The 115,343-nt window shown below is 37.8% G+C and carries 109 protein-coding genes and 12 pseudogenes (2 of these 121 only partly in view); 69 read left to right on the forward strand and 52 right to left on the reverse strand.

Annotated features, from left to right (window positions below):
• Positions 1-121, reverse strand: the beginning of a protein-coding gene (grxD, locus tag F908_RS07595; RefSeq protein ID WP_004662328.1) for a Grx4 family monothiol glutaredoxin. The gene continues 221 nt to the left of window position 1, outside the view; 121 of the gene's 342 nt are visible here — the first part of the coding sequence; its start codon is at positions 119-121; its stop codon lies beyond the left edge, outside the window.
• 163 nt (positions 122-284) lie between these two features.
• Here grxD and F908_RS07600 point away from each other — a divergent pair, with 163 nt between their 5' ends.
• A complete protein-coding gene (locus F908_RS07600) occupies positions 285-1,499 on the forward strand; it encodes an aspartate aminotransferase family protein (protein ID WP_005159994.1) in 1,215 nt (404 codons plus the stop codon).
• A gap of 62 nt (positions 1,500-1,561) precedes the next feature.
• Here F908_RS07600 and F908_RS07605 read toward each other — a convergent pair whose 3' ends face one another.
• The 3 genes from F908_RS07605 to F908_RS07615 all read right to left on the reverse strand — a co-directional run bounded on the left by F908_RS07605 (position 1,562) and on the right by F908_RS07615 (position 3,038).
• On the reverse strand, positions 1,562-1,993 hold the full coding sequence (locus F908_RS07605; protein ID WP_005159997.1) for a CBS domain-containing protein: 432 nt from the start codon (positions 1,991-1,993) through the stop codon (positions 1,562-1,564).
• A 139-nt stretch (positions 1,994-2,132) separates the two neighbouring features.
• Positions 2,133-2,504, reverse strand: coding sequence for a DUF2750 domain-containing protein (locus F908_RS07610; protein WP_005160000.1), 372 nt, complete (start codon positions 2,502-2,504; stop codon positions 2,133-2,135).
• Positions 2,505-2,804: 300 nt separating this feature from the next.
• Positions 2,805-3,038: an SEL1-like repeat protein gene (locus tag F908_RS07615; RefSeq protein WP_004662320.1), complete on the reverse strand. Its 234-nt coding sequence runs from the start codon at positions 3,036-3,038 to the stop codon at positions 2,805-2,807.
• A gap of 233 nt (positions 3,039-3,271) precedes the next feature.
• Between F908_RS07615 and F908_RS07620 the strand changes: the two genes are divergently transcribed.
• The 6 genes from F908_RS07620 (at position 3,272) to F908_RS07645 (ending at position 7,562) form a co-directional block, all read left to right on the forward strand.
• Positions 3,272-3,631 carry a hypothetical protein gene (locus F908_RS07620; RefSeq protein WP_005160009.1) on the forward strand — a complete coding sequence of 120 codons (360 nt, stop codon included), beginning with the start codon at positions 3,272-3,274 and terminating at the stop codon, positions 3,629-3,631.
• Positions 3,632-3,738: 107 nt separating this feature from the next.
• Positions 3,739-4,068 carry a hypothetical protein gene (locus F908_RS07625; protein ID WP_005160011.1) on the forward strand — a complete coding sequence of 110 codons (330 nt, stop codon included), beginning with the start codon at positions 3,739-3,741 and terminating at the stop codon, positions 4,066-4,068.
• 119 nt (positions 4,069-4,187) lie between these two features.
• Positions 4,188-5,306, forward strand: a complete 1,119-nt coding sequence (gene ftsY, locus F908_RS07630; RefSeq protein ID WP_005160012.1) for a signal recognition particle-docking protein FtsY — start codon at positions 4,188-4,190, stop codon at positions 5,304-5,306.
• Positions 5,307-5,481: 175 nt separating this feature from the next.
• On the forward strand, positions 5,482-6,078 hold the full coding sequence (locus F908_RS07635; protein WP_004662314.1) for a nitroreductase family protein: 597 nt from the start codon (positions 5,482-5,484) through the stop codon (positions 6,076-6,078).
• Positions 6,079-6,301: 223 nt separating this feature from the next.
• Positions 6,302-6,979 (forward strand): YccT family protein, encoded by a 678-nt coding sequence (locus tag F908_RS07640; RefSeq protein WP_005160013.1) that lies wholly within the window; start codon positions 6,302-6,304, stop codon positions 6,977-6,979.
• Between the two features lie 61 nt (positions 6,980-7,040).
• Positions 7,041-7,562: a GNAT family N-acetyltransferase gene (locus F908_RS07645; protein ID WP_005160014.1), complete on the forward strand. Its 522-nt coding sequence runs from the start codon at positions 7,041-7,043 to the stop codon at positions 7,560-7,562.
• A gap of 141 nt (positions 7,563-7,703) precedes the next feature.
• Here the strand turns inward: F908_RS07645 and F908_RS07650 are convergent, their stop codons facing one another.
• The 9 genes from F908_RS07650 to F908_RS07690 all read right to left on the reverse strand — a co-directional run bounded on the left by F908_RS07650 (position 7,704) and on the right by F908_RS07690 (position 14,658).
• Positions 7,704-8,000 (reverse strand): cyd operon YbgE family protein, encoded by a 297-nt coding sequence (locus F908_RS07650; RefSeq protein WP_005160016.1) that lies wholly within the window; start codon positions 7,998-8,000, stop codon positions 7,704-7,706.
• A gap of 4 nt (positions 8,001-8,004) precedes the next feature.
• Positions 8,005-8,106, reverse strand: a complete 102-nt coding sequence (gene cydX / locus F908_RS15535; protein ID WP_002120988.1) for a cytochrome bd-I oxidase subunit CydX — start codon at positions 8,104-8,106, stop codon at positions 8,005-8,007.
• Positions 8,107-8,120: 14 nt separating this feature from the next.
• Positions 8,121-9,266 carry a cytochrome d ubiquinol oxidase subunit II gene (gene cydB, locus F908_RS07660; protein ID WP_005160018.1) on the reverse strand — a complete coding sequence of 382 codons (1,146 nt, stop codon included), beginning with the start codon at positions 9,264-9,266 and terminating at the stop codon, positions 8,121-8,123.
• Entirely contained in the window at positions 9,263-10,840 is a 1,578-nt protein-coding gene (locus F908_RS07665) for a cytochrome ubiquinol oxidase subunit I (RefSeq protein ID WP_005160020.1), read from the reverse strand. Before F908_RS07665 ends, cydB begins: the two co-directional genes overlap by 4 nt.
• The gene (gene cydP, locus F908_RS07670; protein ID WP_005160022.1) at positions 10,840-11,031 is read right to left on the reverse strand and encodes a cytochrome oxidase putative small subunit CydP; all 192 of its coding nucleotides are present in this window, start codon (positions 11,029-11,031) and stop codon (positions 10,840-10,842) included. The genes F908_RS07665 and cydP overlap by 1 nt, the downstream gene beginning before the upstream one ends.
• 360 nt (positions 11,032-11,391) lie before the next feature.
• Positions 11,392-12,360: an IS30 family transposase gene (locus F908_RS07675; protein WP_228761473.1), complete on the reverse strand. Its 969-nt coding sequence runs from the start codon at positions 12,358-12,360 to the stop codon at positions 11,392-11,394.
• 328 nt (positions 12,361-12,688) lie between these two features.
• The gene (locus F908_RS07680; protein WP_171062101.1) at positions 12,689-13,300 is read right to left on the reverse strand and encodes an OB-fold-containig protein; all 612 of its coding nucleotides are present in this window, start codon (positions 13,298-13,300) and stop codon (positions 12,689-12,691) included.
• A gap of 22 nt (positions 13,301-13,322) precedes the next feature.
• On the reverse strand, positions 13,323-13,628 hold the full coding sequence (locus tag F908_RS07685; protein WP_087545480.1) for a Rieske (2Fe-2S) protein: 306 nt from the start codon (positions 13,626-13,628) through the stop codon (positions 13,323-13,325).
• Positions 13,629-13,644: 16 nt separating this feature from the next.
• Positions 13,645-14,658: an adenosine kinase gene (locus F908_RS07690; protein ID WP_005160027.1), complete on the reverse strand. Its 1,014-nt coding sequence runs from the start codon at positions 14,656-14,658 to the stop codon at positions 13,645-13,647.
• A 181-nt stretch (positions 14,659-14,839) separates the two neighbouring features.
• Here F908_RS07690 and F908_RS07695 point away from each other — a divergent pair, with 181 nt between their 5' ends.
• The 4 genes from F908_RS07695 to F908_RS07710 all read left to right on the forward strand — a co-directional run bounded on the left by F908_RS07695 (position 14,840) and on the right by F908_RS07710 (position 20,439).
• Entirely contained in the window at positions 14,840-15,619 is a 780-nt protein-coding gene (locus F908_RS07695; RefSeq protein ID WP_005160030.1) for a COG4705 family protein, read from the forward strand.
• 162 nt (positions 15,620-15,781) lie between these two features.
• Positions 15,782-18,721, forward strand: coding sequence for an insulinase family protein (locus F908_RS07700; protein ID WP_005160037.1), 2,940 nt, complete (start codon positions 15,782-15,784; stop codon positions 18,719-18,721).
• Between the two features lie 20 nt (positions 18,722-18,741).
• The gene (locus F908_RS07705; RefSeq protein ID WP_005160038.1) at positions 18,742-19,911 is read left to right on the forward strand and encodes a phospholipase A; all 1,170 of its coding nucleotides are present in this window, start codon (positions 18,742-18,744) and stop codon (positions 19,909-19,911) included.
• Positions 19,912-20,439 carry a cysteine peptidase family C39 domain-containing protein gene (locus tag F908_RS07710; RefSeq protein ID WP_005160040.1) on the forward strand — a complete coding sequence of 176 codons (528 nt, stop codon included), beginning with the start codon at positions 19,912-19,914 and terminating at the stop codon, positions 20,437-20,439.
• Here the strand turns inward: F908_RS07710 and F908_RS07715 are convergent.
• The 3 genes from F908_RS07715 to ilvA all read right to left on the reverse strand — a co-directional run bounded on the left by F908_RS07715 (position 20,427) and on the right by ilvA (position 24,120).
• Entirely contained in the window at positions 20,427-21,764 is a 1,338-nt protein-coding gene (locus F908_RS07715; protein WP_005160045.1) for a TrkH family potassium uptake protein, read from the reverse strand. The two genes, F908_RS07710 and F908_RS07715, sit on opposite strands and share 13 nt — an antisense overlap.
• 1 nt (position 21,765) lies before the next feature.
• Positions 21,766-22,416 (reverse strand): potassium channel family protein, encoded by a 651-nt coding sequence (locus F908_RS07720; protein WP_005160048.1) that lies wholly within the window; start codon positions 22,414-22,416, stop codon positions 21,766-21,768.
• 159 nt (positions 22,417-22,575) lie between these two features.
• Positions 22,576-24,120 carry a threonine ammonia-lyase, biosynthetic gene (gene ilvA, locus F908_RS07725; protein WP_171063558.1) on the reverse strand — a complete coding sequence of 515 codons (1,545 nt, stop codon included), beginning with the start codon at positions 24,118-24,120 and terminating at the stop codon, positions 22,576-22,578.
• Between the two features lie 98 nt (positions 24,121-24,218).
• Between ilvA and rpiA the strand changes: the two genes are divergently transcribed.
• Positions 24,219-24,890, forward strand: coding sequence for a ribose-5-phosphate isomerase RpiA (gene rpiA, locus F908_RS07730; protein WP_005160051.1), 672 nt, complete (start codon positions 24,219-24,221; stop codon positions 24,888-24,890).
• The gene (locus F908_RS07735) at positions 24,890-25,576 is read left to right on the forward strand and encodes a M48 family metallopeptidase (protein ID WP_005160053.1); all 687 of its coding nucleotides are present in this window, start codon (positions 24,890-24,892) and stop codon (positions 25,574-25,576) included. The genes rpiA and F908_RS07735 overlap by 1 nt, the downstream gene beginning before the upstream one ends.
• 1 nt (position 25,577) lies before the next feature.
• On the opposite strand, the pseudogene F908_RS07740 reads toward F908_RS07735, so the two are convergent.
• Positions 25,578-25,874 (reverse strand): annotated as a pseudogene (locus F908_RS07740) (hypothetical protein); the annotation flags it as partial.
• A gap of 248 nt (positions 25,875-26,122) precedes the next feature.
• Here F908_RS07740 and argC point away from each other — a divergent pair.
• The 10 genes and pseudogenes from argC to tnpC all read left to right on the forward strand — a co-directional run bounded on the left by argC (position 26,123) and on the right by tnpC (position 35,764).
• Complete coding sequence (gene argC, locus F908_RS07745) at positions 26,123-27,172, forward strand: N-acetyl-gamma-glutamyl-phosphate reductase (protein WP_005160056.1); 1,050 nt, start codon at positions 26,123-26,125, stop codon at positions 27,170-27,172.
• A gap of 81 nt (positions 27,173-27,253) precedes the next feature.
• Positions 27,254-28,003 (forward strand): DUF6776 family protein, encoded by a 750-nt coding sequence (locus F908_RS07750; protein WP_005160059.1) that lies wholly within the window; start codon positions 27,254-27,256, stop codon positions 28,001-28,003.
• 19 nt (positions 28,004-28,022) lie between these two features.
• On the forward strand, positions 28,023-28,436 hold the full coding sequence (clpS, locus tag F908_RS07755; protein WP_005160061.1) for an ATP-dependent Clp protease adapter ClpS: 414 nt from the start codon (positions 28,023-28,025) through the stop codon (positions 28,434-28,436).
• A 458-nt stretch (positions 28,437-28,894) separates the two neighbouring features.
• Positions 28,895-29,053: pseudogene (locus F908_RS16495) on the forward strand (ATP-dependent Clp protease adaptor ClpS); the annotation flags it as partial.
• Positions 29,054-29,094: 41 nt separating this feature from the next.
• Positions 29,095-31,380, forward strand: coding sequence for an ATP-dependent Clp protease ATP-binding subunit ClpA (gene clpA / locus F908_RS07760; RefSeq protein WP_005160063.1), 2,286 nt, complete (start codon positions 29,095-29,097; stop codon positions 31,378-31,380).
• Positions 31,380-31,742 carry a YnfA family protein gene (locus F908_RS07765; RefSeq protein ID WP_005160065.1) on the forward strand — a complete coding sequence of 121 codons (363 nt, stop codon included), beginning with the start codon at positions 31,380-31,382 and terminating at the stop codon, positions 31,740-31,742. The genes clpA and F908_RS07765 overlap by 1 nt, the downstream gene beginning before the upstream one ends.
• Before the next feature lie 399 nt (positions 31,743-32,141).
• Complete coding sequence (locus F908_RS07770) at positions 32,142-33,179, forward strand: 3-deoxy-7-phosphoheptulonate synthase (RefSeq protein ID WP_005160067.1); 1,038 nt, start codon at positions 32,142-32,144, stop codon at positions 33,177-33,179.
• A 163-nt stretch (positions 33,180-33,342) separates the two neighbouring features.
• On the forward strand, positions 33,343-33,771 hold the full coding sequence (tnpA, locus tag F908_RS07775) for an IS66-like element accessory protein TnpA (RefSeq protein WP_005157149.1): 429 nt from the start codon (positions 33,343-33,345) through the stop codon (positions 33,769-33,771).
• A complete protein-coding gene (gene tnpB / locus F908_RS07780; RefSeq protein ID WP_005157151.1) occupies positions 33,768-34,103 on the forward strand; it encodes an IS66 family insertion sequence element accessory protein TnpB in 336 nt (111 codons plus the stop codon). Before tnpA ends, tnpB begins: the two co-directional genes overlap by 4 nt.
• A 74-nt stretch (positions 34,104-34,177) precedes the next feature.
• Entirely contained in the window at positions 34,178-35,764 is a 1,587-nt protein-coding gene (gene tnpC, locus F908_RS07785) for an IS66 family transposase (protein ID WP_005158297.1), read from the forward strand.
• Between the two features lie 24 nt (positions 35,765-35,788).
• Here the strand turns inward: tnpC and F908_RS07790 are convergent, their stop codons facing one another.
• Both F908_RS07790 and F908_RS07795 read right to left on the reverse strand, forming a co-directional pair.
• Complete coding sequence (locus F908_RS07790; RefSeq protein WP_005160069.1) at positions 35,789-36,694, reverse strand: alpha/beta fold hydrolase; 906 nt, start codon at positions 36,692-36,694, stop codon at positions 35,789-35,791.
• Positions 36,694-37,254 carry a PadR family transcriptional regulator gene (locus tag F908_RS07795; RefSeq protein ID WP_005160070.1) on the reverse strand — a complete coding sequence of 187 codons (561 nt, stop codon included), beginning with the start codon at positions 37,252-37,254 and terminating at the stop codon, positions 36,694-36,696. The genes F908_RS07790 and F908_RS07795 overlap by 1 nt, the downstream gene beginning before the upstream one ends.
• 124 nt (positions 37,255-37,378) lie before the next feature.
• On the opposite strand from F908_RS07795, the gene F908_RS07800 reads away from it, so the two are divergent.
• The 4 genes and pseudogenes from F908_RS07800 (at position 37,379) to F908_RS07815 (ending at position 41,224) form a co-directional block, all read left to right on the forward strand.
• Positions 37,379-39,403, forward strand: coding sequence for an NADPH-dependent 2,4-dienoyl-CoA reductase (locus F908_RS07800; protein WP_005160072.1), 2,025 nt, complete (start codon positions 37,379-37,381; stop codon positions 39,401-39,403).
• Between the two features lie 73 nt (positions 39,404-39,476).
• Positions 39,477-39,893: a nuclear transport factor 2 family protein gene (locus F908_RS07805; RefSeq protein WP_005160074.1), complete on the forward strand. Its 417-nt coding sequence runs from the start codon at positions 39,477-39,479 to the stop codon at positions 39,891-39,893.
• A 30-nt stretch (positions 39,894-39,923) separates the two neighbouring features.
• Positions 39,924-40,643: an SGNH/GDSL hydrolase family protein gene (locus F908_RS07810; RefSeq protein WP_005160077.1), complete on the forward strand. Its 720-nt coding sequence runs from the start codon at positions 39,924-39,926 to the stop codon at positions 40,641-40,643.
• A 19-nt stretch (positions 40,644-40,662) separates the two neighbouring features.
• A pseudogene (locus F908_RS07815) lies at positions 40,663-41,224 on the forward strand (hypothetical protein).
• 70 nt (positions 41,225-41,294) lie between these two features.
• On the opposite strand, the gene F908_RS07820 reads toward F908_RS07815, so the two are convergent.
• A complete protein-coding gene (locus tag F908_RS07820; protein WP_005160086.1) occupies positions 41,295-41,741 on the reverse strand; it encodes a hypothetical protein in 447 nt (148 codons plus the stop codon).
• A gap of 371 nt (positions 41,742-42,112) precedes the next feature.
• On the opposite strand from F908_RS07820, the gene F908_RS07830 reads away from it, so the two are divergent.
• From F908_RS07830 to F908_RS07875, 11 genes and pseudogenes are all read left to right on the forward strand, one after another.
• Entirely contained in the window at positions 42,113-43,750 is a 1,638-nt protein-coding gene (locus tag F908_RS07830; protein ID WP_005160088.1) for a CTP synthase, read from the forward strand.
• Positions 43,751-43,780: 30 nt separating this feature from the next.
• Positions 43,781-44,638, forward strand: coding sequence for a 3-deoxy-8-phosphooctulonate synthase (gene kdsA / locus F908_RS07835; protein WP_005160090.1), 858 nt, complete (start codon positions 43,781-43,783; stop codon positions 44,636-44,638).
• Between the two features lie 44 nt (positions 44,639-44,682).
• Positions 44,683-45,972, forward strand: a complete 1,290-nt coding sequence (gene eno, locus F908_RS07840; RefSeq protein ID WP_005160092.1) for a phosphopyruvate hydratase — start codon at positions 44,683-44,685, stop codon at positions 45,970-45,972.
• Between the two features lie 126 nt (positions 45,973-46,098).
• A complete protein-coding gene (gene ftsB, locus F908_RS07845; RefSeq protein ID WP_005160096.1) occupies positions 46,099-46,470 on the forward strand; it encodes a cell division protein FtsB in 372 nt (123 codons plus the stop codon).
• Positions 46,454-47,158 carry a 2-C-methyl-D-erythritol 4-phosphate cytidylyltransferase gene (ispD, locus tag F908_RS07850; RefSeq protein ID WP_005160098.1) on the forward strand — a complete coding sequence of 235 codons (705 nt, stop codon included), beginning with the start codon at positions 46,454-46,456 and terminating at the stop codon, positions 47,156-47,158. The genes ftsB and ispD overlap by 17 nt, the downstream gene beginning before the upstream one ends.
• Positions 47,159-47,271: 113 nt before the next feature.
• Positions 47,272-47,748 carry a DUF6438 domain-containing protein gene (locus F908_RS07855; RefSeq protein ID WP_005160116.1) on the forward strand — a complete coding sequence of 159 codons (477 nt, stop codon included), beginning with the start codon at positions 47,272-47,274 and terminating at the stop codon, positions 47,746-47,748.
• 69 nt (positions 47,749-47,817) lie between these two features.
• Positions 47,818-48,092: pseudogene (locus tag F908_RS16500) on the forward strand (hypothetical protein).
• 236 nt (positions 48,093-48,328) lie between these two features.
• Positions 48,329-48,748: a YeeE/YedE family protein gene (locus F908_RS07860; protein ID WP_005160124.1), complete on the forward strand. Its 420-nt coding sequence runs from the start codon at positions 48,329-48,331 to the stop codon at positions 48,746-48,748.
• Positions 48,745-49,155, forward strand: coding sequence for a DUF6691 family protein (locus F908_RS07865; RefSeq protein WP_005160125.1), 411 nt, complete (start codon positions 48,745-48,747; stop codon positions 49,153-49,155). Before F908_RS07860 ends, F908_RS07865 begins: the two co-directional genes overlap by 4 nt.
• Positions 49,156-49,166: 11 nt before the next feature.
• Positions 49,167-50,036 (forward strand): MBL fold metallo-hydrolase, encoded by an 870-nt coding sequence (locus tag F908_RS07870; RefSeq protein ID WP_005160126.1) that lies wholly within the window; start codon positions 49,167-49,169, stop codon positions 50,034-50,036.
• A gap of 644 nt (positions 50,037-50,680) precedes the next feature.
• Complete coding sequence (locus F908_RS07875; protein WP_005160127.1) at positions 50,681-51,265, forward strand: uracil-DNA glycosylase family protein; 585 nt, start codon at positions 50,681-50,683, stop codon at positions 51,263-51,265.
• Positions 51,266-51,287: 22 nt separating this feature from the next.
• Here the strand turns inward: F908_RS07875 and F908_RS15545 are convergent.
• Positions 51,288-51,590 (reverse strand): annotated as a pseudogene (locus F908_RS15545) (helix-turn-helix domain-containing protein); the annotation flags it as partial.
• Positions 51,591-51,638: 48 nt separating this feature from the next.
• Between F908_RS15545 and F908_RS15930 the strand changes: the two are divergent.
• The 12 genes and pseudogenes from F908_RS15930 to F908_RS07925 form a co-directional block, all read left to right on the forward strand.
• Positions 51,639-51,892, forward strand: a pseudogene (locus F908_RS15930) (IS701 family transposase); the annotation flags it as partial.
• Positions 51,893-52,128: 236 nt separating this feature from the next.
• Positions 52,129-53,955, forward strand: coding sequence for an allophanate hydrolase (gene atzF / locus F908_RS07880; RefSeq protein ID WP_005160128.1), 1,827 nt, complete (start codon positions 52,129-52,131; stop codon positions 53,953-53,955).
• A gap of 15 nt (positions 53,956-53,970) precedes the next feature.
• On the forward strand, positions 53,971-57,576 hold the full coding sequence (gene uca, locus F908_RS07885) for an urea carboxylase (protein ID WP_005160132.1): 3,606 nt from the start codon (positions 53,971-53,973) through the stop codon (positions 57,574-57,576).
• Between the two features lie 11 nt (positions 57,577-57,587).
• Complete coding sequence (locus F908_RS07890) at positions 57,588-58,283, forward strand: GntR family transcriptional regulator (protein WP_005160135.1); 696 nt, start codon at positions 57,588-57,590, stop codon at positions 58,281-58,283.
• A 302-nt stretch (positions 58,284-58,585) separates the two neighbouring features.
• Positions 58,586-60,790, forward strand: a complete 2,205-nt coding sequence (locus F908_RS07895; RefSeq protein ID WP_005160139.1) for an OsmC domain/YcaO domain-containing protein — start codon at positions 58,586-58,588, stop codon at positions 60,788-60,790.
• Between the two features lie 70 nt (positions 60,791-60,860).
• A pseudogene (locus tag F908_RS16270) lies at positions 60,861-60,932 on the forward strand (type 1 glutamine amidotransferase domain-containing protein); the annotation flags it as partial.
• Positions 60,933-61,097: 165 nt separating this feature from the next.
• The gene (locus F908_RS07900) at positions 61,098-63,230 is read left to right on the forward strand and encodes a TonB-dependent siderophore receptor (protein ID WP_005160141.1); all 2,133 of its coding nucleotides are present in this window, start codon (positions 61,098-61,100) and stop codon (positions 63,228-63,230) included.
• 387 nt (positions 63,231-63,617) lie between these two features.
• Positions 63,618-64,610: a DUF1852 domain-containing protein gene (locus F908_RS07905; RefSeq protein ID WP_005160143.1), complete on the forward strand. Its 993-nt coding sequence runs from the start codon at positions 63,618-63,620 to the stop codon at positions 64,608-64,610.
• A 30-nt stretch (positions 64,611-64,640) separates the two neighbouring features.
• Positions 64,641-65,669 carry a methionine synthase gene (locus tag F908_RS07910; RefSeq protein WP_005160145.1) on the forward strand — a complete coding sequence of 343 codons (1,029 nt, stop codon included), beginning with the start codon at positions 64,641-64,643 and terminating at the stop codon, positions 65,667-65,669.
• Between the two features lie 129 nt (positions 65,670-65,798).
• Positions 65,799-66,290: a flavin reductase gene (locus F908_RS07915; RefSeq protein WP_005160147.1), complete on the forward strand. Its 492-nt coding sequence runs from the start codon at positions 65,799-65,801 to the stop codon at positions 66,288-66,290.
• A 51-nt stretch (positions 66,291-66,341) separates the two neighbouring features.
• Entirely contained in the window at positions 66,342-67,142 is an 801-nt protein-coding gene (locus F908_RS07920; protein ID WP_005160149.1) for a sulfite exporter TauE/SafE family protein, read from the forward strand.
• 134 nt (positions 67,143-67,276) lie between these two features.
• On the forward strand, positions 67,277-68,119 hold the full coding sequence (locus F908_RS07925) for a DUF4268 domain-containing protein (RefSeq protein WP_005160150.1): 843 nt from the start codon (positions 67,277-67,279) through the stop codon (positions 68,117-68,119).
• A 4-nt stretch (positions 68,120-68,123) separates the two neighbouring features.
• Here the strand turns inward: F908_RS07925 and F908_RS07930 are convergent, their stop codons facing one another.
• Positions 68,124-68,822 carry a DUF1826 domain-containing protein gene (locus F908_RS07930; RefSeq protein WP_005160153.1) on the reverse strand — a complete coding sequence of 233 codons (699 nt, stop codon included), beginning with the start codon at positions 68,820-68,822 and terminating at the stop codon, positions 68,124-68,126.
• A 277-nt stretch (positions 68,823-69,099) separates the two neighbouring features.
• Between F908_RS07930 and F908_RS07935 the strand changes: the two genes are divergently transcribed.
• Positions 69,100-70,431, forward strand: a complete 1,332-nt coding sequence (locus F908_RS07935) for a type II toxin-antitoxin system HipA family toxin (RefSeq protein WP_005160161.1) — start codon at positions 69,100-69,102, stop codon at positions 70,429-70,431.
• Positions 70,428-70,736: a helix-turn-helix domain-containing protein gene (locus F908_RS07940; RefSeq protein WP_004954417.1), complete on the forward strand. Its 309-nt coding sequence runs from the start codon at positions 70,428-70,430 to the stop codon at positions 70,734-70,736. Before F908_RS07935 ends, F908_RS07940 begins: the two co-directional genes overlap by 4 nt.
• A gap of 70 nt (positions 70,737-70,806) precedes the next feature.
• Here F908_RS07940 and F908_RS07945 read toward each other — a convergent pair whose 3' ends face one another.
• Positions 70,807-71,058: a VF530 family protein gene (locus F908_RS07945; protein WP_034602689.1), complete on the reverse strand. Its 252-nt coding sequence runs from the start codon at positions 71,056-71,058 to the stop codon at positions 70,807-70,809.
• A 245-nt stretch (positions 71,059-71,303) separates the two neighbouring features.
• On the opposite strand from F908_RS07945, the gene F908_RS07950 reads away from it, so the two are divergent.
• The 3 genes from F908_RS07950 to F908_RS07960 all read left to right on the forward strand — a co-directional run bounded on the left by F908_RS07950 (position 71,304) and on the right by F908_RS07960 (position 73,641).
• Positions 71,304-71,879 (forward strand): hypothetical protein, encoded by a 576-nt coding sequence (locus F908_RS07950; protein WP_005160165.1) that lies wholly within the window; start codon positions 71,304-71,306, stop codon positions 71,877-71,879.
• 15 nt (positions 71,880-71,894) lie between these two features.
• Positions 71,895-72,473, forward strand: a complete 579-nt coding sequence (locus F908_RS07955; protein WP_005160167.1) for a hypothetical protein — start codon at positions 71,895-71,897, stop codon at positions 72,471-72,473.
• 397 nt (positions 72,474-72,870) lie between these two features.
• The gene (locus F908_RS07960) at positions 72,871-73,641 is read left to right on the forward strand and encodes a tetratricopeptide repeat protein (protein ID WP_005160169.1); all 771 of its coding nucleotides are present in this window, start codon (positions 72,871-72,873) and stop codon (positions 73,639-73,641) included.
• A 512-nt stretch (positions 73,642-74,153) separates the two neighbouring features.
• Here F908_RS07960 and F908_RS16505 read toward each other — a convergent pair.
• Positions 74,154-74,413 (reverse strand): annotated as a pseudogene (locus tag F908_RS16505) (helix-turn-helix transcriptional regulator); the annotation flags it as partial.
• A 267-nt stretch (positions 74,414-74,680) separates the two neighbouring features.
• Positions 74,681-75,427, reverse strand: a complete 747-nt coding sequence (locus F908_RS07965; protein ID WP_005160172.1) for an iron-containing redox enzyme family protein — start codon at positions 75,425-75,427, stop codon at positions 74,681-74,683.
• Positions 75,428-75,768: 341 nt separating this feature from the next.
• On the opposite strand from F908_RS07965, the gene F908_RS07970 reads away from it, so the two are divergent.
• Positions 75,769-76,998 carry a GGDEF domain-containing protein gene (locus tag F908_RS07970; RefSeq protein ID WP_005160176.1) on the forward strand — a complete coding sequence of 410 codons (1,230 nt, stop codon included), beginning with the start codon at positions 75,769-75,771 and terminating at the stop codon, positions 76,996-76,998.
• Between the two features lie 67 nt (positions 76,999-77,065).
• Here F908_RS07970 and aroC read toward each other — a convergent pair whose 3' ends face one another.
• The 11 genes and pseudogenes from aroC to F908_RS08020 all read right to left on the reverse strand — a co-directional run bounded on the left by aroC (position 77,066) and on the right by F908_RS08020 (position 85,992).
• Positions 77,066-78,157: a chorismate synthase gene (gene aroC / locus F908_RS07975; RefSeq protein WP_005160180.1), complete on the reverse strand. Its 1,092-nt coding sequence runs from the start codon at positions 78,155-78,157 to the stop codon at positions 77,066-77,068.
• Positions 78,158-78,167: 10 nt separating this feature from the next.
• A complete protein-coding gene (gene prmB / locus F908_RS07980; protein WP_005160183.1) occupies positions 78,168-79,178 on the reverse strand; it encodes a 50S ribosomal protein L3 N(5)-glutamine methyltransferase in 1,011 nt (336 codons plus the stop codon).
• A 102-nt stretch (positions 79,179-79,280) separates the two neighbouring features.
• A pseudogene (locus F908_RS15555) lies at positions 79,281-79,421 on the reverse strand (tryptophan synthase subunit beta); the annotation flags it as partial.
• 45 nt (positions 79,422-79,466) lie between these two features.
• A complete protein-coding gene (locus F908_RS07985) occupies positions 79,467-80,654 on the reverse strand; it encodes a vWA domain-containing protein (RefSeq protein ID WP_005160186.1) in 1,188 nt (395 codons plus the stop codon).
• A 12-nt stretch (positions 80,655-80,666) separates the two neighbouring features.
• Positions 80,667-81,518, reverse strand: a complete 852-nt coding sequence (locus F908_RS07990; protein ID WP_005160188.1) for an AAA family ATPase — start codon at positions 81,516-81,518, stop codon at positions 80,667-80,669.
• A gap of 37 nt (positions 81,519-81,555) precedes the next feature.
• Entirely contained in the window at positions 81,556-81,942 is a 387-nt protein-coding gene (locus F908_RS07995) for a hypothetical protein (protein WP_034601375.1), read from the reverse strand.
• Complete coding sequence (locus F908_RS08000; protein ID WP_005160189.1) at positions 81,935-82,240, reverse strand: YcgL domain-containing protein; 306 nt, start codon at positions 82,238-82,240, stop codon at positions 81,935-81,937. The genes F908_RS07995 and F908_RS08000 overlap by 8 nt, the downstream gene beginning before the upstream one ends.
• Before the next feature lie 138 nt (positions 82,241-82,378).
• The gene (locus F908_RS08005; protein WP_005160190.1) at positions 82,379-83,521 is read right to left on the reverse strand and encodes a ribonuclease D; all 1,143 of its coding nucleotides are present in this window, start codon (positions 83,519-83,521) and stop codon (positions 82,379-82,381) included.
• Between the two features lie 279 nt (positions 83,522-83,800).
• Positions 83,801-84,397 (reverse strand): recombination mediator RecR, encoded by a 597-nt coding sequence (gene recR, locus F908_RS08010; protein ID WP_005160191.1) that lies wholly within the window; start codon positions 84,395-84,397, stop codon positions 83,801-83,803.
• 66 nt (positions 84,398-84,463) lie between these two features.
• Positions 84,464-84,793, reverse strand: a complete 330-nt coding sequence (locus tag F908_RS08015) for a YbaB/EbfC family nucleoid-associated protein (RefSeq protein ID WP_005160192.1) — start codon at positions 84,791-84,793, stop codon at positions 84,464-84,466.
• 11 nt (positions 84,794-84,804) lie between these two features.
• Positions 84,805-85,992, reverse strand: coding sequence for an O-succinylhomoserine sulfhydrylase (locus tag F908_RS08020; protein ID WP_005160195.1), 1,188 nt, complete (start codon positions 85,990-85,992; stop codon positions 84,805-84,807).
• Positions 85,993-86,126: 134 nt separating this feature from the next.
• Here F908_RS08020 and F908_RS08025 point away from each other — a divergent pair, with 134 nt between their 5' ends.
• From F908_RS08025 to F908_RS08045, 5 genes are all read left to right on the forward strand, one after another.
• Entirely contained in the window at positions 86,127-87,212 is a 1,086-nt protein-coding gene (locus F908_RS08025) for an alpha/beta fold hydrolase (protein WP_005160197.1), read from the forward strand.
• A gap of 3 nt (positions 87,213-87,215) precedes the next feature.
• Positions 87,216-88,088 carry an NAD(P)-dependent oxidoreductase gene (locus F908_RS08030; protein WP_005160199.1) on the forward strand — a complete coding sequence of 291 codons (873 nt, stop codon included), beginning with the start codon at positions 87,216-87,218 and terminating at the stop codon, positions 88,086-88,088.
• A gap of 158 nt (positions 88,089-88,246) precedes the next feature.
• On the forward strand, positions 88,247-88,516 hold the full coding sequence (locus F908_RS08035) for a YARHG domain-containing protein (RefSeq protein WP_005160201.1): 270 nt from the start codon (positions 88,247-88,249) through the stop codon (positions 88,514-88,516).
• A gap of 87 nt (positions 88,517-88,603) precedes the next feature.
• Complete coding sequence (locus F908_RS08040; RefSeq protein WP_005160203.1) at positions 88,604-89,017, forward strand: HIT family protein; 414 nt, start codon at positions 88,604-88,606, stop codon at positions 89,015-89,017.
• A 253-nt stretch (positions 89,018-89,270) separates the two neighbouring features.
• On the forward strand, positions 89,271-90,377 hold the full coding sequence (locus tag F908_RS08045; protein WP_005160206.1) for a porin: 1,107 nt from the start codon (positions 89,271-89,273) through the stop codon (positions 90,375-90,377).
• A 65-nt stretch (positions 90,378-90,442) separates the two neighbouring features.
• Here F908_RS08045 and F908_RS08050 read toward each other — a convergent pair whose 3' ends face one another.
• The gene (locus F908_RS08050) at positions 90,443-91,063 is read right to left on the reverse strand and encodes a YidB family protein (protein WP_005160209.1); all 621 of its coding nucleotides are present in this window, start codon (positions 91,061-91,063) and stop codon (positions 90,443-90,445) included.
• A gap of 158 nt (positions 91,064-91,221) precedes the next feature.
• Complete coding sequence (locus F908_RS08055) at positions 91,222-91,683, reverse strand: DUF6231 family protein (RefSeq protein ID WP_005160212.1); 462 nt, start codon at positions 91,681-91,683, stop codon at positions 91,222-91,224.
• Between the two features lie 38 nt (positions 91,684-91,721).
• Between F908_RS08055 and F908_RS08060 the strand changes: the two genes are divergently transcribed.
• A complete protein-coding gene (locus tag F908_RS08060; protein ID WP_005160214.1) occupies positions 91,722-92,591 on the forward strand; it encodes a DUF2797 domain-containing protein in 870 nt (289 codons plus the stop codon).
• A 38-nt stretch (positions 92,592-92,629) separates the two neighbouring features.
• On the opposite strand, the gene lpxB is transcribed toward F908_RS08060, so the two are convergent.
• Positions 92,630-93,808 (reverse strand): lipid-A-disaccharide synthase, encoded by a 1,179-nt coding sequence (gene lpxB / locus F908_RS08065; protein WP_171063561.1) that lies wholly within the window; start codon positions 93,806-93,808, stop codon positions 92,630-92,632.
• A 223-nt stretch (positions 93,809-94,031) separates the two neighbouring features.
• On the opposite strand from lpxB, the pseudogene F908_RS08070 reads away from it, so the two are divergent.
• The 7 genes and pseudogenes from F908_RS08070 to F908_RS08095 form a co-directional block, all read left to right on the forward strand.
• A pseudogene (locus F908_RS08070) lies at positions 94,032-94,193 on the forward strand (PepSY domain-containing protein); the annotation flags it as partial.
• Positions 94,189-94,320: pseudogene (locus F908_RS16275) on the forward strand (DUF1634 domain-containing protein); the annotation flags it as partial. The pseudogenes F908_RS08070 and F908_RS16275, both read left to right, overlap by 5 nt.
• 243 nt (positions 94,321-94,563) lie before the next feature.
• The gene (locus F908_RS08075; RefSeq protein WP_005160219.1) at positions 94,564-95,451 is read left to right on the forward strand and encodes a sulfite exporter TauE/SafE family protein; all 888 of its coding nucleotides are present in this window, start codon (positions 94,564-94,566) and stop codon (positions 95,449-95,451) included.
• Positions 95,452-95,569: 118 nt separating this feature from the next.
• Positions 95,570-96,661, forward strand: coding sequence for a 3-deoxy-7-phosphoheptulonate synthase (locus tag F908_RS08080; protein WP_005160221.1), 1,092 nt, complete (start codon positions 95,570-95,572; stop codon positions 96,659-96,661).
• Between the two features lie 417 nt (positions 96,662-97,078).
• The gene (locus F908_RS08085) at positions 97,079-97,579 is read left to right on the forward strand and encodes a hypothetical protein (RefSeq protein WP_005160226.1); all 501 of its coding nucleotides are present in this window, start codon (positions 97,079-97,081) and stop codon (positions 97,577-97,579) included.
• A gap of 75 nt (positions 97,580-97,654) precedes the next feature.
• Positions 97,655-99,766 (forward strand): TonB-dependent receptor, encoded by a 2,112-nt coding sequence (locus tag F908_RS08090; RefSeq protein ID WP_005160229.1) that lies wholly within the window; start codon positions 97,655-97,657, stop codon positions 99,764-99,766.
• A gap of 3 nt (positions 99,767-99,769) precedes the next feature.
• The gene (locus F908_RS08095; protein WP_005160232.1) at positions 99,770-101,236 is read left to right on the forward strand and encodes a PepSY domain-containing protein; all 1,467 of its coding nucleotides are present in this window, start codon (positions 99,770-99,772) and stop codon (positions 101,234-101,236) included.
• A gap of 56 nt (positions 101,237-101,292) precedes the next feature.
• On the opposite strand, the gene F908_RS08100 is transcribed toward F908_RS08095, so the two are convergent.
• From F908_RS08100 to ybaK, 13 genes and pseudogenes are all read right to left on the reverse strand, one after another.
• Positions 101,293-102,033, reverse strand: coding sequence for an adenosylcobinamide-GDP ribazoletransferase (locus F908_RS08100; protein ID WP_005160234.1), 741 nt, complete (start codon positions 102,031-102,033; stop codon positions 101,293-101,295).
• 102 nt (positions 102,034-102,135) lie between these two features.
• Positions 102,136-103,716: a histidine-type phosphatase gene (locus tag F908_RS08105; RefSeq protein ID WP_005160244.1), complete on the reverse strand. Its 1,581-nt coding sequence runs from the start codon at positions 103,714-103,716 to the stop codon at positions 102,136-102,138.
• A 115-nt stretch (positions 103,717-103,831) separates the two neighbouring features.
• The gene (locus tag F908_RS08110; RefSeq protein WP_005160246.1) at positions 103,832-104,431 is read right to left on the reverse strand and encodes a histidine phosphatase family protein; all 600 of its coding nucleotides are present in this window, start codon (positions 104,429-104,431) and stop codon (positions 103,832-103,834) included.
• On the reverse strand, positions 104,421-105,491 hold the full coding sequence (gene cobT / locus F908_RS08115; protein WP_005160249.1) for a nicotinate-nucleotide--dimethylbenzimidazole phosphoribosyltransferase: 1,071 nt from the start codon (positions 105,489-105,491) through the stop codon (positions 104,421-104,423). Before cobT ends, F908_RS08110 begins: the two co-directional genes overlap by 11 nt.
• A 1-nt stretch (position 105,492) precedes the next feature.
• Complete coding sequence (gene cobU / locus F908_RS08120) at positions 105,493-106,011, reverse strand: bifunctional adenosylcobinamide kinase/adenosylcobinamide-phosphate guanylyltransferase (protein ID WP_005160251.1); 519 nt, start codon at positions 106,009-106,011, stop codon at positions 105,493-105,495.
• A 2-nt stretch (positions 106,012-106,013) separates the two neighbouring features.
• Positions 106,014-106,637, reverse strand: coding sequence for a 2'-5' RNA ligase family protein (locus F908_RS08125; protein WP_005160253.1), 624 nt, complete (start codon positions 106,635-106,637; stop codon positions 106,014-106,016).
• Positions 106,638-106,722: 85 nt separating this feature from the next.
• Positions 106,723-108,849 carry a bifunctional mannitol-1-phosphate dehydrogenase/phosphatase gene (mtlD, locus tag F908_RS08130; RefSeq protein ID WP_005160266.1) on the reverse strand — a complete coding sequence of 709 codons (2,127 nt, stop codon included), beginning with the start codon at positions 108,847-108,849 and terminating at the stop codon, positions 106,723-106,725.
• A gap of 195 nt (positions 108,850-109,044) precedes the next feature.
• Positions 109,045-110,301, reverse strand: a complete 1,257-nt coding sequence (locus F908_RS08135; RefSeq protein WP_005160268.1) for an MFS transporter — start codon at positions 110,299-110,301, stop codon at positions 109,045-109,047.
• Between the two features lie 24 nt (positions 110,302-110,325).
• Complete coding sequence (locus tag F908_RS08140) at positions 110,326-112,596, reverse strand: TonB-dependent receptor (RefSeq protein WP_005160271.1); 2,271 nt, start codon at positions 112,594-112,596, stop codon at positions 110,326-110,328.
• 9 nt (positions 112,597-112,605) lie between these two features.
• Positions 112,606-113,856, reverse strand: coding sequence for an MFS transporter (locus F908_RS08145; protein ID WP_005160272.1), 1,251 nt, complete (start codon positions 113,854-113,856; stop codon positions 112,606-112,608).
• A complete protein-coding gene (locus F908_RS08150; protein ID WP_005160275.1) occupies positions 113,853-114,224 on the reverse strand; it encodes a hypothetical protein in 372 nt (123 codons plus the stop codon). The genes F908_RS08145 and F908_RS08150 overlap by 4 nt, the downstream gene beginning before the upstream one ends.
• Positions 114,221-114,858, reverse strand: a pseudogene (locus F908_RS08155) (GNAT family N-acetyltransferase). Before F908_RS08155 ends, F908_RS08150 begins: the two are co-directional and overlap by 4 nt.
• Positions 114,859-115,311: 453 nt before the next feature.
• On the reverse strand, positions 115,312-115,343 hold the 3' end of the coding sequence (gene ybaK, locus F908_RS08160; protein ID WP_005160285.1) for a Cys-tRNA(Pro) deacylase. The gene runs 436 nt beyond the window's last position; the window shows 32 of its 468 coding nt (coding positions 437-468); its start codon lies off the right edge, out of view — the gene reads right to left on this strand; its stop codon occupies positions 115,312-115,314.

Consider the following 115,343-nt stretch of genomic DNA (forward strand, 5'->3'; position numbering starts at 1 on the left):
CTGCACGTGCAGAAAAACCACATTGCGGAAATTGTGGAGTGCCTTTCATGTAAAGTAAAACAGGGTGTTTCGCAATTTGATCACGAATTAACGCTACTGTATCACGCGCTTGTTCCGTCATAGATAGATCCTCAACTAATCTCCGTAAATTATATACTGAAAAACAGTTTTGCGGCTATTGCTAAAGATTTTTCTTATATAAATGTGAGTTTGAGCTTTCAATCTACTCAAGTTTTTGCTTATATAACTTTTTTCACCACAACTAATGATAGATTGAGTTTGTTATGACTAATATCACTCTTGCTCCTGTGCAACCTGATCAACCATCACATCTTATGGCAACTTATGGTCGCCAAGCGATCAGCTTTGTACGAGGACGAGGGGCGTATTTATATACAGCGGATGGTACGGAATATTTGGATGCCTTAACAGGTATTGCTGTTTGTGGTTTAGGGCATGCACACCCAGTGATTGCGGAAGCGATTGCTGAGCAAGCTGCAACTTTAGTGCATACCAGTAACTTATTCGAAATTCCTTGGCAAACTGCTGCAGCTCAAAAACTTGCACAAGTTTCTGGAATGGAAGAAATTTTCTTCTCAAACAGTGGCGCTGAGTCAAATGAAGGTGCGATCAAAATTGCACGTAAATTTGGTTCTAAACAAGGCATTAGCAATCCTAAAATTATTGTTGCTGAACAATCTTTTCACGGTCGTACTTTGGCGACCTTATCTGCGACAGGCAATAAAAAAGTTCAAGAAGGTTTTGCACCTTTGGTTGAAGGCTTTATTCGTGTGCCATTTGGTGATGTTGAAGCGATTCAAGAGGCAGCTATCAATCATCCTGATATTGTTGCAATCCTGATTGAACCGATTCAGGGGGAAGGTGGTGTCAATACAGCACCGCAAGGCTTTAGCTATCTGGAAGAAGTCCGCGCGTTATGTAATCAGCATAACTGGTTGATGATGCTGGATGAAATCCAGACTGGAAATGGGCGTACAGGTAAATATTTTGCCTATCAGCACACCAGTATCGTTCCTGATGTGATGACCACAGCCAAAGGTTTGGGTAATGGTTTTCCAATTGGGGCGGTGATGACTCAGGGTAAAGCGATCGGTTTACTGGGTGCAGGCAGCCACGGTTCAACCTATGGTGGCACAGTGTTGGGCTCGCGTGTGGTCTATACGGTACTGGATACACTTGAAAAAGAGAATGTGGTCGCAAATGCTGCCACTGTCGGTGCCTATATCGTGAATCAACTCAAAGCGCAATTGGCTGGTTACAATGTACAGGTGCGTGGTTTTGGTATGATGATTGGTATTCAGCTACCAAAAGACTGTGCTGAACTTGTTGCGATTGCCCGTGATCAATATAAATTGATTATCAATGTCACGGCGGGTTCTGTGGTTCGTTTGTTACCCACACTCAACATGACTCAAGCTCAGGCAGATGAGCTGTTGCAACGTCTTGTGCCTGCAATCCAGAAATTTCTAAAGGCATAGTTCTGGGTTTTTAAAATAAAAAACAGGGTAGTGAATTGCCCTGTTTTTTTATTTTTATAGAATTAACCAGAGATATATTGTTGAAGCTGTTCAATCAGGATACGTTGATCTTCCATTGCTGCTTTCACCAAGTCACCAATTGAGATAAAACCCACCAACTTTTCTTGATCCAATACAGGTAAATGACGTAAATGACGATCGGTCATGAGCTGTAGACATTCTTCTACCGTATGGTTCAAGCCGACTGAAATGACCTTGGATGTCATAATGTCCGAGACAAGTGTGCTTTCTGAGGTGCGTTCCATCAAGGCGATCTTACGGGTATAGTCACGTTCAGAGAAAATTCCAACCACTTTTTCATCTTCTGCAACCACCAGTGCACCTACACCTTTGTCCGCCATAATTTTAATTGCTTCAAGTACAGTCGCATTTGGCGAAATTGTAAAAATTGATTGTACAGCTTTATTTTTGATGACTTGGGCAACGCTTGTCATTGTTTATCTACCTCTGTTGTATTGTCATTTTCATTTAACTTAACGGTATTTTTTTTAATTGCAAAGTCCTAAATGCACAACAATGATAACTTTCTCTTGTGAATGTCTAAAAAGTCATCATGATTGGTGGGCAAATTTATTACGCCATAACTGGTTCTTGCATAAAAAAGAAATGCTGCATTTGTTGTGTCGAAAGTTTGAATTTGCGATGCGAAGAATTAAATAAAGCAGGCTCTACTTGTAAACGCGTTAAGGTTGGTAATAGTGATTCATGAAAATCTTTAGGTGTAATTTTACGTGGTTTATAATTTTTCCAATTTGATTTTGCGTAACGGTGTGCTTGTACGCCATTCAACCAAAATGGGAATACATGACCATCGTGATCGGACTTGATTGCCCAACCTTGATGATATAAACCCCAAAGTACGCCACAATACATCATTGTTTTTAGAATTGAAATTTTAATCATCAACTCGCGTGATACTGGTTGGAAATTATTAAAACGATACATGTTCGTAAACTAATTTTATTTAAACTCATGTTTAATTATAAGAAATTTATATGGCATTTATGTTTAAACAATTGATCTAAATCGTAAGCAAATATTCTTTTGGGTCAAAATATCATCTTGATTATTCAATCTTTGCATCAGATAAAAGCAATTCAGAAAGACTCTAGAAATATTTTTTTATTAAAGTTAACGCTACCTGAGCAAATCAAAGCTTTGATGCAGCGCAAGTTAGACCGTGGGAGGGAGTGAGGTTGTACGTTTTAAGGAGGTATTAAAAAACGCCACCTGAGTGACGTTTTCTTATGCTTGCATTGTTGCTAACTTTTGCCAATATTGAGCTTTCAAAGAATCACGTTCTACTCGAAAACCTTGATAATACAGTTCCGCTAAAAATAATGCTGCTTTACCGTGACCTGCTTGAGCTACTTGTTCAAGCTCTTTCACAGCATCTAGAAAGTTTTTTTGCGATTGAATTGTATTTACTGCATTGGCATACACATGCTCTAGTTCATGTTGTGTAAAATGCTGAATCATATATAACTCCTTATTTTAATTATGATTACTTCAGATTCTATTCAAAGATACTTTACTTTGAACTTAAGTCACTATAACTCTGAATTATGAAATAATTATGACAACATTACTTGAATTGTCAAGTATATCGCGTGTCATTATTTAATTTGTAAGCTTACACGATTAAACACTTCTCGCAAATATTTTTAAGTAAAATCAAAGTGAAAATAATAGAAATAGATAAGGAGAATAATATGTCAAATGTAATTGATGGCTTCAGCTTTGATGTACCGCCAGCAGAAAGCCAAATTATTGCTTTAGCTCACCATCACCGTAAATTACTCGATGAGGCAATCTTTCATCAGGAGATTCACTTAGGTGACTATTGTTTAGCACAGCGCAAAAGAGTTTACGATTTCGCAAGTCATTTAAGCCCTGAACAAAAAGATCGGTTTTATGATATTTACAATGGCGAGTTGAAACGTATTGCTGATGATGATGATTTACATCCAGCTGATGCTGAAAGTGGTGTAGGGATGTTTGCAATATTTTTGGCACTTGTGATTATTGCATTTATTTTATATTTCGCCTTTGTCCGTTCGCTGATGAGTTGATTAATATCATATGTGCGTTCAATAAACTTACTAGCGGTGAATTATTGAACGCTACACTTGTCCTAAGCGAGCTAGACACATACACTACATCTAATTCGAGGTAGATTATGCTGTCTATAATTTCTAAACATAAATTTTTACAATCCAAATTAGGGTTGAAAATTGACCAATTTTATAATGCTTTGGTCAGTATCATTATTTTGTCTATTTTTATCCTTGCATTTTATGCATTGAAACTTCCTGTCAATCCTTTGCAATATCAACAAGTACTTCAGTTTTCACAGCAAGCCAGTCATCCTAAAACACAACAAATGGCAGTACATATACTGGAAAATTCTCAGATTCGCCGTGAAGATTATTTAAAGCTTTTGAACGCTTATCAATTTGAATCTAGTCGAATCAAAGAGTACCCAGCGATGGCACAAGAAGATGAATAAGTTTTAATCGACTCATTTCTATTTATAAATGAACAGTTTGCCTTAGTCAGGAAAAAGAAATCAATTTGTGCTAGACTGACCATCTTTAAAAAAGCTGCTTTTTTTCTCAAGGAATCGACATGCAACAGCAATCGAATATGCAAAATAAATTCTTGATAAATGCCGATATCGGAGATGACGATGTCACATTACCAAGTTTACCTGCTGTCGATGTTCCCATTATTGAGCCAGTAGCTAAAAATACTGTTGAAACGCCATCACCTGTAGTTGTGGAAGAAACATCTGTTCCTGCTATTACAGAAGAAGCCAAGTCAACGGGTTTCTTTGGTCGTATGAAGGATGGTTTGGCTAAAACGCGTCGTAGTTTTACCGATGGTATGGTCAATATCTTAATTGGTGGCAAAGAAATTGATGATGAGTTATTAGAAGAAGTTGAAGAACAGCTACTCATCGCCGACATTGGTGTCGATGCGACCAAAACTATTATCGCGAATCTTACTGAAAGAACTGCGCGTGGAGATTTAATTTATTCGCATGCGCTCTACAAAGCATTACAAGAAGAGTTGGTTGCATTACTTGCGCCACGTGTAAAACCATTACATATCGATCCAAATAAATCGCCTTATGTGATTTTAATGGTGGGTGTAAATGGCGTAGGTAAAACGACGACGATTGGTAAACTGGCTAAACGTTTACAAGGTGAAGGAAAAAAAGTCATGCTAGCGGCGGGTGATACTTTCCGTGCTGCAGCGACTGAGCAACTACAAATTTGGGGTGAACGTAACGATATTCCAGTTGTCGCTCAGGGGCATGGTGCTGATAGTGCGTCGGTTATCTTTGATGCTTTTGAAAGCGCGCGCGCGAAAGGCATTGATGTTCTAATTGCTGACACAGCAGGTCGTTTGCAAAATAAATCAAATCTTATGGAAGAGTTGAAAAAAGTTAAACGTGTGATGCAGAAGATTGATGCAACGGCACCGCATGAAATTATGTTAATTGTAGATGCGGGCACAGGTCAAAATGCAATTAACCAAGTACAACTGTTTGATGAGGCGGTTGGCTTAACGGGTATTACGATTACTAAACTTGATGGTACAGCGAAAGGTGGTGTGTTATTTAATATCGCGAGTCGTACCCATGTGCCAATTCGTTATATCGGTGTCGGTGAAAAGATTGATGATTTACGCCCATTCTCAGCAAAATCATTTGTTGCGGCATTATTTGAAACTGATAAGTAATTAGTTTATGTTAAAAGAACTCCACTCAATGTGGAGTTTTTTTATAGTTCACAAATAGTATTGTTTCAAAAATAAAACGATATGTCATATTTTTTAGACTATTCCTAAAAAATGTATCGTTATACACTACATTCAATCCAAGATAACGCCTTAAAGGTATAGTAGGAATAACAACATGAGTAACTTTCTAAATAGCATTAAATCACGTCGTACCATTTATGCAATTGGTAAAAATCTTACAGTTGACCAAGCAACGATTGAAGAAACAATTCGCGAAGCAGTAAAACAAAGCCCATCATCATTCAACTCTCAAACTTCACGTGTTGTAACTTTATATGGTGAATCACATCATAAATTTTGGGAAATTGTTCGCGAAACTTTACGTAAAATGGTTCCAGCAGAAGCATTTGCAAATACTAGCGCGAAAATTGATAGTTTCTCAGCAGGTTTTGGTACGGCGTTATTTTATGAAGATCAAGATGTTGTAAAAGGTTTACAAGAGCAATTCGCATTGTATGCGGATAACTTCCCAGTTTGGTCTGAACATTCAAGTGCAATTGCACAGTTCGCAACATGGACTGCATTATCTGAAATTGGTGTTGGTGCATCATTACAGCACTATAATCCAATCGTGGATGCCGAAGTGGCTGAAACTTTTGATATTCCATCAAACTGGAAACTACGTGCACAGTTAGTATTCGGTTCTATTGAAGCGGCTGCTGGTGAAAAAACCTATATGGATGATGCTGCACGTTTCAAAACTTTTAACTAAGTAAATATACGTATGATTAAAAAGAGCACTCAATGTGCTCTTTTTTTATTTAAGGGTTTGTATTCGCCAAAAGAACTATGGCGCTTAGCATTAGAATTGATGTATATATCTTAAAAAAGCCAAATTGTTGGAATAGACAGTTTTGTTTTATGTCATAAAATGGTCATAATCGCAGAGCATAGTGCTTACGATTTCATAAATTGTTTATATCGAGAAGAGTCTAATGTCTTTAAGAGTTGGTGTTGCTGCTTTCGGGTTATTATTGAGTAGTTCAGTTTTTTCGGCAGTCACAATCACTGCACCTGAAGAAATCGTGATTCTTGCGGTAAATGGTCAAGAAGTAAATAATGGGTTAATTCCTTCAAAGAAAAACAACTATCAGGTTGATGCTGGTAATTTGACACTGAATGTACGTTACCGTGAATATTTTGAACATTTAAATGGTGAGCATGACATTGTCAAGTCAGGTGTTGTCACTATTCAGGCATCTGACCTACAAGATAATAGGTCTTATACGTTGGCACTGGTAAATGCTCCAAAAGACTTTAGTGAAGCAAAAAAATTTGCTGAACAGCCTACGGTTGCTTTATATGATCAAAGCAAAAAACTTGTAGTACAGCAAACAGGTGCAAATAATGAAGCTCAACCGTGGTTTTCAGGTAATAGTTTACTAGGTCGTACTTTAGATTTAACCCAAAAAAACAAAAATAATGTCGTGAATCAACCTGCACCCGTATATGCAGCTTCGACAACAAGTGTAGCACCTGTTGCTGTAACAGCAACAACGGCAGTATCGGGCAATATAAAAACCACAGATCAGCAACTCGTAGACTTGTGGCAAAAAGCATCAAAAGCTGAGCGTCAAAAATTTATGGCGTGGTTAGCAGGGCAAACGAACTAATTGCTCCACTGTAAAAGAACCGATGTTATCATCGGTTTTTTATTGAGCGTATAAAATAGAAATGTCTTTAAACATTAGAACTGCAAAAAATGATGATGTAGCGCAATTGGTTGAATTAATCAATTTGGCTTATCGGGCTCAATCTGAGCGAAGTTGGACCACCGAAAAAGCATTTGTAGATGGAACACGCATTACTAATGAGCAATTGAGTGAAGACTTGAGCCGATCCAATTTTAAACTGTTTGTTGGTGAGAATGAACAAGGTTTGTTAGTTGCTTGTATTGGACTCAGTCTTTATCATAATTCTGTTGAAATTGGAACTTTTGCGATAGATTCATCGGTTCAAAACTTAGGATATGGCAAACAAATGCTCAATTATGTTGAAGCATATGTTGCACAGAGTTGTTCGGAAGTTCGAGATTTAATTATGTATGTCTTGGATGTTCGCTCTGAGTTAATCGCATATTATCAGCGTCGTGGTTATCAAATTACAGGTCATACAGAGCCTTATCCTGTAAATGCAAATGTAGGTCAGCCGTTGGTGCCAATTCAGTTAATTGAAATGAAAAAGACGATCATATAGTCTATTGATTATAAATTAAAAATTTTATTACTCAATATTTTAAATTACATTGTAATTACTTTGTATGTTATTAAATGATCATTCAAAACGACACAAAAAAGAGGAAGCCATGCTTCCTCTTTATATTTGATTTGTTAAAGATTAATTACCAATCCAAATATAATAGCCTAAGATCATCAGAGGCCATGCAATATAAGGACTAAATAACCATTTCCATAACCAAAATCTTGGTATAAACCCAACACCATGAATAAAACCGCCAGAAATACCGACCATGACGAGCATCAGCATACTGTGGTTGTAGTGACCATTGGCATCTAACATTAATGATGGGTGTACCAATAAAATAGCAGCAAGTGGCAATGCCAACAAAAACGAAACGGTCATTGCAAGCACTTGAGCTTTACTATTCTTCGGTGTTGTCATTGCTTCAGCCATTTTATTATTCCTCATCTAAATCTTGATGGTGTTCGATATAGAGTGCACTGAGTACACCTGCGAAGCATGCCATCAAAATGCCTAGAATCCATGCAAAATACCACATTTCACATCTCCTCATTAGTACAAACTATGTGAATTTTCTTCAATGTGTTTGTTAGTGATGACACCCCACATTTTGTAATAAGACCAAGAGGTATAGATCAAAATGAGAGGAACAAAAATACAAGCAGCAACAGTCATTACACCAAGAGTTTTGTGACTAGAAACAGCATCCCACATCGTTAAACTTGATGTTGGGTTGATACTTGATGGCAATAAGAATGGGAATAATGCAAAACCAGCAGTTAAGATAGCACCCACAATCATCAGACTCGTACCTGTAAAGCTTGCAGCTGCCTTACGTTTTCCAGCACTAAGAATAACCAATAATGCACCTAGGATTGCAACAATTGGTGCAGCCATAGTAATTGGGTAAGTTGAGTAGTTATTCAACCAACCATGGTTTGCATTTGTTACCACTTCTTTTGCAAGTGGGTTTAATGCAGCATTAGTATTAACAGCAGTAGCATAACTATAGCCTGAGATATTTCCAAACAATAACCAAGCGCCAGCCGCTAAGAAACATACAAGGAATGCGATTGCCATAATTTGAGTTGCTTTAGCCGAACGGTTATGTAAATCACCATCAGTACGAAGCATTAACCATGCGCCGCCATGAGCAGATAACATTGACAAACTCACGATACCGCAAATCAACGCAAATGGATTCAATAATGCAAAGAAGCTGCCTGTGTATTCAGAACGTAAGGTGTCGTCTAAGCTAAATGGTACGCCCAAAAATAAGTTACCAAATGCAACACCGAATACTAGTGCTGGTACAGCACCACCAATGCATAGACCCCAATCCCAAGAAGTACGCCATTGGGTGTTTTCTAATTTAGAACGATAGTCAAATCCAACGGGTCTGAGGAATAGCGCAAATAGAACGAGTAGTAATGCCCAATACATTCCAGAGAAAGCGACAGCATAAACCATTGGCCATGCAGCAAAAAGTGCACCACCAGCGGTAATAAACCAGACTTGGTTACCATCCCAGTGTGGTGCAATCGTATTGATTGCAGCACGTCTTTCAGAATCAGTTTTACCTACAAATGGCATCAGCGCCATTGAGCCCATATCAAAACCATCGGTGAGGGCAAAGCCAATCAGTAATACACCAACCAATACCCACCAAATAATTTTTAGGAGTTCATATTCGATCATGATTGAGCCTCCCCAGTTTTTGCAGCTAGTTTTTCAAAATGATATTTACCAGTGTGCAACGAACTTGGACCTAAACGAGCAAATTTGATCATTAAGTACATTTCAATAATGAGCAGTACCGTATAGAACGCAGCAAGTGCAATAATTGATCCCCATACATCACCTGTGCTTAAAGAAGATGCAGATAGATGTGTTGGTAAAACTTCACCAATAGACCATGGTTGACGACCACCTTCAGCTACATACCAACCTGTTTGAATTGCAATCCATGGTAGTGGAAGAGCAAATAGAGCAAATTTAAGTAACCACGGTTTTGTTTCGGCATTACGTTTAGCGACTGACCACGCAGCCAGTAGGAAAAGTAATAACATTAATGCACCAGAAGCCACCATCGCACGGAACGAGAAAAATAATGCAGCGACATTTGGAATGGTATCTTTAGTTGCTGCTTTGATATGTTCTTCAGTTGCGTCAACAACATTCGGTGTATATTTCTTTAATAGCAGACCATAGCCTAAGTCTTTTTGATTTTTTTGAAATGATGCAAGTAACTCTGGGGACTGATCGCCTGCACGGAGTTTTGTTAATTCGCTATACGCCACCATACCATTACGAATACGGATTTCATGCTCTTTCATCAAGTCATGTAAGCCAGTAACTTCTTTGTCTGTCGAGCGAGTTGCAATGATACCCATAACATATGGAATTTTAATTGCATAATCGGTACGCATTTCTTTTTGGTTAGGAATACCAAATAAAGTAAATGCGGCAGGTGCGGGTTCAGTGTGCCATTCAGCTTCAATTGCAGCGAGTTTAGTTCTTTGCACATCACCCAATTCATAACCTGATTCATCACCAAGTAAAATGACGCAGAAAGTTGAAGCTAAACCAAAAATTGCAGCAATCGCGAAAGAGCGACGAGCAAAGGGCATATCACGTTTCTTTAGCATATAATAGCTTGAGATGGCGAGTACAAAAACTGCACCTGTGACATAACCAGCAGAAACGGTATGTACAAATTTTACTTGAGCGACTGGGTTAAAAATCAATGCACCGAAGTCCACAAGTTCCATACGCATGGTTTCGTAGTTAAACGCAGCACCAACTGGGTTTTGCATCCAACCATTGGCGATCAAAATCCATAATGCCGACATATTTGAGCCAATCGCGACTAACCAAGTTACACCTAAGTGCTGAACTTTAGAAAGGCGATCCCAGCCAAAGAAGAATAGACCAATAAAAGTCGATTCTAGGAAGAAAGCCATTAAGCCTTCAATTGCAAGCGGTGCACCAAAGATGTCGCCTACATAGTGAGAATAATAAGCCCAATTGGTACCAAACTGGAATTCCATCGTTAAACCAGTAGTTACACCTAAGGCAAAGTTAATCCCGAAGAGTTTCCCCCAAAATTTGGTCATATCTTTGTAAATTTCTTTACCAGAAATCACGTAAGTGGTTTCCATGATGGCAAGAATAAAAGCTAGACCTAAAGTTAGAGGGACGAAAAGAAAGTGATACATTGCGGTCATTGCAAATTGGAACCGCGAAAGATCGACCACGCTTTCAGAAATCATCAACGTGTCTCCTGAGTTTTGGACATGTCACCAGCAATACGCTCGGCAACTTCATTGTTAAAATCTTTTGGAATCGTTGGGGCATCAAACCAGATATGTTTAATCACCATGAGAAGGGCAACTTTAATAATAAGAATAATCGTAATTTCTCTGATTAATCTTCGATTTTGATCTTGAGAACTCATGTTCATAGAACTTCGCCTCATATTTAAAAAACATGTAAAACATTATTAAATAAAATTCATTAAAAATAAACCTTTAAGGCTTTTAAATTGAATTAATTTTTATTTTATATAAAAATCAATTGTTTAAATAAATTTTGGTTAAATTTTGAAAATATTATTATTACCCAACTAAAATAATATGAATTAATTTAAAAAACTGATTAAAACAGTTGTATTTATATTTTTAAATCTGATTAAAAAGGTTTGATTTATATTTAATTAAAAAAAATTTAAACCAACTAAAATAGTATGAATATAAAAATATAATATTTACAATCACTTAAAGAGTTCATTGTGCAATTAAGTAATTTTTATAATGGGGCGAATTCAAACATGAGGTGCGACAGTTTCAAAAGCCTTATGATAATCAACAAGCTGAGCAAACTTCTCTAATGGTGTAAGCCAATCTAACGCTTTTCTAGGACGAGTATTCAGTGACATGGCAACTTGATTTAAATAATGCTGATCTGCCTGATTTAAATCAATTCCTTTAGGTAAATATTGCCTAATTAAACCATTCATATTTTCGCATGTGCCTTTTTGCCATGGTGAATGTGGGTCACAGAAATATACATCTATGCCTAAATCTTCTTCGAGTATTTTATGTTCTGACATCTCACGTCCACGGTCATAGGTCAACGTTTTACGCAGTTCTGCAGGTAAATATTTCAGAGCTTCAGTTAAAGCCTTGCGCACTGATTCTGCCTTTGCATCAGGTAATGTTGCCAAGATACAGAGCCGTGTATTTCGTTCAATAAGTGTTGCTATCGAACTTTTATTGTCTTTACCTTTAATTAAATCGGCCTCCCAATGACCCGGTATTTTTCTTTCTTGAACTTCGGCTGGGCGCTCATGAATAGTTTTAATATCCTGTAATATAGAATCTTTTTTAGGTTCACCGTTAGCTTTTCGCTTTTTATTTTCATGACGCAGACAGGATAATAAGTCTTTTTTCAACTCACCCTTTGGTAATGCTCGTATAGTTGAGTAAATCGTTGTATGGCTTACATTCATTGTTTGATCCAAATCAGGAAATGTCTTTAAACGCTTCGATATTTGCTGAGGAGACCATAAACAACGGATCGCTTCAACAATAAATCTCCAGAGAATTGAGTCGATTTTGAGTTTTCTGTGACCACGTCTACGTCTAGCGAAGGTGTTATCAGAAGCATATCGAGCTTGATAAACGTCATTGATGCTATTTCTTTTAAGTTCACGATAGATCGTACTAGGATGTCTTTTAATAAGTTCAGCAAATTTTCTGGGTGAAAAGCCTTCTTTTCTTGACTCAAGCATTAATGCAGTACGATCTTCAAAGTTAAGATGATGGTATGACAATTTTATATACTCCATAAACCCTTTAAATTAATTAGGTGGTTTATGTCGCACTTCAAGTTTTACTCTGCCTGGATTCTGCGCAAAACCTAGTGTATTTGTAGAGTCTGGTTTAAAAATATGTGAAATATCATCCTTCATTTTAGTCTGAAAGTTAGATCAATAAGTTGATAGAAATGGAAGAGGTGATTACACGTTTTTTACTTTTTCTTTATGTAACAAATTGTAATTTTAATAATGAATGAAAAAAATTCTAATCGCTTCAATTAGATTTCAACGGATTTTGGGTTCAGTCTGCGGTAAATAGTTTATTTGAAATAGAGATTTTTTTAGCAATATAGTATGAATTGGATTTCTGACTGATCAACAACACTTGAGATTGTAACTCTAATTCACCATATTCTGGCTCTACTTGTACATAATACAGTTGACCAAATTCATTGCGAACACGTGCTTGTGCAGAGAAGCCTGGACGTGCATTTCCCGTTGAGATTGTTGCTAAACGACCCACTAAGTTAATGTGAGTATGTGTGACTTTAGGTTTAATCACTTGGTCAAGACAATTAATCATAAACACTGTAAAAAAGATGTCGATAATCAAAGCAGGAACAAAAAGATAGTAAGGCGAGATAAAGTAGTGTTGTAAAGCAAAAAATGAAAGCTCTAGAAAATAACCTGCAAAACTAAAATTGATGAGTAAAAATACAAATATTAAGTATTTAGAAAATTTTACATCTAATAGCGGTGAATTTAATAACCACTCTGGTGTCATTTTCTTTACGAGATGACTTGGACGTAACCCAATAAAAATACCAATTGTTTCTGCAATGCTGAGCAAAATCAAAGCAACTACGCTCATGTGAAATGGCATAAGGTAGTAATTTAAAAAAAACTCAGTCATCGCAGAATTCATGATTTAGGTATTAGTCAATATAAATACCACCATCAGAGTGTACTTCCAAATTTACTTTTTCAAGGAATTCACCTAGACATGGTCCTGAAATACATTCACCAGTTTCTACTGAGAATAATGCTCCATGAGTTGAGCATTGGATATACTCACGATCCTGATCTAAAAATTGATTTTCTAAATACTCAAGTTCAGTTTGCAAATGTGGGCAAACATTTTGATAAGCGTAAAAGCTACCATCTTTCTGAGTAATAAAGATTGTTGTTCCTTTCATGGTGTCATATGCACGAGACTCACGATCTGGAACTTCTTCAGTCATGCAAATCTTTTCCATTTTAAGCATATTCCTGTTGAGAATTTTTAAATTGTTCAAATAATTTGGCATAGTTTTCAACGGCTAAGCGTGGACCAAATTGTGCAACAACTTCACTAGAAATTAAAATAGCCAGTTGAGCCGCAGCTTTTAAAGTTAAACCAGCGTTAATGGCATATAAGAATGCACCAGCAAAAGCATCGCCAGCACCGTTAGTATCAACGGCATGAACTTCACGACCAGCAACGTGGAATTGTTGTTCAGGGTCAATGATGACTGCGCCATTTGCGCCTTGAGTGATGACAATATGTTGATTCTTTGATTTTAAAACTTCAATAGCTGCATCAAGTGTTTCAGTATTACTGAACATTAGCGCTTCTTGTTCATTACAGAATAACAAGTCAACGCCGTCATCTAAGAGTTCTTCTAGGCCTTGACGTGCATATTGCACCATTGCAGGATCAGACAATGAGAGGGCGATTTTAACGCCATGTGCTTTGGCAAGTTCACGTGCTTGTTTAACCGCGACACGAGCAGTATCACTTGTCGATAAGTATCCTTCGATATAGAGCCATTTTGCAGCTTTCAACGGTTCAAAATCGATTTGTTCAGCAGTTAATTCAGCGGTAATGCCTAGATAGGTATGCATGGTACGTTCTGAATCAGGACTGATCAGTACCATACAAGTTCCTGTTACGCCTTCACTGATTGATTGGGTTGTGGTCTGGATACCAGCATCATTTAAACCATTCAGATAAATTGAACCAAGTTCGTCGTTACCTACACGGCATCCATAAAAAGCTGTACCACCTAGAGCACTGAATGCAACAGTTGTGTTTGCAGCCGACCCACCACTTGCTTGACCTTTATAGTTTTGGGTGTCTTGTAATTCTTGATATAAAGCAGCCTGAGTTTCACCATCGGTCAACTGCATTGTGCCTTTTTGCAAAGCTTGCTGTGTTAAAAACTCATTTGAGACTTTAAATTCTTGGTCAATCAGCGCATTACCAATTGCAAAAAGATCAACAGTTGTCATGTTTGTCATCACATTAAAAAATCAAAAAGCAAAGTTTACACTAATGCTCTGGATTACAGTAGTTTGTTGGAAAAATTAGCGTAGTTCTAAATAGTTAATTGTTGCGTTGATCTGTTTTAATTTTTATTTAAGCGGACCAATCAAGAATAAAAATATTTAATGAACAAGGAGCCGAAATTCTATGGCGATACTTCAGGCGACAACTTCCAGTTCACATGAACTTTTGTCAAAAGTTCCACAAGTCACAGCTTTATTCTGGGTGACTAAAATTTTTGCCACAACATTTGGAGAGACGGCTGGAGATGCTGTTTCCATGTCACTCAATCTAGGTTATTTGATTAGCACTTTTATTTTTGCTTTCATTTTTATTGCGTTGGTTATTTTTCAGATTCGTGCAAAAACGTACCAACCATTTCTATACTGGTTCACGATCATTGCGAGTACAACAGTTGGAACGACATTGGCTGACTTTATGGATCGGTCTTTGGGGATTGGTTATATCGGTGGCAGTTCATTATTATTGTTGTTGGTCTTGTTGTCTTTATGGGTATGGAACACATCTGAAGGTAATATTTCACCAGATACTATCAATAATGTTCGTACCGAATGGTTTTATTGGATCACAATCACTTTTTCACAAACACTCGGAACAGCTTTGGGTGATTGGTCTGCTGATACTGCTGGTTTGGGTTATACAGGTGGAATTGCTTTATTTTCTGGATTGATTTTATTGCTTGTTGCTCTGCACTTTTTAACACGAGTATCGAAAACCTTATTATTCTGGGCTGCTTTTGTATTGACTCGTCCATTGGGCGCCGTAGTTGGAGATTTTTTGGACAAGCCACTCAGTTCTGGAGGGCTGGACTTGAGCCGTTTTACAGCTTCTATCGTATTGTTGGTGATTATCCTTGGGTGTGTATATTGGTCGAAACACAAGCACACTCGCTTAAATCCAACGTAAACATTTTTATATTCGATGAAATCACAGAGAAAAAATGCGTTGAATTTTGGTTGGCGCATTTTTCTACAAAAACATACCAATTTACATGGATATCCATGTGTATTCTTCGGTAGACTCTCTATATTAAATTAGTGTTATTTAAATAGATAAATTGGAGATCACATGACTGTAGATGTTACTGAAAGCATTACTCAAACCATTCATCCCGCGTTTCAGCTATTACGTCAACACCATGTAGAAGCACTCGATATTCAAGTTTCAGAATATAAGCATAAAGTAACTGGTGCTGTTCACTACCATTTGGCCACAAATCACGATGAAAATGTATTTTTGGTGGCATTTAGAACTCAACCGATGGATTCTAAAGGAACAGCTCATATTTTAGAGCATACAGCTTTATGTGGTTCTGAAAAATTTCCTGTACGCGACCCATTCTTTTTAATGATTCGCCGTTCATTAAATACCTTTATGAATGCATTCACAGCAGCAGATTGGACAGCTTATCCATTTGCGACACAGAATAAAAAAGATTTTCAGAATTTATTGTCAGTGTATTTAGATGCTGCATTCGCTGCAAATTTGAATCCTTTAGATTTTGCTCAAGAAGGGATTCGAATTGAATTAGAGAATGATCAAGCCGTTTATAAAGGTGTGGTGTTCAATGAAATGAAAGGAGCGATGAGTTCACCTACAGATCAGCTCTATCACCAATTGGCACATCATTTATTCCCTGAAACGACCTATCACTATAATTCAGGTGGTGATCCTAAAGACATTCCTGATTTAACCTACGAACAGCTTGTTGATTTTTATAAAACACATTATCACCCAAGTAATGCAGTCTTTATGACTTTTGGTAATCAAACTGCCTATGATTTACAGGAGCAGTTTGAAAAATTAGCATTAAATAAGTTTTCTCAGGGTACAACATTATATTCAAAACCTGAAAAACGTTTATTGGCACCAATAGAAGTGACTGAAAGCTATGCAGTTGATAGCGAAGACTTAAAAGATAAAACTTATCATGTGATGTCATGGTTACTCCCTGAAACCAGTGACATTAAATTACGTTTAGGTATGCGTTTAGTAGAAGGGATTTTATTAGAAAATTCAGCGTCGCCATTGCGTCATTATTTAGAAACTTGTGGTTATGCACAGTCAACGGGTCCATTGATGGGAGTTGATGATAGTAACTTCGAAATGACGTTCTATTGTGGCGTACAAGGCTCGAATGAAGAACATGCTGAAACATTTAAAAATGGTGTTTTAGATATTTTGAAAGAGGCTGCTTCAAAACCAATTGACCGTGATTTGGTTGATGCGATTTTACATCAAATTGAATTGCATCAACGTGAGATCAATGGTGATGGTACGCCTTATGGTTTAAGCCTTATTTTGAATGGTCTAGGTAGTGCAATTCACCATAATGATCCAATCCATGTTTGGGATGTGGATTCTGCAATTGAGCAAGTGAAAGAAGAATTGAAAGATCCAATGTGGTTGTCTAATTTAATTCAAACTCATTTGTTAGATAATCCGCATCGTGTACAAATGACCTTAGTGCCAGATGCGACCAAATCAGTAAAAGAGCAACAGGCTGAGCAAGCACGTTTGGCTGAAATTACTGCTAATTTGACAGAAGATCAAAAAATTGAAATTCAGCAAAAAACTGAAGCATTAAAACAACGTCAAGACACAGCTGATGATCTTGAGTTACTTCCTAAAGTTGGTTTGGAAGATGTGCCTGCGGATTTGCATATTGTTCAAGGTCAATTGCGTGAGATTATCTGTAATGGTCTGGATACACCATTAAATCTTTATCATGCAGGTACCAATGGTATTTACTATCAACAAGTTTTGATTCAGATTCCAGACGAAATCGTACAGTCGCCTTATTTCAACTTACTTTCTATCTTGATGGGTGAGGTTGGTGCAGGTGAGCATGATTATTTAGAATTCCAACAAATCCAAACGGCTGTAAGTGGCGGTTTGGGAATGGGAGCGTCTTTACGTAGCAAAGTGGATGATAAAGATCGAATTAGTGCTTGGTTGACGTTGACGACTAAATCATTGACTCAAAAGTTAGATTCTATTCAGTTGTTGAAACTTGCCTTTGAGCAGCTTCGTTTTGATGAAAAAGATCGCATTATCGAATTATTGCAACAACGAAAAACCCGTTGGCAGTCACGCTTGTCAGGTTCTGGACATAGTTATGCAATGCAAATTGCTTCTCGTCAAATGAGTGCATTAGCTCGACGTGACTATCATAATACTGGTTTAGGCGCATTGAATTGGCTTACTCACTTGGTCAATAAGATTGATCAGGATGATACGGCTTATGAAGCTTTAATCGCTGAATTACAGGCAATTCATCGTAAGTTATTACAAGCACCTAAACAGTTTTTATTGGTTTGCGAAGAACATCAGTCTGATCGTTTAGTTGAAGAGATTCAAAACGTTTGGGATAAACTGGCTGTTGATAAATCACCTGTAAGCCTAACCGAAGTTGAACACGTCAATACAGAAAATGATGAAGCATGGCTCATTCAGACCAATGTACAGTTCTGTGCTTCCGCCTATCAGGCGGTTGATGTTGCTCATGCAGATGCAGCACCATTGATGGTATTGGCTGCGTATTTACGTAATGGTTTCTTACATAGTGCCATTCGTGAAAAAGGTGGAGCGTATGGTGGTGGAGCCAGTTATGATGGCAATGCCTGCTCATTCCGTTTCTATAGCTACCGTGATCCACGATTGGCGGAAACATTTAATGATTTTGAAGCCAGTGTGCAATGGTTGCTGAATACTGAACAACAGCCACATCAGCTTGAAGAGGCGATTTTAGGTCTGGTTGCAAGTATGGATAAGCCTGGCTCACCTGCTGGTGAAGCAATTACAGCGTGTTATGCATTGCTGCATGCCCGCACACCGAAATTCCGTAAAATGCTACGTGAACGCCTGTTGAATATAACTCTGGAAGATTTAAACCGTGTGGCAAAACAGTATCTGGTGGAACAAAAGCCTGTGAAGGCAGTGGTTGCGCCATTTGCTAAGCGTGAAGAGTTACAGAAACTTGGCTTTAATATTCAACAAGTAAATTAAAAGAAAAATTGGAGACATTTATGGCGTTCAAATCATTTGAACGTGGTCATCTTGAACTAAGTATAGTCGCTATACTTGGTTCTTTTGCTACGTCTGGTGTAAATGCTCAGGTAACTACACCTGCTAGTCCAGCAACTGTTGATGCTTGTGTTGCCTTGGCTTCTAGTGCAGAGCGTTTAGCATGTTATGACAGCCTTTTTAAGGCGCCGACCATTATTCCAATACAAGTTCAGACAGATGCCGCACCTGTGGTCACAGCCGCTGTGCCTGTGGTCGAGTCGAATGAACCAGACAAACCTGAATCTTTAAAAGACAAGGTGGTTCAAAAAGTCAGTGAGCTACATTTGTTGGGTGCTGCGCCTAAGTTTGATCCGAATGTTTCCTTGTTGGACCGCCGTTGGGAGTTGTCGGAAGAAAGTAAGTTGGGCGTATGGAATATTCGTGCCTATCAACCCGTTTATTTACTGCCAGTGTTCTGGACTAGTGACAAGAATGAATTTCCAAGCAGTCCAAATCCACAAAACACTGTCAAGGATAAACAGGAATTAACCTCTAGTGAGGCAAAGTTCCAGATTTCCTTTAAGACCAAGGCGTGGGAAAACATTCTGGGTAATAATGGCGATTTATGGGTGGGTTATACCCAGTCTTCACGTTGGCAGGTTTACAACTCTGAGGAATCACGTCCATTTCGTGAGACCAATTATGAACCTGAGGCAAGTTTAATATTTAGAACCAATTATGAAATTTTAGGTCTAAACGCACGTTTGCTCGGGGTTACCCTAAACCATCAATCCAATGGTCGTTCTGATCCATTGTCGCGTAGCTGGAATCGGGTGATTTTTAATCTGGGTTTTGAAAAAGACAACTTTGCTTTGATGCTTCGCCCTTGGTATCGCATTGAGGAAGAAGCAAAGGATGATAATAATCCTGATATTAAGGATTATATTGGTCGTGGTGATTTAACCGCATTTTATCGCAAGGGAGAAAATGACTTTTCTCTTATGCTACGCCATTCCCTTAAAGGTGGTGATAAATCACATGGCGCGGTGCAGTTTGACTGGGCATTTCCAATCAAGGGCAAGCTACGTGGTCATTTACAACTCTTTGATGGATATGGTGAGAGCTTGATCGATTATAACCATCGTGCGACCTATGCGGGTTTAGGCGTTTCTTTGATGAATTGGTATTAAATGAGTTTAAATATTCCTGAGTCATTGTTGCAGCTTGAAGCAAATTGTGGCGTATTCGCACTTTGGTTGATCTTGAAGCAATATCATACACATATTGATATTGCTGACTTGATTCAATTATGTGGTCATGACCAAGACGAAGGAACGTTCACCATTGCATTAGCCGTTGCACTGAAAAAATTAGATTTTGCTGTCTCTTTTTATACTGATCCCGATCCAAATATCGATGAAAAAGAGAAACAAAGTTATGTTGATGCACAACGTCTTAATATTCCGATTCACGTTGCTTTAACGTATGCAGAGATTCAAAATGCTTTTGAAAATGGTAAGTTTGTCATCGTTTTCTATGACACTTTACTGGGCGTAGGGAACCAATCCTTGATTTATTCAATAGACGAACAAGAGATTAGTTTCTGTGATCATTTTGAAGCGATGTCAAAAAGTATGTTTGAACAACAACGCCAAGCCGATGGAATTTGTCGGCAGGTGATTGTGGTTGAGCAATATTCAGAGTTTTATCCGATCTGAATATTGGCATTTGCATGTTTCAAACGACTTTTCTTTGGTGTAGCAATCAGGTAGGCGAGTGTTAATGGCCCAAGTCGACCTGTGTACATCAGTAAGCTCAAAACAAATAAGCTACCATCATGCAATTCACCTGTAACACCACGAGATAAACCAACAGTGCATGCAGCCGAAACAACCTCAAACATAAGATCTAAAACATCCAGTTTAGGTTCAAGTAAGAAAATTGTGAAACAGCCGATAAACACTAACATACCTGTAATTGCTGTCACGGCAAGCGCTTTATAGGTGGTTTCCTGCGAAACTGAATGATTGAAAATACGAATTTCTTCATTACGCCGTAGAAATGAAATCACACACAACAGCAATATTACAAAAGTACCAACTTTAATACCACCTGCGGTACTCAGTGAACCGCCACCAATAAACATCAATAGCATCGTGAGCAGTGTTGTACTGTGTTCCATCGACCCTGTATCAATAGTATTGAATCCCGATGAACGAGGTACTGTCGCTTGGAACCAAGCATTCATGGCTTGTTCACCAATATTCATTGAACCTAAAGTAAGTGGATTGTTGGCTTCTAAAAGCCAAATCAAAATAAAAGCCACAATATTTAGTGTTGCGATTGCACTGAGGATTAGCTTGCTATTCGGTGTAAGTTTATTCCAACGTTTATTTTGTTTAACGTCAATTAAAACAAGAAAACCAATTCCACCTAACGTATATAGCGTACTAATGGTTAAACAGATAAGATAATGACCTTGGAAATTTATTAAGCTGTTATTGAATAGCGAAAAACCCGCATTGTTGAATGCAGAAATACTGTAGAAAATTGAATAATATAATCCACGGTCAAAGCCATAAATAGGTATAAAAGAAGTACTTAAGATAATAGCGCCAATCAGTTCAAAAAAAAGTGTATAAATCACCACACCTTTTGCCACAAAGGTAACTTTAGATAAGCTGGTTTGACCTAAGCTATCTTGTGCCATCATTTGTTGTTTGAGCCCGAGTTTAGGCGCTAGACTTAAGGCTGCCAAAATAGCAAAAGTCATAAAACCCAAACCACCTGTTTGGATTAATAAAAGAATAATAACTTGCCCAAGATGATTAAAAGACTCATTTAAATTCACTACAGATAAACCTGTAATGGTTACAGCCGATGTTGCTGTAAATACGGCATCCATCCAGCTCAAATTGCCTTTATTGGCGATAGGGAGTTTGAGTAATAGTGTTCCAATGATAATAAAACTTAGAAACCCAATCGCTAATAAGGAGGGTGGACTTAAGTTAAAAATTTTTTGAGTATTTATTTTTATCGTCATTTTATACAAAACATCCTGAGAGCTTTCGGAGATGGCTGAGCGAGCCTTCTAAAATAAGTACGTCTCCAGCCTGTAGAGTAAAATTCACATCGGTTTCATATAGAATCTGTTGATCACGTTTAAGTAATAAAAGTTTGATATTGGGTTCTTGTTTTAAGATGCCCGATAAATTCACATGATTCAGCTTTGCTTGTACTGGAACTTTGACAATATAACGATCATCATCCAAAGCCATATAACGGCTAACCATGGGATAATTTAACGCTTGAGCAACCCGTACACCCATATCTTCTTCAGGGTGAATAATTTTACTGACGTTTAAATGGGAGAGGATAGTGTGGTGGGCTTTAGTTTTGGCTTTAACGAGGATTTTATCCACCCCTAAATTTTTTAGATTTAAAACACAAAGAATACTGGCTTCAATATCTTCACCAATCGCGACCACGACGGCATCACAATTTTGGATATTCAGTTCTTCTAATACATGTTCATCGGTTGCATCTGCAATCACGGCATGGGTAATGCGATCAGCTAAGCTCTCTACATTTCGTTTAATGGTGTCGATCCCAATCACATCATGATTGAGTTTGGTCAGTTCTAAGGCAACAGTTGCTCCAAAACTACCTAAACCAATGACTGCAAACTGTGCCATAACTGTCCTTAACTAAATGATAAAAATGTCTTTTTATTCATTTTAAGGTGGATTAATTGATCTGTTTGTAATGATTTTGTTTGCGATCACATATAAAAGATCAAAATCATTGGGTAAAAATAAAGCCGACATGATGTCGGCTTTAAATGATGAGGTGATTTATTTAAGGAAACGTTTATAACCAGTATTGTCACTGATTTCAGCATATGGATAAGTAATTTTCTCTAAAGTTTCGATCAAACCATCTGGATTTTGTTTTGCATCAGTTGCTTGTAAACCGACTAAAACACGACCTTCGGCTGCACCATGATTACGATAATGGAATAGGGTAATGTTATGCGTTGGACCTAGACGCTCCAAGAAAGTCAGTAGGGCACCTGGGCGCTCTGGAAATTCAACACGGAACAAGCGTTCATTTTCAAGATTGGCGTGACCACCAATTAAGTAACGAATATGCAGTTTTGCAACTTCATCATCGGATAAATCATCGACATCATATTGTTGCTTGAGTAATTCATGGATTTCGTGACGTTCAACTTCGCCACCTTTCAAGCTAATCCCAACAAATACTTGAGCTTGGCTATCATCACTGGCACGATAGTTAAACTCAGTAATATTACGACCTTGTAGAGCACGGCAGAAATTAAGAAATGCACCTTTCTGCTCAGGAATTGTGACGGCATAGATTGCTTCTTTACGTTCACCCAATTCAGTACGTTCAGCAATATAACGGAGACGATCAAAGTTCATGTTTGCACCGCAAACAATTGAAACCATGTTCTTTCCAGTGAGCTGGTGTTCGGTAACGTATTTTTTGATACCTGCCAAAGCCATCGCACCAGAAGGCTCGACAATACTACGATTTTCATCATAGGTATCTTTGATCGCGGCACAGATTTCATCGGTATTGACCGTAACAATTGTTGGATCAACAATTGGACCAGAATTATCTGACTTAGATAAGCGGATCATTTCAAAAGGCAATTCACCAATTTGAGCAACGGCTGTACCATCCGCAAATAAACCCACATGTGGCAGAATCACGCGTTCATTAGATTCAAGAGCAGCTTTTAGGCACGCAGATTCTTCATATTCAACACCAATGACTTTGACATGTGGTGCAACTTCACCAAGATAGGCTGCAACACCCGCAATGAGCCCGCCACCACCGACAGCAACGAAAACATATTCAACATCACGCCATTGGCGCAATAATTCATTGGCAATCGTTCCTTGACCAGCAATCACGAGTTCATCGTCATAAGGTGGGATAAAAACTAATCCTTCATCTTCTGCACGTTGTTTGGCATATTTATTGGCAACATCAAAACTATCGCCGTGTAAAACAACCTGTCCACCTAAGTTTTTAACCGCTTGTACTTTGATGTCAGGGGTCGTGCTTGGCATGACAATAATGGCTGGAATGCCTAATTTTTTTCCAGAGAGTGCAACACCTTGTGCATGGTTACCTGCTGATGCGCAAATCACACCTCGATCGAGTTGATCTTTAGGAAGTTGGCTAATCCTGTTGTAAGCACCGCGTAGCTTGAAAGAGAATACAGGTTGTAAATCTTCACGTTTAAATCGAATGTTATTGTTAATTTTTTGACTAATTCGTGGAGCTGCTTCAAGCGGTGTTTCAATCGCAACGTCATAAACCGTTGCTTGTAAAATTTGTCGTACCACACGAGACAGCATGTTCATCTTCCCTATAACAGTTTAAAATAGGCAATCATTGTAGCAAACCCCTGTGCATTTGCGCTGTTTTCTTGCAGCAAATGTCAAAATAGTTGAGTGAAGTCATGAGTCTATATGCAACCCAAGATGAAAAAAAACAAGCTGCGGCAAAAGCAGCTTTGAAACATTTGCCTAAAGGCGGCATTTTGGGCGTAGGAACTGGAAGTACTGTTAATTTTTTAATTGATCTATTACCAGAGTTGCAATTGGAAGCAGCCGTAGCAAGTTCTAATGCAACAGCTGAACGTCTTAAAAAATTAGGTATCGAAGTGGTTGATATGAACTCGGTAGGTGGTTTGGATGCCTATGTCGATGGTGCAGATGAAATTGACCGTCATATGCATATGATTAAAGGGGGCGGTGCTGCATTAACTCGTGAAAAAATCGTTGCTTCTATTGCTAAGAAATTTGTATGTATCGTTGATGATTCTAAATGGGTGGATCAATTAGGACGTGATTTTCCACTTCCTATCGAAGTAATTCCAATGGCGCGTTCTGCAGTTGCACGTAAAATCGTAGCTTTAGGTGGTGATCCTGTTTATCGCGAAGGTGTTGTTACTGATAATGGTAACGTTATCTTAGATGTTTTTAATTTAAATATTTTGAACGCACTTGATTTAGAGAAAACGATCAACAATATTCCAGGTGTGGTAACCAATGGAATTTTTGCTTTGAATGCAGCTAGTATTGCGATTGTTGCAACCAATAATGGTATTGAAGAACGTACGGCACAGTAATGCAATCAGTTTCGCTTGAAACACAATTGCCTGAAATTAAAGTAGTTCGACATGCAAGAGCGAGAAATTTGCGTTTGCGTGTTGAACCTACAGGTATTCGTTTAACAGTCCCTATCTTTTGTACAAAGCGGCAGATTCAGCAATTTCTGCAACAGTCTGAACAATGGTTATTAGAGACATGGAGCAAGCAACAAGAACAATTTAATCAGACTATAAATTTTCCTGAACAACTTGTTTTATTTTATCATTTGCAACCATTTCAAATTATTCAGCAACAGCAACGTCATATTTTTAAATTTAACTGGGAACAACATATTTTATTTATTCGAAATGAAAGCCCTGAATTAGCCTTAAAAGCTGCTGTATTAGTATATGCGAAACAGTTTTTACCAGAATATTTAAACTTAATAAGTGAGCAGACGGGCTTACAATATGGCGAATGCACGGTGAGAAAGCCAAAGACACGTTGGGGAAGTTGTAGTTCAAAACATGACATTATGCTTAACGCGGGATTAGTATTAATGCCGATGCATAATGTACGATCAGTGTGTATACATGAATTAGCACATACGAAGTATTTTGATCATAGTGCAGCATTTTGGGGTGAAGTAGCGAAGTATGATGAAAGTTATATCGAAAATCGCAGGCAATTAAAAAGTATTCAATTGCCTGCGTGGTGGTACTAAATCAAATAAAACTACATTCAAGTTGGGTTGTTTGTAGTTGATCTGGTGCCTTGCGAGTATCTAGACCTGCACTAGCACTTACTACTTGATTTCCATTTAATTTTATTTGAATAAACTTGTACTTTTGTAAAGTAAAGTCGATGTCAGTAGAACTACTATTGAGTAGGTAATCTTGACCTGTATTATTTATCAGCATTAAATTATCAGTACTATCGCCATCAAGTTTTGAAGTGAAGATTTGAGTACCTTTTTGTAGTTCTAAAACACCGTTAGCTCTGATATTTAGTTTGCAATCGTTATAAAACAATTTGACAGAACTTTTACACTGTTTTTAATGTTATAGCGACCAGTTAAGTGAAAAATAAGTTGTTAAATTTACATTTTTGTTTTTAGAAATTTTTATATTTTTACTAACTTTAGCTAGATACAAAATCAATTCCTCAAGTTGTAACTTAGAAATGCTATATAACTTATAGGGTTATGGATTGTGGAAATGGCGTCAAACTGCCATACTACAACCAGTATTTATAGTTTGAGGTAGAGCACGTGATTTCTGTTGGCATCGTCGGTGGAACTGGATATACAGGCGTCGAATTATTACGTCTTTTATTAAGGCATCCACAAGCCCAAGTACGTGTTTTAACATCTCGAACTGAAGCAGGAAAACGTGTTGCAGATATGTTTCCAAGCTTAAGAGGGCATACAGATTTAGCGTTCTCCGATCTTGACCTAGATGCATTAAAGCAGTGTGATGTTGTTTTTTTTGCAACGCCACATGGAGTTGCAATGCAACATGCTGAAGAGTTGATAGCTTCTAATGTTAAAGTAATTGATCTTGCTGCAGATTTTCGATTGCAAAATCTATCTGAATTTGAAAAATGGTACGGCATGCAACATAGCTGTCCAGATGTATTAGTCGATTCAGTGTATGGTTTAACTGAACTAAATCGTGAAAAAATTAGAACAGCTCAAGTGATTGGTAATCCTGGTTGTTACCCTACAACAGTACAGTTGGGTTTAGCTCCTTTACTAAAAGCTTCAGAAAAATTGATCAATCCGCAAAGTATTATCATCGATGCAAAGTCTGGTGTATCTGGCGCAGGTCGCAAAGCTAGTTTAGGCATGATTTATAGTGAAAATGCTGATAATTTTAAAGCTTATGGTGTCGCTGGACATCGTCATCATCCAGAAATTGTTGAAGCTTTAGAAAACATTTCGGGTGAAAAGGGACAATTTAATCATCTTATTTTTGTTCCACATCTTGTACCGATGATTCGTGGTATGTTGAGTACAATATATGTCGATTTAACTGAGCAAGCTCAGAATATAGATTTACAAGCATTGTATGAGCGTTTCTATGAAAATGAACGTTTTGTTGATGTAATGCCAGCAAATAGTTCGCCTGAAACACGTAGTGTGCGCGGTGCAAATGAGCTACGTATTGCTTTATATCAACCTCAACCGAATAAATTAATTATATTAGTTGCGCAAGATAATTTAGTGAAAGGTGCAGCCGGTCAAGCGATTCAAAATATGAATTTAATGTTCAATTTTGATGAGGCTGCGGGTTTAGAAGGCATTGGTTTATTACCATAAAAAACGCTTTTTTACTTCACACACATTTAAATTTGGATTTAAATGTGTGCTTTGATGTAAATCATAACGATAGAGATGATGATGGAAAACGCTGAACCGACTACTTCACCAGAAAGTTCCGTTAAAAAAAATAAATTCCTCAAGACGAATTTGCCCTTAGTGATTGCTGCTACATTACTGATTGGTAGTAGTTTTATGTTGGGTTATACTGTTGGGCATCGTCAAGGTTTGACTGTTGTTGGTTATGATGCAGATGCTGAACAACTTGTTGATGTTCTACAAAAGCAAAAAGCCACTTTGGATTCTGTTAGTAAGAGTTTAAATGCTGCTGTTCAAGAACGTGATATTGCGGTTAGTAATGCTGATGAGTTATTTAAAGGTATTAATCAAGCTAATGCTGATAAAACTCAGTTTGAAAGTATGAACGCCATTTATCGTGAAATTTTAAGACAGCGTGGTGGTGTTAGCTTAACTGTACAAAATTTAGCGATTAAATCTTTACCCGAAAATGCTTTTGAATATCAACTGGACTTGGTTCAAGTAAGCCCAAATAAACGTCGAGCTGTTGGTAGTGTTGAGTTAAGATTAATTAAAGATACTGAAGTTTTGGTTGTGCCATTAGAAGATGCCAATTTTAATTTCGATGATTTTGAACGGTTGACTGGGCGCTGGACCATGCCTAAAGGTTTCACACCTCAGTTTATTGAAGTTCGCTTATCTGGTTCAGCTACACCAGTGATTAAACGCTTTAGTTGGCAACGTGGTCAACCTGTTGATGTGAGTTCTGCTTTTGTATCAGAAATTCCTCAAGCTGAAGCAAATGCCCAATAAAATTTAGTAAGAACTGGATATGCGAAGATATAAACGTCAAATGAATTTAAGTGAAGTGAAAAATGCCTTTCATCAATCTGGATATGTCGATTGGCACTTAAATCCACGTTTAAGTGACTCGCAAGAGGATCATGATGGCGAAGTCATTGTTCAGACAGCACCACCTGAATTAAAAAAACCGCCACTATACGCTGTTGTTTTACTGAATGATGATTACACACCGATGGATTTTGTTATTGAGGTACTACAAAGTTATTTTGGAATGAATCTTGATCAAGCAAGTCAGGTGATGTTGACAGTTCATTATGAAGGCAAAGGAACAGCAGGTATTTATCCACGTGATATTGCAGAAACAAAAGCGAATCAAGTGAATAACTTTGCACGATCTCAAGGCCATCCATTATTGTGTCAGATCGAACCTGAGCAGCGTTAAAAAAAGCGAAGCTTTTTAGCTGCGCAAGACGAGCAACTGTGTTGGGAGTGAAAGCGTTAAAAAAGCAAAGCTTTGTTCCGAGCGCAAAACGAGCAACTTTGTTGCGAGTAACAGTGTTAAAAAAGCAATGCACTTGCGTCATATATGGCTCATGAGCTAAGAGTGAAAGCGTAAAAAAGCTGCTGAATATCACTTTCAGTAACCATATCTCGCGAATGGGTCTTTAGAAAACAAGGCTATCTTTCGATATGTGATTTAAGCGGTAAATTAAGACATATATTGTTTTGTGCTAAAAATATGAATCAATATACTGACAATCTTTATATTCAACCTATACATGATTTGTTAGGTTTTAACTAAGATCATAGCATATTAAAATTTCTCATAGGTTGAATACGCTTTCATAAATAAAGAATAGATTTGCTGTCTTTTTGAGCGACTAGGTAAGTCTTATTCTCTTTGTAATCGAAATTTTACAACAATACTTTGTTTTGAATCTTGACCAAGATACTCAAGTAATGCTAACTGTAGATTATGAAGTAAAGTGTTATTGTAAACGTATACTAGATAACGCTTTAAAGCCTCAGACAAACCAAGTTAATACCAGCTTATTCTAATATTATCCTTTTAGATGAAGCACAAAATATAAGGGGGTTGCATGCTCAGTCGTCAATTAGAAGTATCGTTACGTTTGGCTGTTAGCATGGCTCGTCAAAAGAGACATGAGTTTCTGACAGTTGAACACTTGTTGCTTGCTTTACTTGATAATGATTCAGCAGTCAATGCGTTAAAAGCATGTGGTGCTGATATCGTTACATTGCGTAAAGAATTAGAGGAATATGTAGAGCAACATAGCCCAAAACTTGGTGATAATAGTGAACAGGCGCCTCATCCAACTGAGAGCTTTGATCGAATTTTGCAACGTGCAATTTTCCATGTTCAATCGAGTGGTGGTGACCGTACGGTTGAAGGTGCAGATGTTCTAGTTGCAATGTATTCAGAACGAGATTCGTTCGCGGTTTATTTACTTAAACGTCATCAAATTAACCGTTTAACTTTGACTCAATACCTATCTCATGGCACTCGTAAAGATGAGATTCAAGTTGAAGAAGAAGTTGAAGATATTGAAGGTGAAAGTGCAGCTTCAGCAAATGCTGGGCCACTTGAGCAATACACGCTTAACTTAAATATCGAAGCACAAAAGGGCAAAACTGATCCTTTAATTGGACGTGAAAAAGAAATTGAGCGTGCAGCACAAATTTTATGTCGACGTCGTAAAAATAATCCGTTGCTTGTTGGTGATCCGGGTGTAGGTAAAACCTCAATTGCGGAAGGTTTAGCTTGGCTGATTGTAAATGGCAAAGCACCAAAACCACTTGCAAATGCTGAAGTTTATAGCTTAGACATTGGTGCTTTGGTTGCAGGGACTAAATATCGTGGTGACTTTGAAAAACGTTTAAAACAGTTGTTGAATGCTTTGAAAAAGAATCCAAATGCGATTTTATTCATTGACGAAATTCATATGATCATTGGTGCAGGCTCGAGTATGGGCAGCACTATGGATGCATCGAATTTAATTAAGCCTGCATTAGCGAATGGTACTTTGCGTTGTATTGGTTCAACAACTTTCCAAGAGTATCGTCAGGTATTCGAGAAAGATCATGCCTTGTCTCGTCGTTTCCAAAAGATCGATGTGAATGAACCAAGTATTGGTGAAACGATTGAAATTTTACGTGGCTTGAAAAGTAAGTTCGAAGATTTTCATCATGTTGAATACGATGATAAAGCTCTTGTTGCTGCTGTTGAGTTGTCAGCTAAATTTATCAATGATCGTTTTTTACCAGATAAAGCGATCGATGTGATTGATGAGGCTGGTGCACAACGCCGTTTGAAAGCTGAAGTCGATGGTACAACCATCTCGGTTGAAAATATCGAAGACATCGTTTCTAAGATTGCGCGTATTCCACCGAAAACAGTATCTAAAGATGACAAGTCTGTACTTGAGAATTTGGAACGTGATCTTAAACGTGTTGTATTTGGTCAAGATGAAGCGATTACAGCACTTGCATCAGCGATCAAATTATCTCGTGCAGGCTTGAAAGCACCAGATAAACCAGTGGGAAGTTTTGTCTTTGCAGGTCCAACAGGTGTAGGTAAAACCGAGGTTACGAAACAACTGGCGAAATTGCTCGGTGTAGAGTTGGTTCGTTTCGATATGTCTGAATATATGGAGCGCCATGCAGTTTCTCGCTTGATCGGTGCGCCTCCAGGCTATGTTGGATATGATCAAGGTGGTTTGCTGACAGATGCGATTCATAAAAATCCGCATTGTGTACTCTTGCTTGATGAGATTGAAAAAGCACATCCAGATGTATTCAACTTGTTGTTACAAGTCATGGATCATGGTGCTTTAACAGATAACAATGGCCGTAAATCTGATTTTAGAAATGTGATCATTGTTCTTACGACTAACATCGGTGCAGAAAGTATTGTTCGCGCAAGTATTGGTTTCACTGAACAAGATCATAGTGCAGACAATCAGGATGCAATGAAACGTGCATTCTCGCCAGAATTCCGTAACCGTTTGGATGGTGTTATTCAATTTAAAGCACTTCCGACTACGATTATCGACTCAGTTGTAGATAAATTCTTGACTGAGTTGCAAGCGCAGCTTGATGAGAAACAAGTGGTACTTGATGTTGATCAAAGCGCTCGTGATTGGTTGTCAGCTAATGGTTATGACCGTCTGATGGGTGCTCGTCCAATGCAACGTCTGATTCAAGAGCATCTGAAAAAGCCACTTGCTGAGATGATTTTATTTGGTGAGCTTGCTGAGCATGGTGGTAACGTTGCGGTTTCTGTGAAAACAGAAAATGGCAAAGACATTGGTTTAAAATTGGAAGTATTTGAAGATCATATTAACCCGAGTGCTGAACCTGCTTAATGTTTGAACTCTCTTTCTCTATAACCCAAGTACTTAAAGTATTTGGGTTATTTTTCGTGACAGCAATCGCTGAAATCTTAGGTTGTTATTTTCCTTATTTAATTTTGAATCAAGGAAAGTCGCATTGGTTATGGGTTCCTACGGCGTTAAGCTTAGCAGTCTTTGTTTGGTTACTTGCTTTGCATCCTGCGGCATCAGGTCGTATTTATGCAGCCTATGGCGGGATTTATATTTTTACTGCCCTAATGTGGTTGCGTTATGTCGATCAAGTCATGCTAACGCATTGGGATATTTTGGGTGGGATTGTTGTTCTTTGTGGTGCTTGCCTAATCATTTTACAACCGCAAGGTTTGGTTCGTTAAATGCTACAAAATATTTTTCAAAAACACTTGTCAAATGCCGAAATAGTGCGTAATTTAAGTGTTAGGAACAGTTTTTTAGATATTTGAAATAAACATGTTAAAGCATACTGTAAACACAAACGCATACTTTTATTTTTGGCAATATATGTAGTTGCCTGATGTGTTTTGGGCAGCAAAAAAGGGTTGCCCAACCAGTTAATACCTGATCGGCAACACCGATCAGGTTTTTTTATGCTTTAACAATCATGATTTTAGGAGAAATACCATGTATACATTTAATTATTCATATTTTAGCAAGATTTCTTGGTTTTACTTTGCAAAAAAATCAACATCACTTAGATCACACTTGCTCAAATAAATGATAGGACTGCGAAGAAGGTCAGTCCAAAGGAATTGAAAATGAATGCTTTAAATACTGCTTTGACACAACCACACACTCATTCAAAAGAATTAATACTTAGCTTGCCATCACAACTCAAAGCACAGTATCCCTTGTCTGCAACTTTAGCGCAGCAAATTTCAAAACATCGCCAAACGATTCAGAATATTTTATCTGGACATGATCATCGCTTAATGGTGATTACGGGTCCTTGTTCGATTCATGATCCTATCGCGGTACTCGAATATGCTGATCGCCTCCAACAACTACAAGAACAAGTAAAAGATCAAATATTCTTGGTGATGCGTGCATATATTGAAAAACCGCGTACTACAGTGGGTTGGAAAGGTTTCTTATATGATCCAAATTTAGATGGATCATCAGATTTACAACTCGGTTTAGAAAAGTCTCGTGCGCTATACTTACAACTCATCGAAAAAGGCTTGCCGATTGCCAGCGAAATTTTAAGCCCAATGGCAACAGGTTATTTTGATGATTTACTGGCTTGGGGTGCAATAGGTGCACGTACCAGTGAATCACAGATTCATCGTGAAATTTCTAGCCATATGCCGTACAGTATCGGCTTCAAAAATGGTACAGATGGTTCAATCCAAATTGCTTTGGATGCGATTCAGTCTGCACTGCATGGTCATCAATTCTTAGGTATGACCCAACAAGGTTTACCTGCAATTTTGCATAGCAATGGAAATCCTTTACCACATTTGATTTTACGTGGTTCAAATCATGGAACTAATTATGATTTAGCTTCGATCCAAGCCATGCATTTCAAACATAAGCAATTACCGGCACTGGTGATTGATTGTAGTCATGGCAATAGTGGCAAAGACCCATTACAACAACCGAATGTTTTAAAGCAGATCATTGCAGAACGTGCTGAGTCGAAAGTTCGTGGTGTGATGATTGAAAGTCATTTAGTGGATGGGAATCAAAAGATTTCTTGCGATATGACATATGGGCAATCAGTAACCGATGGCTGTTTAGGCTGGGATAAAACAGCACAAGCTTTATTGGATATTGCTGAGCGGATGCGAAAGTAAAATTTATATAAAAAAGCCAATCATTGAGATTGGCTTTTTTATATCTATGTTGATTTAGGCAGCATGTTTAGATTGAGCATTGTAAGCCTCCAGTGAATCACCACTATTTTTAGTGGATCAATCCCCCGATAGTGTCCACTAACCAATAAGTGGACACCTATTTATGGATTTAAAGACAGTTATAGACAGTGCACCAACGCAAAAAAAGCCTCGCCGAACTTTCACAGCCGAATTCAAACATCAGCTTATTCAACAATGCCAGCAGCCAGACACATCAGTGGCTAACGTGGCAATGCAACATCAGATCAATGCTAATCTACTGCATAAATGGATTCGCCAGTCCGAATCAATGCCCCCTCCATTAAAAAACCTGCCTATCCCACAGACCGACTTTCTTCCTGTCATTGTTCACTCGATGCCAGTCAAACAAGAGACATCTCCATCACCTGTGCCTGAGAAGAAAGCTCCTGCTCATATCAGGATTCCACTGCATGAGGGACCAGGTTCCGAAAGAGATCAAATGATTGAAATCGAATGGCCTGTGGAATCAACAACTGAATTACTATTTCTGCTGCAAGGTTTGATCAAATGATCCGCATTGATGAAATCTGGCTCTCTACCCAACCCATGGATATGCGAGCAGGTACAGATACTGCACTTGCTCAAGTCCTGAAAGCCTTTGGTGGTGTTAAACCCCATTGCGCCTATCTGTTCTGTAATAAACGAGGCCATCGTATGAAAGTGTTGGTACATGATGGTCTAGGGATTTGGCTGTGTGCCCGACGATTGGAACAAGGGAAGTTCCACTGGGCGCAGGTTCATCAGGGTGAAACAATGAGTATCAATGCGGAACAATTACAGGCATTAATTCAAGGTTTAGCTTGGCAGAGAATTGGGCAACAGCACGTGGTCACAATGATCTAAACCAGATACCTTTATTTTACCATCCTCCAAACGACCTATTTCATCCCTAACCTGATCTCAGGCATACTGCGGTCATGAATATGCTGCCTCATTTAAGCCAACTGACCCATGAACAATTGCTGGAATTTACCCAGCAGTTGGCAATGCAGAATCAGCAACTTGTAGAAGATAAACAACAACTCGAACAATCCAATCAACACCTCGATGCCAAAGTTCAGCACCTATCTGTACTCACACAAAAATACGAGCATGAACTTGCGCTGTTTAAACGGCATAAATTTGCTCAGAAGAATGAACACCTCACTGCCAAACAAATCAGCTTGTTAGATGAAGCAGTTGAAGAAGATATCGCAGCCGTTGATTTAGAACTGGAACGACTGAATGCGGATCAACCCAAATCGGCTGAAACCAAAGCAATAAAACCGAAACGCCGACCGCTGCCAGATCATCTAGCCATCATTCGTATAGAGCATGAGCCTGCATCGACACAATGCAGTTGTGGCTGCACGCTTCGTCGTATTGGTGAAGACCTGAGCGAGAAACTCAATTTCAGACCAGCACAGTTCTACAAGGAACAGCATATCCGTGGCAAATGGGTCTGTGATCAGTGTAATACCTTGATTCAAGAACCGATGCCTGCTTATGTGATTGATAAAGGCATTGCTACACCTGAATTGCTCAGCCATGTGCTGGTTTCAAAATATGCGGATCATTTACCTTTATATCGTCAACGTCTGATCTATCAGCGTGTCGGGGTTGATCTTGCTTGCTCAACCTTATCGGAATGGGTTGGTCAATGTGGTGTACAGTTAGAACCACTAGCAGAAGCCTTAAAACAGATCATATTACAACAACAGGTGATTCATGCAGATGAAACACCAGTGACCGTGATGCAGATTGCCGAGAAGAAACCCAAGAAAGGTTATGTCTGGGCCTATGCCACCACACAGTACAACTCTATTCAGGCGGTGATCTATGACTTTCAACCGAGTCGATCAGGTCAACATGCCGAAGATTTCCTAAAAGGCTGGCAAGGTCAACTGATCTGTGATGATTACAGTGGTTATAAGGCACGTTTTGCCTCAGGTCAGATGATTGAAGTGGGTTGTATGGCCCATGCCCGTCGTAAATTCCATGAGCTGCATGTGACGGGTAAAAGTCTCATTGCCGAACAAGCTCTGCAATTGATTCAACAGCTTTACCAAATTGAGGCAGAATTACGAGAGATACCAGACTGTAGTGCCGAACAACGCCACCAGCGAAGGCAGCAGGACAGTCAACCGATCATGCGTCAACTGTATGTCTGGCTGAAAGAATATCAAGATAAAGTACCAAAGAGTTCGCCTACAGCGAAAGCAATCAATTACAGCCTAAAACGCTGGTCTGCCTTAAGCCGTTATCTGGATGATGGCAATTTGCCAATAGACAATAATTGGATAGAAAACCAGATGCGTCCGTGGGCATTAGGCAGAAAAAACTGGCTATTTGCAGGATCACTGCGTAGTGGTCAACGGGCAGCGAACATCATGACTTTAATCCAGTCAGCCAAGCTGAATGGTCTTGATCCGTATGCCTATCTCAGTGATGTGTTGAAAAGGCTGCCAACACATAAAATGAAAGATATCGAAGCGCTGCTGCCGCATAACTGGAAGCCTGCTTGAGTTCAAGTGGGCTTCACTGGATGCTTACTGAGCATTAAGAAAATGCCCAATTTCTTGGCTGAATTTTCTTGGTTCTGTGATTAGAGGTGTGTGCCCTGAACGCTCAAAGTAAACGGCTGTTGCATTGCTTAATGAGTTCGCAATCAGTGTTTGTCCAGTTTCAGGGTAAAGCGTAGATTCACGACCAATAAAGAAGGTTGTTGGACAATCAACATAACTGATTGCTTCACGATAATCTTCATCGTGATTTAAATAGTTCTCTACATACCAAAGCAAGTAATCTAGGCGTTGAATTGGGAGTAAATACTTTTGTAAGAATGGGCGATGTAATGCGAGTTTGAAAATTTTAGGGCTGTAACTGTTGCTGCTTTGAAACTCAATGAATCCAACCCATAAACTGACTAGCTTAAAACGTATTTCTTTGGGTAAATCTTCCAGTATTACAGCGTCTTTGTATTCCAATAATAAAGTTTGAATATCAAGGAGTAAGTTTTTAAATTGCAAATGTTTCTGACCAAATAACCCATACTGCCAAGTTTCATCGACCGAAATCTTTGGCGTTTGATCGATATGTAAATAGGCTTTGAGTTTTGACCCTAAATCAGCATGTTTCATACCATGCATGGCTGTGGTTGCACCCATGGAATAACCGATCAGGATAAATTGGTCTAATTTTAATTGTTTAATAAGTGCATCTATATCATTCCAATGACTCGAAATGGCATCGGTATTTGGTATAGCACAATCTTTTGAACCACCAAAACCACGCCAATCTGGAATAATAAATTCGTATTTTTTGCGACTTGCAAATAAAAAAGGAAGCCATTGCCAACTTTGCATACCTAGTCCTGAAAGTACGAGTACAGGTTCACCTTCACCCACACGACGTACAAATAATTTTTCTTGGTCAGGCATGATATAAAACGGCATTATTTTTCTCCAATTTCGTTTGTTTGTTCGAACTTTTGAAGCTGAGGAATCATTTGTTCTAACCATCTTATCCATTCGATTTCTTTAATGATACCGAGTTCTAGAATCATTTTATGAATAAATAAGACACGATTAGTAGGTTCATTATTTTTAAAGTCTTTGTCATGGATTGTTTGATAAAGACTAAGTTTTTCTTTATGAAGTTCTAGATGTCGTTCAAGTTCAGGCAAAATATTATTGCCGCCAAGCTGTGCTTCTGCTCTTAATCTAACCATGAGGTCATCACGAAGTTGAGCAGGTTCACTTTGTTGTTCAATCCATGAAGCGAGTTCTATTCTTCCAAGTTGTTCAACTTGATAAGTTTTTTTACGGCTATTTGCAGCTTGCTCTTCTAATGTAGAAATCCATCCTTTTTTCAGCATTCCATTGAGTTCGCGGTAAATTTGCTGATGAGTCGCGTTCCAAAAGAAGCCCATTGAACGGTCAAAACGACGAGCTAAATCAAAACCTGTACTTGGTTTCTCTAATAAGCTCGTCAATAAAACATGGGCAAGTGACATGATGATCCGTAATAAAAAATGACTCATCAGAATTATGCAATATGTTGCATAAAAATCAAATCTTGTTTATAACTTTATGCAACAAGTTGCATTAGCAAGCAGATTGCTAGCCAAAGGAGAAAACATGTCAGCTTATCCACATTTATTACAACCACTTGACTTGGGCTTTACCACATTAAAGAACCGTGTGCTTATGGGCTCTATGCATATTGGTTTAGAGGAAGCACCTCAAGGCTATGAACGTATGGCTGCATTTTATGCGGAACGTGCCAAAGGTGGTGTAAGTCTGATTGTAACTGGCGGTGTTTCTCCAAATGATGATGGTGTTGTGTTTGCGCATGGTACAAAATTAGATACCATCGAAGAAGCAGAAAAACATAAAGTGATTACCCAAGCTGTGCATGAGGCTGGTGGAAAAATCGCAATGCAAATTTTGCATACAGGGCGCTATTCTTATCAAGCAAATAATGTTGCGCCATCAGCGATTCAAGCACCGATTAACCCAATTAAGCCTAAAGCACTCAGTTCAGCAGAAGTACAGCAAACCATTGATGATTTTGCCAACTGTGCCAAGCTTGCACAATATGCAGGTTATGATGGCGTTGAAATCATGGGTTCAGAGGGCTATCTGATCAATGAATTCATTGCTGTTCGTACCAACCACCGTGATGACGAATGGGGCGGTAGCTATGAAAATCGTATCCGCTTTCCTATTGAAATCGTTAAACGTACTCGTGACTTAGTTGGCGAAAACTTTATTATTATTTATCGTTTATCGATGCTTGATTTAGTCGAAGGTGGTTCAAGTTTAGAAGAAGTTGTACAACTTGCTAAAGAAATTGAAAAAGCAGGTGCAACCATTATCAATACAGGCATTGGCTGGCATGAAGCCCGTATTCCAACGATTGCCACTAAAGTTCCTCGTGCCGCATTTACCTGGGTAACTGAAAAGCTAAAAGGCTCAGTTTCAATTCCGTTAATCACATCGAACCGTATTAATACCCCTGAAATGGCGGAACATGTATTGGCTTCAGGTCATGCAGATATGATTTCGATGGCTCGCCCAATGTTGGCTGATGCAGATTTTGTATTGAAAGCGAGTGAAGGTCGTAGTGATGAAATCAATACGTGTATTGGTTGTAACCAAGCATGCTTAGATCATATTTTCTCGATGAAAATTGCTACATGCTTAGTCAATCCACGTGCATGTTATGAAACTGAGCTGATTTTTAAAGAAACAAATACAATAAAAAATATTGCAGTAATTGGCGCAGGTCCAGCGGGTCTAAGTTTTGCAACATATGCAGCGAGTCGTGGTCATAAAGTTAAAGTGTTTGATTCAAATAATCAGATTGGTGGTCAGTTTAATATTGCGAAAACCATTCCTGGTAAAGAAGAGTTTTACGAAACTTTACGCTATTTCAAACGTCAGATTGAGTTACAGCCGAATATTGAGCTGGTACTCAATCATACAGTGACTTATGAAGAACTCAGCCAAACGAATTATGATGAGATTGTTGTTGCAACAGGGGTAACACCACGTCAATTACAATTTGAAGGCATTGATCATCCAAAAGTATTGAGCTACATCCAAGTATTAAAAGAGCGTGTTCCAGTCGGTAAGCGTGTTGCGATTATTGGTGCTGGTGGTATTGGTTTTGATACAGCGGAATATTTAACCCATGAAGGTGATAGCGGTAGTTTGAACCCTGAAAAATTCTATGCGGAGTGGGGTATTGATACGAGCTATGCCCATGTAGGTGGTTTAAAGCAACCTGAGCTAGAGAAATCTGAACGTGAGATTTACCTATTACAACGTAAAACAGCAGCTGTTGGTGCTGGATTAGGTAAAACGACTGGTTGGATTCATCGTACAGGCTTAAAACATCGCGATGTGAAAATGATTGCAGGCGCAAGCTATGACAAGGTGGATGATCAAGGACTACATATCACTGTTAATGGTCAAACTACTGTGCTTGACGTGGATAATGTAGTGATCTGTGCAGGTCAGGAATCTTATACCGCCATGTTTGACCAACTCAAGGCAGATGGTAAGAATGTTCACTTGATCGGTGGTGCGAAGGAAGCGGGTGAATTAGATGCTAAACGTGCGATTCGTCAAGGTGCTGAGTTAGCAGCAGTTCTATAAATAAAAGATGAGACATTCTCTATGTTAGGAGAATGTCTCAAACTTCATTAGCTTAGAATATAAGGAAATTACAATGACAATCGAAACAACTAAGCAAGCGTTAGAAAAATGGCATCAGATGATCAAAACAGGTGGCCTTTCAAATTTAAATGAGTTATTAGCTGACGATGTGGTATTTCGTTCACCTGTTGCTTTTAAGCCATATGAGGGAAAACATGTAGTTTTCTTCATTTTAACGAATGTGATTCAGGTGTTTGAAAACTTTACTTATCACCGTGAGTTCTACACTGAAGATGGTGAAAATGTCGTTTTGGAGTTCAGTGCTAATGTAAGTGGAAAATCGCTTAAAGGTATTGATATGGTTCGTTTTAATGCACAGGGAAAAATCATTGATTTTGAAGTGATGATTCGTCCAATGAGTGGTTTAGCGGCTTTAGCAGAAAAAATGGGTGCACGCTTCGCACAATATCAGCCAAACGCATCTCAGTAAAATAGCCTAAGTAATATTGAGATTATTAATATGTGGTTAAAACTTTCAACTTTTGCATTACTACCTGTAGTTGTTATACAAGGTGTAAAAGTTCGTAAAAACACACCACGACTTTTAGAAGCGAGTGGTGATCGTGATGGTCTTATTGGACAAGGACAGCCACTCTCTTTATTAATTTTAGGCGATTCGGCAGCAGCTGGGGTTGGTGTTGAGACCCAGCAAGATGCTTTATCTGGTGCGATTATTTCAGAATTAAAAACAGAATATACGTTGCTCTGGAAATTGCATGCAAAAACTGGTGATACAACAAAACAAGTTTATCAAGCGATCCAACAATTAGAACCCAAAAAATATGATGTAGTCGTCACTTCAGTTGGTGTCAATGATGTGACTAAATTAATTTCTGCTAAAACTTGGATAAAACAACAAAAACAATTATTTACTCAAATACAAAATCATTTTCAGCCAAAATTGATTATTGTGTCTGGAGTCCCGCCAATGCAGCATTTTCCTGCATTACCCAATCCATTAGCATGGTTATTTGGACAATATGCAGAACAAATGAATCAAACATTAAAACAGTGGCTAGCCCCACAGTCACAATTTAGACTTATTGAATACGATATTAAAAATTTTCAGGCGATGAATTTATCTATGGCAAGTGATGGCTTTCATCCAAGTAAAGAAATCTATGCTATTTGGGGGCAACAGGTCGCGACATTGGTGCGACAAACATTTACTCGTGGTTAAATAGAGGTTTTTATTGAATATGGGTATATCTGCTTTAGATAAAATTAAAGTGTTAGGCTCTGAGCTGCTTGATTCTGTACTTGGTGCTGAGCAACCCAAAATGTACTATGACCCGAAAGGAAAAATAAAAGACGTTTTGGAAAAATTACCTCAGTTAAAGAAAAAGTATCGCCCAACACCTTGGCTTAGTAATACTCATGTACATCTTTTATATTTCGATATCATTAGAAAAAAAACAATTAAGCTTGAATATGAAAGTGCTCACCACGACCAGTTTGGAAGAATTTGAAAAAGAATATTTTGAAATGGCAGGCTTTCAGGATTATCAAAGTTATTGCCAAGCCATTAACCCGATTTATGTGTTTGATAATGTCAAGATTCCACTGATGATTTTAAATGCGGAAGATGATCCTGTATGTTCCATTAAAAACTTAGAACCTTATAAAGAAGTTATTCAGCAAATGGAAAATATTGTGGTGGTCACCACTAAAAAAGGAAGTCACTGTGGTTTTTACGAAAGTTTAGAAGTGAAATCGTGGGCATCACGACTGATGGCAGACTTTTTTAAACACTACTCCTAATTTCTAGACTATAAAAAAAGCCACGAGTCGCTTTACGACGGCTCATGGCTTTTTTGAGAGGTTAATTAAATTAATTATTTAATGCAGGTGTTGCTGCCGCAATCGCTGCAGCAACCGCATCGTCTTCAGTTTGTGCTGGAGCGGGTTTGACGGCTTTAGGTTGTTCAACTTTTGCTGGTTTCTGCTCAGTTTGCGCAGGTTTTGGTTGTTCAGCTTGTGCCGTTGTTGTCTCTTCTGCTGTTTGAGCTGGGCGAGTTTCACGACGAATTTCTGTAGTTGTATTTGGCGTTTCTTCTCGACTCATCTCAATTACTGGAGCTGGCGTTGCTGGTTTATCTACGCTTTCCAAAGGCTGAAATTCTTGGTTTTGTTGTGGTTGAGATGCTGCTTGAGTCGTTTGTGTTTCAGAAGTTTGTTCTGATGGTTCTTCATTTTTTGGCTCTTCTTTTTTGACACAAGCAGTAAGTAATAGACCAGTTGCAAGTGCAGCACAGATTAAAAGTTTTTTATTCGCCATTGTTAAAGCTACATATTGAATGAAAGATGCCAGTGATTATAGCAGTAAAATTAAATGAAAAAATCCCTAGGATTTATTGAGCTTGTTGATATTTTATAAATGCTTGCATCAGCGTATCTGTTGAAATTGCAATATGGTCAAAATCTTCAAATGAATTTATTTCTGATCTAAAATTGTTTTTAAACATTAAACGTAATTTATGGATGAAATATCCACAAACCCCATAAATTTTTATTGAAAATGCTGATAGAATAGTCAGTTGTTTATAGTTCTTTGAATTGATGCGGTTTGACTTTGCTTTATAGGGGCAGAGTACAGTAAAATTGCCCAACATTGTAGGCCGATTTCGGCTCGATTGTACGAGAAACTCAATGACCCATTTTATTTTTGTCACTGGTGGTGTGGTTTCATCACTAGGTAAAGGTATTTCTGCTGCTTCTGTTGCCGCACTTTTGGAAGCTCGTGGCTTGAAAGTCACTATGGTAAAAATGGATCCATACATTAATGTCGATCCAGGTACCATGAGCCCATTTCAGCACGGTGAAGTTTTCGTCACAGAGGATGGTGCTGAAACTGACTTAGATTTGGGCTATTACGAACGTTTCCTGCGTCGTGCGAAAATGACCAAACTGAATAACTTTACCAGTGGTCGTGTCTATCAGGACGTTTTGAATAAAGAACGTCGTGGTGATTACTTAGGTGGTACGGTTCAAGTTATTCCACATATTACAGATAATATTAAAGAACGTGTACTTCGCGCAGGTGAAGGCTACGACGTTGCAATCGTTGAGATTGGTGGTACTGTTGGTGATATCGAATCACTTCCTTTTATGGAATCAGTACGTCAGTTGATGGTAGAGCTTGGTCATAAACGTACCATGTTGATGCACTTGACATTATTACCATATATCAAATCTGCTGCTGAACTTAAAACTAAGCCAACTCAACATTCAGTTAAAGAACTTCTTTCGATCGGTATTCAGCCAGATATCTTAATCTGCCGTACTGAATATGATGTTGATGTTGATACTAAACGTAAAATTGCATTGTTCACTAATGTTGAAGCGCGTGCCGTTGTCGTCTGTAAAGATGCAAAAACAATTTATCAAATTCCACGTACATTCTACGAACAAAATGTTGACGATTTAATTTGTGAACGTTTTGGTTACAACGACCTTCCAGAAGCAAATCTTGAAGATTGGGATAATGTTGTAGAAGCATTATTGAACCCTGAATACACTGTTCGTGTTGCGATGGTCGGTAAATATGTTGAATTACCAGATGCTTATAAATCTGTAAATGAAGCACTTTTACATGCAGGTATTCAAAATCGCGTTAAAGTTCAGATTGACTACGTGAATGCTGAAGACCTTGAACAGCAAGATATGAGTATTTTGAGCACTGCTGATGCGATTTTAGTACCAGGTGGTTTCGGTGAGCGTGGTACTGAAGGCAAGATGAAAGCTATTCAATATGCACGTGAAAACAAGATTCCATTCCTAGGTATTTGTTTAGGTATGCAACTCGCTGTAATTGAATATGCTCGCAATGTAGCAGGTATTCCAGAAGCAAGCTCTACAGAGTTTAATCGTTCAACTAAATATCCATTAATTGGCTTAATTACTGAATGGTTAGACGAGCGTGGCGAATTACAACAGCGCAGTCTTGAATCAGACTTAGGCGGAACAATGCGTCTTGGTGCTCAAAAGTCAGAATTGGTTGAAGGCACGAAAACTCGCGAAGTTTATGGTAAAGCTGAAATTACTGAGCGTCATCGCCATCGTTATGAAATGAATGATCGTTACATTCCTACGCTTGAAAAAGCTGGTATGAAAATTTCAGGTTATTCTTCTGTACAACATTTAGTTGAAACTGTAGAAATTCCTGAACATCCTTGGTTTATTGCTGTACAATTCCACCCAGAATTTACCAGCTCGCCACGTGATGGACATCCATTGTTTGCTAGCTTTATTGGTGCAGCAAAACAACAGCATCAAAAAAACAAATAAGATGGCTTTGGGATAAACTAGGAAGTTGAAATGTCACAATTAAAACCACAAGAAATTGTAAGTTTGGGTGATATACAAATGGCGAATCATTTGCCATTTGTATTGTTTGGCGGCATGAATGTACTTGAGTCTAAAGACCTTGCATTTGAAATTGCTGAAACTTATGTGGATATTTGCACACGCTTAAATATTCCGTATGTATTCAAAGCTAGTTTTGACAAAGCCAACCGTTCTAGCCTGAACTCATTTCGTGGTCCGGGTTTAGAAAAAGGCATTGAATGGCTAGCTGACATTAAAAAGCATTTTAATGTGCCAATCATTACCGATGTACATGAGCCGTATCAGGCTGCGCCTGTGGCAGAAGTGGCAGACATTATTCAGCTTCCTGCTTTTTTAAGCCGCCAAACCGATTTGGTTGAAGCAATGGCAAAAACTCAAGCCATTATCAATATCAAAAAAGCACAATTCTTAGCACCACACGAAATGCGCCATATTTTGCATAAGTGTTTGGAAGCTGGAAACGATAAACTCATTCTTTGTGAACGTGGTTCAGCATTTGGTTATAACAACTTGGTTGTAGATATGCTTGGCTTCGACATCATGAAAGAAATGAATGTACCTGTATTTTTTGATGTCACCCACGCATTGCAAACGCCTGGTGGTCGTGCTGATTCTGCGGGTGGTCGCCGTGCTCAAATCACGACTTTAGCGCGTGCAGGTATGGCAACAGGTTTAGCGGGTCTGTTCTTGGAAGCACATCCAGAACCTGAAATCGCAAAATGTGATGGACCGTGTGCTTTGCGTTTATCTCAGCTTGAGCCATTCTTGGCGCAATTAAAAGAATTGGATACTTTAGTCAAAGGATTCAAAAAGTTAGATACCCATTGATGTAATTGTTTACATCTTATTTTCATTCAACAGAGGAATTGTTCATGAGCCAAATCGTTGACATCCGCGCACGTGAAATTTTGGACTCTCGTGGTAACCCAACCATCGAAGCAGACGTTATTTTAGAATCTGGGGTTGTGGGTCGTGCATGTGCACCATCTGGTGCTTCGACTGGTTCTCGTGAAGCTTTAGAACTTCGTGATGGCGACAAAGCACGCTATTTAGGTAAAGGTGTTAAAAATGCGGTTAATAACGTAAACACTTTAATCCGTGATGCTTTAGTGGGTAAATCAGTATTTGAACAAAAAGACATCGATAACACGATGATTGAGCTTGATGGTACTGAAAACAAAGAAAAACTAGGTGCTAACGCAACTCTAGCTGTTTCTTTGGCTGCTGCTCGCGCTGCTGCTACTGAAAAGAAAATTCCTCTTTTCCAATACATCGCAGACTTGCGTGGTCAAACAACTTTGAGCATGCCTGTACCAATGATGAATATCATTAATGGTGGTTCACATGCAGATAATAACGTTGATATTCAAGAGTTTATGATTGAGCCAGTTGGTTTCACTTCATTCTCTGAAGCATTACGTGCAGGTGCTGAAATCTTCCATTCCCTAAAATCAGTTTTAAACAAAAAAGGTTTAAACACTGCTGTAGGTGATGAAGGTGGTTTTGCTCCGAACTTGCGTTCAAATGAAGAAGCAATCACTGTTATTCTTGAAGCGATTGGTCAAACGGGTTACAAAGCGGGTTCTGACATTATGTTGGCACTTGACTGTGCATCTTCAGAATTTTACAAAAATGGTCAATATATTCTTGCAGGTGAAGGCAATAAAGCATTCACAAGCAATCAATTCTCTGATTATTTAGCTGGTCTTGTAAATCAATACCCAATCATCTCGATTGAAGATGGTCTTGATGAGTCTGATTGGGAAGGTTGGAGCTACTTAACATCAATCCTTGGTGACAAAATCCAATTGGTTGGTGACGATTTATTCGTAACTAATCCTAAGATTTTACAACGCGGCATTAATGAGAAAGTCGGTAACTCTATTCTGATCAAATATAATCAGATCGGTACGTTGACTGAAACTCTAGATGCAATCTACCTTGCGAAAGCAAATGGTTATAGCACTGTAATTTCACACCGTTCAGGTGAAACTGAAGATTCAACGATTGCTGACTTGGCAGTAGGTACAGCAGCGGGTCAAATCAAGACGGGTTCACTTTGCCGTTCTGACCGCGTAGCGAAATATAACCAATTGCTTCGTATTGAAGAATTAACGAATGCAGCTTACCGCGGTAAAGCTGAATTCAAAGGTCTAAACTAAGGTCAATTTATCTATGTTGAATACTTCTGATCATCTTTCTTTACAAAAGACAGAAACTCTGCAAATTCATAATCATATAGAATTTGTAGGTGATCTTTCTTGTAAGAAGGATGTAGGGAATTTTTCATGATAGAGATGTTTCGATCGACCTCGAGTAAATTGATTCTGTTACTTGTCATCTTTTTGGTGGCAAGTTTACAGTATCAATTTTGGCTAGGTGAGGGAGGGTATTTTCCTCATCAAGCCTTGACTCAACAGATTAAGCAACAAGCAGAAGTAAATACGGAGCTTAAAGAGCGCAATCGTATTTTAGCAGCCGAAGTTTTCGACTTAAAAAATGGAACGGAAGCGATTGAAGAACATGCACGCTTAGATTTAGGTTTAATCAAGCCAAATGAAACTTTTGTGCAAATGAGTACCATCAGTACCCATTATAAACCAATTTATATCGATCCAAATGCAAAAGTAGATGCAGCAACCAATGAAAACCCAGACTAGACTATGGGCGGTTGTGCCAGCCGCAGGTTCGGGCAGTCGTTTTTCAAAAACTGAATTAAAACAATATCAATATATTCAAAATCGTACTGTGCTTGAGCATACAGTTAATCGATTAAATACACTGGATTTAGCGGGTTGTGTACTTGCAATTGGTGAGAATGATAATTTTGCTAGAACACTTTCTTTTGATCATAAAGAGAAATTACATTTTTGTTTAGGTGGAGTCGAACGAGTAAATTCTGTGCTCAATGCATTAATTTACTTATCGGATATCGCGGATGAAAATGATTGGGTATTGGTGCATGATGCAGCCCGTCCTTGTGTTACGTGCGCTAATTTAGAGCAATTGGTTAATTCTGCAATAAAACATAATCAAAGTGCAATTTTGGCTATTCCAGTACGTGATACTTTAAAACAAGTGCGTGTTGAACATCAGATTGAAAAAACTGTAAGTCGTGAGTTGTTGTGGCAAGCACAAACGCCACAGATCGCAAAATTAAAAATATTAAAAAATGCGCTTGAAACAGCATTGATAGATCACTTGACGATTACTGATGAAGCAAGTGCATTAGAATACGCTGATTTTCCTGTACAAGTAGTACAAGGTCGTTCAGACAATATTAAAATTACTTATCCTGATGATTTAGAACTTGCAAAGTTAATTCTTCAATCACAAATTCGGCTTTAATTTTTAGATTCAAATAGCCTAAGTAAATTTTATTTTATACTTTTACATCATTCTGAATGACAATAAAATGATGATTTGTTAGATTAAAAACATAATTTATAATGGGTTAACAAATGAAAAAATTATTAATCTTAAGTCTTTTTACTTTTTCTTTAGTAGGATGTGCATCTACACCATCAGAAACTTCAAACACTGTACAGGAAACGATACATTATTCATCAAGTCCTTGTTTTGGTGCTTGTCCAATTTATTCGGTAGAAATCTCACCTTCTGGAACAGTGAATTTCAATGGTAAGCAATATACTAAAGTGACGGGTACTCAGACGTTAACAATAGATCCTTCGGTATATAAAAAATTACAACAGGAGTTGAAAACTTATCGTCCAGAAACAGGTGCAAACGTTAAAACAACTGGCTGTCAGCAAACGGCAACTGATCAACCGAGTGCATATTTTGTTTGGATTAGACCAGATGGAACAACAACAAAATTAAGTCACTATACTGGTTGTATTTCACCAGCAAATATAGAATTAAATAAACTGATTAATAAGCTTCCTAAATTGATTGGTATCGAAGATTTAGTACGCTAATGTCCATGAGAGTCTAAAATAGATAAATTTGTCTCAAGTATAAGAATGAACCATGCGGAAAAGTCTTAAATGACAGCTTTTACAATCATGAAAATGAGTATGTAAGAAGAAGATTATTCTCCTAATCTTGCTGTAGAAGCATTCCGCAATGTGTTCAAGCAAGCCAGTCTTCGACTGTGATATTGTGAAAAATCATTTTTTATTTGAACCCTCGCTGAGGGGTGAAATTTGTATCATTACAAATAAATCAACATGTCCTAAAACCCAAGAAAAACAGGCTATTGTATATTTTAATGCGGCAAATTAGCTCTAGAATTCGAATGGTCTGGGAAAAGCAAAATTAAAGATTATTTGTTACTCTGGCATATCGAGGCATATTTTAATGCAGATTTCAGATCTAAATCTTCAAATGGTGAAAAAGCAGAATTACGCAAGTTAAATTATCTTGTAAATGATTTTTCTATTTGATTTGTTGGGAGGGTATTGGCTGAATTTGAATAGAAATTCTGTAACAATAAAGAGCTTTAATTATACTTAATAATATAATATAAAAATATATAATGTTTTTTGCGGATCAATTATGTCTAGCATTATTTCTGCTTTAATCGGTGGTGGAATTTTAGGGCTTGCAGTCGTTGGCTATTTATATGTGAATGGTCGCATTACGGGTATCAGTGGGTTACTGTCTCAATTATTACAACCCAAGCTATTGGTTCGAAGCTCAGCTATGTGGTTCTTATTGGGGCTACTGATCACACCATTTATTTATCAGATATTTATAACACCTGAGATTGTTATTAAATCATCTCCAATTGGATTGATTATTGCTGGTTTATTGGTTGGTTTTGGTACTCGTTTGGGTTCAGGTTGTACAAGTGGGCATGGGATCTGCGGGATCAGTCGCCTATCTATACGCTCCATGATTGCTACAGTTACATTCATGTTAGCTGGAATAATAACTGTATATGTTATTCGTCATATCTTTGGAGTTGCGCTATGAAGAATGCACTTGCTTTTGTATTTGGTAGCTTGTTTGCGCTAGGCTTGCTGGTTTCAGGAATGTCTAATCCTGAAAAAGTTTTAGGTTTTCTTGATATTTTTGGAAAATGGGATATCAGTTTGATGTTCGTGATGATAGGTGCAATCATTGTGGCGATTCTTCCATTTCAAAAAGCGATTCGAAATCCGAAAACGATTTTTGGTGAAGAAATATCATTACCAATCAGTACCCAAATTGATAAAAAATTAATAGTTGGGTCGAGTCTTTTTGGAGTTGGTTGGGGCATTGCTGGAATCTGTCCCGCACCTGCAATTACATTGATTGGATTGGGTTATTCTCAAGTATGGTATTTTATTGTTGCAATGCTTGTGGGAATGTTTATCCATCGCTTTTGGGCTGAACGATAGGAGACAAACTTATGCAACCTCAAGTCAAGGCATTCTTTGATCAGGATACCAATACATTCAGCTATGTGGTTACTGACCCATGTACAAAGGTTTGTGCAATCATTGACAGTGTATTGAATTATGATGCGGCATCGGTTTCAACATCAACTCAGGGTGCAGATGAAATTATTCAATACATTGAAGAAAACCAGCTCAAGGTGGAGTGGATTTTAGAAACTCATGTCCATGCAGATCATCTAACTGCCTCACAATATTTAAAAAGCAGGGTAGGTGGCAAAATTGCCATGAGTGAAAAGATTGCAATTGTGCAGGAAATTTTTAGTGCAATCTATCATATTGATCTTAAATATTTTAATACCCATCAAACCTTTGATTACCTGTTTAAGGATCACCAACATTTTAAGATTGGTGAGATGGATGCCTACAATATTCCAACTCCAGGCCATACGCCAGCCTGTCTGAGTTATGTGATTGGTGATGCTGTTTTTGTCGGTGATACATTATTTATGCCTGATTATGGGACAGCGCGTTGTGACTTTCCAAAGGGTAGTGCGGAAATTTTATATGACTCTGTGCAGCAGCTTTATAAGTTACCTGAACAGACTCGCGTTTTTCTTTGCCATGACTATAAGCCTGATGGAAGAACTGAGTTTGTGTATGAAACCAGTATTCAAGCACAAAAGCAGGGCAATATTCATTTAAATGCCACAACCACCAAGCAGGATTTTGTGCGGATGCGTCAGGTGCGTGATGCAAAATTAACAATGCCAAAACTAATTCTACCGTCTATTCAAATCAATATGGATGCAGGACGTTTTCCTGAACCAGAATCCAATGGAATACGTTATCTGAAATTACCGCTAAATTATTTCAAATCCTAGACTTATCTTAGGAAACCTTGTTTTTGGTAATAAGGATTCTTTTCGCTTAACTATATAAATAGCCTAAGTGAATTTTAAAAATTTAGAGAATAAAACCATCTCATAAATTTAAATTAATTATTAGACATCAATATATTATTTATTAGCAATAAAGAAATAAAAAGAGCGCATTAATAGATGTACTGTTTTTCAAATTGAATTTGAAAATTAACTAGTCAAAACTTCTTTATTCCAGCCATAACAATTGCTAAAGCAATTGGCAAGAACAGTGTGATCAATCCAGAATCCATAACCGTTTATTCCTTTGATATGTTTTTGTCAAAATTTTTAGAAAGCGTTCTACTGTAACAATTCATCCCAGAAAAAGTTATCATAATTTTCTCTAATAAAAATATCCCTACTTAAACAATAACTTAAAAACAGGATTTAATTTTTAGACAATGGTAAAGTGTGGGTAAGTGGTTCGTGGGGAAATCGTGACAACTCAAGCAATTTGACAAGAATTTAATTTCTTATTTTGAAGTGGGGCGAATTTGATACAGATATGATAATCAACACTAAGAATAGAAAGGTGATGTTTATCGTGGTAATTTGCATCCTGAGCTGCTTAAATTATTAGTGAACAGGTATTTTTTAGCGGCACGATGATAGAAATAGAAACCCATCCACTCACTCCATTTTTGCCTGGCAATGCAAAACTGCTGATGCTGGGGAGTTTTCCACCACCTCAGAATCGGTGGAAGATGAACTTTTACTATCCAAACTATCAAAATGATATGTGGAGAATATTTGGTCTGATTTTTTTCAGTGATAAAAACCACTTTTTAGATTTACCTAATAAAAATTTTAAGGAAAGCCAAATCCGTGAGTTTTTGTCTCAAGCTGGAATTGGGATATTTGATACGGCCTATCAAATTAAACGCTTGCAGGGCAATGCCTCAGACAAGTTTCTGGAAATTGTGACTCCAACCGATTTGTCAGAATTGCTTGAGCAAATACCAATGTGCCATACCATTATGACAACGGGAGACAAGGCCACAGATACGCTGATGCAGCATTTTCCTGAACAAATAAATAAACCCATGATTGGGCAATCGGTACAGGTGAATTATGACAATCGTGAGCTAAGCTTATATCGCTTGCCTTCATCATCACGGGCATATCCGTTGGCGCTCGAAAAAAAAGCCGATGTTTACAAACAGTTCTTTCAACAAATAGGTTTGGTTTAATTATAAAAGCAGGGGAAATGAATGAACGATGTCGCCAATCTAGGATTTTCGCCTGATAGTCTGAGATCAATGTATCGGGCCGACCTGAGCGATGACTATCTTTAATCGATCCAAACTCATACAATTTCCAACGTCGGCGTTGTAGCCTTATGGTTTCTGGGATACGTTCTTGTAGAGTGGCAACTTCCGCAACACTTTTACCTTCGGAAAGCTAGAGAATAGTTGGGGCACGTTGTCTTTCACGCCAATGTTTTGCATGTTTGGACAGAAAAATGAGTCGTTCTCGCTGTTCTAAACTGAGTGGTACAGAAACAATTCGAGGCATGTGTGAACATCTGTTAACTAAAAAAACCTTTTCGCATGATTAGTTGTTTTGTCAACTTATCACCGAGTGATTAAACAGGTTTGTCATATTGAAAAGTTTCAAGTAAGACGATCTAAACTGATTTTGAATCATATTTTTTCAGCCTTGATGGCCTACGTCGAGATACAAAAGAACCAGTTTGAGCGGATCTTTGAAATGTATATCGTTGGCAGAAGAAATTATTTAGACCAATGATCAAAAACTTCATTGATGACTTTATTCTCGATAAAAATCATCTGCTACCACAAAGAATCTATAAATAATACTGCGTAAGTCCTATTAAATATGAATTTGAGCAACTTTTGATAAACAAAAAATGTTATTTGCTAAATCATGGAGCATTTGCATTAAAACAAAGCCTTTTAAGCACCAAGATGAAAATTAGAAAAAATAGTATATCTATACAATAATATAAACATCTGATTTAGATATATAAAATAAATTGGCATGGATTCTGCATTTTAAAATTCAAACTTGTATACAAGATGGGATTCATAAAATGCATGAAATAAAAACTTTAGGCTGGACAATTTCAGAATGGCAAACCGCATATTTGAAAAATGAGATTCAGCTTGATACTTTAAAAGATTTAGTTGCATTAATTGATCCTCAAGATAATGCATGGATTTCAATTGCGACGTTAGAACAGATTGAACAGCAAATTCAAGTTCTCAATGAATTAAGCAAAGAAGCTGAAAGTTTAGAAAAACAATTTCCACTCTACGGCGTTCCGTTTGCAGTGAAAGATAATATTGATGTTGCAGGGTTTGTAACTACCGCAGCTTGTAAAGCTTTAACTACTGTTGCAGCAGAAGATGCTGAAACAGTACGTTTGTTAAAACAAGCGGGAGCGATTGTCATTGGTAAAACCAACCTTGATCAGTTTGCAACGGGTTTAGTGGGAACGCGTTCACCTTTTGGTATTGTTGCAAATACCTTTAATTCTGAATATATCAGTGGTGGATCGAGCTCTGGTTCAGCAAGTGTGGTTGCTCGTGGATTTGTCCCATTTGCATTGGGGACAGATACCGCAGGTTCTGGTCGAGTGCCAGCGGCATTTAATAATATTGTTGGGCTAAAACCAACCAAAGGGCGGTTTTCAAATCGTGGTTTATTGCCTGCTTGTAAAAGTCTAGATTGTATTTCGATCTTTGCCTTGACTGTTGCAGATGCAGACTTGGTTGCAAATATTTTAGAAGCATATGATCCGTTGGATAGTTATTCACGTAAGCATCCAAAGAATGTTCCAGTGCATTTCTCTAGCAAATTAAAATTTGCCATTCCAGAAAAACTAAATTTCTTTGGAGATGAGCAATCAGAAAAAGCATTTCAGCAAACAATTCAATTGCTTGAATCATTAAATGCTGAAATTACTAGAATTGATTTTTCAGATTTTGAGCAGCTGGCGGTGCAACTATATCAAGGTTCATGGGTGGCAGAACGTACCGCAGCCGTTGAATATTTACTGAAAACCAATCCTGATGCATTTGATCCAACGGTATTAGAAATTATTAAAAACGGTGAAAAATATTCAGCGGTGGATGCCTACAATGCAGAATATTTAAAACAAGATTTAGCTCGAAAAATCCAACAAAGACTGGCTGACTTTGATGCCTTAATTGTTCCAACCGCATCTACAATTTATACCATTGAGCAGCTTGAAAAAAATCCGATTGAATATAACGCTCATTTAGGAACCTACACTAACTTTACCAACTTGGCAGATTTGAGTGCTTTAGCTTTACCAGCAGGATTTAGGGCTGACCATTTACCATTTGGGATCACTCTAATTGCACCAGCTTGGCATGATGCGGCATTGGTTCATTTTGGTAAAGCTTGGCAAAACTATCTTGCACTGAAATTAGGGGCATTGGATAAAGCTCTGCCTTTAAGTTCTTCTACACCTATTTCACAACATCATATTCGCGTTGCAGTCGTCGGTGCTCATTTGACAGGTATGCCGCTAAATTTTCAGCTCACCACACGTGATGCCGTACATATCGAAACCACAACGACCTCTAAAAACTATGCGCTTTATGCTTTGAATGGCACCGTTCCACCGAAACCCGGCTTAGCACGTCAGCAAGATGGTCAAAGCATCATTGTAGAACTTTGGGATGTTCCAACTGCTCGATTTGGTGAATTTGTGGCTGAAATTCCGACACCTTTAGGAATGGGCAATGTCGAATTAGAAGATGGGCGCTGGGTGAAAGGTTTTATCTGTGAGCCTTATGGCATAGATGATGCAGAGAATATTAGTCATTTTGGTGGATGGAGAGCTTATATCCAGCATCGTAACAGCCAAGCAGCAAACACAGCGAATTAATTGGGGGAAATCATCATGTTTAAAACTGTACTTATTGCAAACCGCGGTGAAATTGCTGTTCGAGCGATTCGCACACTTAAAAAATTAGGTGTAACCAGTGTTGCTGTGTATTCGGATAGTGATCGTTATGCGCAACATGTCGAAGATGCTGATATTGCGATTGGATTAGAGGGTTTAAAACCAGCCGATACTTATTTGAGTATCGAAAAATTAATTCAGGCAGCTAAACAAACTGGCGCAGAGGCAATCTTTCCTGGTTATGGCTTTCTGTCTGAAAGTGCTGATTTTTCTCGCGCTTGTGAAGAAAATAATATTGCCTTTATGGGACCAACAGCAGAGCAAATTTTAGAATTTGGTTTAAAACATCGTGCCCGTGAATTGGCGGCTGCGGCAAATGTACCAATGACTCCGGGAACAGGATTGTTGGATAGTTTAGAAGAGGCACTGACTGCCGCAGATCGTATTGGCTATCCAATTATGTTGAAAAGTACTGCTGGCGGTGGTGGTATTGGTTTGACCCGTTGTGATACACCACAAGCCTTGACCGATGCTTATGAAAGTGTCAAACGCTTGGGAGAACAATTCTTTAAAGACGCTGGCGTATTTATTGAATGCTTTATTGATAAAGCCCGTCATGTTGAAGTGCAAATTTTTGGTGATGGAAAAGGGCAAGTCGTTGCCTTTGGTGAGCGGGATTGTTCTTTGCAACGTCGTAACCAAAAAGTGGTAGAGGAAACGCCCGCGGCAAATTTACCTGAAGCGACACGTAAAAAACTACATCAAGCAGCGATAGAACTCGGGAAATCCGTTAATTATCGTAGTGCAGGAACGGTTGAGTTTATCTACGATGCCAATCGAGATGAGTTTTATTTTCTTGAAGTGAATACACGTTTACAAGTTGAGCATCCAGTCACTGAGATGGTTACGGGTCTAGACTTAATTGAATGCATGCTCAAAGTGGCTGCTGGTGATGAACTTGATTGGGCATATCTCAGCAATATTCAGCCGAAAGGTGCAGCGATTGAGGTTCGTGTTTATGCTGAAGATCCCGTTAAAAATTTCCAGCCTAGTCCCGGTGTACTGACAGAAGTTGCATTTCCAGAAGGTACACGTGTTGATACTTGGGTGAAAACGGGCACAGAGATTTCACAATATTTTGATCCGATGATTGCCAAGATCATTGTGCATGCTGATGATCGTGCTAGTGCGATTGAAAAATTAAAAACCGTTTTGGCGGAAACACGCTTGAATGGTATTAGCACCAATCTGGATTATGCCCGTGCGATTATTTCCGATCAGCGTTTTGATGATATGCAAATATGGACAAGAATGTTGGATGATTTCAACTACACGCCAAACGTGATTGAAGTGATTCAAGCAGGGACTTTGAGTTCAATTCAAGATTATCCAGGTCGTACAGGCTACTGGGATATTGGTGTACCGCCATCTGGTCCAATGGATGATTATGCATTTCAGCTTGCCAATCGTATTGTTGGAAATGATGCTAAAGCCGCAGGTTTTGAGTTTACCCTTGTTGGGCCAACACTTAAATTCCATGCAGATGCAACCATTGCTTTGGCAGGTGCAAGCTGTACTGCTTTGTTAGATGATCAGGAAATTGATTTTTGGAGACCTGTTGCAGTCAAAGCAGGACAAATTTTAAAAATCGGTCAAGTAGAATCAGGTTGCCGTACTTATCTAGCCGTGCGTAATGGTTTGGATGTTCCTGTTTATTTGGGCAGTCGTTCTACCTTTGCACTTGGTAATTTTGGTGGTCATGCAGGGCGTACCTTGCGTGTCGGCGATATGATTAAAATGGTTGATCCAGCATTTGCGAGCGCAGAGTTGCCACTTGCTCATGATGAACCTCAAGCATTGTCGGCTGAATTGATTCCTGAATATAGTAATGAATGGGAAATTGCGGTGTTATATGGCCCGCACGGCGCACCAGATTTCTTTAAACCTGAATATGTAGAAGAGTTTTTTGCATCAGAGTGGACGGTGCACTTTAACTCAAATCGTTTAGGCGTTCGTTTATCAGGACCAACGCCAAGCTGGGCACGAGAAAATGGTGGTGAAGCAGGTTTACATCCATCCAATGTGCATGACTGTGAATATGCAATCGGTGCAATTAACTTCACAGGGGATTTCCCTGTGATTCTGGCAAAAGATGGTCCAAGTTTAGGTGGTTTCGTTTGTCCTGTGACGATTGCCAAAGCAGAACTTTGGAAAGTGGGACAACTCAAAGCCGATGATAAAATTCGCTTTTATCCGATTAGTGTTGAACAAGCCAATGAACTTGAACGTCAGCAAATTGAAAATATCCAAAACTTTGCGGAAGCAAGCAAAGTTGTAGAAACAATTGAGCCAATTCAAGAAGTTGTCAGTACGATTTTGGCACAACGTGAACCAACGGAATTGTCGCCAAAAACAGTGTATCGCCAAGCAGGTGATAGTTATATTCTCTTAGAATACGGCGAAAATGTTTTAGATTTAGCTTTACGTTTACGAGTGCATCAACTGATTCAAATGATTCGTGATGCAAAAATTGCAGGCGTATTAGAACTGTCACCGGGTGTTCGTTCACTACAGATTAAATACGACGGCTTAGTCATTCCACAATCACAATTGATTGCTCAATTACTTCAACTCGAAGAAGAGATGGGTGATTTGAGCCAATTAAAAATCCCATCTCGTATCGTACATTTGCCGATGGCATTTGAAGACAGTGCCACTTTAGGCGCAGTTGAACGTTATCAAGAAAGTGTTTGCTCTAAAGCACCGTGGCTACCAAATAACGTTGACTTTATCCAACGCATTAATGGTTTGGCAGATCGAAATGAAGTTAAAGATATTATTTTTGATGCGAACTATTTAATTCTTGGCTTGGGTGATGTGTATTTAACTGCACCTTGTGCTGTGCCAGTTGACCCACGCCATCGTTTACTCAGTTCTAAATATAATCCAGCACGTACCTTTACCGCAGAGGGAACAGTCGGTATTGGTGGTATGTACATGTGTATCTACGGCATGGATTCACCGGGCGGCTATCAATTAATTGGGCGTACACTACCAATCTGGAACAAGTTTAAGAAAAACAAACAATTTGGTGATAAGCAATGGTTCTTACAATTCTTTGATCAAATCAAATATTTTGAAGTGACTGAAGAAGAATTGAATCAATGGCGTGCCGACTTTGAAAATGGTCGTGCTGAGATCAAGATTGAAGAAACAGAGTTCGATTATGCAGATTATGTACACTTCTTAGATGATGAAGCTGAAAGTATTGCCGAGTTTAAAGCTAAGCAACAACAAGCATTCACAACTGAAGTGGATCGCTGGAAAGAGGAGTTTGCAGCTCAACCTGAAGAACAGATTCAAGAAAATAACTATGCTGATTACAGTCATTTAGCATCATTAAATGCATCGATGACAGGTAATATCTGGAAAATTTTTGTTGAACATGGTCAAGAGGTTAAAAAAGGTGAAACTGTTGCTATTATTGAAGCAATGAAAATGGAACTTCCTGTCTATGCAGAAGAAGATGGCATTGTAAAAGCCATTATTTGTAGAGCAGGGCAAACCGTACATAGAGGTGAACCATTGGTTTATATGGAATAAGGCAAGGTTGCATGAAAGAAACCAAAATAAAAACAACAAAAAGCTCAGACAATTTGTCTGAGCTAGTTTACCAACGCATCAAGAATGATATCTTTGATTTCAAACTGATGCCGGGTGAACGTTTCACTGAATCTGAAGTTGCAAAAGCTTATGATGTAAGTCGCACCCCAATCCGACAAGCGCTATATCGTTTGCAACAAGAGGGTTATGTTGATGTGAGTTTTCGTAGCGGTTGGCAAATCCGACCACTCAATTTTCGTTATTATGAAGAACTTTATGATGTGCGGATCGTATTAGAAAAAGATTCGATTCGTAAACTTTGTCAGATTGATCATCAAAACTCGGTTGAGTTATCCGTATTAAAAGATTTATGGTTGATTGAACCTCATCAATATCTAAAAGAAATTAAACAACTTTCACAACAAGATGAAGATTTCCATTGCGCTTTGGTTCGCGCCTCTGGCAATAATGAAATGGCAAGGATTCATCGTGACTTGAGCGAGCGAATACGTATTATTCGTCGTTTAGACTTCTCTAAAGATTATCGTGTTGAAGCGACTTATCAGGAGCATCAGAAAATATTGGGTTATATTTTTAATCGTAAAGTAGATGAAGCCATTCAGGCGATTGAAGCACATATTATGCAAAGTCGTGATGAAGTGAAAAAAATTACTTTACAGATGTTGGATTCGAGTCAGTTTTACTAGGTTTTAAATAATAACCTTTCAAAAGATGGTTATGTGTGTCTAGAATTTTGGTGGCTATTCACTTGGAAGTAAGGCGGATTTAATTGTTCATAAATAGGCTAGAAAAACAGACAAAAGTTATCAATTACATAAAATACTTCTATAATAGCGCCCATTATGACTAGAGTCCGTTTTTTGTTCAGATGAATGAATGACTCTAGCTACTCTTTTTAAATCAATTTCTTATCCGCGATTCGGGTTATTGATCAATATTTGAAATTTTATGTGTCAGTGCTGACACATAAGAATATTTAGGTGCCAGCATGGAAATCAAGGTTAATTATCTCGACAATCTTCGACAAGAAGCCAAGTTCGATGATTTTACAGTTATCGCTGACCAACCCATTCGTTATAAAGGTGATGGTTCTGCACCAGGTCCATTTGACTACTTTTTAGCATCATCAGCATTATGTGCAGCTTACTTCGTTAAAGTATATTGTGCAGCGCGTGATATTCCGACTGATAATATTCGTTTGTCACAAAACAATATTGTTGATCCAGAAAACCGTTATAAACAAATTTTCAAAATTCAAGTTGAATTACCCGCTGATATTTCTGAAAAAGACCGTCAAGGCATCTTACGTTCAATTGATCGTTGTACCGTTAAAAAAGTAATTCAAACGGGTCCTGAATTTATCATTGAAGAAGTCGAAAGTATTGATGCGGATGCGCAAGCTCTGTTGATGCCAAGTCTGACTTCAGAAAGCAGCACTTATATCGCAGGGAAAGATTTACCACTAGAAGAAACTATTGCCAACATGTCTGGTATTTTGGCGAATCTAGGGATGAAGATCGAAATTGCATCTTGGCGTAATATTGTTCCAAATGTTTGGTCTTTACATATCCGTGATGCACAATCACCAATGTGCTTTACCAATGGTAAAGGCTCTACCAAAGAAAGTGCTTTGGCATCAGCTTTAGGTGAGTTCATTGAACGCTTGAACTGTAACTTTTTCTATAATGATCAGTTCTGGGGTGAAGAAATTGCCAATGCAGAATTTGTACATTATCCAGACGAAAAGTGGTTTAAACCGGACCCGAAAGGTAAATTACCAAAAGAAATTTTGGATGAATATTGCCTTAAAATTTACAACCCAGATAATGAATTACTGGGTACACATTTATATGATACCAACTCAGGAAATACAGAGCGGGGTATTTGTTCGTTGCCATTTGTGCGTCAGTCAGATCAGGAAGTTGTGTATTTCCCATCGAATCTGATTGAAAACTTGTACCTAAGTAATGGAATGAGTGCAGGTAATACTTTGGCTGAAGCACAAGTTCAATGTTTATCTGAGATTTTTGAGCGTGCTGTCAAACGTGAAATTTTAGAAGGTGAAATTGCTTTACCTGATGTACCTCAAGAAGTATTAGCAAAATACCCAAGTATTGTGGCGGGCATCCAAGGTTTAGAAGAACAAGGTTTTCCTGTTTTAGTGAAAGATGCTTCTTTGGGCGGTGATTTCCCAGTGATGTGTGTGACACTGATGAATCCACGTACGGGAGGCGTATTTGCCTCATTCGGCGCACATCCAAGCTTTGAAATTGCGTTGGAACGTAGCCTAACCGAACTCTTACAAGGACGTAGTTTTGAAGGTTTAAATGATCTTCCTCAACCAACCTTCCAAAGTGAAGCAGTCACTGAACCAAATAATTTTGTTGAACACTTTATTGACTCAAGTGGATTAGTTTCATGGCGTTTCTTTAGTGCAAAATCAGACTATGACTTTGTCGAGTGGGATTTCACCAATGATGGTGAAAACTCAAATGAAGAAGAAGCGGCTGAATTGTTTGGCATTTTGGAAGAAATGGGCAAAGAAGTATATATGGCTGTCTATGAGCATTTAGGTGCAACAGCATGTCGTATCTTAGTTCCAGATTATTCTGAAATTTATTTGGTCGAAGATTTAATTTGGGATAACACTAATAAAGCGTTGGCATTCCGTGAAGACATTTTAAATCTGCATCGTTTGGATCAGACTCAACTTGAAGCTTTGGTCGAACGTTTAGAAGAATGTGAATTAGATGACTATACTGAAATTGCGACCTTGATTGGCATTGAGTTTGATGACAATACCGTGTGGGGACAGTTGACTATTCTTGAGCTCAAACTATTGATCTATATTGCATTAGAACAGTTTGAAGAAGCCAAAGAACTGGTTGAAACCTTCTTACAATACAATACCAATACCGTTGAACGTGGACTATTCTATCAATGCATGAACGTAGTACTTGAAGTATTGCTCGATGATGAGATGGAATTAGAAGACTATGAAACGAATTTCCGTCGTATGTTTGGTAACGAACGTATGGATGCAGTCATCGGATCTGTTGAAGGGAATGTTCGTTTCTATGGTCTCACACCAACAAGTATGAAACTTGAAGGGCTTGATCGCCATTTACGTTTGATTGATAGCTATAAGAAATTGCATCAAGCGCGTGCAAAGGCTGTCGGAGTAGCTGTATAAATACAAGCTAAACGTTAAACCTTTAAAAAGTGCATGTTGATCATGCACTTTTATATCGTTAGTCCACTGTTGGGAAGACTATGATGTAATTTATTACACGGGTGGGCACGGCGTGATGTGGGGTTTTTTAAATAATGCCGATTAAAAACATTTTGATCATATGCTCTGTCTCTACCTACGGTATACAGAACATTTAAAAATATTAGATAGATGGTGGAAAACGTACTTGTTCAATCATAGAAAATTGTGAATACTCATGCCCGAAAATTTAGACGATAAGATTATCTTTCGGGGTTAGGCAATTACTGTGAAAACATATCCATTTACATTTTCTCGCTTACACAAAGCGTTACTGGCAGTTGGTTCATTTTCATGCCTAGGGCTAAGCTCAGTATTGGTACATGCTGAAGATGAAAATAAGGTATCCCAATTAGAAACAATCACAGTAAACGCCCAAGCAGCAGAAAGTGTATATTTTCAACCAAAGGTGAATTTATCTGGTTTTACTCAACAAAATATTGCTGAGATTCCTGCATCTATTCATGCCGTGACGGCTGAGCGAATTGCTGATCAACATGCGAAAACATTAACGGATGTTGTGAAAAACGATGCTGCGGTAGGTGATGGTTACGCCCCAATTGGCTATTACTCAAACTTTATGATGCGTGGTTTCGCACTGAACCTTGGTTCAAGCTACTTGCTCAATGGTAACTTACTTCGCGGTGAACAAAATGTCGCACTTGAAAACAAAGAACAAGTCGAAATTTTAAAGGGTATCAGTGCCATTCAAAGTGGAATGTCAACACCTGCGGGTGTGGTTAATTATGTAAGCAAACGCCCTAAAGACATCCGTTCAATAACCGTTGATGCAGATAGTCATGGCGGTAATCGTATCGCAGCGGACTTTGGTGGATTTTTAGATGAGCAGCAATTGGGTTATCGAATAAATTTGGCGCATGAGGAAATCCATCCGTATGTAGAACATGCCAATGGTAAACGCTTATTTGGTTCTTTAGCATTAGACTGGAATATATCAGATCGTTCAAAATTAGAACTTGATATCGAATCACAGCGTCAACGTCAGCGTTCAGTACCTGGTTATCAGTTGCTTGATGGTAAAACCGTACCTACTGGCGTAGAGTGGGATCGTTTACTTGGCTATCAAAGTTGGAGCCAACCTGTCATTAACCAAAGTTTAAACACAGGCTTAAAATATAATTACCAAATCAATAAAGATTGGTCAGCAAATCTAAGTGCTTCTCAAAGTCGTGTTGTAGTGGATGATTATTCAGCGTTTGCCTATACCTTTGATCAAAATGGTAACTATGATATTTATGACTTCCGCAGTCCTGATGACAGTTACCTGACCAATCAATTTAAAGCAGGCTTAAATGGTCAATTTAGTACAGGATCATGGCAACATAAGTTGAGTTTAGAATTATCACAAACTTATAAACGACATGCGCAATACGATGCGATTAACCAAGCTGTCGGTACAGGGAATATTTACACTGATACTGTGGACTTTGCTCCATCAGGCGCGGTTTTGGGCAATCACTACAAATCTTTAAACAGTCAGCAAACAGCATTAAATTTACTTGATCAAGTTGAATTTAATACAGCATGGTCAATTCTAGCAGGCGGAAAACTACTGCATTTAAATGAAGATGCTTATAATGCATCTGGTAATAATATTCGTGACACTAACTTTAATCGCTTTTTACCTCAATTTGCTGTGATGTATCAGCCTTGGGAAAAGACTCATATTTATGCTTCTTATGCCAAAGGATTAAGTGACGGCGGACAAGCACCGTGGTTTGCAAACAATCCTTCTGTGACATTAGCACCTAAACATTCAGCGCAATATGAATTGGGATTTAAGCAGCAGTGGCAAGATTTACTTTTTTCAGCTGCATTATTTGATTTAAAACAAGATAATCAACATACCAATACTTCAAATGATTTCGTAAAAGATGGTGAACAACATAACCTCGGCTTAGAACTTGGTCTACAAGGGCGTATTGGTCAAAACCTAGATATGACATCGACTTTAGCACTGACCCGTTCACGCTTAAAAGACATACAATCATCTGAATATGATGGTCATCAAACTCAAAATGTACCAACTGTACGTTTGGCGAGTTATATCTCATACCAAGTTCCCCAAGTTGAAGGATTACGTTTACTCGCTGGCATACAATACAGTAGCAGTAAATATGCCAATAAAATAGGCAGCGTAAAAGTTCCAAGCTACACAGTTTTTAATACTGGTGCAGCTTATAACTTTAAAGCTAATGGCTATGAAAACACGTTAAGATTCAATGTTGATAATCTATTTAATAAAAAATATTGGCGAGATGTCGGTAGCTTCTTTGGTGATGATTATTTATTTCTTGGTACACCACGGACAGCACAATTGTCTTGGACGGTGAATTTTTAAATCCAATTCACTGATATGAATAAAGACGATCTGACTTAAAATTAGATCGTCTTTTTACGAGATTCTGCTATTGGATTAATAAAATTCAAGTTTTTATATCGTTGTAAACAAAAAATAGAAACGAAACATTGTATGTCATCATCTAAAGAATAATTCCAAATTACAAAGACGCCCTTATAGCAATAATTCAATCAATATCCTGATAGTTTTTCAGCTCATGATGAAGCTCGTTCAGGTTAGAGCACTGAAACCTATAAAAACACACAACAATGAATTTTATTCATCTTTTGGTTAGATTAAATCATTTTTATTCATGTGATGATTCGAGTATAAATTACAACATAAAGAAGTTTACGGTTTATCGCAAAAATTAGGATACCAATCATCATGAGTAAAGAGTTTGCATGTTCAATTAAACGCATTCGTTTTGATGAAAACTATCAACCAGCGGATAGCACACGTCTAACGACTAATTTTGCCAACTTAGCACGCGGTGAAAGTCGAGAGGAGAATCTTCGTAATACACTTCGAATGATTAATAATCGTTTCAATGCTTTAGCACAAACTGATAATCCGAATGGTGACCGTTATTCACTTGAAATTGATATTATTTCTGCAGATTTAGATATTGAAGGTAATGGTAAAACTTTTCCAATCATTGAAATGCTGAAAAGCACCATTACCGATCACCATACCAATCAACGTATTGAAGGCATGATTGGCAATAGTTTCTCGTCTTATGTACGTGATTATGATTTTAGTGTGGTGCTGAAAGAACATAATAAAGAGAACTCAACTTCGTATGCACCCGAAGGTTTCGGTGATTTACACGGTAAGCTTTATCAATATTTAGTAAATTCAGATACGTTTAAGGCTGAATTTAATCAACAACCTGTCATTTGTTTAAGTGTTTCAACGGCAAGGACTTATCAGCGTACTGTTAATGAGCATTCAGTTTTAGGTGTTGAATATAAGCAAGATCAATATTCACGTACAGATGAATATTTCCATAAAATGGGCTTACAGGTTCGCTTCTTCATGCCGAAAGGAAGTGTTGCGCCTTTAGCATTCTATTTTGCGGGTGATTTATTACGTGATTACACCGATTTTGAACTGATTAGCGCAATTAGCACGATGGAAACTTTCCAAAAGATCTACCGTCCTGAAATTTACAATGCAAATTCTTCAGCAGCACAAGTGTATCAAGCAAGTTTAGAGTATCCAGATTACTCATTAACACGAATCGTTTACGACCGTGTAGAGCGTGGTCAATTGGCAGTAAAACAAGGTAAATGGACGGAAGAAAACTTTATCAAACCTTATCAAAACATCCTTGAACAATGGGCTGCTAACTACACCGTACAAAGTAACGCTGCTTAATTTACCCGAAATAGAGATAGAAGATTTAAAATGGCAATTTTATTACCAACATCAACGGCTGGCAGCTTACCGAAACCTTCATGGCTTGCAGAACCTGAAAAACTTTGGTCACCTTGGAAATTAGAGGGTGAGGCATTAATCGAAGCGAAGCAAGATGCTCTGCGTTTATCTCTACAAGAACAGATCCATGCGGGAATTGATATTGTGAGCGATGGTGAGCAAACTCGCCAACATTTTGTCACCACATTTATCGAGCATCTTGATGGTGTAGATTTTGAGAAGCGTGAAACAGTTCGTATCCGTAATCGTTATGATGCAAGTGTTCCATCTGTAGTCGGTGCAGTCTCTCGCCAAAAGCCAGTTTTCGTGGAAGATGCCAAGTTTTTACGTAGCCAAACAACACAACCAATCAAATGGGCGCTTCCAGGTCCAATGACTATGATTGACACGTTATATGATGGTCACTATAAAAGCCGTGAAAAACTGGCTTGGGAATTTGCCAAGATTCTTAATCAAGAAGCACTTGAATTAGAAGCTGCGGGTGTTGATATTATTCAATTTGACGAACCTGCATTTAATGTATTCTTTGATGAAGTGAATGATTGGGGTGTTGCAACCTTGGAAAGAGCGCTTGAAGGTCTTAAATGTGAGACTGCGGTTCATATTTGCTATGGCTATGGCATCAAAGCCAATACAGATTGGAAAAAGACTTTGGGTTCAGAGTGGCGTCAATATGAAGAAGCTTTCCCTAAGCTTCAAAAGTCTAAAATTGATATCGTTTCACTTGAATGCCAAAACTCTCGTGTACCAATGGATCTCATCGAACTGATCCGTGGTAAAAAAGTCATGGTTGGTGCGATTGATGTTGCAACCAATAATATTGAAACAGCGGATGAGGTTGCAGATACGCTACGCAAAGCGCTTCAGTTTGTCGATGCCGATAAACTTTATCCATCTACTAACTGTGGAATGGCGCCTTTATCTCGTGAAGTAGCACGCGGCAAGCTGAATGCCTTAAGTGCAGGTGCAGAAATTATCCGAAAAGAGCTCGCCGTTTAGTATTTAGCAATTAGGAAATATCGTTAGCAGCCCATTCGGTTTGAAATGATTTAGATGTGCAAATGTGACGCAAGTGTGTGTTAGGTCTTAATCTAAAGAAAAGCTACAGTTCAATTTAGGAATCAGATGATGATTGAAGCAAATGACTTTAGAAATGCGATGTCTTTACTGACAAGTGCAGTGAATGTGGTGACTACAGCGGGAGCATCTGGTCGTCATGGATTTACCGCATCTGCTGTATGTAGCGTTACGGATACACCTCCGACATTATTGGTGTGTATGAATACAGCCTCTAGGTCACATGCACATTTTATTGAAAATGAAACTTTAACTGTGAATGTTCTAGGCGCGCAACATCAGCATATTTCCAATGTGTTTTCTTCTAAGTTGACGTCTGAAGAGCGGTTTAAACATGGAACTTGGACTAAATTAAAAACAGGTGCACCTGTTTTAGAGGATGCTCTTGTCAGTTTTGATTGTCAGATTGAACAAATTCAGGAAGTAGGAACACATACTATTTTTATTTGCCGTACAGTTGCTATTCAAAAAAGTCAGCATGAACATAGTCTGGTGTATTTTAATCGTGCTTATCACCAAGTAGGTGAGACTGAAGTTGCTTAAACCAACATTCGCTATTCATTTAATATTAACCTTCAATCAAGTAAGTATGTCGTGGAATTAATCATTTTTTTAGCTATAGGTGCATTAGCGGGATTCGCTGCTGGACTTTTTGGTGTAGGTGGTGGGCTGATCATTGTACCGCTTTTATATGTTGTCTTTACACAAATGGGCTATGATCCTGAAGTTGTGATGCATCTTGCTTTGGGTACTTCATTAGCCACCATTATTGTGACGTCTATCAGCTCATTAATGGCGCATAATAAAAATGGTGCAGTAATTTGGCCTGTATTCAAAAATCTGACTCCTGGTTTAGTCATTGGGTCATTTTTTGGTGCGGGTATTGCAGGATTACTATCAAGGGAACACTTACAACTGATTATTGGTGTTTTTGTGATTTGGGTTGCATACCAAATGTTTATTGGAGCCAAAAAAGTAATAGATCAGAATAAAGTCCTTCCATCAACGACTAAACAGGTGTTCGCAGGTACAGGAATAGGCATAGCATCAGCAATTTTTGGTATTGGTGGAGGTAGTCTAACCGTACCTTATTTAAATCATCACGGTGTAGTCATGCAAAAAGCAGTTGGAACATCTGCTGCATGTGGCTTACCTATCGCAATCGCAGGTGCGCTAGGGTTTATGTTATTTGGTATGAAAGAACAAATAAATGTTCCGAATAGCATTGGTTTTGTTCATGTTTATGCATTTCTGGGTATCAGTGCGATGAGCTTTTTCACTGCAAAGCTAGGTGCCAAAGTGGCACATGCTTTATCACCGCAAATGTTAAAAAAATGCTTTGCTGTACTACTGTTGTTTGTCGGATGTTTTTTCCTTTTTAAGGGGATACGTTGAAATATAAGAGTTTGATTCACTTTGATAAAAGCTCATTAAATATGGGCTTTTTTTTACATTGTGATTAAATGTATTACAGATATGGTAATCTAATATTATCCCCAGCAGTTATGAATTTCGAGCTTATCTCATAAATGTACAAAATTAACTCTCAACAAAATAGAATTTCTCCGCTACTTACTAAAACTTTTTCTGAGCTTGGGTTTTCTGAGCGTCATCATCTTCAAGAGTGGTTGGTTAATACCCCAGCTGTTTTTGGAGAAGAACTATTGATAATTCAAAAGGAATTTGCTGGTTTTGATGATACAAAAGAGCGTTTAGATCTCTTGGCGATCGACAAAGAAGGTAATTTAGTTATTATTGAAAATAAACTTGATGATTCTGGGCGTGATGTTGTATGGCAAGCTTTAAAATATGCAGGTTATTGTTCTAATCTTACTAAAAATGACATTATCGAAATTTATCAGAAATATCTTGACCAATATTATCCGAATGACCACGTCAAAGCTTCAGATCGATTATCTGAGTTCTTAGAAATTGAGGATTTACAGACCAAACTTATCAATACTAGTACAAGTCAAAGAATTATTTTAGTTGCAGCTAACTATAGAAAAGAAGTTACGAATACTATGCTTTGGCTAAGCCAATTTAACCTATCATGTCAATGCTTTAGTATTTCTCGTTCAGAACCTGATGCAAATAATGCTACTTTTGAATACCTAAAATCTCATCGAGATCAAATTGAGAAAATATTTGGACAACCACTTGAGTGGTTACCTTTACCTGGAAAAAAATCATGTCGCATTCAATATGCAAAACCTTTTGATGGTTATGACAAAGCAGAATGGCCAAAAATGATCGAATGGATGGTTACAAATATGATAAAATTTGAACAAGCATTTGCTCCGCACATGAATGGTATTTATCAATTGCTCAAACAAGGGCAGTGGCAATCCAAGATACATGAAGATGAATAAACATCTAACAAATTAATAAAAGTCTATACTCTCCATCATTTTCAGTAGGTGCTCTATGCACACAGGGTAAAACTTGTTGTGTTGGATGGTCGACTGCCAAACGCCATAGATGACCTAAACCCAAATTAATAGGTTTACTCTCAGGTTTTGCTCGGTAGTGCAAATCAAAGAAATATTCTTCTAAAAAATTCTCAAATTCGGCTTCTGGTCCATCATGTAGATTTTTTAGTTTTTCTCTAATTTCAGGAACTAAAATCTTTTGCTCAACTTGATCGTTTGGCAGAATCTCACTTGCCGCACCGTGATAGGTACATAAAAAAGTATCTGTTGGAATAGGCGAGCGATCAACATGAAATGAATAAACATCTGTCGAAATATAATCTAACTCATCATCACGTTCGTAATTTTGAATTAAGTTAAGCGTAGGTGATGCGCCAAGCTCTGTTAATTGCTGAATATCCGAAATTATGATTTCTCTTGCTAAACGACCATGTTCAGAAAGTTGTAAAGCCAATAAATCATCAACTGAAATCTCAGTGATATTTTCCTTTAGCTGAAGTTTTTTGACGATTTCTTGAAAATCTCCATTCAGGTTTCTATACCAACAAATCGCATTTCTATCTCCTTGAAAATTAGAACTGATAAGTTCGGAGAAACTAGAAACCACGCTAATTTGCTTGTGATTAGAAAATGCATTCTTCATAAAAAGAAGTTTATCAAAAAGAAAATATGTTTAATGATACACAGTTCGATCACGTTAACAACGATAGATGGAATAGTATTTTTCAAACATTTAATTTTTCATACCTTATAACAATGAAATAAAGGGTTTTAAATAGACACTGAATAAGTTATTTTCCACAGATCGTTATGAGCAAATTTATGCTCAAAAACTTACATAAAAAATAATTATGCGCAAATATATTCACAAATATAAAAAAAGAGAGTATTTTTGAGAAAATAATTGCTCATTTACATCAATGAAAAAATTAACAATACAGGCGTTACTTGATCAAAGTTGGTTTGATATTGCTGAACTAACATTATTAGAACCTAAACTAGGCTCAGCAAGTGCCAGTGAATTAGCTTACGATTTAGAATACGCAATCCACAATTTGGACAAGCGAGATGAGCATGCCTGTAGTTTGTCGCTACCTATACAAATACTAATAAAACATGAATCTAGTTCATGGTTTGGTTTTTTAGATGATATTGTTCCATCAGGTGCTGCACGCCGTTATTGGGTGAATTTTCTAGGTCTACAAAGACTAACGCATGCTGAGCAAGATAGTATTTTATTAGAAAAAGGTGGCATCGCACCCGTAGGCAATTTGAGAATAAAAGAAGCTCTTCCACCAATCAATCCTGAATCAACTCTGCATTTACGTTATTTTAGTCAAAGTGATGTTGCTGACCGAAATGTAGATTTTCTTGAATATGCACAGCAAATGGGTGCAATTAGTGGTGGTGCAACAGGAGCGGGTGGTGAAGCTCCTAAATTATTGATTCGTGCTACAAAAGATCAAAATATTTGGATTGATACTTATCAACAAAACTTTGATCAACCTGATCAACACTATCTAGTTAAATTCCCTAGAAATAATCGTAGTGAGATCGACTGTAATATTCTCAGAGCAGAATACTATTACTATCAAGAGCTAAAAGAGTTGGGTTTCAATACCATTGAAACTACAGAAATGAAGCTGATCGAAGGTGAAAAATATCCATCATTATGGCTACCAAGATTTGATGTTGAATGGCACAACCAAAAATGGCATCGTTATGGACTTGAATCTGTCTATTCCGTATTAAATAAAGCTTCGGGTAGCCATCTCAATCACTTTGAAGTGATTGAAAATCTATGCAATTTACTGATATCTATTGATTCAGAGTTTGATTCAGAACAATTCGTTTGTGAGTGGTTACAGCGAGATTTACTCAATATTATTTTTGGTAATTCTGATAATCATGGGCGAAATACTTCATTTCTAAAACAATCTGGAAAAATTTCGCTTGCTCCAATTTATGATTTTGCTCCAATGAAAGCTGATCCAGAAGTTGTCACAAGATCAACAACTTGGGGAAGTCCTTATGAGGAAGGAGGAGAATATCAATGGGAGCAAATTACACAAAAGCTTGCACATTTATGCGATCCGAATTTGTCTCTAACTACATTGAAATCTTTAGCAAGTCATCTTGTTGGGCTAAAACAAAGATTAATAGATAAAGGTGTACCAAAACAAATTATGGAGATTCCAGCGCTTTCATTTGACTATGTTGAAGCTAAATTAGAAAGATGGGAACTATTATGAATACAAAAAATCAGACTCAAGATCGTCAACAAGTTCTTATTGATCTATATATGCAGTACTTATTGAATGAAATTACATTGGGACAATTATTGGCGTATTTGCGAAAAAATATTCTTGGTATGTCTCAGGAACAATATGCAAATTTAGTCGGTGTAAGTCGTAGGACGTTAACAGATATTGAACAAGATAAAGGAAAACTTACGCAATCTGTTTTAGACAAGGTATTTAAACCACTTGGATTGAAAGCAGGACTTGTACCGACTCATGAGCACATTGTGAGAAAGATCATTAAACCATCAGAATGAGATCAATGGCTATGGAACATATAGTTTCCTGATAAAAGATATTAAGAATCGGCTAATTAAAATGCTGGGACTAGAGTTTTGATAGCTGAGATTTTTGTTTGGCTTTTTGGCGTAAGACATACAAATATAAGCTTTCTACTTTTTCACGTGCCCATGGTGTGGTACGCAAGAATCGCAATGATGATTTAACACTTGGATCTATGCAAAAACATCTAATTTCAATTTTACAACTTAAGCCTTCAAAGCCACCGTAGTAATCCAATAATTCATCCAAAATGTCAGCAAGTTTTTTGCCGTGTAGAGGGTCATTGGAGGCGTTCATAATAGAGCAACAATATTTTGGAAGACCACCATTATAACCTAGGCTAGTTAAAAATGAGAGAGTTGGAATTTGAACGTAATTAAAATAGAAAATCACAGCTTATTTTCTAGTTAACCTTTTTCTAAATATAAATTAGTAAAGCTATTGAATTTTGGTGTGAGAAAGAAATATATGAAGTTATTGCTAGGTGTATCAGACTTAACATAAAATGAAGCTATGCGACTTCAGAATGACTAAGATCGAAAATGATTGACATACTATCTTTAATTGTTGCACTTACATCGCTGATTGTTGCTTATATTATTTATTATAACAATTCTATTGGTGATGTTGTTGTTTATGCAAAAGTAGATTTAACAAGACCTACAATGATTAATCTTGTCATTCATAATATTGGGAAAGGAGTCGCTAGGGATATTAATTTTATTAGTCCCACTGGTATACCTGAAAAATCTTATGGTATTGAAGGATTGACTCAACCTAAGAAAATTTATGAATCAGGTGCTTTAGTTGATGGTTTAACAATACTGCTTCCTGATGAAAAATTAGTTTATTCATGGGGGCAGTTTGGTGGACTAAAAGAGGCTTTAGATAATAAGCCCTTGGAAATAACAATTACTTTTTATAGTCGTACAGCACTACAAATATTTAAAAGAAAAATCGTTAATAAGGTCATTGTTAATCCAATGGAGTTCTCAGGCGTCAATATTAGTGAACCATCTTTCCAAACTGAAATTAAAAAATCACTGAGAGAAATATCCTCATCTCTAAAAAAATTTCCAAATAAAAAAGGGTACACGTCTTTTAATGATGGACTCTAGTCTAGAAGGTAAAAAATGACTTACGGTTATCGCATAAACTTAGAACAAATTTTATTAAAAAGGGCAGATGAAGCGTGGTTGTCCGTTAAGGAAGATTTTAAACTACTGCCTGATGCTGACCCAGAAACAGGGCAAAGTCAGAGTTTTTATGGTCCTGAATTTGAAAATGAAGTAGTTCTTTTATCCTGCATTGATTGTGTTTTAGGATGGGCACTAGCAGTAGAATCTTTTATAAATTTTGTTTGGATTACAAATATAAATACTCAAGATATTAACGAGAGAAGTATTAAAGGCGGTCCTGTAGCAAAATTCAAAGAATTATGTAGACGGAATGATGTAAATTTAGATAGGATTAACTTTATAGCAGATTTGAAAAAGTTAATTACTGTTAGAGATGAGTTGGTTCATTTCAAGAAACCTATTACATATGTTGGTTTTAGCTTTGCCCCACAATATCAACATGATTTTTCCTTGCTAAACATGGAGAAATATCAAAAATCTGTTCACTCTTTAATTAAATTTCTTGGTGTAACCTTCAATGTGAATTATGATTTTCTCAATGGAGAATATTCGTTCTTTTATTCAAGTGAATAAAATAAAAATGAGTCACACTAGTGATTTAATCCTAACCATAAATTGGTAACTTTTAAATAAGGCAACTATAACCAAAGTGTTGGTAAACACGGCAGAATCAACTGCTAAGCAAGATGTTCAACCCCCAATTTATAATATGCGGGAAACGATTGACAAAATCTGCATCATGTACCCAGACATAGAGGTCATAGCCACGCAGATTTGCGTAGGCTCGGCTAATACGCAAGTCGAGTAGCGGTCTGATTTCTGCATAACTTATATTATGTTCATTAGGATACTCAGTAACGTGATGTATAATCGTAGATCATCACGTTACTGAGCTGTGGCTACAAACAGTGTTGTAGGCCACAGTCTTGGATATGCTATTTAACATAAAATTAAGTTATGCGACTTCAGAATGACCATATTTAAATTAATTATGAATAAAATATTTTTTTCTCTTGTGATTTTAATTTGCTCAATAAATTCAAATGCGGAAGAAATAAAACCGTTGCCTGAAAATATTGAATCCTATCAAACATCTAACTTTTTAAACTATTTAGAAAAAGCAGCACAAGAAACTCGAAAAGAAGCTGAAAATGGTAATGCTGAAGCTCAATATGCATTAGGCAATATATATGCTTCAGGTTTAGGCGTAAAGCAAGATGATTTACAGGCTGTAATATGGTGGAAAAAAGCTGCTTCTCAAGGAAATCCTAAAGCTGAAACCAGTTTGGGAAATATGTATTTACAAGGTCGAGGCGGGCTTTGGAATAGTTTTATAGAAGCAATGAAGTTATGGGAGTCAGCAGCAGCTAAAAATGATTCTTTAGCACAACTTCAGTTAGCGGTTAGCTATAGAAATGGTCGAATTGCTTCAGAACAAAATTTTGAGTTAGGTCTAGAATGGCTAATTAAGTCAGCAGAGCAAGGAAATATTGATGCTCAAAGTTATCTTGGGCATAGCTATTTAACAGGACAGGGAGTTGAAAAAAATTATGTTAAAGCTCTGAAATGGTTAACAGAAGCTGCCAATGGTGGACATTCAGATGCTCAATATCATTTAGGAATGATGTACTTTACTGGCACAGGTGTTCAAGAAAATAAGAAAATCGCCAAAGTATGGCTTAAAAAAGCAGTACAACAAGGAAATGAAATGGCGTTAATTTTTTATCCTAATAATGAATAAAGTTGTTTCAACTTTATTTCCGATAAGGCACTACTAACTAACAGTACTTGCAGGTAAATCCGTTTAAATAAAACTAATCACTGTCTCAGACATTTTATTTAACTTATGTTCACCTAAAATCTAGTTAAAAAAGTATTATTTAAATTTATGCTTTAAATTTAAATACTTAGTTGGAAAAAATTAAAAAAATGAAATCGTAGTTCATGAACCTAAAGGTTTTTCTAGTTCATTTTGGCAATAGACGGAATTTGTCTGGGAGAGAGTTAGTAATCCACATTAAGTAAAAAAAATGGTAAATCTATTATATTTTCTGTCCTTTTTATTATCTTTTTGGATTATAGACACATTGTATTATTTGATTAAGGTCATAGTTATACAAATTGTCGACTTGGATAACCGAAAATAATCAAAATGGAGAAAGCGAATAGCGAACTGTTCATTTGGAATACTTTATTTAACATAATATACATTATACGCAATTATTATAACATTAGTTAGATAGTCTATTTTCTTTATTTTGGTATTCTATAGTTACTTGGCGTCATATTTGTCCACTTTTTAAAAGCACGTGAAAATGAGAAATATCTGCATAGCCTAAAAGATTTGAAATCTCTTGAATGGATAAATTTATTTTCTTTTAAAAGAGCTTTTGCTTTTGCCTGACGGCTTTCACTAAGTAAGATTTGAAATGTTTTTTTTCATTTGCAAGTTGACGTTGTAAAGTTCTATCAGTTAAACCAAGATGCTTAGCGATTTGGTTCAACGACAAAAATTGCTGTAATTCTGCTTTAGAAGTTCTTTATTAAATATTAAATGATATTGATCAGCACCAAACTTTTATTGCCTACCATGTCCTATATATAAAGAACGAGAAAAAATTTTTATTCGTTTTGAAGAATACATAGTTAATCTAGACAACTTAACCCGCCACTGGAGTTCCCTAAATTAAAGAATTTCTACGATAAAATGAATTCAGTTTAAAAAATTAAATAAAACTGCTACTTAGTACTCCAACTAAATAGCAGTTTATTCAGTATTTTTAATTATTATTTTGTAACTTGTAACACTCATCTAAAGCCAGCTCATAATAAGCCAAGCCTTCTTTCGCTGCTAAAAAAGCTTTTCTCTGAGAAACTGGATCTTTGTCGCATAATCTCTTAATCAGCTCCATCGCCTCATAAGGATGTAGATCATCATAGTGTGCATGAGCTCTTAACCATGCCAATGATCTTTTATTAATATTTACTTCTGGTGTTTCTGTATAAGCTTGTATTCCTTTATAAACATGAATGGTCCAATCGCCTGTCGCCCACTCTATTGCTAAATTTGTTGCAGCAATACTCTCCGCTAAACTTCCCCTAAAATTTACATCCCATAAAAAATGATTGATTGCATTCATTGCTACTGGTGGTCTAACTTCATTCAACATTTCAGTCGTTATGCCAAAACCCTTCGCCCAATCTTGATACCAATGTAAATGTCTTTCTTCAACTTTGATATTTTGAATTAACCAATCTCTAGTCTCAGTTACACCATCTAAAGAAAAAGCCGTCGCTTTAGCCAAAGCACCTGCCATATATGATGGAAAATGAGCAACCAAAGGGTAAAAATTTAATAATGCTGACCGAAAGCATTCTAAATTTAGGCTACCGCTTGCCATATCTAAAAATAAAGGGTGTTTGCTTACTCGTTCTTTTGCAGGAACAAGTTCATCCCAAAATTGTTGTGCCCATTCTGAGTGAGGTGTTATTTCTAGTTTTGTTCCATATTGCTTCATAACAGTCATTTCGATCCATCCTATTTCGTATGACTTATTTCAATTATTTTCCACGATTGCTGCTTATTTTTATAGCTAGATTTAATCGTAATACAATTAATATACAATGATTGCTATTTAATTTGTAACATTTTTTATCTGTTCAGCATTTTATTAAGTTTAATCATTATATTCGTTGCTAATACATTCATATTACACCCGAAGAATATAGAATACTGGCAATAAAATCTGATTATCATAAAAAATGATTAATTTTATATAATCCAATACACATTTTATTTAATACAGTGTAACGTAGTTAACAATCCCTATTTACATTTATAAGAACATTGGGGGCGATGAGAATTAAGATGAAGTTAAAAGCATCCAACTTACTCGGGCAAGAACAGATTGACTTGTTAATCTCTCGCGGACTAAATTTAGTTTGGTTTCCTAAAGAATTAGAAGTCATTTATAAAGATCAGTATAAAAATGAAGCTGCACATGAATTCCGTTACCGTGCACCAATCATTCTATTCTTCTATTTATATTTAAGTTTTGGTACTTATCAAGTTCTACCTACAGAGCTACGCACTGCATGGGTCGCGTACTACGGTTGGGTCGGCATGATAATTGTTTTTGCATGGTTACTTGCTTTCATTCCATCAATGAATAGATGGTTTGATTACTATGTTTGCTTAGGCTCTATAGGTGCCGTCGCTCTTACTTTCACGTTAATTAATGTATTTGAACATGGCCAGAATAACGTTCTTTTTCATGCTGCCATGATGTATGCCGTGGTCATTATATATGGCTTCGTTGGTATGCGATTTTATACAGCGATGTTTGCTGGTTGGTCTGGTGGTTTAATTGGTATTGCCATTAGTGTTTGGCTTAATGGATCAATTGATTGGACTTACTTAAATCGAACTTATACTTTTAGTAGCTTTCTAGGAATGGCTTTAGCTTATGCAATAGATCGGCAACATAGAGAGAATTATCTACAAGACTGTATGATCGAACTAAATCGATTAGAGCTTATGCGTCAGGCGCAACAACTTTCAATTTTATCTCAACAAGATGCTTTAACTGGTTTAGCGAACCGTAGATACCTCGATGAAGTGCTTGAAAATGAGTGGAAACGCTCAATCCGTCATGAAGTTCCTATCACAATCATGATGATCGATATCGATTTTTTTAAACTATACAATGATACATTAGGCCATATTCAGGGGGATCAATGTCTTAGACGAATTGCCATTTTGCTGGGTTCAATCTCATCGCGAAGTGGAGATCTTGCGGCACGTTATGGCGGTGAAGAGTTCTTACTTTTATTTTCCATGACGGATAAAGATCAAGCACTGATACAAGTTCAACGTTTAATGGGATTAATGCAAAATATAGGGATTGCACATCCTAGAAGTAATGTCTCTAAATATGTAACGATCAGTGTGGGTGTTGCAACAACAACTCCTCATCTTAATGACAGCCTATCAGAGTTTATCTCTCAAGCAGATCATGCTTTGTATGTAGCAAAAAATAATGGTAGAAATCAATATCATGTTGCAACGAGTGAAAATGTAATTTCTGAGACTTTATAAGATTAATTTTTTATTATTAAACAACATACTTGCGCGCAAAGTGTCGCAAGTATGTGAAAAATTAAAATTATGGCTCAATTGGTTGGAATGGAACTACAACATCAGCATTTTGAGCACGGTGTCTTAAAAAATGATCCATTAGAACAATTGCTAACATTGCTTCAGCAATTGGAGTCGCTCGAACGCCCACACAAGGATCATGACGACCCTTGGTTAACACATCCGTGTTTTCTCGATCAATTGTAATGGTTTTACCAGGAGTGGTAATACTTGCGGTTGGTTTTAAAGCAATCGCGACACGAATCGTTTGACCACTTGAAATACCACCAAGTATTCCACCAGCATGATTTGCAAGGAAACCATCTGTGGTTAATTCATCACGAGTTTCGTGACCAAACTGTCCAGCAACTGCAAAACCATCACCTATCTCAACGCCTTTAACCGCATTGATACTCATCATAGCGTGAGCAATATCTGCATCCAGACGATCAAATACAGGTTCACCCCAACCGACGGGTACTTTTTCAGCAATAATTTCGAGTTTTGCACCACAACTAGTGCCTTGCTCACGCAATGCTGTGACTAATTGCTCGAAGCGAGGAACTGCATCAACATCACCACAAAAAAATGGATTATTTGGCACTTCAGCCCAATCTAACTTTTCTGCAATTTCATTCCCGATCTGTGTTACATGTCCGCGGATATCAATACCAAATTTTTCTGCCAAATACTTTTTAGCAATCGCACCTGCCGCAACACGCATTGCTGTCTCACGTGCACTTGAGCGACCACCACCACGATAATCACGGAAACCATATTTTTGAGTATAGGTATAATCAGCATGACCAGGACGGAATGTTTGGGCAATATTACCGTAGTCTTTTGATTTTTGATCTGTATTACGAATCAATAAACCAATTGATGTACCCGTAGTTTTGCCTTCAAAAACACCAGAAATAATTTCAACTTGATCAGGCTCTTTACGTTGCGTTGCAAACTTAGAAGTACCCGGCTTGCGGCGATCCAAATCTTTTTGCAAGTCTGCTTCGCAAAGTTCTAGTCCCGGTGGTACGCCATCTACAATTGCCATCAAGCCAGCACCATGTGATTCACCACATGTGGTCACACGGAATAACTGACCAATACTATTTCCTGCCATTTTCACCCCCTTAATTTTGAATAGATTGCTGGAATATATCTTTATAACGGCGGCATTGTTCCGCAGTTAATGCAAAAATACCAGAACCACCTTTTTGGAATGTAAGCCAATGGAAATCAACAGTATTAAAGTTTTGACGCATCGCCCATTCTGAATTACCGACTTCAATGACGATTAAACCATCTTCTGTCAAATAGTCAGCAGCTTGCGCTAACATTTTACGAACCAAATCCAAACCATCTTGACCAGCAGCAAGTGCAAGCTCAGGCTCGTATAAGAATTCTTCTGGTAAATCTGCCATATCCTCTGCGTCTACATATGGAGGATTACTTACGATTAAATCATATTGATTTTCAGCAGGAATTTTTGCAAACAAATCAGACTCAAGTAATGCGACTTGATATTGCTTATCATGGTGTTCAGCATTAATTGATGCAACTTCCAAAGCTTCTTTGGAAATATCAGTTGCATCGACTTCAGAATCTGGGAATGCATAAGCTAAAGCGATTGCAATACAGCCAGAACCCGTACACATGTCTAAAATACGTTGTGGCGTTTTCGGATTCGTGTTTTCTGGTAAATTATTCAATGCTTCGAGCATTTGACCATTTTCATTCAAACAATATGGTGCAAATCGTTGTTCGATCAATTCAGCAATTGGCGAACGCGGAATGAGTACACGTTCATCTACATAATAAGGTTTATTACAGAAATATGCCAAATTTAATAAATATGAGGTTGGAATACGATCATTGATGCGACGTTCTAATAGACTTAAAAATTCTGCTTTTTCAGTTGGTAGTAATTTTGCATCTAATATTTCTGCATCAGCTTTCCATTCTAGGGACAGTGTTTGCAAAACAAGTGCAGAGCTTTCCGCAAAATAATCTTCAGTACCTTGACCTAAGTGTGCATCATATTGACGAAGTGCGGTTACACCAAAACGAATAAAATCTCGAATGGTTACTAAGTTTTCAGCCGCTTCTTGTAAATGTTCAGGGCTGATTGTAGGTCGCTCCACTTAGGCGTCTCCAAAAGTGCTAATTGCAAAAACGCTTTATTCTAACGGGATTAGCATCTATTTAACAGAAAAAAAACCGCCTCTATACAGAAGCGGTCATTATATCGAATGCACTGGAAGTGGCTCACCATTTTCATCCTCAAGTACGTAACACGCCATCCCATGAATTTGACCGGGTTTGCCTAAGGTTAACGTTGCCGAATGCTTATCTGTATCTAAACCATGACCTGCGGGTTCAACACCTGTTCCATGATTCCTCCTGTTTTTATAAAGTATTCATATGAATTTTTAACGTGACAAATAACGCGTCATATCTTCAATGCCTTTTAGTGTCATTGGGTACATATGATTTTCAAAAATTTCTTTGATCCAGTTAATGGTCTGGGTGTAATGCCAGTAACCTTCCATTTCAGGGTTTAACCAAGCGGTTTTGTCAAAATGCTGACGTAAACGTCTAAGCCATACTTCGCCCGACTCATCATTCATGTATTCAACTGAACCACCTGCCGACTTGAGTTCGTATGGTGCCATACTGGCATCACCGACAACAATTACACGATAGTCGCGACCGTAAGTATGGAATAAATCCCATGTATTCATACGAGTTGAACTACGGCGATGGTTGTCTTTCCAAACATAATCATAGAGACAATTATGGAAATAGAAATATTCTAAGGTTTTGAACTCAGACTTCGCCGCACTAAATAATTTTTCACACTCAGCGATATAGGCATCCATTGAACCACCGACATCAAACAGCATCAGTACCTTGATACGGTTACGGCGCTCAGGCACGAGCTGTACATCCAGAATACCCTGCTTTGCAGTCTCACGGATGGTACCGTCAACATCGAGTTCTTCAGCTGCACCCTGACGGGCAAACTTACGTAATCGGCGTAATGCAATTTGCATCTGACGTGTTCCCAAAACTTGATCATCATCAAGATTTTGGTATTTACGCTGCTCCCATACTTTTACCGCTGAACGTTTACGCCCTGGACCACCTATTCGGACACCTTCAGGATGATCGCCAAAAGCACCAAAAGGTGAAGTTCCGCCAGTGCCAATCATACGATTACCACCCTGATGTTTTTTATGCTGTTCACGTAAACGTTCTTCCAACATTTTCATCAGTTCTTCCAAAGAACCTGCTTTTTGTAGCTCAGCACGTTGCTCTGGTGTCAGATGTTTTTCTAAGAGTTCTAGGTCAAACCAGTCTTTAGGTAACTTGTGAACTTGTTTAAGTAGTTCATCTAAATCAAAAGTTTCAATGCCATCAAAATAATCTTTCATGGCACGATCGAATTTATCAAAGAAACGTTCATCTTTGACTAAAACTGTTTTAGCCAACTGATAGAATTCTTCCTGATCTGCAAATACCAGACCTGATGCAACCGCTTGGTTGAGATCAATCAACTCACGAGTTGTAACAGGTACACCATATTTACGTAAGGTGTAAAACAATCGCACAAACATGTGATTACACTCTTAGCGGCGTGACATAAAAGCTAAACGTTCAAGTAATTGTACATCTTGTTCATTTTTAATCAGCGCACCATACAATGGTGGAATTGCTTTAGATTTATCATGATTACGCAATACGTCTTCAGGCATATCATCTGCCATAAGCAAGCTTAACCAGTCAATTAACTCTGACGTTGATGGTGGTTTTTTTAAATTCGTGACTTCACGTAACTTAAAGAATATTTGCAATGCTTCACCGACCAAAGTATTCGAAATATTTGGAAAATGCACTGCAATAATTTCACGCATCGTTGCTTCATCAGGAAATTCAATATAATGAAAGAAGCAGCGACGCAAGAATGCATCTGGTAATTCTTTTTCATTATTCGAAGTAATAATCACAATTGGGCGTTGTGTTGCGGTAATGGTTTCACCAGTCTCGTAAACATAAAACGACATTTTGTCGAGTTCATGCAATAAGTCATTCGGGAACTCGATATCTGCTTTGTCAATTTCATCAATTAACAATACACAACGTTCTTCACTCGTAAATGCTTCCCACAATTTACCCGGTTTAATATAGTTTTTAATGTCATAGACTCGGTCATCACCTAACTGGCTATCACGCAAGCGAGAAACTGCGTCATATTCATACAAACCTTGCTGAGCTTTGGTTGTTGATTTGATATGCCAAGTAATTAGTTTTAGACCTAAACTTTCTGCAACTTGTTCTGCAAGTAATGTTTTACCTGTACCTGGCTCACCTTTCACCAATAATGGTTTTTGTAAAGCACGCGCGGCTTTTACCGCAAGTTTCAGGCTGTCAGTTGCAATATATTGATCTGTACCAGTGAAGTGTTGTGTATCAGCAGACATTTGAAAACCTTATTTTTCTTTAACTTTATGTGAATATCTAAACCGAACGTGCAAGTTTATTTGCACTGTATTTTGACCAGCAGAAGCCGATCAATAATCCTGTACCAATGACAAAGAGAATCAAAGATAAATTTGACCAGATTAAAACATGCTCTTTTGTGAGCACACCAAAAATCAAACCAAAAATAGCGGGTGCTAACTCTGAATTAGGACCTTCAGAGATTGTTGGTGTAGCAAGGATTGCAAAAACGATAATCCAAAGAATCCCTCCTATTGGATTAGGCATACGTGACATCAAACGATACCAACACCATAATGCAATCATTGCACCTGTAACATACACAATAATCGCAACATTCTCTTCAGGGAATTGATCCAGTACCGATAGAATGTGAGACCACATTGCAGTTATAGTTTCAAGCACCACGCAAACCCTCTGGTTCTACCGCATTTGGATTAATAAGTCCTTCTGGCGGCATTTGAATAAAAAAGCCTTTAGTCTGTAATGAGTCTAAGACATGCAATACGTTTACACGTGCAAGTTTCCGATCATCATGAAGTTCCAAATGCATTACAAAAGTAGCTTTTCCAAAAGCTTGTAAGACACTCTCAGGAACAGACTCAAATGGATTTTCTGATTCCTGATCTGCAGAATAATTTGGACGAGCAATATACATATACATTTCGTCTTTTTTGCTTGATCTATAAATATCGCAGCGCATGTTTACTCACAACTCTTATCAATCTTAGAGACTATTGGTCATTTAGATTCCAACAGACTTTAAATAGCATACATGAAAAAAAAACTAGGTACATTAACGAATATTAACGCAACAGTCGTATTTCACAGCTGAACTATTTTACCTAGCTAACTTCATTTGGGCCGCCAAATACTCAATATCTTGTCGCAGTAATGCAACCAATGGCTTAGTCAAGATATCGTAGCGCCAACCTAACAAATAACTCGGCAACTCTTGCTCTTCTAAATGGAATACAACATATTCATAAATTGCATTCAGCCATTTCTTACGTAGTAAGACTTCTTTAGGAATGCCAGTTTCAAACACGACTCGATCGATTAAAGCATCAATTTGAGGCGCGGCTTCTTTAGAATTATTCTTCACTGGTCTTGCCATTCTTAATGGCCATTCATCTTCAGGCGGTAAAAATTTTAATAAATCTAATATGGTTTTGCCATGTTCACGTACAACGTTTGGACGAATATCTTTAACTTGTGCAAGTTGGAAATTATTACGTGGATTTTTTTCCACTAAATCTAGCATTGTTGTATTTTTGAGAACAAAACTACGCGGTTGATTCATTGCTTTAGTAATTTGCTCACGCCAAATACTGAGCTGTTGTAATTGCATTAACTCGCGACGTGAATGGCGATAATTACCAATATCGGTATATAGCTCTGTCAATGGAGTTTCTATCGCAATTTCTTTCGTTAAATTCTGACAATCTTCCAAAACATATTGATAAAGCCCTTTACGCTGTAAATCATGTTTTAATGTATCAGCGAGCTTTGTCAAATATAAGACATCATTTGCGGCATAATTAATTTGCTCTTGGCTTAAAGGGCGTGCCAACCAATCTGAGCGAGTTTGATCCTTATCAATATCAATATTTAGGCAGGTTTTTAATGCATTTTGATAGCTTACTTGAAGCCCATGACCAAGAAATGCCATTGCGATCTGCGTATCAAATACATTTTTTAATGGTTTTTGATCTGCATAATGATAAATTAAATCAATATCTTCGCCACACGCATGAAAGATATTCTGCTGTGCAGTAAAAACCTTCTGCCAAAACTGCTCTAAATCAAGTGCTACTCCATCTAGTAAAGCAATTTGACCATTACAATTAATCTGGCATACCCCAAGTTTTGGATATAAGGTATCAACCTTAATAAACTCAGTATCAAGTGCGTAGGTAGAACATTGTTCCATTTGACTGAGGAGAACAGCAAGGTCTTTTTGCTGTTGAATGAACTGAAACATATTTGCTCAAGTAAAATAATAAAAAACACTAGCAATACAACTGTAAAAATACAGTTTTTGCTGAAACGAAACTAAATTAAATCTACAAAGAATAATTTAATCACTATTCCACATGAAAAACATGAAATTACTCCTATTCTATTCATCAAAAACGAAAATCCTTTTCGTTTGCTTATACTGCCATAAATTAAAGCAAATATACCTAAAATAATGTTAGACAAAATGTAAAAGTGAATTATTTGTTTAAATTAATAGCATGAATTTACAATGAATATAAAATTATTTCATCTTCATACGATTATGTACCGCTTGACTTAACGTATGACTATCGACATATTCTAATTCGCCACCTTGTGGCACGCCTTGTGCGATTCTGGTCATGTGAATTGGTAAATGTTTCGTTGCCTCAACTAAGTAATGTGCTGTCGCTTGACCTTCCACGGTGGCATTAGTTGCTAAAATTACTTCTTCAATCTGTCCTTGGCTTAATCGTTGAATCAAATATGGAATACCAATTTCTTCAGGACCTATTCCATCCAATGGAGACAAATGACCACCAAGTACATGATATTTTCCTCTAAAGCTTCCACTTTGTTCGATTGCCATGACATCAGCTGGAGATTCAACCACACAAAGCAATTGCTCATCTCTTTCTACAGACGCACAAATGTCACAGATTTCGTTTTCAGTTAATGAATGACAAATATGGCATTCGTGAATATGGCTCGAAGCCTCGTGTAATGCATAAGATAATGCAAAAGCACCTTCACGATTTTTCATCAACAAATGTAATGCCATCCGTTGTGCAGATTTTGGACCAACGCTTGGTAAAATACGCAATGCTTGAACTAGCTGTTCAAATCGTTCACTAAACACAGATCAACTCTATTATTTATAAAAAAGATTCTCTAAGCCTCACTAAAAGACTTAGAGACTTTTGGCTTAGAATAAACCAGATAAACCTGGTGGTAAGCCCATACCTGAATTTGCACCTTGAAGTTTTTCTTCAGAAATGACTTCGGCTTGACGTGCTGCATCATTCATCGCAGCAGCAATCAGATCTTCAATCATATCAGCTTCATCTTGTAATAAGTCTGGGCTAATTTCGATACGCTTAACGACATTACGGCAAGTCATAGTTACTTTAACCAAACCACCGCCCGCCTCAGCGTGAACTTCTGTTTTTGCAAGCTCTTCTTTGGCTTTTTTAATATTGGATTCCATATCCTTTTGCATGCGCTGAGCTTGCTGCATGAGCATATTAATGTTCATAAATTTCTCTCTTAAATTAAATCTAAACCGCATGATAAGTCGCGAATAATATCATTAATATCTTCCAAGCCAACAGATACACGGATCAATCCTTCTTCAATCCCTGCGGCTTGTTTGGCTTCAGGCGACATTCTACCATGTGAGGTCGTTGCTGGATGGGTAATTGTTGATTTTACATCGCCCAGATTACTGGTAATCGACAGAAAACGCGTATTATCAATAACCGTCCACGCACCTTCACGTTCGCCTCTTACGACAAAAGATACAACACCGCCAAAACCTTTTTGCTGTTTTTTAGCAAGCTCATGACCAGGATGGTCAGGCAAACCTGCGTAATAGACTTTTTCAACCTTGTCATGTTGATGCAGCCATTCAGCCAGTTTTTGTGCATTTTCACAGTGCGCTTTCATACGGATACTGAGCGTTTCCAAGCCCTTGAGGAAAATCCATGCGTTAAATGGGCTCATTGAATTACCCAAAGTACGGATTACACCATTAATTTCTTCAAGTAAATCGTTTTTGCCAACAACTGCACCACCTAATGCACGCCCCTGACCATCAATATATTTTGTTGCTGAATAAAGAACCAAATCGGCACCAAACTTAATCGGTTGTTGCAATACCGGTGTACAAAAACAGTTATCTACAGCAAATAATGCGCCATTGGCATGGGCAATATCTGCAATTGCTTGCATATCACCAACCTGTGCCAAAGGATTCGAGGGTGTTTCAATAAAGAGAATACGTGTATTTGGACGAATCGCTTGTTTCCAGCCTTCAAGATCATCCAAATCGACAAAAGTCACTTCTACAGCAAATTTAGCAACATATTTTTCAAATAAAGCAATGATTGAACCAAATACTGCGCGAGAACAAATCACATGATCGCCAGCTTTCAAATATGCCATACACATCGCATGTACAGCAGCCATACCAGAACTGGTCGCAACTGCACGCTCTGCGCCATCTAATATTGCTAAACGTTTTTCAAAGGCTTGCACTGTTGGATTGGTATAACGTGAGTATGTATTTCCTGCGATTTGCCCAGAAAATTTTGCAGCAGCATCTGCGGCACTTTCGCAAACAAACGAAGATGTTAAAAAGATAGGTTCACTATGTTCCCCTTCAAAGGTACGATCATGCCCTGTGCGAATAGCCAGTGTTTCAAGTTGGTATTCTAAATCATCGCTTGGATTCATCGTTTTGTATGCCTTATGATCAGGTGTTTAAATATGCCAACATTTTGAGCGCCTAACGTATTTAAGGTCAAGGCATAAGATGAAATTATCGCTTAGACTTCGTGCAATCTTGACTCATGATGAGACTTTCAAAGATGAAATCACTTGTAGAACAGCAAAAAATAAATTTTAAACATCTGGCTATGCGTGTCTTCGATGCAGATAGGCTTGTATTGTCACAATCGACAGCTTATCAAGTGATTGCTGAATTTAAACAAACTCGTGTTCGTTTTTATGCTTCTGAAAACAAACGTTACAAAGAGCCATTGGTATTTACAGCTCCTCTTGCCATCAACATGGATATTTATGATCTATATCCATACCGCTCTTTGATTAAACATTTTCAGGACAGTGGTTTTGATGTTTATCTAATTGACTGGGGTAAGTTGACTTACAAGAACTACCAAGTGAATTTTTTATCATTTATCGATAAATTTATTCCACGTTGTATTGAGGCGATTCAAAAGCATTCTAAATCTGAAAAAATCTCTTTGCATGGTTGGAGTATGGCTGGAATTTTTGTCACACTTTATACAGCACGGCATAAACCCAATGCTGTTAAGAATTTAATCGTTCTAGGTAGCCCAATTGATAGTTATGCATCAGGTTATATTGGCAGACTTTATAAAACCTTAGCTTATGTCACCACACGTAATCCAATGATCAAGGACTATATTTATAATCGCCTACCAAAGTTAATGATCCATTCACCAGGTTTTTTAAACTCATTAGGTTTTAAATTGTTAGATCCTAAGGGTTGGATTGATGGCAATATTCAATTACTCAAAAATCTTGATAACCTCAAACTGGTACAAGAAGACGCCACACTCAGCCATTTCCTGAATAACATGATTGACTATCCAGGTGGTATCAATCAGGACATGCTGTTTAATGTATGGCTACAAAATCCATTAAAGCATGGTGCAATCAAACTCAAGAATGAGACGATTGAACTGAAGGATATCAATTGTTCGCTCTTGGTAGGTGCTGGTAAAGGTGACCAACTGGTTACATCTGATGCCGCTTTTCCACTGACCCAGTTGACAAATAGTCAAGATGTCACGTTTACTTTGATACCTGGCGGGCACTTAGGTTTAATGTCTAGTCAAAACAGTTCAATTGAGTTCTGGCCAACACTGACAACTTGGTTATCAGAACGTTCAACTCCAATAAAAAGGTAAACTATGACTCAATCTGTTGCATTCATCGGTTTAGGTGCTATGGGCTATCGCATGGCTGCGCATTTACCCAAGTATTTCGAAAAAGTTTATGTTTGGAATCGTAACTTTGATAAAGCTAAGCAACATGCAACAGAATTTGGCACTTTGGCGGTTAAACTTGCTGAAGCGGTTCAGGCAGATGTTATCTTTTCGTGTTTACCGACTAGTGATGACGTTGAAACATTAATTGATGGTGTGAATGTTAAATCAGGTGCAATCTGGATTGATTGCACCAGTGGTGTTCCTGAGGCAGCGCGCCGTCTAGCAGAACGATTGAAAACACAAAATATTGATTTTCTCGATGCGCCTGTCAGCGGACAAACCATTGGTGCAGAAAATGCAACACTTACGGTTATGGTGGGTGGCGACATTAATGCTTTTGAACGTGCTTATCCTGCGATGGCAGCAGTCGGAAAGCTCATTCAACACGTAGGTGATTCGGGTGCAGGATTTGCCGTTAAAGCAATTAATAACATGTTACTGGCTGTCAATTTATGGTCGGTTGCAGAGGGATTTAGTACACTCAAAGCGCATGGTGTAAACCTAGATGCAGCTTTGAATTGTATTAATGCTTCTAGTGGAAAAAGCATGGTCACAGAAACTGTTTTTCCACAACGCGTTCTCAGCCGTGAATTCCCTGTAACTTTTGCATTACCTTTGCTCGCAAAAGATACAGGGATTGCGTTGAATTTAGTGCATGAGGCAAAGCTTCCAGCGCCTATACTTGCCTTAACCCAAAGCTTGATTCAGGCTGCAAGTTTAACTGCCGAAGCGAATAGTGACTTTTCTTCTGCTGTCAAAATGTATGAAGAGTGGACAAAAATTATACTAAAGTAAAAAGCTCAAGGTGATAAAAATTACACTCCAATAATACAGTTTCATTGAAATTTCATTCATAAGCCGTATATTAGTAATTGAACTTAAGTCAAATCGTGAAAATAGACATATTTTCTTAATTTATTTGAGTTCATGCCTTTTAACTAGAGGAATACCTCATGAATAAGTTTGCTGTTGCAGTTTTTGCTGGATTGATAAGCCTTACAGGTTTTAACCTTCAAGCAGCTACACCAGAACAAGAATGTAAAAAGTTGCAAGATGACTATAATCTCATCTATGCATCGAAAGGATTTTGTTTTAAAGATGCAGATGCCAAGGCTAAATATGGTAATGAAAACTGCCATACAACAAAGCCTAAATTTTCTGACAGAGAGCAACAACGCTTAGATGAAATTAAAGAGCGTCAAAAAGAATTAAATTGCAAATAAAAGCCTTATTTTTAAGTCTTAGCAGTTTATTTTCTATTTTTGTCTGAAAAGCAAAACTTCTCAGCTCATTATATTAAAGGACTAATCATGGCGTACGATGACCAAAATATTTTTGCAAGAATCTTAAGAGGCGAACTACCTGCAATCAAAATCTATGAAGATGATCAGGTCCTCGCTTTTATGGATATTATGCCTCAAGCAGATGGTCATGCTTTAGTTATTCCTAAAACACCTGCTGTTACTTTGATGGATTTACCTGCTGATGCAGCAGCCTATACGATTCAAATTGTTCAAAAGATAGCTAAAGCAATTGAAACCGCTTTAGATGCTAAAGGGATCGTACTAATGCAACTTTCAGGAGTTGCTGCTGGGCAAACAGTTCCACATGTGCACTTCCATTTGATTCCTAGTTCAGTTCATGAACTTGGTCGTCATGCAGCACAAATGGGTGATCAGGAAAAGATTAAAGCCTTTGCTGAAAAGATTAAAGCAATGCTGTAAGTAAAAAATTATCTATACGATGGGGCTTTTCGCCCCATTTTTATTTATTAAATATATAAAAATCAATAACAAATATAATTATTGCTAAATATGAATCGTCATCAAACTGTCATTTTTCTTTCACTTATCTGTCACAAAGTTTGCCGATACTGCATACAAGTCAGTGAGCTGTGTAACTTTTTGTACATAAGCAAGCTTATTACAGTAACTAAGGCAACTGCCATTTACAAAAAAGTGTTCTGGAGAAATCTCAATGAAAAAATTGCTTCTTGCTGCTACTGTAGCAACTTTAGCCATGAATGCAGCGCAAGCAGCACCAACTTTGTATGGTAAGCTGAGTGTAACTTTAGACAATATTGATAACAATGATTTTAAAGACGAAAGCGTAGTGAAAGTAAACTCAAACGCTTCACGTTTGGGTGTGAAAGGTGAAGAAAAATTGACTGATAACTTATCAGCAGTTTATTTAGCCGAATGGGAAATTTGGGCAGATGGCGATGGTGATGCTTTTAAAAACCGTAACCGTTTTGTAGGTGTTAAATCTGCTGGTGTTGCAACATTAAAAGTAGGTCAATACGATTCTTACTTCAAAAGTGCTGCGGGTAATAACCAAGATATTTTTAACGATAACAATGAACTGGATATGACTAAAGTTCTTGTTGGTGAAGATCGCTTAACTAACGTAATTGGTTTTGAAACTGATAAAAAATTGCTTGGCGGTTTAGCGTTTAACATTATGTTCCAACAAGGTGAACAGAATGAAACTACTAAGGATAAAAACGGTCAAACAATACCTCTAGATAACTCTGCAAGTGGTCAAAAAGGTAGTCGTAATGGATTTGGTGATGGTGTTTCAACGTCTCTAACTTACGAAAATAAAGATATTGGTTTAAATGCAGCTGTTGCAGGTAACTTTGCAGTTGCATCAAAGTATAATGCTTATGGCTTATCTGGTGTATATACAGATGCAGTACGTGTAACTGGCTCACTTGATTTATCTCAAGTAGGTGCTGAAGGTTTAGTATTCGGTGGTTTATGGCAAACTGCGAAACCTACAGATGATACACTTGTAGGATACAAAGGCTTAAAAGAAAACGCTTTCGGTGTAACTGCTGCATATATCATTCCTTCTACACCAATCAAATTAAAAGCAGAGTATATTTCTGCTAAAAGTGAAACAGATGCAGCGATCATCGCAGGTAAAAAAGACCTTAGACAAGACCTTTATGGTGTAGGTGCTGACTATCAGATCAATAAACAAGCACGTTTTTATGGCGTAGTTGGTCAGCAAAAACGTGACTGGTTGACTAAAGATGATAAGAAAACCACAATCGGTTTAGGCATGGAATATAACTTCTAATAAATTGAAGTAATCCGCTAAAACCAAAAACAAAAGGGCGATCTGCCCTTTTGTTTTTATTGATTTTATTTCTTTAAGAAACCACTGACCAAGTTTAAAACTTGTTGAATATCATTGTTGGCTTCCTGTGGATTAGTGTTTCCACCTTGTGGAGTCAAAGAATCAATCACTTGAGGTAGTACAGACGCAATCGCACTGTAAATTTCTTGCTTTGGCGCTTGTGCTTGTTGAGCAACCTGTTCGATATCTTGATCATCAAATAAGCTTTGAATATTTTGGGTTGGAACATCTTGAGCATTTACTTGTTGAGGATCGATCCAGCTTTGTACCTGATTTGCCAAACCTGTATTTTTCAGTTTATCCAATGCACCTTGCAAACCGCCCTGTTTTTGAATCCATGCAAGAATTAAAGGCAAAACGGCGATTAACAATGTTTGTGCTGTGTTACCACCTGCTGCATTACTGTGTGTTGAAGTATTACCACCACCTAATTGACCCAGTACAGAACCCAGAATTCCGCCTAGACCACCTTGTTGCTGGTTTTGGGTATTTTGTTGCTGTTGTCCCCCAAGCTGTCCCAATACCGAACCTAAAATTCCGCCTAAACCACCACCCTGACCTGATTGTTGCTGACCGCCTAAGGCCTGTTTCGCTAAAATCTCAACGATATTTGTCAAATCTGTCATGATTTTTATATTCCAGTTAGAATTATTTATTCGAAAAGCATACGCTGCTTTTCAACATGAAAACAAAGTTAAAGTGTTAAAATTTGCAAGAGCATTTAATCAGTTTATTATTATTTTATAACTGCGACTTATTCAGAGCCGCAGTACAGTCTAAGAAATTACCAACGAAATTTATTCCAATTTTCTGGATTTGCCCAAAATTTAGAGTTAAACCAATCAGGTACATGTTTGTAAGTTAAAATATTGAATTGCCATAGAGCAAAATCACTATCATGAGTAGTCTTATCAATAAGTTGAGTAAAACCTAGTGAACGCAATAGCTTTTCATCGTTTCGTTTACTAACAACAACAATCCTTTTAGCCATTAAGTCGCGTAACTTCACTAAAAGCTGCGCTTTATGTGTTTCAGTGATGTTTTGCATTTGCTCTGTATCAAATAATACAAAACCTAAATCATAACGTTGTGTAAATGGCAGATTTAAAAAGTCAGTTACGTTAAAATGATGCCATTGAATTTCAGCATTTTGATCAATTTGCTGACCGATACAAAGTGCAGTATGAATGGGCTGTTCTTTAGATAAATCGTCTAGCATAGAAATGATGACATTTTGTTCAGCCATAACTGCAACCCTTGATTGAGAAAGATGAGAGTTTATTGATGGAACTACAAGGCATTTGTCACAAAATGCACGCAGCGCTCAAAACGCATAGTGTAACTGATCAACCAACCAGCAAGGCAAATGTTGAATATAAATTTATATTAGATCGTTCAGAAACTGATCTACCCTTCGTATTAGGTCAAGAATTAGAAATTGAATGGACTGGAAATATTTTTTGTACTTCGTGTGGTGCAAAGACTCCAAAATCATATTCCCAAGGTCACTGTTTCAAGTGCTTCAAGACCAAAGCTGAATGTGATCTTTGTATTATGAAACCTGAGACTTGCCATTATCATCTTGGAACTTGTCGTGAAGATGAATTTGCACACAAGGTTTGTTTCCAACCCCATATTGTGTATCTAGCCAATTCAAGTGCACTAAAAATTGGAATTACTCGTATCGTTAATATGCCAACTCGATGGTTAGATCAAGGTGCAACCCAAGCTTTACCCATTTTAAAAGTTGGTTCACGCCGCTTATCTGGTCATTTAGAAACTTTATTTGGTACACAAATTGCCGATAAGACGGATTGGCGTAAGCTCCTTAAAGGTGAAGCTGAACCATTGAATTTAATTGAGCAACGTGACCATATTTTGGAAGAATTTGCACCAAAAATTCAAACGATTCGAGATGAATTTAGCCGAAACTTAGAATTCAATGAAGAACTTGAATTTTTAGAACATGAATTGCCTAAAGAATTTATTTACCCAGTTGAACAATATCCAGAAAAAATTAAGTCCTTAAATTTGGATAAAACACCCAAAATTCGTGGTGTTTTACATGGCATTAAGGGGCAATATTTATTACTCGATATTGGTGTCATCAATATTCGCAAATACACAGGCTATGAAATGATTCTAAGAGCGTAAAAGATAAGGTGGCATTTGAAATGCCACCTTTTTTTAACTTAATTTTTTTTTAAACAATTCAGAATTGCATCAACAGGATTTTCAGTATCTCCTGAGATTAATTGTTTGTGCATGCTTAGATGTTGCATCATCTGAATATGTGCTGTTTCATTATCCATTAATTTTTCAATTTCAGAAGCAAGGTGTTCTGGTGTTGCATCAGCTTGAATTAATTCTTGGATGACTTTTTTACCTGCAATGATATTAGGTAAAGAGTAGTATGGAATCTTAACGAGAAACTTAGCAATCATATAAGTTAACCAATGTAACTTATAAAAAGTCACCATTGGGCGATGTAATAACATTGCTTCAAGCGTCGCAGTTCCCGATGCTAGTGCGACAATATCACTCGCATTCATGACCATACGACCTATTTTAGATTCAGCATCGGTATTTTCTAAAATATAAATTTTTGATTTTAAAGTGATATTTAAATTTTGAATACCATGTTCAATTTGTTGTTTTCGAGCATCATTAATTGCTGGAATCAGAAACTCTAGTTCAGGATATTTCTTATGTAGTATTTCCGCAGCCCCAATTAACAAAGGCAATAGTCTGTCAATTTCACCTCTTCGACTTCCTGGTAATAAAGCAACGTGCATTTCATGTGCAGATAAGCCAAGCTGATGTTTTGCTTCTACAATTGGATTTTTTAAAGGTAATTGTTTGGCTAGTGGATGCCCAACAAAAGCTGCTGGAACATCGTAATTTTCATAAAATGTTTTTTCAAATGGGAATAAACACAACACTAAATCTATACTACGTTTAATACCATGTACCCGCCCTTGACGCCATGCCCAAACAGATGGACTTACGTATTGAACTGTTTTAATTGGTAAATTCTTTTCTTTTATTGTTTTAGAAAGACGTAAATTGAAATCAGGTGCATCAATTCCAATAAAAATATCCACTGGATGTTCAGTCCAACGTTCAACTAGACCATCACGTACAGCAAATAACTTCTTTATATCTTTCAAAACCTCCACAATGCCCATTACTGATAAAATTTCCATTGGATAATAACTATGGAAACCCTCAGCAATCATTTGTGGACCACCAATACCTTCAAATTCAGCATCAATTCCTTGTTCGCGAAAACTGCGCATGAGTTTCACTCCTAGAGTATCTCCAGAAACTTCTCCCACCACGATACCAATTTTTAGTTTTTGCTTTAACAAGACCAATGCCCCACTGAAATATTTGAATGATTCTAACAAAATGATTTTACATCGAATCATAATAAGCTATCCAAATTGTTCAAGATTGGTGAATATAATGTTTGATCTAAAATTCCATTCATTACTTTAAAAATTATCTTGATTAACGATAGTTAAATGATTGCGAGTTTATTTTCAATTTATTATTAACAATAATCATTTTCATTTAATATTTATTCTCCTATTAGAAGATCATTCCATTACCTTAAATCAAACACAAATTACCTTAAATGGTGCTGGAAAAATTTTAGGCAACACAAGAAATAATAGTCCAGTAGCAACCTTAAATGCAGGCGTTTATGGTCTACATATGGCTACATTTGCGCAACCACTACTACGATTTGCTTTGTCTTGAATATGGAAGCGCTATAGGATTTGTAAGTTGGTGGCTATTTGCGACACCGATTACATTTCTACTGGTGTTATGGGTTAATGAATTAAAACCTAACAAAAATAAAATTTTAGCAAAATAGAGAATGTTTAAATCGCTCTACTTTTCAATTAATTATTTTACGTCACTTTGATCAAACTAAGATTTACTCAACGAATTCATAAGTGCAAATTAATGAAACATGGCTGTGTAATTCAGTCAGTTTTTATACCGTCATCGACATTCTTTAGCTTTTTTTTGCATAAGTAAATCACTATTCATCACAACGAGTTATCTAAAAAAAGCATAAGATATGCTGGTTTTTGCATATTTAGGCATATTGATTATGTTTGGTCCTGTTGAATTTATTCTAGCTGGGGTTTTGGTTGGTTTCTGTGTAGGAATTACTGGTGTTGGTGGTGGCTCATTAATGACCCCCATTTTGATTAGTTTATTCAAAATTGAACCTCATATTGCAATCGGTACAGACCTGTTATATGCCTCTATTTCTAAATTTTGCGGTTCAATGGTACATGCTAAAAAACTAAATATTGTATGGCCAATTGTACTTTGGCTTGCACTTGGAAGTATTCCTGCATCTTTTGCCACCTCTTGGATTTTAGAACATTATTTAAGTCAATCAACGCATTATAAAGCTGTGCTGACCATGGTCTTAGGCTTTATGTTGACCTTGACAGGTATCTCTATTGTATTTCGTAGCCAAGTTGAAAAGTTCTTTGATCGTTTCCGTAATCGTGAACAAGCAAATATGGAAAGTGAGCAGCATGCTCTCCAGCATAAACGCTTATATATCGTCATCATGGGCATGGTTTTAGGTATTTTCGTCACCCTGTCTTCTGTAGGCGCTGGTGCTTTCGGGATTATGGCGCTCGTAATTATGTTTCCTAACTTACCGATGATCCGTATTATTGGTTCAGATGTCGTACATGCTGTCTTATTAACCGCTGTTGCTGGTTTAAGTCATATGTCTTCAGGTAATGTCGACTTTCATTTATTAATGTGGTTACTTGTTGGTTCTATTCCTGCAATTATTGTCGGAACTTTAATTAGTTCGCGTATGCCAGAAAGACTTATTCGTAGAATCTTAGGTATTACATTATTTGCCCTTGGTGTTAACTTTATGGTTAATCCAGTTAAGGCAAAACCTAAACCAGTTGAAATCCATAAAGTTGCTGTTGTTCAACAAACAAGCCATTCATCTAGTATGGTTTAATTCTGAAAAAAGCCGATTGTTTTCCGCAATTTTTGCGAATCGATAGTTAATCAATCGGCTTTTCATGCTATATTCGTAGACAAAATAACCTCTTCTTTCGATTGAATTTGTGACAGCAATGAATACTCTACAGTCAAATCCAGTTTCTCAGCCAGATATCGACGACGTTAATATTAAAAGCATTCAAACCTTAATTACCCCTGCGGAACTGAAAGCTGATCTTCCTTTATCTGAAGCTGCATCTCAAACTGTGTTACAAGGACGTGCAACTGTACGTAATATTTTAGACGGCAATGACAAACGTTTGTTTGTGGTGATTGGACCTTGTTCAATCCATGATGTTAAAGCTGCAAATGAATATGCTGATCGCTTAAAAGAATTAAGTGAAAAAGTAAAAGATACTTTATACCTTGTGATGCGTGTATATTTTGAAAAACCACGTACGACAGTCGGTTGGAAAGGTCTAATCAACGATCCAGATATGAATGACTCTTTCAATATTGAAAAAGGTTTACATATTGGTCGTGGTCTTTTGCTTGAATTAAATGAAAAAGGTTTGCCATGTGCGACTGAAGCACTTGATCCAAACTCACCGCAATATTATCAAGATTTAATTTCTTGGTCTGCGATTGGCGCACGTACTACAGAAAGCCAAACACATCGTGAAATGTCTTCTGGTTTATCATCTCCTGTTGGGTTTAAAAACGGTACAGATGGCGGCTTGACTGTTGCAACCAATGCAATGCAATCGGTTAAGCACGGTCATAGCTTCCTCGGCTTAAATGAAAATGGTCAGGTGGCAATTATCAATACCAAAGGCAATCCTTATGCTCATGTGGTATTACGTGGTGGTAATGGCAAGCCAAACTACGATGCTTCTTCTGTTGCGGAAGCAGAAGCAGCTTTGGCAAAAGCCAAAGTCAGCAACAAGATTATGATTGATACCAGTCATGCCAACTCAAACAAAGACCCGTACCTGCAACCTTTGGTTTTAAAGAACATCACAGAGCAAATTCTGGATGGTAATAAATCAATCGTAGGTATCATGGTTGAAAGTCACCTTAAAGGCGGTCGTCAGGATATTCCTGAAAACCTATGTGATCTAGTATATGGTCAATCTGTGACTGATGGTTGTATCGATTGGGATACAACAGAAAAAGCATTGTTAGAAATGCATGAAGCACTTAAAGATGTTTTACCAAATCGTTAATCTTTAAGTAGATGTAAAGCAGGCTCTCATGAGCCTGTTTTTATTTTTAAATTTTCCATTAAAGTTTCATGACTCACTAGATCTAAAACTACTTTTTCAATATTTGCCCTATTTACGTTTGGGATTACAATTAAATTTTGTTCTATAAAACATTGACTGGAATGCAAATCATCATTTATGGTTTGCATCAAACGAACAGGGTCGTAGAAAACTAATTCATAATTCTTATTTCTATACGTTAATACTAAAATAATCCATCCTTTAGATTCAAATACCCATTGTTCGTCATCGAAAAAACTGGAAAATTTATACGGTAATCTGCCATATATTTGTGTTCTTAAATATTGGATTTGTTTTGAACTGTAACATTTTTTTAATTATACTGCTGCCACATTTCCCCTACGACGTATCGCTGATATGAAGTCCAGTTTTCGTCAACACTTGCTAAAGTGGCGTGCCTCATTCGGTGCGATTACTTTGCTTTGTTTGCTCTGGCATATCTTCTTACCAACGATGGTACATACTGGCGTCGTACCTGCACTCTATGCAATGCCTACACATTGCCAAGTCACAGATATTAAAAATAGTTTGATGTTGTCTGAATCTCATTCAAGTCACCATCACGCTATGCATGAAATGGATCATCAACAGCATTTACAATCGACTGCGCATGATCAACTGAGTGACTATGCCAAAGAGGTTTTTGCTCTTGCTAGTCAAATCATGAAGCATTGTCCTTTATGTACACATGGTTTAGATGCTGTTGCAATTATTCCTTTAATTGCATTTATTTTAATCTTTGTACTGGCTTGGTTTAGTCGTGTACGATGCCTATGTTATACGTGGTCAGAAGATCTGCAAATTCCACGTATCTTCTATATCTTTCCAATTAAGCAAGCACCACCGCTCGCTCTATAAAAATGCTTTTTTAACATTCCGTATCCAGTGTCTCACTGCGGTACAGCCTCGTTTATTGCTTTTATAGAGTTAAATATGAATACTCAATTTCGTTTGTCCGTATTAACGACAGCATGTTTATCGATTACCTATAGCTCAATCGCTCTGGCTGAAACAGCTTCTGAAAATGAAACAAAAACCCTAGCTACAATCGTAGTCACGGCAAGTCGTGAAGGAGAATCTATAAATAATACTCCTGCTGCGATTAGCAAAATTAGTAGCCAAGATATAGATGATAAACATGCCACATTCATTGGTCAGTTAGTTAATCAAACCCCAGGTGTGTTAATGAATGACTTGGGCAACGAACAACATATGATGTCGATTCGTCAACCCATCACCACTTCTGCTGTTTATCAATATTTGGAAGATGGCATTTCAATCCGTCCAGTTGGTGTGTTTAACCACAATGCGTTATATGAAGTAAATTTAGCTGGAATTGATAGCATTGAAATTTTGCGTGGCCCAGCAAGTAGCTTGTATGGAAGTAATGCAATTGGTGGTACGATTAATTTCCTCACCAAAGCACCGAGTTTAACCCCAACTGCTGATTTAGGTGTGAGTGCAAGCTCTGAAGGTTATCGCCGTTTAGATTTAGGTGCATCCAATACGTTTGATACCGAATTTGGAGAGCATGGCTTAAGACTGTCTGCCTATGCCAGTGATCGTGGTGATAGCTGGCAAGATCATGCTGAAAGTAATAAGCAAAGTGTGACCTTAAGACATGATTGGCGTATATCAGATGCCACTCAAATCAAAAATATTTTCAGCTACAACCATTTAAAAACCGATATGACGGGTAGCCTAAATGCAAATGATTTTAGCGCACGTCCAGGTTATAGTTATCAAACATTTACGTATCGAGAAGTAGACTCAACCCGCCTTTCATCACAGATTAACCATCAGTGGGATGATCAGCAACAAAGTCAATTGACTGTATATTATCGCGATAATACAACCGATCAAAATCCGAGCTACAATATTCGCACTGATGTAAAAGATAAAAAGCCTACAGGAACTTATAGCGGGCAAACTACCTATAACGCTTTTCAATCTTATGGCTTAAATTTACAGCATTCCATTAATTTGGATCAGGTGAAATTGATCATTGGGGCAATGGCAGATCATTCGCCGAACCAAGCTCAAACCAATGATATTCAAGTCTTTCGTGATCCAAACACGCTAGTTTATACGGGTTTCAAGCAACGTCAGTTGTTACGTGATTTCAAAGTTGATGTCAATAACCAAGCATTGTACACACAAGCAAATTGGCAAGCTTTGCCGAATCTAAATTTGGTTGGTGGTGCACGCTATGATTGGATCGGTTATGACTTTGATAACAAGCTTGTTCCCTCTAAAGTTACAGGTGCGCCAGACGAAAAACGTAGTTTTCACAAGGCAAGCCCTCAACTTGGTTTTGTATGGAATATCTCACCTGAATTAGATCTGTATAGCAATTGGTCACAAGGTTTTGTGCCACCAGAAGTTAGTAGTTTATATGGCGCAAATCTGGTCACACCAGATTTAAAAGAAGCCACATTTAATAATATTGATGCCGGTTTACGTTTCAAAGTTTTAGATGACCGATTGGATGGAGAAATTACCTTATATCGTTTACAAGGTAAGGATGAAGTTCTAAGTTATACAAAACCTGATAATACCCGTGAACCACGAAATGCAGGCAAAACCTTACATCAAGGTATCGAAATTGGTGGAACTTGGAATATTACTGAACAGTATGATCAACGTTTAAAGTTATCTGGAAGTATCGCTAAACACGAATATAAAGAATTTCAGCCCTCATCAATACTCAACTATAGCGGCAATACAATGCCAAACTCTCCAAAAAGTTTTGGCACAATTGAATATCAAATCAAACCTATTCCAGCATTATTACTTTCGGCTGAAGGTGTTTATGTCGGTTCATATTGGATCGATGATGCTAATACTGAAAAATATGATGGGCATACCATTCTAAATTTACGTGCAAATTATCGTAAAAATGCTTATGAGATTTATGGGCAAATTCTGAATGTAGCTGATGTCCATTATGCTGACAGCACTTCATATAGCAGTAATCAAGCTAGTTATACGCCTTCAGCGCCACGAACCTACTTATTAGGTTTGCGTTATCATTTTGGAAAATAAACAATGAATGCCAATCAACTCAAGAAGTTACTGAAATTTCATCGTAGCTTTGGAATGGTGCTTGGCATTCTGATTTTGATGTGGTCTTTAACAGGTGTGTTGCATCCAATTATGAGTGCAACACAACCTCAACCCGTCAAACGAATGCCTCCACCTCAGCAACTGAATTTAACAAATGCTTTGCCTGCACCTTTGGTTTTACAGCAGCATAAAATTGAAGAATTTTCAGGATTACAAACCATTCAGCTACAACCTGAACTTGTAGCTTATCGAGTTTTACAACCAAATCAAAACATTGCGGAGTATTTTGATAGTCGATCGGGTCAACTCATCACCGATGGAGAGCAACAAGATGCAAAACGTCTTGCAATTTGGTATACAGGTTTAGCCAAACAACAGATCGTTTCGACCGAACTGATCACTGAGTTTAGTGATGATTATCCAAGTGTGAATCGTTTATTGCCTGTTTGGCGTGTAAGTTTTGACAATGGTTTAAGAGCTTATGTCGATCCATCACAATCTCGATTAGCCACACTCTCCAATGACCAAAAAATGTGGATGGCGAAAATATTTCGTTTAGGTCATACATGGACTTGGGGTGATCAACCGTGGACAGGACAAAGTATACTGATGCAAATTGCTTTAATTGGCATTTTGGTACTGACTTGTATGGGAATTGGATTGTTTTTTAGGATTCGTAATCGCCAGAACCATCGTTTAGCTCACAAGCCAATTCGCTTTTTACATCGCTATTTGGGCATCAGTCTAAGTATATTTATCTTGCTATGGGTATTCAGTGGTTTCTATCATGTTTGGCATAAAAAATCTGAGATTGCGAACATTCAGCCGATGTTTTATACACAGGATTTAAGTGCTATCTCATGGAAAACGGCTGTTCAACACCCCATACAACGCCTTAATCTTGTACCGATCTCCTTTGCTCAAGATCACGCTCAAGCAGGTTGGATGGTTCAATTGACAGGTAATCCACAGTTACAAGGCAGCATGACCGCAGCCAAAGAATATGATCATAATCATCATGCTCAAAGTGCTGCCCCTACAATTGAATTGATCAATGCGAATACAGCGACAAAATTAAATACCCTTGAGCAAAGTAAACAGTTGGCTGCCGACTATTTACATTTACCAGTCGATCGCTTTACACAAAGCTCATGGGTCACCAGTTTTAGTGGTGAATATGGTTTTATCAACAAACGTTTACCCGTAGTTAAAGTTGAAAGCAATTTAAGTGATCAACTCAGGCTGTATATTGAGCCAAGTAGCGGTGTGATTGCAGCACAAGTCACTCAACAAGATGCTTTAGAAGGTTTTAGTTTTGCATATCTACATAAATGGACATGGCTACCACTAGATAAAACGCTCAGAGATATCTTGTTAGGAAGTATCGCTGGACTCATCGCTTTATTGGTGATTTTAGGTTGTACATTAGCAGCCCGAAAAGCGTCCTAAGTTCTGTGTTGATCCTTCTTAATTTAAGGAGGATCAATTTTTTAGAATTAAACCTGTTAAATATAAAATGAAGCCATCACAAAACTTAGTATTAAACCTGTCTCAACCAGCTCAATTGCAGCGCCAACAGTATCACCAGTAATCCCACCAATTCTCTTAATAAATAAAGCTCTTAAATAAAACAATACAGCAATAAAGCAGATAAAAGTCACCAATCCTAACCATTTAAACACACAAAGTAATGCAATTGTAATGACAAAAATAGTCCATGTAAGTTTCTTTGGGATAAAATCAGTAATTGAACGTCCTAGCCCTTTATCACGAACATAAGTTGTAGTTAGAAATAAAAATAATGGAACACTACGCCCAAGCATTGGAACGAGAATCAAAAAAGCATTGAGATGCTGCTCAAGCAGTACATACAGCGCAGCAAACTTGAGTAAACAAACAACAACAAGACTCAGTACACCGATTGGACCACAGTTTGGGTCTTTCATAATCTTGAGTGTACGTTCAGAATCACCAAAACCACCCACCCAAGCATCGGCTGTATCGGCTAAACCATCAAGGTGAAGCCCACCTGTTAGCCATATCCATAACACTAAAATGATGCTGGCAATCAATAAAATTGGCAGCTTGACTAAAATCAGGGATACACCAAACAGAATGAGTCCGATCAATAAGCCTATAAATGGATAAAATAAAATCGCTTGACCATTTTGTTTTGCATTAGGCATTGTTTTTAAGTTAATCGGCAAAACTGTCAAAAATTGCAAGGCAATCCAAAAAGCTGTCATGCAAAAAATCTCTATCAAACAATATTGATGATTTACAGATTATGAAGAAACAAAAATGGGAATAGAACCCTATTCCCAAATTAAAATGATGAATCAACTAGATTATTGAATTTGATAACATTGTTTGAGTTTCAAATAATCATAATAGAAACTGTTGGTACTATATTGTGCATATTTACATGATGATTTAAACAAGGTCTCTTTTTCATTGTAGAGCATTTTTACCAAAGTTGTGCCTTGAGCATTTTGGTAAATATCCCACTGTAAATTCGCAGCCATTGGCGATACTACTTCACCTCTCCACGTACTATTGCTGTAGTTATAGGTTTGACGTAAAGGCAAAGGCTGCATCATGTCATGTAACTCCAAACTAGTCGCCAGTGGAATAATGATTTCTGCATGTGCGAAGCGTAATACCGCGCGGTGGGACTGTTGTTTATCGACAATTGCATCTACTTGCTTAAACAAATCTTGTTTTAGACCTTGAGCAATGTTACTGGTGACAGCATTTGATTCTTGAAAGCTTGGCCCTTTCTCATAAAAATCATTTGCATCGTTAAATTCAGCATAGAATTTTGCAGCATCTACAGGCATATATTGATCAAAATTTACATTTTTTAATTCAAGCTGCATACCACCAGAAATTGAATACAGCTCATAAAGATAAGCAGCGGCATCCACAGCACTTGCAATGGTATTTTTCCCTTTACCTTTTTCTGTAATGGTTTCACCTTTTGGCGATGTCACGGTATAAGTGCCACTATTACTGAAAGTATAACCAGTCGTACCTAATTTTTTGATAAATTCAGGCTTAAAAATTGGGTTAAGTACATTCATTGCAATTTGCTGTGCGCGTGTATCTTTTGCCAAATCATTTAACTTATTTTTTAGATATACATCTTCAGCTTCAAATTTTTGATAGGCTTGACTTGCATCATAGATTGCTTGTTGTTGTGTTGATAATGGTTTAAGCAAATCTTGATCTTTATTCAAGCTATGGAAATAAAGTTTAAAACGATCTACGCCACCATCTTCAATAGATGGAATACTGGTACTGACCAAACTTGTATATGACGTAGGTGTAATTTGATTCTTCAATTGCGGTTGTTGTTGAATCAATTCAGCAGTAAAAAACTTGGCGCTATCAACCGCACGATCTACGCCTGAGCTTTGAACTAAAATAGATTCAGGTTGTGTCGCTGCTGTTTTAAATAGCTCAGGTAGACGCTGTAAAAGACGGTCTGCGATACCTCGATGTTCTTGAATACCAAGCATCGTTTCATTGCCATATCCATACTGGCGAATCCCATCTACGCCGTAACCCAGCAAAATATTTGCTTTCATCATATTTTCTAAATCAGCACCTAGTTTTTCACCTAAAGGTGTTAAAGCATTCTCAGCCTTGGCTTGTTTCCATAAATTATAAAGTGCCAAATCATATTTAATGCTCGATAATCCTCGAGAACCATGACGTGCCACTAACTCAGTGAAAACAGGTTTAAAACCTTGTGGAATCGCTTCGTATTTTTTTAGATCTTGTTGTGGTTGGTATGGTGTTTTGGTTTGATAATATTTTGATGATGTATTTTGTTCCGGGCTAGACTGTGATTGTTGCTCATTATTATCACATGCTGCCAGTAAGATACTTGCACATAACAGACTGCTTTTCAATAATATATTCATAATGAATTTGCTTATCGTTTAAGAAATGCCATGTATCATAGGCAGTGACAATGACAGTACGATTACAATTTTATGGCAGTGTGTGATGATCGAAAAATCTCTTATTACTTATTTATCAATGTTTTTCTTCAAAATACATCTCATCTAATCTTTTAGAGCATTCAAGTTGATAGAGCTTGCCCAGTTCAGCAGGCATTTTTAATAAATCATCTAAGTTTTGTTGGCGTGCTAAACAGGTAAGTAATTTGATGACGCCACCATGTGTAATCACTAAAGCCTTTTGCCCATTTTGTTCTTGTATTTGAGTATAAATCTGCTCAAAACCAATGAAAATTCTTTGTTGAAACTGGGTTAAAGATTCACCATTCGGCGCATGATATTGAGTCGGAAATTGCCAAAAATTTGCTAATCGCTCAGGTTCAGCTTCATAAATTACTTGGGTGGAAATACCCTCCCAATCACCAAAATACATTTCTTTGATATGCTCATTGACCCGCATTGGCAATCCGAGCTGATCTGCCAAATGCTCTGCAAAGCGACGACAACGCCGCAAAGGTGAACTGATAATCACATCCCAATCCATTGGAGTAGTGATGTACTGCTGAATGGTTGATTGCATTTGCAACCAACCCTGTTCAGTCAAATCATCATCCAAGTGCCCACGTAGCGTATGGCTTAAAGTCGTTTCACCATGTCGCAGTAAATCAATCTGCAACTTTATCACCTGTTACAGCAGCTTCAGCAAATGTTGCCATTTGATTATGTAAGACACATGCAAGCTGAATCATAGATAATGCCGCACCAGCACCACTGCCTTCCCCTAAACGTAAATTCATTGCTAAGATTGGTTGGGCATCCAATTCTTTTAGAACACGCTGATGACCATATTCCGCTGATTGATGTCCAAAAAGCATCCACTCACGGCTTTGTGGTTGAATACGTACTGCACATAAAGCTGCGACCGAACTAATAAAGCCATCGACGATAATGGGTAAACCAATTTGCGCACATCGTAAATAAGCCCCTGTGATTGCAGCGATTTCCAAACCACCTACAGCAGCCAAAATTTTTAATGCATCATTGGCCACATTTGCTCTATGAAGCTTTACTGCTTGATCAATCACTTTTATTTTATGTTGTAATTGCTCAATATTAATTCCTGTTCCTAAACCTGTAACTTGCTGGGCTGATTCACTCAGCAACAAACAAGCAAGTGCTGAAGCTGAACAGGTATTGCCAATTCCCATTTCACCTGCAATAAAAATATCCGCATCTTTCGCCTTAGCAAGATCGGCGCTATTTTTACCCAGCTCTAACGCTGCTAAACACTCTCGGTTGGTCATCGCAGCTTGCTCTACAAAATTAGCAGTGCCAGCACGAATACTATGGCATTCAACTCCAACATAATTGTAACTATCGCCTACTGTCCCACAATCAATCACTTGTAAATAGGCATGATGATGTTTAGCAATTACACTAATTGCTGCACCACCCGAAGCAAAGTTTTGCAACATTTGACGAGTTACTGCTTGAGGATAGGCTGAAACATTTTCTGCTACAACACCATGATCACCAGCAAAAATAGTAATCCAAGGTTTGTTAATTTTAGGGAAAACTGTTCTTTGTAAAGCAGATAAATTAATCGCAATTTGCTCTAAATCACCTAATGCGCCTGTTGGTTTGGTCAATTGAAGTTGACGTTGCTCAGCTTGTTGTTTTACATCTAGATCAGGTTGCTGTACTTCGGCTAAAAACCATTGCGCTTGTTCAGTCATATTATTTCTCATCTTTTAAAATCATTGGGAAACCTGCCACACAGAACACCACTTTATTTGCTAATTGCCCTAAAGCTTGATGTAAACGTCCCGCTTCATCCACAAATCGACGGCTAATTTCACCCATAGGAACGACACCCAGTCCAGTTTCGTTACTCACTAAAATAATATGTGATTTGAGTTGGGGTAATAGGTTTAAAAATTTGTCTGTTTGCTGCTGTTGTAATTCAGCATGATCGGATAACAATAAATTGGTGAGCCATAAGGTCAAACAATCCACCAAGATCACTTGATTATCTTGATCTAATTGCAACAGTTGATCCGCAAGAAAAATAGGTTCTTCACACAATTGCCAATCATCAGGACGTTGTTGTTGATGATGCGCAATACGCTGCTGCATTTCAGTATCTAAGGCCTGCGCCGTTGCAATATAAATGACCGATAAACCTGTCTCTTTGGCTGTTTGTTCTGCCAAACGACTTTTACCTGAGCGCGCCCCACCTAAAATTAGTTGCAACATGTCTAACCTAGTTCAATTTGCCGATAAGAATATAGGAATCCTTGTAAAATCTGTGCTTTATAATAACCAAAAGTCAGTTTTTTGACCTCAATATTTATAGTTTTTACCGAAAGTTGTTGCATCCGCTCAAGTATAATATCACTCAGCCAAGCTTCACGATACAAGCCTAAAGTAATATGCGGACAATATTCGAGTGCTGCAATTTCCCCAGATACTTGAGCAAATTGTTGACGAATTAGTTCTAGTACGCCCTGATGATCTTTAATCTGTAGAAACAAAGCACTACTAAAGCTATCGATCTGTATGATTTCAAGCTCAAAAGATTTGAGCTGTAATGCTTCAATCAGCTTGATCTGCTGCTGTAATTGTTGAATCTGAAAATCGTCATCGTACTGATGAGCTGAAGGTTGTAAGAAACCACAAACAAATAGTGTAATGTGGTATTGGCGTTGCTGTGTAGCAAGTAATAGATCAGAAAACTGTGTTTGAATTTCATCTAAATATTGAATCAATTCAGGTTGATCAATCTCAATATACCAAAGCCCATAATCTGAACGGCCCTTGTGCCATTCGGGATAATCACGTATTTCGGTCGCAATCAGCTGGGTGTCTGCTTGTAATAACACAACTTTAGCATTCTGTTTAAAGTCGTGTTATTCAAACATAAACCTAGATCGAAGTTAAGCTGCTTTACACTATAATCACTAATGCCTAAGCGGTTAGAGGTTTCAATTCCTCAGATTGTTGTGACAGGAATACTTCGTCCTTGAGCTCTGTCTGAATCCCTTGATAGAGCTGGTTTAATAAGGCTTTTTTCTGATTTTCAGTGATGTCCATATGTTCGATATTGCTCTGGACATGCTTTGCAATCTTAATCTCGTCCAGCCCAAGCATTTTTAGTGCATAGGCATAGCCATAAATTGCACCTTGCATTAACTTCTGATAAGGAAGTTGTTGCTGTACATGAGATTCTAAACTACCTAAAACACGCTCATTCAAATTGAGTTTTCTAAGCGGATCACGAGCTACACGTTCACATGGATATTTATAAGCAGATCGACATGAGTTTAAAAAACTCTCAGCCATTCGATCCAATTGCTTTTTTTGATTTGGGATTAAATTAGCTAAACCTAATTTAACCTCATCAACCAGTCTTTCAGCATATTGTCGAACTGCTAAATCAGCCATCGCAATACCAATCGTCTCATACCCATTTAAACTGGCATACCAAGCAAGCATCGCATGACAGCCATTCCACAAACGATTTTTAATGATTTGAATCTCAGAAATCTGATCCACCAAAATCATTTGACGCATTTTGCTCAACAATGGGCTGCGATTTTCCACATAAATCGGCATATCCATTTCACTATGGAATAGGATCAAATCCATATTTTGTAGAAATTGCCCTGTTTGAAACTGCCCACGCATGTCTTCTAAACAATGGGTAATCTGCTGTTCTTGCTTTACAGTCAGAGCGGTTTCCTCTGAAAGTTCAATCGTTTCTGGATTGAGATCATTTTGATATTGTTTGAACAGATTATGCTTAATATTGAGCTGACGAAATAGGGCTTGATCGGTAAGCTTGGATACCATTCGATTGACCACGGTATCGCAAAAATAATGTTCACTTAAAATATGTTCTGCAATATCTTCATTCGTCATGGAAAGTAAGGCTTCACGGATATGTTTTAAGACCAAATACTTTGCACAGACTTTATTGAGAATAATCAAAAAGGTAATTGGCTCATTATTATCTGCATCTGCTGACATAAAACGGGCGAATAGTCCCTTCGCAATCGTTTTCGCCTCGGACTCAATCGCTTGTTCTGGTAAACACAGTGCAATCAGGCTAGATTGCATATACATCTCTAACATCTGCTGTTCATTGTCAGCATCAATCACAGTTAGATTATCAATACGCTCATCATAACAAGACTGACCATATCGAATACTATAGCTACCAAAACTGTTCACTGATTCTAAATATAAGCGATTTCGGGTTGATGTCAGAATGCGTTTTGGGCGTGTGTAACCATCCCAATAGGACAAAATCTGTGCCACATATCCCCCACCAATAGCACCAAAGCCATGAATCCCAACAGTCAATTGATTGACACTTTGCGGAAATAATTCTTGTAATTGTGGCATACCCATTTCAGGGATATATTGATCCAAAGCATTCAGGCACTCATACATGTCCTGATAGTAAAAATTTGCTTTAGAGAGCATATGATCATTGGGTTCTTTAATGTCTTTAAATAGCAGCGTAATACCACCTGCATCACAGGCTGAGCAAATTCCATTTTCGGAGTCTTCAAACATAAGGCATTGTTCAGGCTGTAAATTTAGCTTTTGGGCAGCCTGTAAAAAAATTTCAGGATGTGGCTTGCCCCGTTCAACTTCATCACCACAGACCAGTAAATCAAAAAATTTGTAGACATTGGCGTTAATTAAATATTCTTCCGCAATTGCCCGACGGCTTGAAGTCGCCACAGCCATTCTTAAACCAGATTTTCTTAAGCGTTCCAGAACCTGCATCAGCCCTTTCTTGACTGGAACACCATTTTGACGAATCAATTCAAGTTCCAAGGTATCGGCACGTTGACGAATCTCTTGATAGGAGATGTTGTCTCCATAATATTTTTTTGCAAGTTGTTCAGCAGTTTTGGCACTTAAACCCAGACACTGCATCAAATAATCATCTGAAAATTCCTGTCCAATGAGTTCCTGAGAGGCCTGTTTTAATGTCTGAAAGCGTAGTCGCTCTGTATCAAACATTGTTCCATCCATATCAAAAATTGCCCCCTGAACAGGATAATCATGAAAAATCAGCATTGTTACTCCTTTGTTTTGTTATACGCTTTATAGGGTAACTAAAAAATAAGCTTAAAATTCAAATAGTAAACAAATGAAATAAATTTGATTAAAAAATAAACATAAAGGCGCCTCATCATAGCAATATATGACTGAAACAGTCGGAATACTTGCATTATGAGAAAAAAGATGAGTTGTTTTTAACCAAAACTCCTTTTATTCATCAAGTAGCAATGCAGTTTCAGCTTCTTTTCGAATCAACATCCAACTAAAATAAAGGCCAATCGATAGGGTTAAGAACAGTAATAAATAGAATGGGAAATGGGTATTAAAACGGTACAGGAATGTACTGAGTAAGGGACCAACAATTAAACCTAATGCCTGTGTCGCCGTACAAAAACTTGCCATCTTAACCTGTGACTGTTGTGATACAGCCTGAGCAGCGCCTGTGGTAAATGCAGGTAATAAACATGCGACAGAAATACCATAAAAAATATAAGTGGCCTGAAATACAAAAATTGTAGGTGCGTAGAGTGAAAGTAATAGACCAAAACACATGGTGACTAAACCAATAATCACCAAACTATTTAATTTGAGTTTAAACACTTTCACGATGAAAAGCTGAGTTAGCACCAAACAGACCCCAACAACCAACATGCATTGAGAAAAATAAACTGCACTCTGTTGGCTACTGAGATAAAACTTATCCTGAATATAAAAACCTGCCGTCATATCTAAAGTCACAATTGCAACATAAGTGACAAAACCTAGAGTTAACCAGATCAGACTTTGCTTCAGAATTGGCTCATTCGCTCGTGCATTATCTTTATCTTGTTGCGGATTGAATGACTCAGCCTGAACTTGCGGACTTTTACTAAACAGGATGCCGAGTGCAATACTGACTAAGCCAAGTAAAGCCACAGCAATCCAGATCGGGAAAAGTAAACCAGCAAACAATAAAACTGAGGTTGCAAACGGGCCGATAATCATCCCAAAACTATTCATCGCACCAAACATAGCCATTTGCTTGCTACGATCAGCAGCTTCACTCGCATGTGTCATTACATAACTTTGCAGGCCAATTTGCGGTAAAGCCATAAAAATACCTGTAGAAGCACGACTCAATACCAGTAAGATAAAAATCAATAACGTGGGTAAAATCGCTTGTGTTCCAAAATACAGAATCAAGGTGAAAATAGCCCAAGTAAAGGTCATTCCCCAAAAACCATAATTGACGAGTTGGTTGGGAGATAGCTGACTTTTCTTTTTCGCAATCCAGATCGATGCAATCGCCATACAGATTGCCCCTGCTGAAACAATCACACCACCTTGGAATTCAGATAAATGTAATTGTCGTGTCAATGGAGCAAGTAAAGGGAGAATCATGGAAAAACAAGTTCCATTGATCAAAGCAGCTAGCGCTAAAAACTTTAAATTATTGTTCATCATGAAATTCATCAAAAGAAAAGGCATCTAACAGATGCCTTTTTGATTAGATTAGTATTTGAGGGTATAACTCAAACCATAAGTACGACCTTGTGCAGCTAGACTAGAAATATCGCCATACACGGTCGAAACTGCTTGGCTATATACAGACTTATAATCAGTATTCCAAACGTTATAAACACCAAATCCTAATGTACCCGGACCGGCTTTCGCATTGGCAATCACATCCATCACTGCAAAACCTTTAATTTCTGCTGGTGGTCGGCTTCCATACTCAATTGCATCTTTACGCGCTTTATCTGTACCGCCAACTGCAAGAGTTTGAACGCGTAAACCTAGACCATCATTAAATTGCCAATCTGAATAGAGAGTCCCTTTTAAGGGTGCAACACGAATCGCATCTAACTCTTGCCATTTACCACTGGTATTTTTAAATTGACCACGTGTATAAGCCAAAGTACCACCGACATTCCATGCATCGGTAACAGCATACTTCACATTACCTTCTAGGCCATAAACACGTTCATCGGTATCAATCACTTCGATTGCAAAGTTTGGTGGACCAAATTTCAAAGATTTATCCGACTTGTTATAGAACGCCGTAAGCCCTGTGGTTAACGCATTGTCTTGTAGACGCCAACCTAGCTCAAAACTATTCACTTTAATTGGATCAATGGTTTGATTGCTTACAACAAAGTTTGCTGGAACGTCTCTGAGCATACGTTGTACGTCTGGTAAGTTTGCACCTTGAGAGAAATTGGCAAAGACTTGTTGAGCATCTGTTAAATGATAAACTGCGCCTAAGTTAAATAAAGTTGCATCATGCTTGACCGAACTACCATTTAAAGTTTTAGGACTATATCCTGAGACGAAGTCTGCAACCATCGCTTCAGAATAAGGAACAGAATCCTGTACTTGGCTATCAATACTCTCATGACGAACACCCGCCTGTAAATTTAAGCGCTCAGTGACTTCAAATTGGCTCTGTAAGAAGAAACCGAGTTTCTCAGTATCTACATCTGGACCAAAACCATAATTATTTAATGGTTTGAATTTCAAACCATTACTACTAATAAATGTATTCAAATCATATAACTGGGCTGTTGCTTTTCCTTTTTCCTTATCAAAATCCATTCCATACGTTAAATGTAAAGCTCGCTCTGCAAGATCCAGTTTACTCTGTAACGCTAACCTTGCACCAAATACATCAATATCCGTCTCAGACTGGGTAACAATATATGTTCCTCCACCTGGAATGGATGCATGTGCCAAAGTATTTGCACTCGTATAGAATCTACCTTTTTCAGTTCGATAGTAAGCCTCCGCATTTAAAGTCTGACCAAAGAAATCTTGGTTTTCATATTGTGCATTGACTGCTGCACGTTTCGTTCTTGGCTGAGTATTAAGTTCCAAACCTTTGACTGCTTTCTGGCTTGGTTTTGCACCTTTAACCAATAAAACAGCTAAACCTGGTCCATAATCTGCACCATAGTCACTGTCTTGTTCATCATTATAATATTGCGCACCAACGCTAATACTTTGCTTGTCAGCAAACTGCCAACCTAAACGCCCATTAACATCGATAGTTTCCGTATCTTGACGATCCGTTTGTGCGACTTCAGGTCCAATTCGGTCACCGTGGCTGTCTTGAATCTCACCGCGTTTGGTATAGCTTGCTCCTAAGAAACCATTCCAATCGCCTTGTTTAAACGCAGCGGATTGATATGCTTCATAAGCCAAAGCATCACTTTTAAAGTTATCGCCTGACGTTACACCGAGTTTGGATTCAAAATGAACCCCATAGGTCGACCCTTTTTTAGTAATGATATTGATGATACCGCCTGTTGCACCAGAACCATAAATACTACTTGCACCAGAGACCACTTCAACACGCTCAATCATATCAGGGCTAATACTATTTAATTGACGTGAACTATCACGCGAACCCGTTTGTGGTACACCATCAATCATATATTGGACTGTACGGCCACGCATGGTCATTCCATAGTTACTGGTAGTACCAGAACTTGGTGTTAGCGATGGAACTAATAAACCTAAAATATCTGCTGTACTTTTACCCGCAGCGGCTTGTTTTGCAATATCTTCTTGTTCAATGCGATACACCGTACCTGCAATTTCAGCAATACTTTGTGCTGAACGCGATGCTGTCAGTACAATAGGTGCAAGTTGGGTTGGTTTCTGACTTGTTACAGCAGCAGTCGTTTGAACAGATGCATCTGTTTCAACTGTTTGAGCATATAGCTGATTACTGATTGCTAAGCTTAACAGCGTTAATGATGTCGAAAGTGAACGTACTTTCATAAATTACCCCTAGGTGAGTTGTTCCGTTTGTTTTGCTTTGTGGATTAACACTTGGCTGAGCAAGACGCTCAACACAGATGCTGCTGCGAGAATGAGGTAGAAATTTCCATAACCAAATGCTTTGGCCAAGAAACCAGACATTGCACCGCCAATGAAATAAACCAGAAGTTCAAAACAGACCAAAATGGTAAAGTCTGTTCCAGCTTGTTCCTGAGAGCTGGTATGCATGAAGTGCGCATATAAAGCAGTCATTGCGACGTAACGAATCGCCAAAATAACCACAACAAATAGCCCCAATAACATTTGCCACTGATTAAACCAGCTGAATAAGACCGCGATGCCCAGTAAGGCATACACCAAACTGCGTGCCCAACCAGCCCAAATCAGTAATTGTGTTGCTGCAATTTTTTTTAACAGGAATGCGGCTGTTACTGCTGCCAATAAACCAATGCCCGCGCCAATCACAGACATTAGTACACCAATCTCTGCCAATGACCATTTTTGATCAATCAACATCGGATTCAGCATGGCCATTGCTGGCGCTTCGACTACGCGATAATAGACAATCAAAGCCAAGGCCCAAAGCATCTCAGGGCGCTTAAAGGCTCGAATCAGACTCGGTGCTTGCTTTGCAATTTTTTCAGTATTGGTTTTTTCTTTGATTTGAAACACTGCAAGCATGGTCAGTGCTGTCATTGCAGCTAAACAAATCAGCGCGGTTTGCCAACCATACAATTGATACAGCCACAAAGTTGCAGCACCACCAATCATACTGCCCAGTGCCACACCAATACTTTGTGCCATACTGCCTAGGCGATATTCGGATTCAGAAAAGGTTTCAACGGTATAACCATCTATCGCAATATCTTGGGTTGCGGCAAAGGTTGAAATCCATAGACCGACAATGACAAAGATACTTAGACCGTAATCGAATTGTGTCAAAGCTAAGGCAACGACACCGAATACCAAGGCAATTTGAGTGAATAAAAGCCAAGTTTTACGTTTACCAAGTGCCTTAAAATAAAAACGATCAATTAAGGGCGCCCAAAAAAACTTAAAGGCCCATGGGATATACAGTAGCGACAACATGCCAATCCAACGCAGATCGACCCCTTGATGACGTAGAATCGCAGGTAAGGCAACATTGTAAAAGTACAGTGGCAATGCATGTGCAAGGTACAACACCACCACCACAGTTAAACTCAGTGCAGAAACTGTTTTGATTGGAAAATCTTGGTCAGGTTTTATGTGTTGATTCATAAGTACCTCTGCATCGCCCATTGCACGGCATCGGTCTTTTCTAAACTGACAAAATAAGGAACATGCCAGGCTTTTTGCAAAGCTGGCGTGTCTAATCGAATACGATCTGCCTCATCTTGGGCAATGCGAGCAAGGCCTAAACAATATTGATAAAAATCTTGTTTATATTGTTTGTACCATTTCCCCTGAATGACCCGATATTCTTCAGGAAATTCAGTATTTACATCGGTTTGTATGATCAACACGAAATTTTGCTTATGTTCGAAATAGTGCTGAATCCGTGCTAACCATTGTTCAAATTCTGCAACAGAGACATTCGCCGCAAAGCGCATGTCTAAGATATGCATTTCATTGATATATAAGCTCATGTAACACTCAGAAGTTTGGCTGGCTGATCTGCTAGCTGTTGTTGTGATGTTTGGTAATATTCACCAAACTTGTTATAGAAAGTTTCTCTAAAGCAGTGGTACAACATCGCTGTTTTTTCAGGCATCGGTATTAAACGTTGGCTTTCATAACAAAGCTCTACCACCACTGCTGCATAAGGTTTAACGGTATGATCTGGCTCACCCACAATTTTTTTCGCTTGTGAATGTTCAAAAATATAGAAGCTGAGCAAACGAATGGCTGGATGTAAAAGACCTTACTAAACAATGACTTACCACCAAAAAGTAAATGCCAACCTAAATCATTGTCATCACCTTCGTAATAACGACCTAAACGATCACGCTTACCTTCATAGATCTCGGTATAACCCACATCTTTGCTATCCACACCCACAATCAATAAACGTTGATGGTCATCTGCCAGCATCTTGTCGAAGTAAACCTGTAAATCCAGTTCTGACTTATTCAATTGCCACTGTGGAATAACATGTGGCTCATGCATCCATTGATGTAGCAAAGGAATATCTTGTGGGTATTGCACTTGGCGTAAGTAGTATTGTGTGCCATCTTCGTGGTATTCAAAATAATCTGGTAATTGCTGAGAAATAGTTTTCATATCGAACCTTAAACCTTGGCTAAACGCTTGTTGTTGCAGACTTTGCTGATTTTTATTAAGCAAGTGACCTTTGCCAGTTTCTTGCGTATATGCGTTGACGAAGTGTTGTATCGCCAACCGATTGGCAAGTGATTGCATCTGTCGGTATCCTCTTATAAAGAGAGAGTTAATTTTTTTCGAATGTTTTGAGCTCTAAACAAACCTTATTACAATGGCATTCATCGTAATTGCTATTATTAATGATAATAATTATCATTAATAATAGCAATTATAAAATAACTTAGCCTTTTGAACTTAATACTTTGTTTTTTATTGTGAAAAATTAATTTAGATCAAGAAAAATACAAAAGATAATAATTCTCATTATTAAATATTTTAATTATGATTCATTCTTTTATTGTTTTTATAAATCAAATAAAAAGGGCTTTATGTTTTAAAGCCCTTTTAAATATATTAACAATCTAAAACATCTGAAAATGTAGCTT

It is taken from the genome of Acinetobacter sp. NIPH 284 (assembly GCF_000369425.1).
GTDB lineage: Bacteria > Pseudomonadota > Gammaproteobacteria > Pseudomonadales > Moraxellaceae > Acinetobacter.

What these genes read in the sequence shown, in the direction of transcription:
- F908_RS08105 (WP_005160244.1), bottom strand. Translation starts at nt 103,716, where the DNA reads ATGAATATATTATTGAAAAGCAGTCTGTTATGTGCAAGTATCTTACTG.
- F908_RS07870 (WP_005160126.1), top strand. Translation starts at nt 49,167, where the DNA reads ATGCAACCTCAAGTCAAGGCATTCTTTGATCAGGATACCAATACATTC.
- F908_RS07765 (WP_005160065.1), top strand. Translation starts at nt 31,380, where the DNA reads ATGTTTGAACTCTCTTTCTCTATAACCCAAGTACTTAAAGTATTTGGG.
- F908_RS07750 (WP_005160059.1), top strand. Translation starts at nt 27,254, where the DNA reads ATGGAAAACGCTGAACCGACTACTTCACCAGAAAGTTCCGTTAAAAAA.
- F908_RS07800 (WP_005160072.1), top strand. Translation starts at nt 37,379, where the DNA reads ATGTCAGCTTATCCACATTTATTACAACCACTTGACTTGGGCTTTACC.
- F908_RS08085 (WP_005160226.1), top strand. Translation starts at nt 97,079, where the DNA reads ATGAAGTCCAGTTTTCGTCAACACTTGCTAAAGTGGCGTGCCTCATTC.
- F908_RS07710 (WP_005160040.1), top strand. Translation starts at nt 19,912, where the DNA reads ATGAGTTTAAATATTCCTGAGTCATTGTTGCAGCTTGAAGCAAATTGT.
- F908_RS08150 (WP_005160275.1), bottom strand. Translation starts at nt 114,224, where the DNA reads ATGAGCTTATATATCAATGAAATGCATATCTTAGACATGCGCTTTGCG.
- F908_RS08025 (WP_005160197.1), top strand. Translation starts at nt 86,127, where the DNA reads ATGAAATCACTTGTAGAACAGCAAAAAATAAATTTTAAACATCTGGCT.
- F908_RS07875 (WP_005160127.1), top strand. Translation starts at nt 50,681, where the DNA reads ATGATAGAAATAGAAACCCATCCACTCACTCCATTTTTGCCTGGCAAT.
- F908_RS08030 (WP_005160199.1), top strand. Translation starts at nt 87,216, where the DNA reads ATGACTCAATCTGTTGCATTCATCGGTTTAGGTGCTATGGGCTATCGC.
- F908_RS08100 (WP_005160234.1), bottom strand. Translation starts at nt 102,033, where the DNA reads ATGACAGCTTTTTGGATTGCCTTGCAATTTTTGACAGTTTTGCCGATT.
- F908_RS08015 (WP_005160192.1), bottom strand. Translation starts at nt 84,793, where the DNA reads ATGAACATTAATATGCTCATGCAGCAAGCTCAGCGCATGCAAAAGGAT.
- F908_RS07715 (WP_005160045.1), bottom strand. Translation starts at nt 21,764, where the DNA reads ATGACGATAAAAATAAATACTCAAAAAATTTTTAACTTAAGTCCACCC.
- F908_RS07810 (WP_005160077.1), top strand. Translation starts at nt 39,924, where the DNA reads ATGTGGTTAAAACTTTCAACTTTTGCATTACTACCTGTAGTTGTTATA.
- F908_RS08090 (WP_005160229.1), top strand. Translation starts at nt 97,655, where the DNA reads ATGAATACTCAATTTCGTTTGTCCGTATTAACGACAGCATGTTTATCG.
- tnpB (WP_005157151.1), top strand. Translation starts at nt 33,768, where the DNA reads ATGATCCGCATTGATGAAATCTGGCTCTCTACCCAACCCATGGATATG.
- F908_RS07965 (WP_005160172.1), bottom strand. Translation starts at nt 75,427, where the DNA reads ATGACTGTTATGAAGCAATATGGAACAAAACTAGAAATAACACCTCAC.
- F908_RS07970 (WP_005160176.1), top strand. Translation starts at nt 75,769, where the DNA reads ATGAAGTTAAAAGCATCCAACTTACTCGGGCAAGAACAGATTGACTTG.
- F908_RS07635 (WP_004662314.1), top strand. Translation starts at nt 5,482, where the DNA reads ATGAGTAACTTTCTAAATAGCATTAAATCACGTCGTACCATTTATGCA.
- F908_RS07905 (WP_005160143.1), top strand. Translation starts at nt 63,618, where the DNA reads ATGAGTAAAGAGTTTGCATGTTCAATTAAACGCATTCGTTTTGATGAA.
- F908_RS08095 (WP_005160232.1), top strand. Translation starts at nt 99,770, where the DNA reads ATGAATGCCAATCAACTCAAGAAGTTACTGAAATTTCATCGTAGCTTT.
- clpA (WP_005160063.1), top strand. Translation starts at nt 29,095, where the DNA reads ATGCTCAGTCGTCAATTAGAAGTATCGTTACGTTTGGCTGTTAGCATG.
- uca (WP_005160132.1), top strand. Translation starts at nt 53,971, where the DNA reads ATGTTTAAAACTGTACTTATTGCAAACCGCGGTGAAATTGCTGTTCGA.
- F908_RS07690 (WP_005160027.1), bottom strand. Translation starts at nt 14,658, where the DNA reads ATGACAACTGTTGATCTTTTTGCAATTGGTAATGCGCTGATTGACCAA.
- F908_RS08040 (WP_005160203.1), top strand. Translation starts at nt 88,604, where the DNA reads ATGGCGTACGATGACCAAAATATTTTTGCAAGAATCTTAAGAGGCGAA.
- F908_RS07650 (WP_005160016.1), bottom strand. Translation starts at nt 8,000, where the DNA reads ATGGCTGAAGCAATGACAACACCGAAGAATAGTAAAGCTCAAGTGCTT.
- F908_RS07735 (WP_005160053.1), top strand. Translation starts at nt 24,890, where the DNA reads ATGCAATCAGTTTCGCTTGAAACACAATTGCCTGAAATTAAAGTAGTT.
- rpiA (WP_005160051.1), top strand. Translation starts at nt 24,219, where the DNA reads ATGAGTCTATATGCAACCCAAGATGAAAAAAAACAAGCTGCGGCAAAA.
- F908_RS07940 (WP_004954417.1), top strand. Translation starts at nt 70,428, where the DNA reads ATGAATACAAAAAATCAGACTCAAGATCGTCAACAAGTTCTTATTGAT.
- cydX (WP_002120988.1), bottom strand. Translation starts at nt 8,106, where the DNA reads ATGTGGTATTTTGCATGGATTCTAGGCATTTTGATGGCATGCTTCGCA.
- mtlD (WP_005160266.1), bottom strand. Translation starts at nt 108,849, where the DNA reads ATGCTGATTTTTCATGATTATCCTGTTCAGGGGGCAATTTTTGATATG.
- F908_RS07855 (WP_005160116.1), top strand. Translation starts at nt 47,272, where the DNA reads ATGAAAAAATTATTAATCTTAAGTCTTTTTACTTTTTCTTTAGTAGGA.
- F908_RS07865 (WP_005160125.1), top strand. Translation starts at nt 48,745, where the DNA reads ATGAAGAATGCACTTGCTTTTGTATTTGGTAGCTTGTTTGCGCTAGGC.
- F908_RS07605 (WP_005159997.1), bottom strand. Translation starts at nt 1,993, where the DNA reads ATGACAAGCGTTGCCCAAGTCATCAAAAATAAAGCTGTACAATCAATT.
- F908_RS08055 (WP_005160212.1), bottom strand. Translation starts at nt 91,683, where the DNA reads ATGGCTGAACAAAATGTCATCATTTCTATGCTAGACGATTTATCTAAA.
- F908_RS08140 (WP_005160271.1), bottom strand. Translation starts at nt 112,596, where the DNA reads ATGAAAGTACGTTCACTTTCGACATCATTAACGCTGTTAAGCTTAGCA.
- F908_RS07795 (WP_005160070.1), bottom strand. Translation starts at nt 37,254, where the DNA reads ATGTCACTTGCCCATGTTTTATTGACGAGCTTATTAGAGAAACCAAGT.
- F908_RS07790 (WP_005160069.1), bottom strand. Translation starts at nt 36,694, where the DNA reads ATGCCGTTTTATATCATGCCTGACCAAGAAAAATTATTTGTACGTCGT.
- F908_RS07675 (WP_228761473.1), bottom strand. Translation starts at nt 12,360, where the DNA reads ATGCTTGAGTCAAGAAAAGAAGGCTTTTCACCCAGAAAATTTGCTGAA.
- ftsB (WP_005160096.1), top strand. Translation starts at nt 46,099, where the DNA reads ATGATAGAGATGTTTCGATCGACCTCGAGTAAATTGATTCTGTTACTT.
- ispD (WP_005160098.1), top strand. Translation starts at nt 46,454, where the DNA reads ATGAAAACCCAGACTAGACTATGGGCGGTTGTGCCAGCCGCAGGTTCG.
- F908_RS07890 (WP_005160135.1), top strand. Translation starts at nt 57,588, where the DNA reads ATGAAAGAAACCAAAATAAAAACAACAAAAAGCTCAGACAATTTGTCT.
- F908_RS08145 (WP_005160272.1), bottom strand. Translation starts at nt 113,856, where the DNA reads ATGAATCAACACATAAAACCTGACCAAGATTTTCCAATCAAAACAGTT.
- cobU (WP_005160251.1), bottom strand. Translation starts at nt 106,011, where the DNA reads ATGTTGCAACTAATTTTAGGTGGGGCGCGCTCAGGTAAAAGTCGTTTG.
- clpS (WP_005160061.1), top strand. Translation starts at nt 28,023, where the DNA reads ATGCGAAGATATAAACGTCAAATGAATTTAAGTGAAGTGAAAAATGCC.
- F908_RS07895 (WP_005160139.1), top strand. Translation starts at nt 58,586, where the DNA reads ATGGAAATCAAGGTTAATTATCTCGACAATCTTCGACAAGAAGCCAAG.
- F908_RS07955 (WP_005160167.1), top strand. Translation starts at nt 71,895, where the DNA reads ATGACTTACGGTTATCGCATAAACTTAGAACAAATTTTATTAAAAAGG.
- F908_RS07950 (WP_005160165.1), top strand. Translation starts at nt 71,304, where the DNA reads ATGATTGACATACTATCTTTAATTGTTGCACTTACATCGCTGATTGTT.
- F908_RS08035 (WP_005160201.1), top strand. Translation starts at nt 88,247, where the DNA reads ATGAATAAGTTTGCTGTTGCAGTTTTTGCTGGATTGATAAGCCTTACA.
- ftsY (WP_005160012.1), top strand. Translation starts at nt 4,188, where the DNA reads ATGCAACAGCAATCGAATATGCAAAATAAATTCTTGATAAATGCCGAT.
- F908_RS07830 (WP_005160088.1), top strand. Translation starts at nt 42,113, where the DNA reads ATGACCCATTTTATTTTTGTCACTGGTGGTGTGGTTTCATCACTAGGT.
- cobT (WP_005160249.1), bottom strand. Translation starts at nt 105,491, where the DNA reads ATGACTGAACAAGCGCAATGGTTTTTAGCCGAAGTACAGCAACCTGAT.
- F908_RS07645 (WP_005160014.1), top strand. Translation starts at nt 7,041, where the DNA reads ATGTCTTTAAACATTAGAACTGCAAAAAATGATGATGTAGCGCAATTG.
- F908_RS07910 (WP_005160145.1), top strand. Translation starts at nt 64,641, where the DNA reads ATGGCAATTTTATTACCAACATCAACGGCTGGCAGCTTACCGAAACCT.
- F908_RS07625 (WP_005160011.1), top strand. Translation starts at nt 3,739, where the DNA reads ATGCTGTCTATAATTTCTAAACATAAATTTTTACAATCCAAATTAGGG.
- F908_RS07695 (WP_005160030.1), top strand. Translation starts at nt 14,840, where the DNA reads ATGGCGATACTTCAGGCGACAACTTCCAGTTCACATGAACTTTTGTCA.
- F908_RS07705 (WP_005160038.1), top strand. Translation starts at nt 18,742, where the DNA reads ATGGCGTTCAAATCATTTGAACGTGGTCATCTTGAACTAAGTATAGTC.
- F908_RS07680 (WP_171062101.1), bottom strand. Translation starts at nt 13,300, where the DNA reads ATGACTGAGTTTTTTTTAAATTACTACCTTATGCCATTTCACATGAGC.
- F908_RS07600 (WP_005159994.1), top strand. Translation starts at nt 285, where the DNA reads ATGACTAATATCACTCTTGCTCCTGTGCAACCTGATCAACCATCACAT.
- eno (WP_005160092.1), top strand. Translation starts at nt 44,683, where the DNA reads ATGAGCCAAATCGTTGACATCCGCGCACGTGAAATTTTGGACTCTCGT.
- F908_RS08020 (WP_005160195.1), bottom strand. Translation starts at nt 85,992, where the DNA reads ATGAATCCAAGCGATGATTTAGAATACCAACTTGAAACACTGGCTATT.
- F908_RS07960 (WP_005160169.1), top strand. Translation starts at nt 72,871, where the DNA reads ATGACCATATTTAAATTAATTATGAATAAAATATTTTTTTCTCTTGTG.
- F908_RS08005 (WP_005160190.1), bottom strand. Translation starts at nt 83,521, where the DNA reads ATGTTTCAGTTCATTCAACAGCAAAAAGACCTTGCTGTTCTCCTCAGT.
- F908_RS07610 (WP_005160000.1), bottom strand. Translation starts at nt 2,504, where the DNA reads ATGTATCGTTTTAATAATTTCCAACCAGTATCACGCGAGTTGATGATT.
- cydP (WP_005160022.1), bottom strand. Translation starts at nt 11,031, where the DNA reads ATGAACATGAGTTCTCAAGATCAAAATCGAAGATTAATCAGAGAAATT.
- F908_RS07915 (WP_005160147.1), top strand. Translation starts at nt 65,799, where the DNA reads ATGATTGAAGCAAATGACTTTAGAAATGCGATGTCTTTACTGACAAGT.
- F908_RS07820 (WP_005160086.1), bottom strand. Translation starts at nt 41,741, where the DNA reads ATGGCGAATAAAAAACTTTTAATCTGTGCTGCACTTGCAACTGGTCTA.
- F908_RS07805 (WP_005160074.1), top strand. Translation starts at nt 39,477, where the DNA reads ATGACAATCGAAACAACTAAGCAAGCGTTAGAAAAATGGCATCAGATG.
- F908_RS07985 (WP_005160186.1), bottom strand. Translation starts at nt 80,654, where the DNA reads ATGTTTGTGCGATTGTTTTACACCTTACGTAAATATGGTGTACCTGTT.
- F908_RS07770 (WP_005160067.1), top strand. Translation starts at nt 32,142, where the DNA reads ATGAATGCTTTAAATACTGCTTTGACACAACCACACACTCATTCAAAA.
- F908_RS08080 (WP_005160221.1), top strand. Translation starts at nt 95,570, where the DNA reads ATGAATACTCTACAGTCAAATCCAGTTTCTCAGCCAGATATCGACGAC.
- F908_RS08075 (WP_005160219.1), top strand. Translation starts at nt 94,564, where the DNA reads ATGTTTGGTCCTGTTGAATTTATTCTAGCTGGGGTTTTGGTTGGTTTC.
- F908_RS07945 (WP_034602689.1), bottom strand. Translation starts at nt 71,058, where the DNA reads ATGAACGCCTCCAATGACCCTCTACACGGCAAAAAACTTGCTGACATT.
- kdsA (WP_005160090.1), top strand. Translation starts at nt 43,781, where the DNA reads ATGTCACAATTAAAACCACAAGAAATTGTAAGTTTGGGTGATATACAA.
- F908_RS07640 (WP_005160013.1), top strand. Translation starts at nt 6,302, where the DNA reads ATGTCTTTAAGAGTTGGTGTTGCTGCTTTCGGGTTATTATTGAGTAGT.
- F908_RS08135 (WP_005160268.1), bottom strand. Translation starts at nt 110,301, where the DNA reads ATGCCTTTTCTTTTGATGAATTTCATGATGAACAATAATTTAAAGTTT.
- F908_RS07935 (WP_005160161.1), top strand. Translation starts at nt 69,100, where the DNA reads ATGAAAAAATTAACAATACAGGCGTTACTTGATCAAAGTTGGTTTGAT.
- F908_RS07860 (WP_005160124.1), top strand. Translation starts at nt 48,329, where the DNA reads ATGTCTAGCATTATTTCTGCTTTAATCGGTGGTGGAATTTTAGGGCTT.
- F908_RS07720 (WP_005160048.1), bottom strand. Translation starts at nt 22,416, where the DNA reads ATGGCACAGTTTGCAGTCATTGGTTTAGGTAGTTTTGGAGCAACTGTT.
- F908_RS08000 (WP_005160189.1), bottom strand. Translation starts at nt 82,240, where the DNA reads ATGCGCTGCGATATTTATAGATCAAGCAAAAAAGACGAAATGTATATG.
- cydB (WP_005160018.1), bottom strand. Translation starts at nt 9,266, where the DNA reads ATGATCGAATATGAACTCCTAAAAATTATTTGGTGGGTATTGGTTGGT.
- F908_RS07990 (WP_005160188.1), bottom strand. Translation starts at nt 81,518, where the DNA reads ATGTCTGCTGATACACAACACTTCACTGGTACAGATCAATATATTGCA.
- tnpC (WP_005158297.1), top strand. Translation starts at nt 34,178, where the DNA reads ATGAATATGCTGCCTCATTTAAGCCAACTGACCCATGAACAATTGCTG.
- F908_RS07685 (WP_087545480.1), bottom strand. Translation starts at nt 13,628, where the DNA reads ATGACTGAAGAAGTTCCAGATCGTGAGTCTCGTGCATATGACACCATG.
- F908_RS07665 (WP_005160020.1), bottom strand. Translation starts at nt 10,840, where the DNA reads ATGATTTCTGAAAGCGTGGTCGATCTTTCGCGGTTCCAATTTGCAATG.
- tnpA (WP_005157149.1), top strand. Translation starts at nt 33,343, where the DNA reads ATGGATTTAAAGACAGTTATAGACAGTGCACCAACGCAAAAAAAGCCT.
- F908_RS07615 (WP_004662320.1), bottom strand. Translation starts at nt 3,038, where the DNA reads ATGATTCAGCATTTTACACAACATGAACTAGAGCATGTGTATGCCAAT.
- F908_RS08050 (WP_005160209.1), bottom strand. Translation starts at nt 91,063, where the DNA reads ATGACAGATTTGACAAATATCGTTGAGATTTTAGCGAAACAGGCCTTA.
- F908_RS07700 (WP_005160037.1), top strand. Translation starts at nt 15,782, where the DNA reads ATGACTGTAGATGTTACTGAAAGCATTACTCAAACCATTCATCCCGCG.
- F908_RS07620 (WP_005160009.1), top strand. Translation starts at nt 3,272, where the DNA reads ATGTCAAATGTAATTGATGGCTTCAGCTTTGATGTACCGCCAGCAGAA.
- aroC (WP_005160180.1), bottom strand. Translation starts at nt 78,157, where the DNA reads ATGGCAGGAAATAGTATTGGTCAGTTATTCCGTGTGACCACATGTGGT.
- F908_RS07925 (WP_005160150.1), top strand. Translation starts at nt 67,277, where the DNA reads ATGTACAAAATTAACTCTCAACAAAATAGAATTTCTCCGCTACTTACT.
- atzF (WP_005160128.1), top strand. Translation starts at nt 52,129, where the DNA reads ATGCATGAAATAAAAACTTTAGGCTGGACAATTTCAGAATGGCAAACC.
- F908_RS07930 (WP_005160153.1), bottom strand. Translation starts at nt 68,822, where the DNA reads ATGAAGAATGCATTTTCTAATCACAAGCAAATTAGCGTGGTTTCTAGT.
- ilvA (WP_171063558.1), bottom strand. Translation starts at nt 24,120, where the DNA reads ATGAACATGCTGTCTCGTGTGGTACGACAAATTTTACAAGCAACGGTT.
- F908_RS08045 (WP_005160206.1), top strand. Translation starts at nt 89,271, where the DNA reads ATGAAAAAATTGCTTCTTGCTGCTACTGTAGCAACTTTAGCCATGAAT.
- F908_RS08060 (WP_005160214.1), top strand. Translation starts at nt 91,722, where the DNA reads ATGGAACTACAAGGCATTTGTCACAAAATGCACGCAGCGCTCAAAACG.